Annotated in this window: 97 protein-coding genes and 19 pseudogenes (2 of these 116 cut by a window edge); 81 read left to right on the top strand and 35 right to left on the bottom strand. The window is 59.6% G+C overall.

Annotation, left to right across the window (positions count from 1 at the left end; genetic code table 11):
* On the bottom strand, positions 1-47 hold the 5' portion of the coding sequence (locus tag ACFOJ9_RS01100) for a helix-turn-helix domain-containing protein (protein ID WP_378976508.1). Its footprint begins 379 nt before the window's first position; 47 of the gene's 426 nt are visible here — the first part of the coding sequence; the start codon lies at positions 45-47; its stop codon lies off the left edge, out of view.
* 168 nt (positions 48-215) lie between these two features.
* Here ACFOJ9_RS01100 and ACFOJ9_RS01095 point away from each other — a divergent pair, with 168 nt between their 5' ends.
* Positions 216-347 (top strand): hypothetical protein, encoded by a 132-nt coding sequence (locus ACFOJ9_RS01095; protein ID WP_378976506.1) that lies wholly within the window; start codon positions 216-218, stop codon positions 345-347.
* A gap of 160 nt (positions 348-507) precedes the next feature.
* Here the strand turns inward: ACFOJ9_RS01095 and panC are convergent, their stop codons facing one another.
* Together panC and panB are read right to left on the bottom strand one after the other, a co-directional pair.
* A complete protein-coding gene (gene panC / locus ACFOJ9_RS01090) occupies positions 508-1359 on the bottom strand; it encodes a pantoate--beta-alanine ligase (protein ID WP_378976504.1) in 852 nt (283 codons plus the stop codon).
* Positions 1356-2200 (bottom strand): annotated as a pseudogene (gene panB, locus ACFOJ9_RS01085) (3-methyl-2-oxobutanoate hydroxymethyltransferase). Before panB ends, panC begins: the two are co-directional and overlap by 4 nt.
* A gap of 181 nt (positions 2201-2381) precedes the next feature.
* On the opposite strand from panB, the gene ACFOJ9_RS01080 reads away from it, so the two are divergent.
* From ACFOJ9_RS01080 to ACFOJ9_RS01005, 16 genes are all read left to right on the top strand, one after another.
* The gene (locus tag ACFOJ9_RS01080; RefSeq protein ID WP_378976502.1) at positions 2382-3344 is read left to right on the top strand and encodes an NUDIX hydrolase; all 963 of its coding nucleotides are present in this window, start codon (positions 2382-2384) and stop codon (positions 3342-3344) included.
* A 64-nt stretch (positions 3345-3408) separates the two neighbouring features.
* Positions 3409-4383 carry a quinolinate synthase NadA gene (gene nadA / locus ACFOJ9_RS01075; protein ID WP_378976500.1) on the top strand — a complete coding sequence of 325 codons (975 nt, stop codon included), beginning with the start codon at positions 3409-3411 and terminating at the stop codon, positions 4381-4383.
* Positions 4380-5924 (top strand): L-aspartate oxidase, encoded by a 1545-nt coding sequence (locus ACFOJ9_RS01070; protein WP_378976498.1) that lies wholly within the window; start codon positions 4380-4382, stop codon positions 5922-5924. The genes nadA and ACFOJ9_RS01070 overlap by 4 nt, the downstream gene beginning before the upstream one ends.
* Complete coding sequence (gene nadC / locus ACFOJ9_RS01065; protein WP_378976496.1) at positions 5921-6775, top strand: carboxylating nicotinate-nucleotide diphosphorylase; 855 nt, start codon at positions 5921-5923, stop codon at positions 6773-6775. The genes ACFOJ9_RS01070 and nadC overlap by 4 nt, the downstream gene beginning before the upstream one ends.
* A 96-nt stretch (positions 6776-6871) precedes the next feature.
* On the top strand, positions 6872-7870 hold the full coding sequence (bioB, locus tag ACFOJ9_RS01060; protein WP_378987481.1) for a biotin synthase BioB: 999 nt from the start codon (positions 6872-6874) through the stop codon (positions 7868-7870).
* Positions 7867-9006 (top strand): 8-amino-7-oxononanoate synthase, encoded by a 1140-nt coding sequence (locus ACFOJ9_RS01055; protein WP_378976494.1) that lies wholly within the window; start codon positions 7867-7869, stop codon positions 9004-9006. Before bioB ends, ACFOJ9_RS01055 begins: the two co-directional genes overlap by 4 nt.
* Entirely contained in the window at positions 9003-9638 is a 636-nt protein-coding gene (gene bioD, locus ACFOJ9_RS01050) for a dethiobiotin synthase (protein ID WP_378924066.1), read from the top strand. Before ACFOJ9_RS01055 ends, bioD begins: the two co-directional genes overlap by 4 nt.
* Entirely contained in the window at positions 9638-10903 is a 1266-nt protein-coding gene (locus ACFOJ9_RS01045) for an adenosylmethionine--8-amino-7-oxononanoate transaminase (protein WP_378976492.1), read from the top strand. Before bioD ends, ACFOJ9_RS01045 begins: the two co-directional genes overlap by 1 nt.
* Positions 10900-11883, top strand: a complete 984-nt coding sequence (locus ACFOJ9_RS01040) for a beta-ketoacyl-ACP synthase III (RefSeq protein WP_378976490.1) — start codon at positions 10900-10902, stop codon at positions 11881-11883. Before ACFOJ9_RS01045 ends, ACFOJ9_RS01040 begins: the two co-directional genes overlap by 4 nt.
* 26 nt (positions 11884-11909) lie before the next feature.
* Positions 11910-12044, top strand: coding sequence for a hypothetical protein (locus ACFOJ9_RS01035; protein WP_280952830.1), 135 nt, complete (start codon positions 11910-11912; stop codon positions 12042-12044).
* A 228-nt stretch (positions 12045-12272) separates the two neighbouring features.
* Complete coding sequence (locus ACFOJ9_RS01030) at positions 12273-13097, top strand: cyclase family protein (RefSeq protein WP_378924072.1); 825 nt, start codon at positions 12273-12275, stop codon at positions 13095-13097.
* A gap of 133 nt (positions 13098-13230) precedes the next feature.
* Positions 13231-13386 (top strand): hypothetical protein, encoded by a 156-nt coding sequence (locus tag ACFOJ9_RS01025; RefSeq protein WP_378976488.1) that lies wholly within the window; start codon positions 13231-13233, stop codon positions 13384-13386.
* A 402-nt stretch (positions 13387-13788) separates the two neighbouring features.
* Entirely contained in the window at positions 13789-14139 is a 351-nt protein-coding gene (locus ACFOJ9_RS01020; protein WP_378976486.1) for a BA14K family protein, read from the top strand.
* A gap of 143 nt (positions 14140-14282) precedes the next feature.
* Positions 14283-14639, top strand: a complete 357-nt coding sequence (locus tag ACFOJ9_RS01015) for a hypothetical protein (protein ID WP_378976484.1) — start codon at positions 14283-14285, stop codon at positions 14637-14639.
* Positions 14640-14672: 33 nt separating this feature from the next.
* Entirely contained in the window at positions 14673-14846 is a 174-nt protein-coding gene (locus ACFOJ9_RS01010) for a hypothetical protein (RefSeq protein WP_378976482.1), read from the top strand.
* 55 nt (positions 14847-14901) lie between these two features.
* Positions 14902-15114: a cold-shock protein gene (locus ACFOJ9_RS01005; protein WP_095090064.1), complete on the top strand. Its 213-nt coding sequence runs from the start codon at positions 14902-14904 to the stop codon at positions 15112-15114.
* A gap of 222 nt (positions 15115-15336) precedes the next feature.
* Here the strand turns inward: ACFOJ9_RS01005 and ACFOJ9_RS01000 are convergent, their stop codons facing one another.
* Positions 15337-15801 (bottom strand): MucR family transcriptional regulator, encoded by a 465-nt coding sequence (locus tag ACFOJ9_RS01000; protein ID WP_378924078.1) that lies wholly within the window; start codon positions 15799-15801, stop codon positions 15337-15339.
* Positions 15802-17117: 1316 nt separating this feature from the next.
* On the opposite strand from ACFOJ9_RS01000, the gene ACFOJ9_RS00995 reads away from it, so the two are divergent.
* The 6 genes and pseudogenes from ACFOJ9_RS00995 (at position 17118) to ACFOJ9_RS00970 (ending at position 28939) form a co-directional block, all read left to right on the top strand.
* Positions 17118-17774 carry a hypothetical protein gene (locus ACFOJ9_RS00995; protein WP_378976480.1) on the top strand — a complete coding sequence of 219 codons (657 nt, stop codon included), beginning with the start codon at positions 17118-17120 and terminating at the stop codon, positions 17772-17774.
* The gene (gene xopAD / locus ACFOJ9_RS00990) at positions 17771-22933 is read left to right on the top strand and encodes a XopAD/skwp family type III secretion system effector (protein ID WP_378976478.1); all 5163 of its coding nucleotides are present in this window, start codon (positions 17771-17773) and stop codon (positions 22931-22933) included. Before ACFOJ9_RS00995 ends, xopAD begins: the two co-directional genes overlap by 4 nt.
* Before the next feature lie 51 nt (positions 22934-22984).
* Positions 22985-24301 (top strand): annotated as a pseudogene (locus ACFOJ9_RS00985) (IS1380 family transposase).
* A 225-nt stretch (positions 24302-24526) separates the two neighbouring features.
* Positions 24527-25123, top strand: coding sequence for a shikimate kinase (locus ACFOJ9_RS00980; RefSeq protein WP_378976476.1), 597 nt, complete (start codon positions 24527-24529; stop codon positions 25121-25123).
* Positions 25124-25948: 825 nt separating this feature from the next.
* A protein-coding gene (locus ACFOJ9_RS00975; RefSeq protein WP_417568608.1) for an IS630 family transposase occupies positions 25949-26895 on the top strand; the annotation gives its coding sequence in 2 pieces (ribosomal slippage) (positions 25949-26290 and positions 26293-26895; 945 coding nt in all).
* Positions 26896-27772: 877 nt separating this feature from the next.
* Positions 27773-28939, top strand: a complete 1167-nt coding sequence (locus ACFOJ9_RS00970; RefSeq protein ID WP_378976472.1) for a porin — start codon at positions 27773-27775, stop codon at positions 28937-28939.
* Positions 28940-29018: 79 nt separating this feature from the next.
* Here ACFOJ9_RS00970 and ACFOJ9_RS00965 read toward each other — a convergent pair.
* Positions 29019-29249 (bottom strand): annotated as a pseudogene (locus ACFOJ9_RS00965) (transposase); the annotation flags it as partial.
* A 613-nt stretch (positions 29250-29862) separates the two neighbouring features.
* Here ACFOJ9_RS00965 and ACFOJ9_RS00960 point away from each other — a divergent pair.
* Entirely contained in the window at positions 29863-30147 is a 285-nt protein-coding gene (locus ACFOJ9_RS00960) for a type II toxin-antitoxin system TacA family antitoxin (RefSeq protein WP_095090048.1), read from the top strand.
* Entirely contained in the window at positions 30148-30657 is a 510-nt protein-coding gene (locus tag ACFOJ9_RS00955) for a GNAT family N-acetyltransferase (RefSeq protein ID WP_378976470.1), read from the top strand. It begins immediately after the preceding gene.
* Between the two features lie 83 nt (positions 30658-30740).
* Here ACFOJ9_RS00955 and ACFOJ9_RS00950 read toward each other — a convergent pair whose 3' ends face one another.
* A complete protein-coding gene (locus tag ACFOJ9_RS00950) occupies positions 30741-31397 on the bottom strand; it encodes a nucleotidyl transferase AbiEii/AbiGii toxin family protein (RefSeq protein WP_143748872.1) in 657 nt (218 codons plus the stop codon).
* Positions 31398-31481: 84 nt separating this feature from the next.
* Positions 31482-31739 carry a hypothetical protein gene (locus tag ACFOJ9_RS00945; protein ID WP_378976468.1) on the bottom strand — a complete coding sequence of 86 codons (258 nt, stop codon included), beginning with the start codon at positions 31737-31739 and terminating at the stop codon, positions 31482-31484.
* A 1172-nt stretch (positions 31740-32911) separates the two neighbouring features.
* On the opposite strand from ACFOJ9_RS00945, the gene ACFOJ9_RS00940 reads away from it, so the two are divergent.
* The 3 genes from ACFOJ9_RS00940 to ACFOJ9_RS00930 are packed head-to-tail and all read left to right on the top strand — an operon-like array spanning position 32912 to position 35664.
* The gene (locus ACFOJ9_RS00940; RefSeq protein ID WP_095090041.1) at positions 32912-33598 is read left to right on the top strand and encodes a response regulator; all 687 of its coding nucleotides are present in this window, start codon (positions 32912-32914) and stop codon (positions 33596-33598) included.
* Between the two features lie 28 nt (positions 33599-33626).
* Positions 33627-35087: a type II and III secretion system protein family protein gene (locus tag ACFOJ9_RS00935; RefSeq protein WP_378976466.1), complete on the top strand. Its 1461-nt coding sequence runs from the start codon at positions 33627-33629 to the stop codon at positions 35085-35087.
* Positions 35088-35097: 10 nt separating this feature from the next.
* Positions 35098-35664, top strand: coding sequence for a CpaD family pilus assembly lipoprotein (locus ACFOJ9_RS00930; protein WP_095090039.1), 567 nt, complete (start codon positions 35098-35100; stop codon positions 35662-35664).
* Positions 35665-35740: 76 nt separating this feature from the next.
* On the opposite strand, the gene ACFOJ9_RS00925 is transcribed toward ACFOJ9_RS00930, so the two are convergent.
* A complete protein-coding gene (locus ACFOJ9_RS00925) occupies positions 35741-36100 on the bottom strand; it encodes a hypothetical protein (protein ID WP_378976464.1) in 360 nt (119 codons plus the stop codon).
* An 85-nt stretch (positions 36101-36185) separates the two neighbouring features.
* Between ACFOJ9_RS00925 and ACFOJ9_RS00920 the strand changes: the two genes are divergently transcribed.
* The 6 genes and pseudogenes from ACFOJ9_RS00920 to ACFOJ9_RS00895 all read left to right on the top strand — a co-directional run.
* Positions 36186-37143 (top strand): IS630 family transposase gene (locus tag ACFOJ9_RS00920; RefSeq protein ID WP_378976462.1). Its coding sequence is split into 2 segments (ribosomal slippage): positions 36186-36527 and positions 36529-37143, totalling 957 coding nucleotides; the frame shifts between segments, so codons are not numbered across the junction.
* Positions 37144-37191: 48 nt separating this feature from the next.
* Positions 37192-37554 (top strand): IS66-like element accessory protein TnpA, encoded by a 363-nt coding sequence (gene tnpA, locus ACFOJ9_RS00915; protein ID WP_095090036.1) that lies wholly within the window; start codon positions 37192-37194, stop codon positions 37552-37554.
* Positions 37551-37898: an IS66 family insertion sequence element accessory protein TnpB gene (gene tnpB, locus ACFOJ9_RS00910; protein ID WP_095090034.1), complete on the top strand. Its 348-nt coding sequence runs from the start codon at positions 37551-37553 to the stop codon at positions 37896-37898. Before tnpA (ACFOJ9_RS00915) ends, tnpB (ACFOJ9_RS00910) begins: the two co-directional genes overlap by 4 nt.
* Positions 37899-37970: 72 nt before the next feature.
* Positions 37971-39534, top strand: a pseudogene (tnpC, locus tag ACFOJ9_RS00905) (IS66 family transposase).
* Positions 39534-39839 (top strand): hypothetical protein, encoded by a 306-nt coding sequence (locus tag ACFOJ9_RS00900; protein WP_095090033.1) that lies wholly within the window; start codon positions 39534-39536, stop codon positions 39837-39839. Before tnpC (ACFOJ9_RS00905) ends, ACFOJ9_RS00900 begins: the two are co-directional and overlap by 1 nt.
* 248 nt (positions 39840-40087) lie before the next feature.
* Positions 40088-40807 (top strand): annotated as a pseudogene (locus tag ACFOJ9_RS00895) (DDE-type integrase/transposase/recombinase); the annotation flags it as partial.
* Here the strand turns inward: ACFOJ9_RS00895 and ACFOJ9_RS00890 are convergent.
* Together ACFOJ9_RS00890 and ACFOJ9_RS00885 are read right to left on the bottom strand one after the other, a co-directional pair.
* Positions 40807-41401: pseudogene (locus ACFOJ9_RS00890) on the bottom strand (transposase); the annotation flags it as partial. The pseudogenes ACFOJ9_RS00895 and ACFOJ9_RS00890 sit on opposite strands and share 1 nt — an antisense overlap.
* A 61-nt stretch (positions 41402-41462) precedes the next feature.
* Positions 41463-41952, bottom strand: a pseudogene (locus tag ACFOJ9_RS00885) (IS5 family transposase); the annotation flags it as partial.
* Positions 41953-42130: 178 nt separating this feature from the next.
* On the opposite strand from ACFOJ9_RS00885, the pseudogene ACFOJ9_RS00880 reads away from it, so the two are divergent.
* A pseudogene (locus ACFOJ9_RS00880) lies at positions 42131-42427 on the top strand (DDE-type integrase/transposase/recombinase); the annotation flags it as partial.
* Between the two features lie 29 nt (positions 42428-42456).
* On the opposite strand, the pseudogene ACFOJ9_RS00875 reads toward ACFOJ9_RS00880, so the two are convergent.
* Positions 42457-42582 (bottom strand): annotated as a pseudogene (locus ACFOJ9_RS00875) (hypothetical protein); the annotation flags it as partial.
* Between the two features lie 446 nt (positions 42583-43028).
* On the opposite strand from ACFOJ9_RS00875, the gene ACFOJ9_RS00870 reads away from it, so the two are divergent.
* From ACFOJ9_RS00870 to ACFOJ9_RS00860, 3 genes are all read left to right on the top strand, one after another.
* On the top strand, positions 43029-44504 hold the full coding sequence (locus tag ACFOJ9_RS00870) for a coproporphyrinogen-III oxidase family protein (RefSeq protein WP_167392276.1): 1476 nt from the start codon (positions 43029-43031) through the stop codon (positions 44502-44504).
* A 17-nt stretch (positions 44505-44521) separates the two neighbouring features.
* Positions 44522-45715, top strand: a complete 1194-nt coding sequence (locus ACFOJ9_RS00865) for a hypothetical protein (protein WP_095090032.1) — start codon at positions 44522-44524, stop codon at positions 45713-45715.
* Positions 45716-45786: 71 nt separating this feature from the next.
* Positions 45787-46269 (top strand): GNAT family N-acetyltransferase, encoded by a 483-nt coding sequence (locus tag ACFOJ9_RS00860; protein ID WP_095090031.1) that lies wholly within the window; start codon positions 45787-45789, stop codon positions 46267-46269.
* Positions 46270-46549: 280 nt separating this feature from the next.
* Here the strand turns inward: ACFOJ9_RS00860 and tnpC (ACFOJ9_RS00855) are convergent, their stop codons facing one another.
* Genes tnpC (ACFOJ9_RS00855) through ACFOJ9_RS00830 form a run of 6 tightly spaced genes read right to left on the bottom strand, consistent with a single transcriptional unit; the run spans position 46550 to position 52250 of the window.
* Positions 46550-48235, bottom strand: coding sequence for an IS66 family transposase (tnpC, locus tag ACFOJ9_RS00855; protein WP_378976458.1), 1686 nt, complete (start codon positions 48233-48235; stop codon positions 46550-46552).
* A 44-nt stretch (positions 48236-48279) separates the two neighbouring features.
* Entirely contained in the window at positions 48280-48624 is a 345-nt protein-coding gene (gene tnpB, locus ACFOJ9_RS00850; RefSeq protein ID WP_378976456.1) for an IS66 family insertion sequence element accessory protein TnpB, read from the bottom strand.
* Positions 48621-49124, bottom strand: a complete 504-nt coding sequence (gene tnpA, locus ACFOJ9_RS00845) for an IS66-like element accessory protein TnpA (RefSeq protein ID WP_378976454.1) — start codon at positions 49122-49124, stop codon at positions 48621-48623. The genes tnpB (ACFOJ9_RS00850) and tnpA (ACFOJ9_RS00845) overlap by 4 nt, the downstream gene beginning before the upstream one ends.
* 44 nt (positions 49125-49168) lie before the next feature.
* The gene (locus tag ACFOJ9_RS00840; protein WP_378976452.1) at positions 49169-50005 is read right to left on the bottom strand and encodes a site-specific integrase; all 837 of its coding nucleotides are present in this window, start codon (positions 50003-50005) and stop codon (positions 49169-49171) included.
* The gene (locus ACFOJ9_RS00835) at positions 50002-50991 is read right to left on the bottom strand and encodes a tyrosine-type recombinase/integrase (RefSeq protein ID WP_095205330.1); all 990 of its coding nucleotides are present in this window, start codon (positions 50989-50991) and stop codon (positions 50002-50004) included. The genes ACFOJ9_RS00840 and ACFOJ9_RS00835 overlap by 4 nt, the downstream gene beginning before the upstream one ends.
* Positions 50988-52250, bottom strand: a complete 1263-nt coding sequence (locus ACFOJ9_RS00830) for a tyrosine-type recombinase/integrase (RefSeq protein WP_378976450.1) — start codon at positions 52248-52250, stop codon at positions 50988-50990. Before ACFOJ9_RS00830 ends, ACFOJ9_RS00835 begins: the two co-directional genes overlap by 4 nt.
* A gap of 141 nt (positions 52251-52391) precedes the next feature.
* Here ACFOJ9_RS00830 and ACFOJ9_RS00825 point away from each other — a divergent pair.
* Together ACFOJ9_RS00825 and istB are read left to right on the top strand one after the other, a co-directional pair.
* A pseudogene (locus ACFOJ9_RS00825) lies at positions 52392-53300 on the top strand (Mu transposase domain-containing protein); the annotation flags it as partial.
* A gap of 11 nt (positions 53301-53311) precedes the next feature.
* Positions 53312-54049: an IS21-like element helper ATPase IstB gene (gene istB, locus ACFOJ9_RS00820; protein ID WP_378976448.1), complete on the top strand. Its 738-nt coding sequence runs from the start codon at positions 53312-53314 to the stop codon at positions 54047-54049.
* A gap of 27 nt (positions 54050-54076) precedes the next feature.
* Here the strand turns inward: istB and ACFOJ9_RS00815 are convergent, their stop codons facing one another.
* Positions 54077-54994: a hypothetical protein gene (locus ACFOJ9_RS00815; RefSeq protein WP_378976446.1), complete on the bottom strand. Its 918-nt coding sequence runs from the start codon at positions 54992-54994 to the stop codon at positions 54077-54079.
* Between the two features lie 678 nt (positions 54995-55672).
* Here ACFOJ9_RS00815 and ACFOJ9_RS00810 point away from each other — a divergent pair.
* Both ACFOJ9_RS00810 and ACFOJ9_RS00805 read left to right on the top strand, forming a co-directional pair.
* Positions 55673-55909, top strand: a complete 237-nt coding sequence (locus ACFOJ9_RS00810) for a hypothetical protein (RefSeq protein WP_095090027.1) — start codon at positions 55673-55675, stop codon at positions 55907-55909.
* A gap of 223 nt (positions 55910-56132) precedes the next feature.
* A complete protein-coding gene (locus ACFOJ9_RS00805; RefSeq protein ID WP_095090025.1) occupies positions 56133-57788 on the top strand; it encodes an MFS transporter in 1656 nt (551 codons plus the stop codon).
* Positions 57789-57994: 206 nt separating this feature from the next.
* On the opposite strand, the gene ACFOJ9_RS00800 is transcribed toward ACFOJ9_RS00805, so the two are convergent.
* The gene (locus ACFOJ9_RS00800) at positions 57995-59797 is read right to left on the bottom strand and encodes an HrpF/NolX family T3SS translocon protein (protein ID WP_378976444.1); all 1803 of its coding nucleotides are present in this window, start codon (positions 59795-59797) and stop codon (positions 57995-57997) included.
* A gap of 303 nt (positions 59798-60100) precedes the next feature.
* On the bottom strand, positions 60101-60805 hold the full coding sequence (locus ACFOJ9_RS00795; protein WP_095090021.1) for a secretin N-terminal domain-containing protein: 705 nt from the start codon (positions 60803-60805) through the stop codon (positions 60101-60103).
* A 213-nt stretch (positions 60806-61018) separates the two neighbouring features.
* Between ACFOJ9_RS00795 and ACFOJ9_RS00790 the strand changes: the two genes are divergently transcribed.
* The 20 genes and pseudogenes from ACFOJ9_RS00790 (at position 61019) to ACFOJ9_RS00695 (ending at position 78744) form a co-directional block, all read left to right on the top strand.
* Positions 61019-61525 (top strand): nodulation protein NolB, encoded by a 507-nt coding sequence (locus tag ACFOJ9_RS00790; protein WP_095090019.1) that lies wholly within the window; start codon positions 61019-61021, stop codon positions 61523-61525.
* Between the two features lie 9 nt (positions 61526-61534).
* On the top strand, positions 61535-62401 hold the full coding sequence (sctJ, locus tag ACFOJ9_RS00785; protein WP_378976442.1) for a type III secretion system inner membrane ring lipoprotein SctJ: 867 nt from the start codon (positions 61535-61537) through the stop codon (positions 62399-62401).
* 12 nt (positions 62402-62413) lie between these two features.
* On the top strand, positions 62414-63046 hold the full coding sequence (locus ACFOJ9_RS00780) for a nodulation protein NolU (protein ID WP_378922819.1): 633 nt from the start codon (positions 62414-62416) through the stop codon (positions 63044-63046).
* Positions 63043-63681, top strand: coding sequence for a type III secretion system stator protein SctL (gene sctL, locus ACFOJ9_RS00775; RefSeq protein WP_095090013.1), 639 nt, complete (start codon positions 63043-63045; stop codon positions 63679-63681). The genes ACFOJ9_RS00780 and sctL overlap by 4 nt, the downstream gene beginning before the upstream one ends.
* Entirely contained in the window at positions 63662-65011 is a 1350-nt protein-coding gene (gene sctN / locus ACFOJ9_RS00770) for a type III secretion system ATPase SctN (RefSeq protein ID WP_095090011.1), read from the top strand. The genes sctL and sctN overlap by 20 nt, the downstream gene beginning before the upstream one ends.
* Positions 64987-65520, top strand: a complete 534-nt coding sequence (locus ACFOJ9_RS00765; protein ID WP_095090010.1) for a hypothetical protein — start codon at positions 64987-64989, stop codon at positions 65518-65520. Before sctN ends, ACFOJ9_RS00765 begins: the two co-directional genes overlap by 25 nt.
* A gap of 26 nt (positions 65521-65546) precedes the next feature.
* The gene (gene sctQ, locus ACFOJ9_RS00760; protein WP_095090008.1) at positions 65547-66623 is read left to right on the top strand and encodes a type III secretion system cytoplasmic ring protein SctQ; all 1077 of its coding nucleotides are present in this window, start codon (positions 65547-65549) and stop codon (positions 66621-66623) included.
* On the top strand, positions 66616-67281 hold the full coding sequence (gene sctR / locus ACFOJ9_RS00755; RefSeq protein WP_095090007.1) for a type III secretion system export apparatus subunit SctR: 666 nt from the start codon (positions 66616-66618) through the stop codon (positions 67279-67281). The genes sctQ and sctR overlap by 8 nt, the downstream gene beginning before the upstream one ends.
* A 29-nt stretch (positions 67282-67310) precedes the next feature.
* Entirely contained in the window at positions 67311-67559 is a 249-nt protein-coding gene (locus tag ACFOJ9_RS00750) for an EscS/YscS/HrcS family type III secretion system export apparatus protein (RefSeq protein WP_206073788.1), read from the top strand.
* An 8-nt stretch (positions 67560-67567) separates the two neighbouring features.
* Complete coding sequence (gene sctT, locus ACFOJ9_RS00745; RefSeq protein WP_095090005.1) at positions 67568-68386, top strand: type III secretion system export apparatus subunit SctT; 819 nt, start codon at positions 67568-67570, stop codon at positions 68384-68386.
* Positions 68383-69420 (top strand): EscU/YscU/HrcU family type III secretion system export apparatus switch protein, encoded by a 1038-nt coding sequence (locus ACFOJ9_RS00740; protein WP_378976440.1) that lies wholly within the window; start codon positions 68383-68385, stop codon positions 69418-69420. Before sctT ends, ACFOJ9_RS00740 begins: the two co-directional genes overlap by 4 nt.
* A 182-nt stretch (positions 69421-69602) precedes the next feature.
* Positions 69603-70260 (top strand): annotated as a pseudogene (locus ACFOJ9_RS00735) (integrase core domain-containing protein); the annotation flags it as partial.
* 114 nt (positions 70261-70374) lie between these two features.
* Positions 70375-70629, top strand: a complete 255-nt coding sequence (locus ACFOJ9_RS00730) for a helix-turn-helix domain-containing protein (RefSeq protein ID WP_095090082.1) — start codon at positions 70375-70377, stop codon at positions 70627-70629.
* A 143-nt stretch (positions 70630-70772) separates the two neighbouring features.
* Positions 70773-71960 carry a type II toxin-antitoxin system HipA family toxin gene (locus ACFOJ9_RS00725; RefSeq protein ID WP_449288641.1) on the top strand — a complete coding sequence of 396 codons (1188 nt, stop codon included), beginning with the start codon at positions 70773-70775 and terminating at the stop codon, positions 71958-71960.
* A gap of 303 nt (positions 71961-72263) precedes the next feature.
* Positions 72264-72527, top strand: a complete 264-nt coding sequence (locus ACFOJ9_RS00720; RefSeq protein ID WP_378976438.1) for a hypothetical protein — start codon at positions 72264-72266, stop codon at positions 72525-72527.
* Positions 72528-73370: 843 nt separating this feature from the next.
* Positions 73371-74486: a Fic family protein gene (locus ACFOJ9_RS00715; protein ID WP_378976436.1), complete on the top strand. Its 1116-nt coding sequence runs from the start codon at positions 73371-73373 to the stop codon at positions 74484-74486.
* Positions 74470-75714, top strand: a complete 1245-nt coding sequence (locus ACFOJ9_RS00710; protein ID WP_143748764.1) for a hypothetical protein — start codon at positions 74470-74472, stop codon at positions 75712-75714. The genes ACFOJ9_RS00715 and ACFOJ9_RS00710 overlap by 17 nt, the downstream gene beginning before the upstream one ends.
* 118 nt (positions 75715-75832) lie before the next feature.
* Entirely contained in the window at positions 75833-76282 is a 450-nt protein-coding gene (locus ACFOJ9_RS00705) for a hypothetical protein (RefSeq protein WP_378976434.1), read from the top strand.
* A 51-nt stretch (positions 76283-76333) separates the two neighbouring features.
* Positions 76334-77658 (top strand): annotated as a pseudogene (locus ACFOJ9_RS00700) (IS1380 family transposase).
* A gap of 264 nt (positions 77659-77922) precedes the next feature.
* Positions 77923-78744, top strand: coding sequence for an IS5 family transposase (locus ACFOJ9_RS00695; protein ID WP_378976432.1), 822 nt, complete (start codon positions 77923-77925; stop codon positions 78742-78744).
* A gap of 194 nt (positions 78745-78938) precedes the next feature.
* Here ACFOJ9_RS00695 and ACFOJ9_RS00690 read toward each other — a convergent pair whose 3' ends face one another.
* A complete protein-coding gene (locus ACFOJ9_RS00690) occupies positions 78939-79394 on the bottom strand; it encodes a hypothetical protein (protein WP_245331121.1) in 456 nt (151 codons plus the stop codon).
* 67 nt (positions 79395-79461) lie between these two features.
* Here ACFOJ9_RS00690 and ACFOJ9_RS00685 point away from each other — a divergent pair.
* Positions 79462-79666 (top strand): annotated as a pseudogene (locus tag ACFOJ9_RS00685) (transcriptional regulator).
* Here the strand turns inward: ACFOJ9_RS00685 and ACFOJ9_RS00680 are convergent.
* Both ACFOJ9_RS00680 and ACFOJ9_RS00675 read right to left on the bottom strand, forming a co-directional pair.
* Positions 79657-79860 carry a helix-turn-helix transcriptional regulator gene (locus tag ACFOJ9_RS00680; RefSeq protein WP_095085203.1) on the bottom strand — a complete coding sequence of 68 codons (204 nt, stop codon included), beginning with the start codon at positions 79858-79860 and terminating at the stop codon, positions 79657-79659. The pseudogene ACFOJ9_RS00685 and the gene ACFOJ9_RS00680 overlap by 10 nt on opposite strands.
* 127 nt (positions 79861-79987) lie before the next feature.
* Positions 79988-80986: pseudogene (locus ACFOJ9_RS00675) on the bottom strand (Ti-type conjugative transfer relaxase TraA); the annotation flags it as partial.
* Between the two features lie 152 nt (positions 80987-81138).
* Between ACFOJ9_RS00675 and ACFOJ9_RS00670 the strand changes: the two are divergent.
* Positions 81139-82467, top strand: coding sequence for a hypothetical protein (locus tag ACFOJ9_RS00670; RefSeq protein ID WP_378976429.1), 1329 nt, complete (start codon positions 81139-81141; stop codon positions 82465-82467).
* Between the two features lie 6 nt (positions 82468-82473).
* Here the strand turns inward: ACFOJ9_RS00670 and ACFOJ9_RS00665 are convergent, their stop codons facing one another.
* Complete coding sequence (locus tag ACFOJ9_RS00665) at positions 82474-84006, bottom strand: Fic family protein (protein WP_378976427.1); 1533 nt, start codon at positions 84004-84006, stop codon at positions 82474-82476.
* Positions 84007-85195: 1189 nt separating this feature from the next.
* Here ACFOJ9_RS00665 and ACFOJ9_RS00660 point away from each other — a divergent pair.
* From ACFOJ9_RS00660 to ACFOJ9_RS00650, 3 genes are all read left to right on the top strand, one after another.
* Positions 85196-86086 carry a SctD/MshK family protein gene (locus tag ACFOJ9_RS00660; RefSeq protein WP_095085197.1) on the top strand — a complete coding sequence of 297 codons (891 nt, stop codon included), beginning with the start codon at positions 85196-85198 and terminating at the stop codon, positions 86084-86086.
* 292 nt (positions 86087-86378) lie between these two features.
* Complete coding sequence (gene sctV / locus ACFOJ9_RS00655) at positions 86379-88514, top strand: type III secretion system export apparatus subunit SctV (RefSeq protein WP_378976425.1); 2136 nt, start codon at positions 86379-86381, stop codon at positions 88512-88514.
* Positions 88511-89059, top strand: coding sequence for a tetratricopeptide repeat protein (locus ACFOJ9_RS00650; protein ID WP_095085194.1), 549 nt, complete (start codon positions 88511-88513; stop codon positions 89057-89059). The genes sctV and ACFOJ9_RS00650 overlap by 4 nt, the downstream gene beginning before the upstream one ends.
* Positions 89060-89369: 310 nt before the next feature.
* On the opposite strand, the gene ACFOJ9_RS00645 is transcribed toward ACFOJ9_RS00650, so the two are convergent.
* Both ACFOJ9_RS00645 and ACFOJ9_RS00640 read right to left on the bottom strand, forming a co-directional pair.
* On the bottom strand, positions 89370-89618 hold the full coding sequence (locus ACFOJ9_RS00645; RefSeq protein WP_095085192.1) for a DUF982 domain-containing protein: 249 nt from the start codon (positions 89616-89618) through the stop codon (positions 89370-89372).
* 159 nt (positions 89619-89777) lie between these two features.
* Complete coding sequence (locus ACFOJ9_RS00640) at positions 89778-90080, bottom strand: DUF982 domain-containing protein (RefSeq protein WP_378976423.1); 303 nt, start codon at positions 90078-90080, stop codon at positions 89778-89780.
* Between the two features lie 351 nt (positions 90081-90431).
* On the opposite strand from ACFOJ9_RS00640, the gene tnpA (ACFOJ9_RS00635) reads away from it, so the two are divergent.
* Both tnpA (ACFOJ9_RS00635) and tnpB (ACFOJ9_RS00630) read left to right on the top strand, forming a co-directional pair.
* Positions 90432-90869, top strand: a complete 438-nt coding sequence (tnpA, locus tag ACFOJ9_RS00635; protein WP_378976421.1) for an IS66-like element accessory protein TnpA — start codon at positions 90432-90434, stop codon at positions 90867-90869.
* Positions 90866-91075, top strand: coding sequence for an IS66 family insertion sequence element accessory protein TnpB (gene tnpB, locus ACFOJ9_RS00630; RefSeq protein ID WP_378976419.1), 210 nt, complete (start codon positions 90866-90868; stop codon positions 91073-91075). Before tnpA (ACFOJ9_RS00635) ends, tnpB (ACFOJ9_RS00630) begins: the two co-directional genes overlap by 4 nt.
* A 6-nt stretch (positions 91076-91081) precedes the next feature.
* Here tnpB (ACFOJ9_RS00630) and ACFOJ9_RS00625 read toward each other — a convergent pair whose 3' ends face one another.
* The 3 genes from ACFOJ9_RS00625 to ACFOJ9_RS00615 all read right to left on the bottom strand — a co-directional run bounded on the left by ACFOJ9_RS00625 (position 91082) and on the right by ACFOJ9_RS00615 (position 94415).
* Positions 91082-93199: a recombinase family protein gene (locus ACFOJ9_RS00625; RefSeq protein ID WP_378976417.1), complete on the bottom strand. Its 2118-nt coding sequence runs from the start codon at positions 93197-93199 to the stop codon at positions 91082-91084.
* A 304-nt stretch (positions 93200-93503) separates the two neighbouring features.
* Positions 93504-93926: a helix-turn-helix domain-containing protein gene (locus ACFOJ9_RS00620; RefSeq protein WP_245331263.1), complete on the bottom strand. Its 423-nt coding sequence runs from the start codon at positions 93924-93926 to the stop codon at positions 93504-93506.
* A gap of 159 nt (positions 93927-94085) precedes the next feature.
* Positions 94086-94415 carry a DUF5372 family protein gene (locus tag ACFOJ9_RS00615; RefSeq protein WP_167392284.1) on the bottom strand — a complete coding sequence of 110 codons (330 nt, stop codon included), beginning with the start codon at positions 94413-94415 and terminating at the stop codon, positions 94086-94088.
* Between the two features lie 23 nt (positions 94416-94438).
* Between ACFOJ9_RS00615 and tnpB (ACFOJ9_RS00610) the strand changes: the two genes are divergently transcribed.
* From tnpB (ACFOJ9_RS00610) to ACFOJ9_RS00590, 5 genes and pseudogenes are all read left to right on the top strand, one after another.
* On the top strand, positions 94439-94615 hold the full coding sequence (gene tnpB / locus ACFOJ9_RS00610) for an IS66 family insertion sequence element accessory protein TnpB (RefSeq protein ID WP_095090364.1): 177 nt from the start codon (positions 94439-94441) through the stop codon (positions 94613-94615).
* Positions 94616-94684: 69 nt separating this feature from the next.
* The gene (tnpC, locus tag ACFOJ9_RS00605) at positions 94685-96406 is read left to right on the top strand and encodes an IS66 family transposase (protein ID WP_378976415.1); all 1722 of its coding nucleotides are present in this window, start codon (positions 94685-94687) and stop codon (positions 96404-96406) included.
* The gene (locus tag ACFOJ9_RS00600; protein ID WP_378976413.1) at positions 96300-97334 is read left to right on the top strand and encodes an IS110 family transposase; all 1035 of its coding nucleotides are present in this window, start codon (positions 96300-96302) and stop codon (positions 97332-97334) included. Before tnpC (ACFOJ9_RS00605) ends, ACFOJ9_RS00600 begins: the two co-directional genes overlap by 107 nt.
* Positions 97335-97615: 281 nt before the next feature.
* On the top strand, positions 97616-98257 hold the full coding sequence (locus ACFOJ9_RS00595; protein WP_378976411.1) for a UPF0149 family protein: 642 nt from the start codon (positions 97616-97618) through the stop codon (positions 98255-98257).
* Between the two features lie 142 nt (positions 98258-98399).
* Positions 98400-98782: pseudogene (locus tag ACFOJ9_RS00590) on the top strand (DDE-type integrase/transposase/recombinase); the annotation flags it as partial.
* Between the two features lie 184 nt (positions 98783-98966).
* Here the strand turns inward: ACFOJ9_RS00590 and ACFOJ9_RS00585 are convergent.
* A complete protein-coding gene (locus tag ACFOJ9_RS00585) occupies positions 98967-102584 on the bottom strand; it encodes a Ulp1 family isopeptidase (RefSeq protein ID WP_378976409.1) in 3618 nt (1205 codons plus the stop codon).
* Between the two features lie 216 nt (positions 102585-102800).
* On the opposite strand from ACFOJ9_RS00585, the pseudogene ACFOJ9_RS00580 reads away from it, so the two are divergent.
* Positions 102801-103149 (top strand): annotated as a pseudogene (locus tag ACFOJ9_RS00580) (DDE-type integrase/transposase/recombinase); the annotation flags it as partial.
* A gap of 111 nt (positions 103150-103260) precedes the next feature.
* Here ACFOJ9_RS00580 and ACFOJ9_RS00575 read toward each other — a convergent pair.
* The 3 genes and pseudogenes from ACFOJ9_RS00575 to ACFOJ9_RS00565 form a co-directional block, all read right to left on the bottom strand.
* Positions 103261-104127 (bottom strand): host specificity protein, encoded by an 867-nt coding sequence (locus tag ACFOJ9_RS00575; RefSeq protein WP_378976407.1) that lies wholly within the window; start codon positions 104125-104127, stop codon positions 103261-103263.
* A gap of 268 nt (positions 104128-104395) precedes the next feature.
* Positions 104396-104740, bottom strand: a pseudogene (locus ACFOJ9_RS00570) (hypothetical protein); the annotation flags it as partial.
* Positions 104741-104761: 21 nt separating this feature from the next.
* Positions 104762-107170, bottom strand: a complete 2409-nt coding sequence (locus tag ACFOJ9_RS00565; protein WP_378976405.1) for a hypothetical protein — start codon at positions 107168-107170, stop codon at positions 104762-104764.
* Positions 107171-108644: 1474 nt separating this feature from the next.
* Here ACFOJ9_RS00565 and ACFOJ9_RS00560 point away from each other — a divergent pair.
* The 5 genes and pseudogenes from ACFOJ9_RS00560 to ACFOJ9_RS00540 all read left to right on the top strand — a co-directional run.
* Positions 108645-108989, top strand: a complete 345-nt coding sequence (locus tag ACFOJ9_RS00560; protein WP_378976403.1) for an ArsR family transcriptional regulator — start codon at positions 108645-108647, stop codon at positions 108987-108989.
* A 39-nt stretch (positions 108990-109028) separates the two neighbouring features.
* Entirely contained in the window at positions 109029-110366 is a 1338-nt protein-coding gene (locus tag ACFOJ9_RS00555; protein WP_378924340.1) for a serine hydroxymethyltransferase, read from the top strand.
* A 58-nt stretch (positions 110367-110424) separates the two neighbouring features.
* Positions 110425-111600 (top strand): methionine adenosyltransferase, encoded by a 1176-nt coding sequence (gene metK / locus ACFOJ9_RS00550; protein WP_095085167.1) that lies wholly within the window; start codon positions 110425-110427, stop codon positions 111598-111600.
* Between the two features lie 104 nt (positions 111601-111704).
* Positions 111705-112697, top strand: coding sequence for an adenosine kinase (locus ACFOJ9_RS00545; RefSeq protein WP_378976401.1), 993 nt, complete (start codon positions 111705-111707; stop codon positions 112695-112697).
* A 240-nt stretch (positions 112698-112937) separates the two neighbouring features.
* Positions 112938-113248 (top strand): annotated as a pseudogene (locus ACFOJ9_RS00540) (MucR family transcriptional regulator); the annotation flags it as partial.
* Positions 113249-113314: 66 nt separating this feature from the next.
* On the opposite strand, the gene ACFOJ9_RS00535 reads toward ACFOJ9_RS00540, so the two are convergent.
* Positions 113315-114361, bottom strand: coding sequence for a YopT-type cysteine protease domain-containing protein (locus ACFOJ9_RS00535; protein WP_245331118.1), 1047 nt, complete (start codon positions 114359-114361; stop codon positions 113315-113317).
* 139 nt (positions 114362-114500) lie between these two features.
* On the opposite strand from ACFOJ9_RS00535, the pseudogene ACFOJ9_RS00530 reads away from it, so the two are divergent.
* A pseudogene (locus ACFOJ9_RS00530) lies at positions 114501-114617 on the top strand (MucR family transcriptional regulator); the annotation flags it as partial.
* Positions 114618-114847: 230 nt separating this feature from the next.
* Here the strand turns inward: ACFOJ9_RS00530 and ACFOJ9_RS00525 are convergent.
* Positions 114848-115343: the 3' portion of a MurR/RpiR family transcriptional regulator gene (locus ACFOJ9_RS00525; RefSeq protein ID WP_378924343.1), read on the bottom strand. Its footprint extends 365 nt past the window's final position; 496 of the gene's 861 nt are visible here — the last part of the coding sequence; its start codon lies beyond the right edge, outside the window; the stop codon is at positions 114848-114850.

Raw genomic sequence — 115343 nt, 5'->3', positions numbered from 1 at the left:
ACTGAGCTGCTTTCTCCAGAATTTGTTGCTGCGACGTAGGCAGACACTGCCGACCGCGATCCACGCCCCAATCAAAGGTATCCCAGCCTCGCAGCCCGCGCAGGATCACCGGATCAAGGCTGTGGTACCGGCCTTGCAGATAAGCTCAAGTCCAGGTTGAAGGATAGTTGGAGATTAATCGTGGCGCTTCGCCGGATTCCGACGGACAAGCAAAAATGAGCGAACAGCGGAAAGTCGAAGCCGGCCGCCGTGGATGCCATTGCCTCACGCAGATCGATGGCATCAACACTTTCGCAGAGTTGCTCGACGAAGTTTTCAAATACGCGATGCATCTGCGCTTTGCGTAACCTCCGCTAATCGCTGGAAGCCAGACAGAGACCTCGGTTGATGATCGGGCCCTGATGCACCCAGTCCGTTCGCGTCTCGATCTTCCCTCCCATTTCCTCCTACTTCTGCTTGAACAGCCCTTTTGCGGAGTTTGACTCAACGCCGCCAAGATTGCTGATCTTAAGCCGGTGATGTTCTGACGTTGTCGATGAGCCGTGTATCGCCGAGCCAAGCGGCGGCGAGCAAGCGTGCCGGTCGATCAAGTCTTGTCATCGGTTGCAGATCTGCCTCGTCGCGAAGCTCCAGGTATTCGATCTCGCGATAGCCCGCGGACAAAATAGCTGCGCGCGCTTGACCAAGCGTCGGCAGGAGGGGATGGCCCTTCGCTAGCCGCTGAGCCGTCTCCTGCAGGACCGACGCAAGTTTCGGGGCAACGGCGCGCGCGGCGGGCGACAGTCGAACGTTGCGTGATGATAGAGCGAGACCATCGGCTTCGCGAACGGTCGCGCATGGCAAAATGGCGATTGGAATATCCAGATCCTGGACCATACGCCTGACAAGCTGAAGCTGCTGGAAATCTTTTTCGCCGAAAATGGCGACATCAGCGCCGGTCTGCAGGAAGAGCTTGGCAACGACAGTCGCCACCCCAACGAAATGACCTGGCCGGAACGCGCCGCACAGGCCTTCGCCGATGCGGGAGACTGAAACGGTCGTGGTAAAGCCTGCCGGATACACCTCCGCTACGCCCGGCCCATAGAGCAGATGCGCGCCCAGAGACGCGAGCTTTGCAGAATCTTCCTTTTCCGTCCGGGGATAGGCGGCAAGGTCGGCAGCACTGTTGAACTGCTTCGGATTGACGAAGAGCGTCACGACAACCCGATCGGCCCTGTGAAGCGCCGCACGCACGAGGCTCAGATGCCCTTCGTGCAACGCCCCCATGGTCGGCACCACTGCGATGGTGGCGCCAGAACGGCGCCATCCCGTGGCGATGGAGCGAAGTTCGGCAATGGTATGGACAACCGGCACGTTCATGCCACATCTCCGTCCTTCGCCTGGTCGTAAACATGTTCGGCCGCCGGAAAGGGCCCTTCCCGAACATCAGCCGCGTATCTGGCAATGGCAGCTTCTGCCGCTGAAGCAAGTTCGCCGTAGCGCTTGACGAATTTCGGGCGAAAACCGGTGAACATGCCCAACATGTCGTCGACCACCAAGATCTGCCCGTCGCAGGCGGCCGAGGCGCCGATTCCGATCGTTGGAATTGCGATTTCCGCTGTGATCCGGCTGGCGAGCGCCTCGGGCACCTTTTCGAGCACGACTGCGAATGCTCCCGCCTCGGCCACTGCGTGGGCGTCGCGCCGAATGCGCTCGCTATTCTCGCCCCTGCCCTGGACAAGATATCCGCCGATCGCGTTGACCGCCTGCGGGGTCAGCCCGACATTGGGCCATCACCGGGATGCCGCGACAGGCGAGGAAGCGGGTTGTCTAGGCCATTGTCTCGCCACCCTCGAGCTTGACGGCTGAGCAACCGGTCTCGGCCATGACGCGCGCGGCATTGCGAAAGGCCTGGTCCCGACTTTCCTCATAGGAGCCAAATGGCATATCCACGACCATCAGCGCCCGCTCAAGGCCGCGGCGGACAGCTTGGCCATGCATGATCATCATGTCGAGCGTACCCCCAAGCGTGGTCGGCAAGCCGTGGAGAACCATACCGACGCTGTCGCCGACCAGCACGACATCGCAATGGGTATCCACTAGCCGGGCAACCGGGGTCGTGTAGGCGGTGTGTAGGCGGTAGGCAGACGAGCGGCGTGCCAGCCTTTCGCGAACGAATATCCGGCGAGGTGATCGCCTTGGTGTTAGCAACCGCAATCAACGAGGACTCCTTCCCTTGCGTTACCAACCGCGAATGTCGCGTTTGGCATATTTTTGTGCACGTGCGAAGAGCAAAATCGCGACAGTGCGCGATGTTGACGCGCGGACAGTTATCGTAGAAAACCAATTTAAATCGGTTCAGCCGCTTTCTTGGCAGGGCTCTGCCAACCAGTTCAGAGATCATGGAGCACCAGGCAAAGGTAACCAGGAAAGGCAGAGCTGCAGGCAGGGCCAATGCCGTCAAAGCGGACCTTATCGCCGTGGTCGTCGCCGTGAAAAGCAGCGACCCTTACGTTCTCACCATCGGGCAGGCAAACGCATTGCCGTCGGGTCCGTTCGAGCAGGATCACCGCTCCCTGCAGTCGGGTCTCAGAGGATGGGTGGAACAACAGACCGGCCAGCCGCTGGGCTATATCGAACAGCTTTACACCTTCGCCGATCGCGATCGGGTCGGCGCTGAGGAGCGTGTAATCTCGATCAGCTACCTCGCACTGACGCGAGACGAAGATCCGGCTGCCTCGGCCAAACGCTGCTGGGCAAGTTGGTACGACTATTTTCCATGGGAGGATCATCGCTCCGGCACGCCGGCGGTTGTGCTGGAAAAATTGCGACCGCGATTGAGGGAATGGGCGGACACCGCTGACGATACCGCCGTGCGGCTCGATCGTCGGCGTCGTGCGGCGGTCACCTTCGGCTTCGACGACCGAGCATGGAACGAAGAGCTCGTATTGCAGCGCTATGAGCTTCTCTACGAGGCAGCGCTGGTGGAGGAAGCGACCCGCAGCGGGGATTCAGCCGCGCCCACTCCCGTGCCGGGCACATCCATGGTCGCCGATCACCGCCGCATCCTGGCAACGGCTATTGCGCGGCTGCGCTCAAAGATCAAATACCGACCCGTCGTGTTCGAACTGATGCCGCCGCTCTTCACACTTCTGCAGTTGCAGCGAACCGTGGAGGCGCTCTCAGGCAGGCTCATTAACAAGCCGAACTTTCGCCGGCTTATAGAGCAGCAGGATCTGGTTGAGAAGACCGGCGAGGCGACCGCCGAAACCGGCGGCCGGCCGGCGCAACTCTACCGCTTCCGCCACGCCATTATCGACGAGAGGCCTGGGGCTGGGACAAAATTGCCGCTCGCGCGGGCTTGACATTGCTTATAGTCATAACGAATATAAAGGTCTTATAATCATGTAGATTATAATTGGAGGCTCGATGAGCACCATCCTGCCTTCGGCCGCATCCCTGTACGACCGCGTTCGGCGCGTTATTCCTCCGATCGAATGGCCGAGCTTTTCGGACGACATCGAGGCAATTCTGGCGCTGAAGCGGGAGCGCAACGCCGTCATCCTGGCGCATAATTATCAGACGCCGGAGATCTTCCACTGCGTGGCCGACATCGTCGGCGACAGTCTGGCGCTTGCCCGTAAGGCAATGTCGACCGAAGCCGACGTCATCGTGCTTGCCGGCGTGCATTTCATGGCTGAAACGGCGAAGCTGCTCAATCCGCAAAAGACGGTACTCATTCCCGATTTGCGAGCAGGCTGTTCACTGGCCGACTCGATCACCGCCGAGGACATTCGCCTGCTGCGGCAGCGCTATCCGGGTGTGCCGGTTGTCACCTATGTCAACACCTCGGCTGACGTGAAAGCAGAGTCCGATATCTGCTGCACGTCCGGCAACGCAAAGGCCGTCGTCGAGTCCCTCGGGGTTCCCAAGGTGATCATGCTGCCGGACGAATATCTGGCCCAGAACATCGCCGCTCAGACAAAGGTGCAGATCACCGCCTGGAAGGGTCATTGCGAAGTGCACGAGCGCTTCACGCCAGCCGACATCCGTCAGTTGCGCGAAAGCCATCCCGGCGTGATGGTGCTCGCGCATCCCGAATGCCCGCCCGACGTTGTAGCCGAAGCCGATTTTTCTGGCTCGACAGCCGCCATGTCCGACTATGTCGAAAGGCAAAAGCCGCCACGCGTCGTGCTGATGACGGAATGCTCGATGAGCGACAATGTCGCGGTCCAGCATCCCGAGATCGAATTCATCCGGCCCTGCAATCTATGCCCGCACATGAAGCGCATCACGCTCGCCAACATCCGCTCTGCGCTCGAGCAGAACCGGCATGAGGTGATGATTGAACCCGACATTGCAGCACGAGCACGGCTAGCGGTAGAGCGGATGCTCGCCATATGAGCGAGGAGGTCCGCAGTTTCCTTGGCCGCCCGATTATCATAGGCGGCGGTATTGCCGGGCTTTTGACTGCGCTTCATCTGGCGCCAGAACCGGTGCTTATTCTGTCCAGGACGCCGCTTGGATCTGAGGCATCAAGCGCATGGGCACAGGGCGGGCTGGCTGCCAGCCTTGGCGTGGACGACGATCCTGCGCTGCATGTCGCCGACACGCTCGCCGCCGGCGATGGCCTGTGCGACGCAGAAATCGCAACCCGCATCCTTCATGCGGCTCCTAACGCGATCGAGACCCTGGCGACCCTTGGGGTTCGCTTCGATCGGACGCCTGAAGGAGCCCTGCGCCTGGGATTGGAGGCCGCGCACGGCCGCCGGCGCATCGTTCATGCCGGCGGCGATGGCAGCGGACAGGAAATCATGCGTGTGCTGGTCGAAGCTGTGCGTTCTACTTCGTCGATCGTGGTCGTCGAGGGTGTAGAGGCGCGGCGGCTGGCGGTGGAGGACAATACGGTCCGAGGTGTCTGGGCAAGCTGTTCGATGAGTCCTGTGTTCTTCGGTACGGGACGGGTCGTCCTCGCCACGGGTGGGATTGGCGGACTGTTCCTCGACAGCACCAACCCTTTGGGCAGTTGCGGACAGGGCCTGGCGCTTGCGGCGCGCGCCGGTGCTGTGGTTGCCGACCTGGAATTCATCCAGTTCCACCCGACCGCGCTTGATGGGCCGGCGCGCCCGATGACGCTGATCAGTGAAGCGGTTCGCGGTGAAGGCGCGATGATTGTCGACGAGACAGGCCGACGCTTCCTCGACAGCTTGCCGGGCGCGGAACTCGCGCCGCGCGATGTGGTGGCGCGCGCCATCTGGACGCATCTTTCGAACGGCCACCGCGTCTTTCTCGATGGACGAGAAAAGCCCGGCCCGACATTTGCGCGGCAATTTCCGACAATCGCATCAGCCTGCCGGGGCGCGGGCATCGATCCCGTGCGCGACCTCATCCCGATACGGCCGGCCCAGCACTATCACATGGGCGGCGTCGCTGTGGATCGGGATGGACGTACCTCGGTTGCCGGACTATGGGCGTGCGGCGAAGTCGCCTCCACTGGACTGCATGGCGCCAATCGGCTTGCCAGCAACTCGCTGACCGAGGCGATCGTATGCGCGCGCTGGGTCGCCGAAAGCGTAGCGGGATCTCCGATCGGCATCAGAACACGCTCGACGGCACGGGAAATTCCGGCTCCCGATCCACTCTCGTTGCGCCCTCTCCTGTCACGCAGCCTTGGCGTGAAACGAGATGGCGAGGTCTTGCGCGAGGCCGTGAGCACATTGCTTCCGCTGGCCAAACGCCAAGATGCAGCGTCCGATCCTGCGATAGCGGGACTGATGATCGCGGTTGCCGCCTTGCTGCGAGAAGAAAGCCGCGGCGCTCACTACCGGACCGACTGTCCAGATTGTGCGGTTGCCGCCCGCCGCTCCAGGCTCACGCTCGATGAAGCCTTAGCGACAGCTGAGGAACTCGCATCTTCGTCTACGCTTGAAGAGACCGAGCAATGAACCTCTCGCCGCTGCCCCCAATCATGCTCGAGCCTCTGGTACGGACTGCTCTGCTCGAAGACCTCGGCAGGGCCGGTGACGTATCCACGGACGCCATTGTGACACCCTACCACTATACAAGGACCGTGCTTGTGGGGCGTCAGCGCGGGATTGTCGCGGGGCTCGATCTAGCCATGCTCGCCTTCCGCCTGATCAGCCCCGATGTTGAAATCTCGGTGGAGCGGCCAGACGGCAGTGGTGTCGTGGAAGGCCAGGTCATCGCATCGGTGAGCGGTCCGGCCCGGGCCATACTCACAGCGGAACGGACGGCGCTGAATTTTCTCTGTCATTTGAGCGGCGTCGCCACGGCGACGGCATCCGTCGTCGCGGCGGTCCGCGGGCACGGCGCGAAGATCGTCTGCACGCGCAAGACGACGCCCGGTTTACGAGCCGTCGAAAAATATGCCGTGCGCGCCGGTGGCGGCGCCAATCACCGCTTTGGCCTCGACGATGCGCTCCTGATCAAGGACAACCACATCGCCATCGCCGGCGGGATCCGTGCGGCCATCAAGCGCGCGCGAGCAAGTGCAGGTCATCTCGTCAAGATCGAAGTCGAGGTCGATACGCTGACCCAGTTGGAAGAGGCCTTGACGCTCGCCCCCGACGCCGTTCTGCTTGACAACATGTCGGTTGACCAATTGCGAGAGGCAGTGCTGATGGTCGCCGGCCGGGCGATCACCGAGGCGTCCGGCAGGATCACCGCCGCGTCAGCGCCGGCCATCGCGGCCACCGGTGTCGACCTGATTTCTATCGGCTGGTTGACTCACAGCGCGCCGATCCTCGATATCGGCCTTGACTGTCGGGCGCCCTGACGACCCACGAGCAAACATATGGGTCAATCGGGCATTCGAACCCCAGGACTCGTAAGACGAAGATAGCGCAAGCGTAGACTAGGAAACAGGATGGACATGCACGCCACCAATCCGACGAAGACAATGCCACAGGCTCAAGCCCCAGACGCCACGACGTGGACGCTAGAGAAGGCTCGGGCACTTCATGACGCGCCCTTCAACAATCTGCTCTTCCTGGCGCAAACCGTGCACCGCCAGAATTTCGATCCCAACAAGGTCCAGCTTAGCCGGCTCCTCAGCATCAAGACCGGCGGCTGCCCGGAGGATTGCGGCTATTGCAGCCAGTCGGCGCATCACGAAAGCGGGTTGAAAGCGTCGAAACTGATGGAGGTCCGGCGCGTCATCGCCGAGGCGACCAAGGCGCGTGACGCCGGTGCCACCCGCTATTGCATGGGCGCGGCATGGCGAAATCCCAAGGCGCGCGACATGGATGCGGTCGTGGCGATGGTCGAAGGCGTCAAGGCGCTGGGCATGGAGACCTGCATGACGCTGGGCATGCTTGATCTGGACCAGGCGCAGCAACTGAAAATGGCCGGCCTCGACTATTACAACCACAACATCGACACTTCGGAGCGCTACTACAACGAGGTTATCTCGACACGCACGTTTGCCGATCGGCTGGACACGCTGGCCAAGGTCCGCGACAGCGGCATCAAGGTCTGCTGCGGCGGCATTGTCGGTATGGGCGAAGAGCCTATGGATCGCGTCGACATGCTGGTGACGCTGGCCAATCTGCCGGAACATCCGGAAAGCGTTCCGATCAACATGCTGATACCGATCGCCGGTACCCCGCTTGCCGACGCCAGGCCGATCGAGCCGATCGAATTCGTGCGCGTGATCGCACTGGCGCGCATCATGATGCCGAAATCGCATGTCCGGCTTTCAGCCGGCCGCACCGCCATGACCGACGAGATGCAGGCGCTGTGCTTCTTTGCCGGCGCCAACTCGATCTTCGTCGGCGACACGCTGCTGACGGCGGACAATCCCGGCGAGGACAAGGATAGTCTGCTGTTCCGGCGTCTCGGCATCGAGCCGATGGACCTCGATACGCAATGAGCGGGGTACCGCTTGCCCGCTATGACGCGACCTTGCAGGGGCTGGCGCGCAAGGACCGGCTGCGGACACTGTCGCCGCGCGCCGGCCTCGACTTCTCGTCGAACGACTATCTCGGGCTTGCCGCTTCGAGAAGACTAGGCGACGCGGTTGCGGCTGCGATCGCGCAGGGCACGCCGGTCGGCGCCACCGGGTCGCGGCTGCTGCGCGGCAACGCGCCGGAGCATGAGGCTCTGGAGGCGGACGCAGCGGCGTTTTTCGGAGCTGAACGCGCGCTGTTCTTCGGCAGCGGCTACATCGCCAACTTCGCTCTCCTGACCGCACTGCCGCAGAAGGGCGACCTTTTGGTCCTCGACGAACTCGCCCATGCCAGCATGCATGAGGGGGCTCGCGCTGGCCGCGCTGAGTTCAAGCTCGCCGCGCACAACGACGTCGATGCTATCGAGGATGCGATCACGCGCTGGCGCGCCGAAGGCGGCACCGGGCGCGTCTGGATCGCGGTCGAAAGCCTTTACAGCATGGATGGCGACCGTGCGCCGATGGAGAGCCTGGTCGCGCTTGCCGATCGGCACCAGGCATTCATCGTCGTCGACGAGGCGCATGCCACCGGCGTTTGGGGACCGGAGGGCCGCGGCCTTGCCGCCGGTTTCGAGGGCCGCGACAACATCATCGCACTCCACACTTGCGGCAAGGCGCTCGGAGCGTCGGGCGCGCTTGTCACCGCTCCACGAACGCTGTGCGACTATCTCGTCAACCGGTGCCGGCCATTCATCTACGCCACCGCACCATCGCCGCTGATGGCCGTGGCCGCGCGCGAGGCGCTCGCCATTTTGTCCGAAGAACCGACGCGCCGTGACCGGCTGCAGGAAATCGTTGCCTGCACAGGCCGCCTGCTGGCCGGGCGCTGCGGCGTGATACCGAGCGGCTCACAGATCCAGCCCTTTGTCATCGGCGACGTCAGGCGCACCATGGCGGTGGCGGCAGCACTCCAGGCGCGCGGCTTCGACATCCGCGGCATTCGCCCGCCGACTGTGCCTGAAGGCATGTCGCGGCTGCGCATTTCGCTGACGCTCAACGTCGACGAAGCCGCCATTTCGGCCATGATCGAGGCGCTGGTCGAAGTGTTGGCCTCGGCATGACCAAGCGCATCGTCATCACCGGAACGGATACCGGCATCGGCAAGACGGTGTTTTCGGCGGGATTGGCCGGCCTTCTCGACGGTTCCTACTGGAAGCCGGTGCAATCGGGCCTCGACGGCGAAACCGACAGCGAGGTCGTTGAACGGCTCGCCGGTCTGCCGCCAGGGCGCGTGCTGCCGGAAGTCTACCGCCTGAAGAGCCCACTGTCGCCGCATCGTTCAGCCGAACTCGACGGCGTCGCGATCGAGGCGGCAAAGCTCTCGCTTCCAGCCTTGCCGGGTCCGCTCGTCATCGAAGGCGCCGGCGGACTGATGGTGCCGCTCAACCGGCAGACAAAGTTGATCGACATATTCGCGCAATGGCAGCTGCCGGTCATCCTGTGCGCCCGCACCGCGCTCGGCACGATCAACCACACGCTGCTGTCGATCGAGGCCCTGCGGGCCCGCTCCATTCCGCTCATCGGCCTCGCCTTCATTGGCGACGAGGTGGCAGATACGCAAAGGACAATCGTGGAATTCAGCGGCGTGCCACAGCTCGGCAGGCTGCCGCACCTTGATCCGCTGACGGGCAAAACGCTGAGGGACGCGATGACTACCAGCTTTGACCTCGGATTGATTACGGGGGTCGAATGATGTCGCAGTCCAGCGTCTGGCATCCGTTCACGCAACATGCGCTCGAGCCGGCGATCCCTGAGATCGTCCTGACGGAGGGATCCTATCTCTATAAAGCCGACGGCACGCGCATTCTCGACGCCATTTCCTCCTGGTGGGTCGTCACCCATGGCCATCGCCACCCGCGGATCATGAAGGCGATCGAGACGACCGCGGCAACCCTCGACCAGATCATTTTCGCCGGCTTTACCCATGAGCCGGGCGAGCGCCTCGCCAAGGCCCTGGTGGAACTCGCACCGTCCGGGCTCGACTGGGTGTTCTATTCCGACAGCGGTTCGACCGCCGTCGAAGTTGCGCTGAAGATGGCGCTCGGCTATTTCCGCAACATCGGTGCGCCGCGTTCGCGTATCGTCGTCATGGAGCACAGCTATCATGGCGACACCATCGGCACGATGAGCGTCGGTGCCCGTGGCGTGTTCAACGCCGCCTACGAACCTTTGCTGTTCGAGGTCGATACCATCCCCTTCCCGGCCGCCGGGCGAGAGCAGGAGACGCTGGATCGGTTCGAGGCCGTCAGCCGCGACCGGCACGCCGCCGCGCTGATCGTCGAGCCGCTGGTGCTTGGCGCCGGCGGTATGCTGATGTATCCGGCCTCGGTTCTGACCGAACTGAAGAAGATCGCCGAAGCTTCGGGCACGCTGCTGATCGCCGACGAGGTGATGACCGGCTGGGGCCGCACCGGAACCATGTTCGCCTGCGAGCAGGCATCCATCTCTCCGGACATCCTGTGCACCTCGAAGGGCTTGACCGGAGGCGCCATCCCGCTGGCGGCGACGCTTGCCACCGACGCCATCTTCCGGGCCCATTTTTCCGACGACCGCAAGAAGACCTTCTTCCACTCGAGTTCCTACACCGCCAATCCGATTGCCTGCACGGCCGCACTCGCCAATGTCGAGATCTGGCGCGACGAGCCGGTAGCCGAGCGGGTCGCGGCCCTGAGTGCAAAGCAGGCCGCCGGGCTTCAACGCTTTCGCGATAACCCTCGCTTCACCGATAGCCGGGCGACCGGGACGATCACGGCTCTCGATCTGCGCACCGGCTCCGCCGGCTATCTGGCCGAGATCGGGCCAAAACTGCGGGCTTTTTTTCTCGAGCGCGGCCTGCTCGTGCGTCCGCTTGGCAATGTCCTCTATCTTCTGCCGCCCTATTGCATCACCAGCGAGGAACTGGACGGTCTCTATGACGCCATCGAGGAGGCCAGCGAACGCTTCGGGTCGGGGCCATGAGCAGGTCGTCTCGCATTCTCGGGTTCGGCCATCATGCGCCGGCGCGCAAGGTCGAGAATCCGGAGATCGAAGATCGTCTCGGGCTCGAGCCAGGCTGGATCGAGCGGCGCACCGGAATTCGTTCGCGCTTCTGGGCGACAGATGAAGACACGCTGTCCGGCCTTGCTGTGCGTGCAGGCGAGATGGCGCTGGCGAACGCCGCTATTGATCGCAGCGACATCGGTCTCCTGTTGCTTGCCACCTCGACGCCCGACCACCTTCTGCCGCCCAGCGCACCCCTCGTCGCGCACAAGCTGGGACTTGGACGAGCAGGTGCGATCGATCTGACCGGCGCCTGCGCCGGCTTTATCTATGCGCTTATGTTCGCCGACGGCTTCACCCGCCTGCATGGCAAGGCGACCCTTGTGATTGCCGCCAACATCCTCAGCCGCCGCATCAATCCGGCCGAGCGCGCAAGCTCGGTCCTTTTCGCCGATGCCGCCGGCGCCCTGGTGATCGGTCCCTGCGAGGATCCCGACCGGGGCATTCTCGGTGCCTCGGTGGATTCCGACGGCTCGCGCTACGGGCTGATCCAGATCCCGGCGGGCGGAAGCAACATCCCGTTCCAAAGTGGCCTGGATCTCGGGCAAACCCGAATGACGATGACCGACGGCCGCGAAGTGTTCGCCAGGGCCGTGGACATGATGACTGCATGTTCAAAGGACGCACTCGCCGCAGCCAGGATGCGACCGCAAGACATCCACCGGTTCGTGCCACATCAGGCCAATGCCCGCATTTTCGATGCCGTCGGCAAGAACCTGGGCATTGCCGATCATGCGGTCGTCAAGACGATCGCTGACTACGGAAACTCCTCCGCCGCGACGATCCCGCTATCCCTATCGTTGGCCAATCAGACAGAGCCATTGCGGCCTGGCGAAAAAGTCCTTCTGGCTGCCGCGGGGGCGGGCTTAAGCGGCGGGGCACTCGTCGTTGGAATTTAGCCGGCGCTCGTTGGCGCGAACGCTGCGTGCCTGACCGGCATGCAGCAGTCGCCTCTGGCCGGCTTTCGAGTCGCGAGCGCGAAAAGGAATTCGCCGCGCTGACCGATGACGAGGCAAGGCGGATCGAGGCGGTCTACGCGCAAATCTTTGGTGCCGATTGAAGAAATCATCTTTCGATCGGCGCTCCAGCTTTTCGGAAATGGCATTCAGAACCATCAGAGCGGGAAGAGCATCAGGTGTGGTCAACAGCGCGTTAACGCCGAAATTTTGCGACAGGCCCAGTTGATCTCAAGCAGGGAGACGTGCTGGAAGGCATTGTTGACGGCCTCGGCACCCTGGGCAACCAAGTTCTTCGCCGGACGTTCGAATAATTATTGAGAAGGAACTCCATGACCCGCCAAATCATCGATCTCTCCATCGCCCTCGACAATGAAACGCCAGCGGACCCGCCGCCGATCCGCCCCGTGATCAGCTATACTGGGCATCGCGAAAGCGCCGAAGGCATGGTGGCGTTCTTTCCCGGGCTCGGCGTGGATCAGCTGCCCGGTGGCTATGGCTGGGCAGTTGAAGAGTGCAAGGTCAACACGCACAACGGCACCCACCTTGATGCGCCATGGCACTATCACCCCACCATGAACGGTGGTGAACGGGCAATGACCATCGACGAAGTGCCGCTGGATTGGTGTATGCAGCCGGGTGTGAAGTTGGATTTCCGTCATCTGCCAGACGGTTATGTGGTGACGGCCGCCGACGTTGAGGCCGAGCTTGACCGCATAGACCACACGTTGAGCCCGCTGGAAATTGTGCTGGTCAACACTTCGGCCGCCGCCGCTTATGGCAGCCCGGCCTATCTGGGCAAGGGGTGCGGCATGGGCCGTGAGGCCACGCTTTTCCTGACCTCACACGGCGTGCGGGTGACCGGCACGGACGCATGGAGCTGGGATGCCCCCTTTCCCTTCACCGCCAAACGTTATGCTGAAACCGGCGACGCCAGCATCATCTGGGAAGGACATAAGGCGGGAGCCGAGATCGGTTATTGCCACCTCGAAAAACTGACCAACCTCGACCAGCTTCCGCCCAAGGGCTTTACGGTTACCTGCTTTCCGGTAAAGATCAAAGGCGCCTCTGCCGGATGGACGCGCGCAGTGGCCCTACTCCAAGAGGTTCCGGCCATGGCGCTGCAGCGCCTTCCGCAAGAGAATTCGAACGGGTGACGTTTGACCATGGCGTGAGGATGGAGTCCGCAAGCGCATCGCTGTTCACGACCGTATAGACGTGCGCTTCCCGCAGCCTCCGCTCCCTCCGGCGGCCGCCACGGGAACAGGGTTTTCGTGCTTGATGTGGCGGGTGAAGGAGCTGCAGAAGTCGCGTATCCAGGTCCTTGTAGGCATCGATGTGACCCGCGTTTCCGCCAATGCCGAGGTCGACGAACGGAGCGGCGCGACGTCCTTCACCGCGACTATCGAGGTGGGTGCCGACCAGTTCAAGCTCTACCGTACGTGAAGCTCTATCCGGATATGCCCGTCGACGTGTCGATAGTGACGGGTGAGCGCAAGGGCATTGTGCGTGCTGCCACACTAGCCGCGGGACTGACGAGCGTTGGCATTGTGTAAAAGACATCGTCATAGCCCCTGCGGAACGACGCGATCGCAAGAGGATCGCCACTGCTTTTCGGCAGCGTCGATGAAAAAGGGTCTGTCAAGGCCGGTGAGATAGTTTCGCTATTCAGATAGTGCACATAGTCGGGACCTTTGGCCGCCCGCAGCAACAGGCTCGCTCGTCTCGACCTTCCTCCATCCCCTCATAGCTCGCATCGTCGGCACCTGCATCTAATCGGTAGGGCGTGAAGTGCTGGCTGTTCAAGAGGCGGATGGTTCGGCTCTGTACCGGAGCAAGGAATCAATCGTGTTCAAGCGCACCATCGTTTCCGGCCTGATCGTCGCCGCCGGTTCGCTGGCCGGAACCGTCCGGCCCTCGGCCGCGCGTGGCTATCATCACCACCGCGAAATCGGCATTGCCGCCGGCGTCGGCGGGTTCGTGCTTGGCGCTTGCTCGCCCAGCAGCCCCGGACCCTCTATCTCGACGAGTACAGCGGTTCCTGGTAGGTCCGCCGCTGCCTCGCCTGCTACGCCAGCCGATCCGGGCTTGGACACCTATATCGGCTATGACGGCTACCCCCTATCGCCGCCTTTAAGAGGAGATGGACCGTTTCAGCAACATGAGGGCTTCCTCATGGCCCGTTTTTCGTTGGTCTGAATGGTTCCAGCCCAGGCTGGCTTGTTCCGGCCCGGCTGCCTGGCCACGCATTTGGCGAGCGAAGCCGGTGGTGTACAGTGATTTCCAGACAGCCTAATCTCGACCACAAACGACCGGCTGATCGCCCCGAGGAGAGAGAAGGTTTGAACGAGCAGGATCCCAAGGAAGACTTGATCGACACGATTTTTCGCAATGGCACCATCACCGCCGTCGGCATCCTGCTGGCGTTCTCGCTCGGCTTCATCACGCATTGGGCCGCCAACCCAATACCGTGGCAGCTCCACCATTTGCTGGCCGCAGCGCCGATGCTGATCGGCATCGCGCTTCAGATGCGGGCCCTGTCGATGCTGCTCGACATTAGTTCCCTGCAACGGCGCATTTATGAGCGCGCCAACCGCATCTTCCTGACCGGGCTTATTCTGACTGCTAGTGGTGTCGGGCTGGCCATCTTGCTCGATGTCTTCGAGATGGCGCGCACGGGCGCGCTGCCTCTCGGCTAGCCGAGAGCTACAGCGCCGTGGCCATCCCAACAGATGTCGCACCATTCGGCGCCGACCCGGCTGGCCATGCGCTCGCCGATCCTGACCGCCGGGTTGGTCGCGCAGGGCCATGCGCTTGGCGGCAGCGCGGGGTGGGGCTGGCTGCCGGGTGGTCCGGCCGGGCCTTGCAATTTTTTGTCTTTGCTGCGCGTAACGCCTCGGCTGTGAATCGAGTAGGCTTAATGGCCTACCCACGTTGCAATTATTACAAAGGAATACGGATATGGCGACTGGAACGGTGAAGTGGTTCAACAGCACCAAGGGGTTTGGATTTGTCCCGCCTGACAATGGCGGTCAGGATGTGTTCGTCCACATTTCCGCTGTGGAACGTGCGGGTCTCTCGACTCTCATTGACGGCCAGAAGATCAACTATGAGATCGAACAGGACCGCCGTACTGGCAAGTCCTCCGCTGGCAGCCTCAGCAAAGCTGGCTGACTTTTCTCCTGCGGCCCGGCAAAAGCCTGCACGACGCGCCACGTCCCGATCGTACTGACCCGCTCGATAAGAGCGGGCGAGAACATTACCGCAGACCGGGACAGCAGATTGTTGCAAGCCGCGAGGATGTTTGCGAGTGGAGCGGGCTGGTCCGCGCCTTCTGATGTTCTGCGCAGACGCCGACGGCAGCTGCGCGCTTCAGAACGAACTTGATAGATAAGATCAAGCTGCGACCTTCTTGCGGGTCCGCTTCGCCGGCGCCGGCGTTTCCGGCTCTTTCGGCTTGCGGCCGAGCCCCATCGTCTTGGCCAACGCCGAGCGCGCCGCGGCGTAATTCGGCGCGACAATGGGATAATCCGCCGGCAGACCCCATTTGGCGCGATACTCATCCGGCGTCAGCCCATAGTGGGTCGACAGATGACGCTTCAGCGCTTTGAATTTCTTCCCGTCCTCAAGGCAGATGATGTAGTCCGGTGTCACCGACTTCCTGATCGGGACTGCAGGCTTGAGAGCCTGCGGCTCTTCTGCGGAGACACTTTCGGCCGTGCCCTTCAAAGCTGCGTGCACTTGTCCGATCAGGGCAGGGAGATCGCCCACCGGCACCGGATTGTTGGACACATAGGCTGAGACGACATCGGCGGTGAGCTCGATGAGGACGTCGATGTTGTCGTCGGCTTCTTCTGTCATGAAACTCTCCGGGTAGCGTGAAAACATAGTCGGTGAAGGATTGCTTCATTAGTGGTGGTTGCCGCGGAAAGCAATAAATCTCTCGCCAGGTTATTGCGATACTCGTCCAACATGAGGTCTAGTCAGGCTTCCGTCAGATACCACGAGTATGATGATACCCTCAGCGTGCAATGCGACAGGAATGACCGTGCGCAATTGTATTTTCATTTGCACTCGGGGTTGGCTATGACGGGTATTGGTCGACGTGGTGGCTTGTACAGTGGGCAAGTCAGAGCTGGGGGCGCGGAGGATATAGGGGGGCCCCGCGATCCTGCCTCTGGACAAGGTGGCCAACAGTTCAATTCGCTCATGGAGCGGATGCGTTCCGACCATGAAAATCCAGAGGGCGGACCCGTCCGCACCAGTGATATCCTGCGGGACGCGTCTCCTCATCCATCAGTTGGCGCACGCGGGAGGCGGCGCGGGTTGGATAGGGAGGAAGGCTGGTCGCATTTCGAGGATGAACCCTGGCGCGGCGATCAGGTGGCGGAGGGCTCGCAAAGGGGCGAGCGCCCGCCTCAGCGACAGGATCGTGGCGCATTCAATCGGGAAGAAGGCCCCTCGCGTTTCGGGGATGAGCCCTGGCGCCGCGAGCGCCCGCCCCAGCGACAGGATCGTGGCGCACCCTATCGGGAAGAAAGCTCTTCCCGCTCTGATGGCGAGCATTGGCGCGGCGATCGGGCGGCCGGAGACTCGCAAAGGGGCGAGCTCCCGCCCCAGCGACAGGATCGTGGCGCACCCTATCGGGAAGAAAGCTCTTCCCGCTCTGATAGCGAGCATTGGCGCGGCGATCGGGCGGCCGAGGGCTCGCAAAGGGGCGAGCGCCCGCCTCAGCGACAGGATCGTGGCGCATTCAATCGGGAAGAAAGCTCCTCGCGCTCTGGTGGCGAGCATTGGCGCGGCGATCGGGCGGCCGAGGGCTCGCAATGGGCTGAGCGCCCGCCTCAGCGACAGGATCGTCGCGCACTCTATCGGGAAGAAGGCTCCTCGCGCTCTGATGGCGAGCATTGGCGCGGCGATCGGGCGGCCGAGGGCTCGCAAGCAAGCATGCGCCAGCGCAATCAGGCGGCCGAGAGCTCGCAATCGGGCGCGCTTCCGCAGCCAAGGCAATCCGCAAGCGACCTGGGTCCTGGACTTGGAAAGCGGCGCGTAGACGACGTAGCCGCGCAGAGCCACGCCAGCTTTGAGCGACCTGATCCACAGTATTCAGGCGAGTTGCATGCAGCACTAAGAGGAATTGCTAACGCGCGTGACATCGGGGGTTCTCAAGAGAGGTGGTGAAGCATTCCAAGCGCCTGCGGATGCCGGATCAAGCAACGTTCATGCAAAAGGCCTCCGTCGATTTTGAACGCAAATTTGTCCCGCGCTTGGAGGAAGATATCGACGCCCGGCAATCATGGGGGTACGCCACTACGTGCAATGCGGTGAGCCGGTATGCGGGAGGGCAGGCAGGGATAGAAGCTTGCAGGGCTGTCGCAGCTCGGATGTCGCAGCTTGATCTCGCGTTAATGAAGAAGATTGAACCGAGAGCGCTTTCGCTCTTCGCATCATCATTCGGTCGGGACCCATTGTCGACGAAATGTCGCGATGGAGCGATGAGAATCGCCCGAATTTGTCAGGATCAAATGGGCGTACTAGGTGAGCTGGGCAGCCAAAATCTCTCGTTGCTGGCCAATGGTTTCAGCAAGTGGCCGGAAGCACCGGACTGTCGCAAGGCCACAGCCGCGATCGCCGATGAGGTCCTTCGCCGCGGGGTTCAGCTCACCCGCTTTACTGCGCAGGAGCTATCGAATCTCGTGAACGGATTCAGCAAGCGGCCGAACGACGAGGGCTGCTGTCAAGCCGCGGCCGCGATCGCCAATGTAATTGTCGGCCGTTCCGGCGGCCCCCCCGGCTCTCCACCTTTGTTCCGCAGGACCTGGCGAACCTGGTGAACGGTTTCAGCAAGTGGCCGGAAGCACCGGACTGTCGCAAGGCCACAGTCGCTATCGCCGAGGCGGTCCTTCGTCGCTCCGGAAGCGGCGCCTTGATCTCTGATTTTACTCCGCAGGACCTGGCGAACCTGGTGAACGGTTTCAGCAAGTGGCCGCAAGCGCCTGGCTGCCGCGAGGCCACAGTCGCGATCGCCAGCCAGGTCTCTCGCTTTGCCAAACGCGACGTCCGGCTCTTTGACTTTACCCAGCAGGGGCTGGCGAATCTGGTGAACGGTTTCAGCAAGTGGCCGGAAGCGCCGCACTGCCGCGAGGCCATAGTCGCGATCGCCAGCGAGGTCTCTCGCCGCGCCAAACGCGACGTCCGGCTCTTTGACTTTACCCAGCAGGGGCTGGCGAATCTGGTGAACGGTTTCAGCAAGTGGCCGGAAGCGCCGGACTGCCGCGAGGCCACAGTCACGATCGCCGGCGAGGTCTCTCGCCTTGCCAAACGCGAAGCCCAGCTCTCTGACTTTAATGCGCAGGACGTGGCAAACCTGGCGAACGGTTTCAGCAAGTGGTCGGAAGCGCCGGACTGCCGCGAGGCAACAGTCGCGATCGCCGGCGAGGTCTCTCGCCTTGCCAAACGCGAAGCCCAGCTCTCTGATTTTAATGCGCAGGACGTGGCAAACCTGGCGAACGGTTTTAGCAAGTGGCCGGACGGAGGGGCCTGTCGCGAGGCCACAGTCGCTATTGCCGAGGCGGTCCTTCGTCGCTCCGAAAGCGCCTTGATCTCTGATTTTACTCCCCAGAACCTGGCCAACCTGGTCAACGGTTTCAGCAAGTGGCCGGACGAGACGGGCTGCAGCAAGGCCACGGTCGCAATCGCCAGCGAGGTCGCTGGCCGCACCTCGCGCGAGGTGCAGCTCTTTGACTTTACTCAAGGGGATCTGGCGAACCTGGCGAATGGTTTCAGCAAGTGGCCGGAAGCGCCGCACTGCCGCGAGGCCACAATCGCGATCGCCGGCGAGGTCTCTCGCCTTGCCAAACGCGAAGCCCAGCTCTCTGACGTTACTGCGCAGCACCTGGCGAACCTGGTCAACGGTTTCAGCAAGTGGCCGGACGAGACGGGCTGCAGCAAGGCCACGGTCGCGATCGCCGGCGAGGTGCTTCGCCGTGACAACCGGCTCTCTGATTTTAGTCCGCAGGGATTGGCGAACCTTGTGAACGGCTTCAGCAAATGGCCGGAAGCAGCGGCGTGCCACCAGGCAGTCCTGGACATCGTGCGCAAACTGGGCTCCGGAGGCCAACGATTCGGAACGTTCACCACACCTGAGCTTGGCATGATGGCCAATGCTCTGGGGCGAAGTGTCGCCAGGGGAGAGGACACAGGAGAGATCATAGAGACCGCTCTGCTGAAGGATCGGCTACACCAGCTGGCCCGCTACCTTCACTATGCCAGTGATCGTCTGGAGCAGACCCACGTTCTGAACATCGCCGTGATTTTCAAGGCGCTGGCCAAGGCTCGATTGTTTGACGATCTCGGTTTGCTCGCACGGCCGGGGTTGGATCGGCTTACGGAATTGCATCGTGCCCCTGATTTTGCCGCTGAGAACAACCTCGAAACCATGGGCAATCTCTGCCTCGCCGTGCTGCCGCTGGCGCGCAGCCCGCGCAAGAGCCTGCGGCGGAGGCAGGCTCTGAATTTGCTGAACGACATTCAGCCGATCGTCGAGCATAAGATTGAGGCGCATCTCAAAGCAGGCGATGGCGAGCGGACCCGTGGCCCGTACTCGAGCCGTCGCCCCGCCTTGTCGATCTATCAAGTGCTCAAGACCCGCACGGTTCTGGCGACATTGTTCCGCCGGCCGTATGTCGAGGGCAAGAAGTCCGATTTGCGGGTGAGGCAAGAAGAGCTGCAGTTCAAGACCAAGGAGATTTTGGAGAAAACGGCCGGCCTCATCGAAGGCGACCTTTCCAATATGAGTTGGAACCTGATCGCGGAGATCGCTGCAGAGACCCCGCTTGATGGGCTGGACACGTTCATGGCGCAGAATGTGGCGACGGTCCAGGCCCAACATCCAGCGTCGGTGTTCGACGTCCATCAGGTGTTGCGAGCAATGGACCACGAGCCCAGACCGCCGCAAGGTGAGGCGGGGCTGATGCAGTTGCCGGTGGTGGACATGCAGGGCCGGCCAGTGGCCACGGAGCCCGAGACACGCTATTCGATTTTTCATCGCCTGACCTCGGGAGCTTTGCCAGTCGTCGCGGTGCAGCTGCCAGGAAAGCCCAGCCCCTTCATGCTGGCGCGTACGGTTACCGTCGAGGGTGTGCCATACCGCATGGACCTGTTCGGCGGAAGCAAGTTAAAACCACCGAAACCGACCCTCTCGCAGCTCGCCGCCCGCGCCCCGGACGCCGCGGCAGCCATGTCTCCTGGCGGAAAGCTGCTGGCCATTCCGTATGCCGATACCGCATCGGGCACGGCGTTCGAGCAGCTATTGCGCGCCTGGGCCCCTTTCAAGGAGGCATATTATTACATGCAGCGCAGGGGTTTTGCCGCGCCTCCAGGAATCAAGGGGCTGGGCCCTCACGACTACGCGCTGGAGGGCGCCTTCAAACTGTCGCTGCTGCCGGATCGCCCTGCGAACCAGGAACATCCCTTCAAGCTAACTGGGCCGGAAGGCCCGATCGCCTTGCGATCGCATGATGGCTGCGGTTTCATCAAGGCCTCGCTGGCCAACCGCATGCCGGCTGTTCATCGCGCCCGCCGGCAGGAAGGTCCTGATCGGGTGCCTGCCTTTGCTGAGGGACGCAGATCGTCCCTGCCTGCCTCGGCGCTGCAACATTATCCACGCAGCGAGTCGGTGGCCGATGAGGCGCAGGAGAAGGCCAAGACCTGGCTCGAGAGCCGACAGGGGCAAAGGCTGTCGGCCGAGGAGCTGTTTCGAACCGTGACTGGCGGACATATCGACGGTCCTGGCGCGGTTGCCATACCCTCCAGCGACGAGTGTCTCCATGTGCCGACGCTCAAGAGCGAGACGTTGACGGGGACGAGCGGCGTGCTGATCGGGCGCTCGCCCTATGACAAGCCCAACCTGCGCCCGTTTGCCCCAGAAGGAGTCAAGTCGGCCCTCGAGGGGGATCCGACCGCTGTGTTTCTCGACAACTGCACGGCCATCCAATACAGCTTCAACGTCGCCCAGAAGTCGGGGAGGGAACTGGCGGCCAACGATCCGACCTTTTTTGCCAAAGGCATTCTGATCGTTGTCCCGGATAAGATGTGGCCGGCCGCCTACGCCGACCGTGGGCTGGTGATGTCTGCCGAGGACGTCAAATGCCATGCGAGCTGGACCTCGAGCAAGGACCGCGTCAAGGTGGACACGCCGCTCGACTGCCTCGGCATCCTGCAGGCGACCGAGGTGTTTGCCCCGGGCTCGTTGGTGGCTGTCCCGACCGGTGAGCAGAAAAAACTTGACGGCGACTTCGACGGCGACACCGTCATCATCCTCGGCGACCGGCCGCAGCTTTATGAGCATTTGCGCGCGTTCGATCACCGGGAGCAAGCTCTGGGACTTCCGTCGCTGAAGCCGCCAAAGTCCCATACCCCGGCGCTTGAGGGCGACGATTACCAGTTCAGTCGCGCCCGCCAGATCCTCTCTGCCACGCAGAATGTTCTGGAAACTTATACCTGCCTGCAGCGAAGCTTTCTGGCTCAATCCCATGAAGCACGACGCTGGTTTGCCGAGCGTGCCGTCTTTGGCACCTATGAGGGCGTTCACAAGGAGCTCCGGCGAGATATCGGTCAGCTGTTGAACCAGGAAGAGGTGAGTGGCCAGGATATCCAGAACACGTTTGCGAGGGCGAGGCGCGAGATTGAGGTCGCCAAACATCCGGTTGCCCGCGAAATGGCCGAGTTGCTCGTCTCCGACCTTGTGGCATGGGCAGTCAAGCAGGGTGGACAACTCCTGCCCGAAACAATCGAAAGCGCGAACGCCGCAAACCCGAGCTTCAGCGCAAGGCTGTGCGAGCTTTTCCCGGGTCTGACCGAGACCTATCCGGCAACGCCTCAGCCACGAGACCGCATCCAGCTTTTGCTCGACCACTATCCTGCTCGCATCGATTCTCGCCCAGATGGTTACAATCCGGACGACCTCGTACAAAGCGCAACCAACTTGCTGAGCCTCGGCATCAAGGTCGGCACCGACGCCTATAAATCCGATACTGGCGCCAACCTTTTCTTCAAGAAGGGCAGCTACCTTCAGCGGCTCCTCCACCAGACACCGGGCTTGAAGTCCGTGCCCTATGTCAAGGGCGTTGCGGCGACCCTCGCCCAGGGAAGGTTTGACGTCGATGCGACCTTGGATGATCTGAAAGACAACCCCACGCTGGCCGCTGGCATCATGGAGGCCTCGATCAAATTCGCTGCGGAGCAAGGCATTCTGCCGAAACCTTCTGGCCTCCGGCCCACCGCCGAGGATGCCGACATGATGATTGCGCTGACCCGCGCGGAGGCTTCAGAGCGCGCCCAGATCGAGGCTGCCCGCGCTAGAGCCGAAGAGAGCAAAATCACCGAGGCCGCGCTCGGCGTCGCCGAAAGCCTCTGGAAAGCGGACTTCCAGATGAAGATGCCCCATCTGGAGCGCCGCTTGAAATCGCATGCCTCCATAACAGATGAACTCACCGGCATGAGCGTCCCGCCCGGCAGCGCTCCACAGCTCCTCACCAATACTGTACGCCATGTCTTCGAAATCCCTGACGAGCATTTTATAAACGCTTTCAAGAAAGCCATGCTGGCCTTCGATGACCGGGGCTACACCGAGGTCAGCGTGGTCAACTGGTTCAGTAAGCAGACTCGAAATTTCTTGGGCATCAAGGTAGTGCTCGCCACGCCCGAAGCCTATCGCTTCGAGGTCGAGTTTCACACGCCAGGCAGCTACAGGGCCAAACTGGCCAATCACGACACTTATAAGATCCTTGGCAAGCTTCGGCAGCAGCATTCAAGCGGGGATGCTCCGCAAGCCAAGGCCGAGGAACTGATGAAACGCGCCATCGAGGTCTGTGCCGAGGTTGCGATCCCCAAAGGCGCCCTTGGCATACCAAACTGGAAAGCCGAAGAGGATCCTAGCCCGGAAAATTCATGGGGGTTGGCGGATGTCGTGCAAGCCGTTGAAATGACGTAGGATTTGGTTGCTTAAGCCGATCCGAACCATTTCCCGGAGACCACACCCGCGATGAATGATCTTATGCTGCCGTTGAGCGGTTTGTCATCAGTCGGCGGCAAGTCCGTCGTCGCCCGTTTTGACGGCGGCATGTTGTCCTCGAACAGTGGTGTTCTGGCTCTGGCCGAGGTGGACCGTGTGGCGCGTTGCATCGACGATCCGCGCCGCCCGGACCAGATCATCCACAGCCTGGCGGACATGATCGGCTTTCGCATGAAGATGATCGCCGCCGGCTACGAGGATGGCAACGACGCCAACTGCGCTGCGCTGCGATCCGGTCTTCAAGATGGCCCAGGATGCGCTGCCTTCGGGTCGGGATCTGGCCTCGCAATCGACGATGTGCCGGCTGGAGAACCTGCCTGGCGTGCGGGAACTGATCGTTATGGGCCGGGCGATGGTCGACCTCTATTGCGCTTCCTTCCGCCAGGTTCCGAAGCGGATCGTGCTCGACATTGACGACACTTTTGACGCCGTGCATGGCGGCCAGCAGCTCCGCCTGTTCAATGCCCATCACGACGAATACGGCTTCCAGCCGATTGTTGTGTTCGATGGCGACGGCCGGTTCGTCGGTGCGGTCCTGCGACCAGCGAAGCGGCCGAGCGGGGCAGAAATCCGCCCCCACCTGCGCCGCCTGGTGCGGGCGATCCGCAGCAATTGGCCGAACACCGGCATCCTTATCCGGGCCGACAGCCACTATTGTAGTCCGCAGGTCATCGACTGGTGCCGCGCCAACGATGTCGACTTCATCCTCGGCGTGGCGCCCACCACGACCCTGCGCAAGCATGTCGCGGACCTGGAGAGCAGCACGATGGCGCGCCTTGAAGCATCGAAGACGAACAAGGTCCGCCGCTTCAAGGAGTTTTTTGACGGCGCCGCCAGTTGGAGCCGCGTAGAGCGCATCATCGCCCGCGTCGAGGTCGGCGCCCAAGGTGCCGATACCGCTTCATCGTCACCAACCTTGCAAGTGGCAAGGCCAAGGCGCTCTACGAGGATGTCTACTGCCGGCGCGGCGCTGCCGAGAACCACATCAAGTCGTGGAAGACGCATCTCGCCGCCGACCGCACCTCCTGCACAAGAGCGACGGCCAACCAGTTCCGGCTGTTCCTGCATGCCGGCGCCTACTGGCTGATGTGGGGCCTGCGCGCCGCGATGCCGAAACGCTCGAGCTTTGCCGTCGCCCAATTCGACACGCTGCGATTGCGCCTCATCAAGATCGCCGCCCGCGTGGTCGAGATGAAAACCCAGATCCGTCTGCACCTGCCGACATCCTGCCCCGACCAGCGTATTCTGCGCATCGTCCTCAGCCGCATCCCGCAACTCGCGACATAAACGATGGGGCGCAGACGTCCCGAAACAAACCCGCCGACCTCAACCCGCAAACCCCCGCCTTCCGTCACGACGGATCATCGCCGGCGCCCGACGAGGCTTGTCAAAATGCACCCCAAGGGCGGCCAGATCGCCATGCAGGCCGCCGAAAGCCGATCGCCGTGCATCAAGCGGGCTAGATGGAGCGCTGCTGCGGCATTTGGAATGCGAGTTGGCGAAAAATCAAGAATGTCCGAGATCGCCAGGTCGCCGCAAGCAAGCCAGATTGCGCCGGCCCTCGGCGTGCGGCCGATAGCGCTCGTCGGCATGTCGGGCGTCGGTAAATCCACCATTGGCGAGCGGCTTGCAAAAGGGTTGGGGTTGAAATTCATCGACTCCGATGCCGAGATCAGGAAAGAGGCCGGCATGTCGATAAAAAAACTTTGCGAAACCCATGGCGAGGAGCATTTCAGGGAGCTTGAGGCGAGAGTGATTGCGCGTGTGCTGAAGCAAGGACCGGCAGTGCTCGCGACCGGTGACAGTTCCTTCATCCATCAGCAGACCCATGGGCTCATCCAGGACAAGGCGGTCTCGATCTGGCTCAAGGCCGATGCCGACCTGATAATGCGACGGCTCGGGAGACGACGCGGTCGCCGGCTGCAGCAGGCCTCGGACCTGCTGGGCACTATCACGCAACAGATCGCTGAGCGTGAGCCGATCTATCAAAATGCTCATCTCACGATCGCTTCGCGCAATGTGTCGCATGAGAGGCAGATGGATGAATGCGTCAGGGCGCTGCACGCCTATCTGCGTCCCGAGCCGGCAGCCGCTCAGCCGGGCGTCTAATAAATCCCGTTAATGAGTTTCCCGCTCCCGACGCGGATAAGAACCCAGGAGCACGCTCGCCCCATTATTTCATACAAAGTGAGCCTGCCCCCCTTGTGCGAAGTTCTGGGTTCAATCCGGAAGAGATTTTAGCACGCGCTCCCCCAACTTTGGGGAGATGACGAGACCTCCAACCTCCGCGACGGAAACGCCGCCGTCTCATGGGATGAGCATGCGACATTCGCTTTGCCCGCGCTCCCTGGGAGGCCTGCGCAGGGGCGAAGCAGGCGGCTTCTCCTTAAAGTGTCCGACTAAAGCAAGCTCGCCTGCTCAGCCTCGCGGCGCAGTTTTGCCGCGGCCCCGGCCCGGCCGGCAGGTCCCTTAGCAGCCGGGCCTTGTGATATTTTGTCAGGATCGAGGTCCGCAACAGTTTACCGTCCTATGCCGATAACTGTCATCCTTACCGCTGCGGTTCTCCTGGGTCTTGCGCTATGTCAAATCCGTTCCGCTTTCGCCGCGACACTGTATTTCGCCAATGCCTTTCCTCACGCGATGGTCCGCTCTAACCGCCGAACGCGATGGCATGAACACAATATCGGTTAGCTACAAGCGCCATCGTTCGCCCTGCCGAGATCATCACGCACACCGAGATTTTCGACGCTTTCCCTTCAGACTGCGCTTGGTCGAGGAGATCGGAGCGCGGCAATGCTATATGCTGGGGGACGATACGGCTAGGAGCCAGACATTGCTCGCTAGAGCGGTTTTCCCTTAATCGGAGTCGTTTGTTTGCAGTGAACGGCTTGTTCTGATTCCCTGATGGAAGTGATTTGCGGAAGGAGCAGCGGCATGGCACGAGCTTACAGCCTGGATTTGCGGACGCGTGTTATCGAGGCGATAGAGGCAGGCCTGTCGACCCGAGAAGCGGCACGGCGGTTTGCGATCGGGATATCGACGTCTGGTGCATGGTATCGGGCCTGGCGTTCGAGCGGCAATCTGGAACCTGGGCGGCAGGGCAAGCCGAAGGTATCGAAGCTGGACGCGCACGAGACTTTCATTCTCGCCTTGGTCGAGACCGATGAGCGGGACATCACGCTTGCCGAGATCGTCGATCGCCTTGCGGCAGAGCGCGGGGTCAAAGCCAGCCTGACGACGGTCCATGCGTTCTTCGCAAAGCGTGGCATCACGTACAAAAAAAGACAGCGCACGCGGCCGAACAGCAGCGACCGGATGTTTTGGCAGCGCGGGAAGAGTGGTTCGAAGGCCAACTCGATCTCGATCCGAGCCGCCTGATCTTCATCGACGAAAGTGGCCTCAATACCAAGATGGCCCGGCTACGAGGCCGCTCTGCGCGTGGACAGCGTTGCCGGGCGGCTGTTCCTCATGGGCACTGGAAATCCACGACCTTCACGGCCGGCCTGCGCCTCGACGGGATCGTCGCGCCCTGGCTCCTGGACGGCGCCATGGATGGCGAAGCATTCCTGGTCTACTTGCGCCGCGTCCTCGTGCCGACGCTTCAACCCGACGATGTCGTCGTGATGGACAACCTGCCTGCTCATAAAGTGGTCGGTGTCCGCGAAATCATCGAGGCTGCGGGGGCTTCCCTTCGCTATCTTCCGCCCTACTCCCCGGACTTTAACCCCATTGAGATGGCCTTCGCCAAGCTGAAGGCTTTACTGCGAAAGGCAGCAGCCCGGTCCATCCCGGAATTATGGGACGCCGTGGCCGTCGCCATCGATCGTTTCCACCCCAAAGAATGCGAAAACCTGTTCGCCCACGCCGGCTACGATGCCTAACCGTGATTATCCAGAAACTGCTCTAGCGGACGCCCTCGGATAGCGATATCCGGCACTTCGATAACGCGTGGTATCGATTACAGGCAAGAAGCATTGGCAGTGGGCGCGCCGTGATCAGGACAGGAACGTGCTCGGCGTGTTCTTCCAAGGCTGCCAAGCGCCTGCTGACCCAGTCGCTTGCACAGAGTTGCGGCCCCAAGGGCATGATCATCGACAAATGGCGTTCCAATAACGCGATAGAACGTCAGGTGATGCCGAAAGTCGATCATCGCAAAAGAGGCTCAACAATCGCGCCGGGGGGTGCCATCGCGAAAACAGTTGGCCATACAGGACTTCCGATCCAGAGGCGGTTTACAACGCGTCGATCTTTCCAGCCTTGCGAAATCACTTGTCCGGACTGATTGGCAAGCTGCTGCACGCGATCGCCTTCAAGATGGGCCGTGCACCAAAACATGGCATACCCGGCCTGGCTAGTGAATTTCATGTCGACGTCAGTGGGTATCTCGCCCGATGTACCGAGCGGTGCCGCCTATGATGTCTCAAAGCCTACACAACGAACAAAAGCTGTCGCTATTGAACGAAACCGCTGGGCAGCGAACAGACTATCTATCCGAAACGTCTGCTTTTCGTGCTCAGCTTGACCTTCAAAGCGAAAAGAAGGAACCGCAACAAGATGCGCCGGCCAACCTGAGCGTAAGCCCGCAGCTACGTCTCCAGGATGGCGCGTTATTTGCGTGGTCGATTTCCGTAGCCGTTGTGACGTCTGCCTACAACAAGCGGAGATGACTATGGCGATTGGCCCAGACGCGCTGAATTCCGTGGGGCAACTGACGAGTGTCGCTTTGCGTCGAGGCGCAGCCCACCGGAGCACGCGCGAATGAACATCAGGAGCCTTCTCCTCGGCTCAACTGCAGTGCTGATCGCCCTTTCCGACGCGCGCGCGGTCGATGCTGTGGCTGTGGCCGAGCCAGAATCGACCGAATACATCAAGGTCTGCGACGTGTACGGCTCCGGCTACTTCTACATCCCCGGCACCGAGACCTGTCTGCGCATCGGCGGCGATGTCCTTTACGACATCGGCCTGGGCCATGTCGGATCGTATGACGGCGCCAGAACCTCAGACCTGAGGACTGGTGAGGATCAGGGCACATGGCGAAACAACGCTCGCTTGACCTTCAAAACTTGGACCGGCCAGGAGACCGAACTCGGCACACTGAAGACCTATACGGAAACCCGCATGGACTTTGGTAATCGCAACGCTTATTCGGGCACGGACAGCCCGCAAAACTACGCCTTCAACAGAGGCGTCAAATTGGCTTTCACTTGGATTCAGCTTGGCGGCCTGCGAGTTGGTAATGACTGGTCGGCCTTCCACGTGTTTACTGGCCACGCTGGCGACGTCCTCAATAAGATGCTTGTTCCGCACGGCGGCTACGAAGCCAACGTGGTTCAGTACTACTTTGACAGCGGCAACGGCTTTTCGGCGGTGGCTTCACTCGAAGAAGGCTCGGGCGTAGTCGGGACTATCGACAGCTATGTTCCGCATGTCGTCGGCGGCGTGAAATACATGCAAGGCTGGGGGGCGATCACTGGCGTTGTCGCTTATGATAGCAACTACGAATCTCTGGCTGGTAAGGTCCGCGTCGACGTCAATGTCACAAACGAATTTTCGCTATTCGGAACGTTCGGCTACGGCTCCTATGGCAAGCTCAGCGACAACTCCATTAACACAATCGACGCTCATCGTCGCAGCTTCTACAAATTTTGGGGCGGCAACTGGGCTTTCTGGGCCGGCGCCACTTACAGATTCAACGAGAAAACTTCGTTCAACCTTCAGGTCTCGGGTGATCAGCTCAAGGACTATGGTCTGACTGCAAACGCTGTCTATACGGCGTTTGCAGGTCTAATAATCACAGCCGAAATCGACTACGACCACTATGGCGACTTCGGCGCCGGCATGGTTGACCCTTCCAACGTGAACTGGACCAAAGCTGACAAAAAGAACAGCGTCGGCGGCATCATCCGTTTCCAACACTCATTCTAACGGAATGAGAAACTGCATCTGGGTGGTCCGATTGAAAGCAACCCATCGACCGGGTGCAGCAGCCCAGCGCATCCACGCTCCAGACGCCGGCCTTGGCCCAGCGGGTGAAGCGGGCATGGACGCTCTTCCACTTGCCGTAGCGCTCCAAAAGGTGCTGCCAGAATGCTCCGGATCGCAGGACCCATAAAACTCCGTTCACAAACAGGCGGTTGTCGGCGCCGCTACGGCCCGGATCACCAACCTTGCCCGGCAGAAGCGGGGCGATCCGGACCCACTGCGCCTCGTTCAGTTCATAGCGCTTTACACCCATCAAACCCGCTCCGAATCAGTAAATCCGGAACGCATTGATTCAGCACATCTCAGTTTTGGAAATCCTGAATGTGGATTGGTCCTAGCGCGCCTTGCAGGATGCGGCTGATCATGCCCAGGCCATGCGAGCGCTGCTAGCGGGATCGCCTGCACATGCCGGGCATTGCCGCCGATGACGCTCGAGCGCAGGTCCAGGCCGAGAGCCTTGCAGAACGACCGGATCAGGATCGTCTGGTCGGGATCCCACGCTTGCGGCCGGCGTGCCGCAGAGCGGGCCTAGCGGATCGTCCTCGATGATGCCTACCTCGGGGTAGCGCTGGAGGATGCCGGCCAGCGCTTCAGCCCGATCATTCGACATGGAAAGGCCGAGCGGCAGGTGCGCGCGCGGCTGGCAGACGAAGGCCATGGGCCGCTTCGCCAGAGCGTTCGCCAAGGAAGCGAGCGCCGGGCCCTCGGCATCCCATGCCACGGCTCGATAGTGCCCGGATCCGGGACGGGTCGATGCAAAGGCTCGTCGCGTTTGCCGCCACCCGGGCACAGGGCCCGGGCGTCACGATGTATTGCGATCTGCGTTACAAACGTATATATACGCTCGCAGCACAGGAGAGAGCGCCATGGCCGCGACAGGCCCCAGGAAGGAAACGCCCGTCTCGATGCGGTTTCGCGATGACGATCTGACCATTATCGACCGCGGCGCGGAACTGCTAGGCCTGTCTCGCACCGAGTTCATGCGCCGCGCCGCACTGCACGAAGCGCAGGCGGCAATCCTCAACGCGACCGTCATTCGCCTGTCGCCGGACGCCTACAATGCATTCATGCAGGCGATCGCCGCCCCAGCAAGCCCTCCGCCGCCTAAGGCGGCGGAGCGGCTCCGCCGGTTTGCCCCTTGGGAAAGCTAGGTGGCGCTTTCAGGCATAGAACTGCTGGACGACACGCATCGTCTCGACGCATTCGATTGCGGCAAGCCCGCCCTCAACGCATGGCTGCTCGGCTTTGCGCGGACCAACCAGGCTCGCGGGTTTACCCGAGTCCTGGTTGTTCACAATGACAGAACCGTGGTCGGTTATTATGGGCTCGCACCCAGCGTGATCCAGCCGAACAGTGCGCCGCGCTCGATCCGCACGGGGCGCCCACCGGATCCGATCCCTTGCCTTTTGATCGGACAACTCGCGGTCGATCAAAACTACGTGGGGCGTGGCGTCGGCAGCGGACTGGTAAAGGACGCGCTGCGGCGCTGCATCGCCGGCGCCGACATCGTCGGTGGCCGCGCGGTCGTGGTCAGGGCAATTGACACCGAGGCCGAGCGCTATTGGCACAGTTGGGGCTTCATCGCCGCACGGGATAATCCTTCCGTCCTCACGCGCTCGATTCAGGATGTGCGCCTCTGGTTGGCAGACACTGCGCACTAGCTACGTGCAGAAACAGCTCGGGCACACCAGCGCTGAGATGACCCGAAAATATCAACTGCGCCGCGACCGCTTCCGGGTCAACCTCACCAAGGCGTCGGCGTTGTAGAAAAAGCCCCTCCCCTGCCCGGCAACGATCCGGAGGGGAGGCGATCAGGTCGGCTTGGACGATGACAACGCCTATCAAGCACAGCGATCGCAGCATCCAGACTGTCGGCGGCCGACGCTTCATAGTCGGGCATGATCATCAACTGTGCGATGGCACGACTAACGAATTCCGGATTGAACTTTTCCAACCGTTCCCTGGTGCGCGCGACTTGTTGCGGAAACGCGCGCAAGGCATCGACGACTTCGCCGAGTTGCGACCGGGCTGCGGCTGCGATGTCGAAGATGTCACGAGGCCTGGCTTGGGAGCCGCGATAATAGACCTTCTTGACAATGATTTCGGGAATGGTCTCGAGCCGAACCGTCCTCCCTTCGACATCATATGTCTTGAAGGGCGTCTTGGTCAGGACTCCGGCTATGATGAAGTCGATTTCGCCGATGCCTTCGAAGGCGAACTTCATCACCCTGACAGTCCGATGGCGTCGGCGCAAAGCGCAGGCGGCTTCTGGACGGGTCGATGAAGCCAAGCAGTGCGGGTCATCGAGGAAAACATCGATGTCATGGCTTTCACGATGGCCGATCTTGATCATCATAGCCGTCCCACCGCCAAACGACCATTCGAAGTCTGACCGCCGCATTCTCCCGAAGCTGGTTAATCAGATCGACGGCGATGCTAAAAGGCCGCCGCCATTCGGAAGGGCGCCGGCTATCGTGTTCGGCCATCACGCAGCGAGCGGATAGCTCTCGCCGGACCAGAACGCAGCGGCGAAGGCCTTCAGGTCGGGGACCGGGATGTGGTGCACGACAGCGAGCTCGACCTGCAGTGCGAGGGGAACCTCGCCAAGAAAGGCGCTGATATGACCAGGATGCTGTTTGGCCAACTCGAGATCCGCCAGGCAATAAGCCAGACCTGCATAGTCCAGCTGTACGCTGTAGGGCGCGTTCACGGTCGTCAGGACGGACGCCAAATGCTTGCTCATAATGGCTTAAGCTAGTTGTTTCGGGACCATCGCATAAGCTACCAACCTCTCCAGCACCTGATGGGATCAAGAATTTATTCCTTTAGCTATCGACAATGACCTCTGATTGATCTCGCCGATGTCCTTGCGCTCCTCGATCAGCCCGACGATGAAGGCTTCATGCGCATCGAGGCTGGAGGCGCGGCGGCGGCCCTGCCCGCGGCGCGCCGGCGGTGCAAGGCGCTTCGGTGATCGTCGCAACGCCGGCCGAATCATAGCTGCGATGTTCGAGATGCTTCAAGGCGTTGACCAATCGCTCCGATACCGGCAGTTGCCAAACGATGCCAACAATCCCGCACATGTTGGCCTCCGAATTGTCCCCAGCAGTCCCAACCGACGCAGTAATAGAGAGGGGCGGGGCATGACCGCCTTGGGATCGATATATTAGAGCCTTGGACGATTGATATAATTGATTATAGCAATAATTATCATTCATCTTTTGGATAGCTGACAGGCCTTTGAGGGCCCTGATCTCCATCTCCTGAGGCTCCACGCACTGATCGACCGCAAGCTCGCCGCGCGACGCGAAGATCAACCTGTCGAGCGCGAATGGCTGTTGCTACGCAAATGCAATGCCGCAGGAGTCCTACAAGCCTCGGCAGCGGCAGCCCCTGTCCAGGCCTGCCCCCAGTGTGGTTCCGACACCTCCAGTGTCGTCCCTTCTCCATCCGGTGATATTGACCGAACAGCCGCAGCGTGTCGCGATGGATGAGCTTGAGGGGGCCACGCCCCTCCCTTCGACCGGACCTGACAAGCGCTCCTACCGGCCATCATAGTTGTCGCTCAACCGGACACCCTAATTGTCGCCGCGCAATGGCAGCGTGCGCGCGAGTTGAGGTGAATATGCTAGATGCATCCATCACGTGGATGCGACCTCATTCGAACAATCGATTTGTTCAATGGGCCAGCTTCTCGATAGCTAAGCCTCAGTCATCGAATCATGGGGGTCTGGAGGGCAACGCAAGCCTAACGAATGCGGGGGACCGCACTAGGAGGATCGATGCGCAGAGAAATCGAAATCGGGTTGCTCGCATCCCGCGCTAGTTTCGACTTCCGCGACTTCTGCTGTCGCCCCGATCTCAGAGCCCACGGTGGCGTGTGCAATGGATTGTCCTCCCTTGAAAGGAGAAGAAATGCGAACGCTGCTCGTGGATCATCATGCGGATCTTACGCACACAGTGCCAGTTGCGCTCGCGGAAAACGGCTTTGCCGTTGATGTCGTTGGTAGCCTGGACCAAGCGTCGAGTGCATTTTCTTGCGCGAGCTATGAAATTCTCCTGCTGGAGTTGGCTCTACCAGATGGCGATGGCTTAGATTGGCTGAGGCAGCTTAGGAGCGAGGGACACTCAGTTCCTGCCCTCGTTATGAGTAACCTCGACGATCTCGATAAGCGAATTGCGATTTTCAATGGTGGCGCGGACGATTTTCTGCTCAAGCCATTCTCTACCGACGAGCTTATCGCCAGAATGAGAGCCGTTCTGCGCCGGTCGACACAGAAGACCGACCCCATCATAGTATTTGGCAATCTCCACTTCGATCCAATCGGCCGAGAGGTTTCGGTTGCCGATCAACCGCTGAGGATGGCACGCCGCGAACTATGTATTCTAGAGCATCTGCTTAACCGTGCGGGCCGCATCGTGCCACGTGCGCAGTTGGAAGATCACGTTTATTCGTTCAACGACGAAATATCTGGCAACGCGCTTGAAGTCGGAATCTATCGCTTACGGGGACATCTGTGCAGGTCAGGTGCAACGCCACGAATCACGACCGTGCGCGGCATTGGCTACATTCTTGAATTGACCGACGGTCTATCCGCATAGTTGGTCGAATTTGAAAGAAAAGACTGCCTTGAAAATCGTTCCAACTCGTCATCCTGACACCAATCGGCGGCCGACGCTCATCGTCGGTTCGAGACCTGCCGTCTCTCCTTACTTGGGCCATCTCCTCTGCGCGCTCGTTCTGCTATCTCCACTTTCTGCGGCTGCCCAGAACAAGCCGGATGCGGGGGCGCCCCGTGCCGCTTCCAACAGCATCAACACCACGCTGAACCTCTCCTCTTCGCTCGGCAAGACAGTTCATTTGCCGGCGCCAGCCGCGACCATCTTTGTTGCCGACCCGACGATCGCCGATTATCAGGCACCCTCGAGTAGCACCATCTTCGTCTTTGGCAAGAAATCCGGGCGAACCAGCCTGTTCGCCCTGGACAAAAACGGCGAGGCACTCGCCGAGTTACGGATTGTCGTCAGCCAACCGATCGGGGATCTGCGCGCTATGTTGAGGGACCAGGTCGGCGATTATCCGATCCGCGTCAACTATACGCCGCGCGGCGCAATCCTAAGCGGTACAGCGCCCGACGCGGAGGCCGCCGACACTGCCAAAAGGGTTACTGAGCAATTTCTCGGTGACGGTGCGCAGGTCGTCAATAACATCAAGGTCGCCGGATCCTTGCAGGTTAATCTCAGTGTGCGCGTAGCAGAGGTCTCCCGTAGCGCCATGAAGGCACTCGGCATTAACCTGTCCGCCTTCGGTCAAATCGGCAACTTCAGAGTGGGTTTGTTAAGCGGCAAAGGTGGTGGCTCTGGGGCGGCGAATGGTGGCGGTACAGCAGAAATCGGATTCGACAATGGTGCTGTCAACGTCGGCGCGGTTCTCGACGCGCTCGCCAAGGAGAACATCGCTTCGGTGTTGGCTGAGCCGAACCTTACCGCTATGTCCGGTGAAACCGCCAGCTTCCTTGCCGGCGGCGAATTTCCCATTCCTGTCCAGCAGGAAAATAGGCAAGTCTCGGTAGAATTCCGTCACTTCGGCGTCAGCCTGGAATTCGTGCCAACCGTTCTCAACAACAACCTAATCAATATTCACGTAAAGCCGGAAGTCAGTGAACTTTCGGGACAAGGTGCCGTTGAGATCAACGGTATCTCGGTGCCAGCAGTTTCCACGCGCCGAGCCGACACGGTCGTCGAACTCGCCAGTGGGCAGAGCTTCGCAATTGGTGGTCTCATCAGGCGTAACGTCAACAATGATATCAGTGCTTTTCCATGGCTCGGCGAAATGCCGATCCTTGGCGCGCTGTTCCGCTCGTCCTCGTTTCGAAAGGAAGAGTCGGAACTGGTTATTCTTGTTACGCCCTACATCGTAAGGCCAGGCTCCAACCCCGACCAGATGAGCGCACCCACGGACCCGCCGGCGCCGACTTTGGACGCGGGAGGCACTCCGACGAATTCGTTGGCAAGTCCGCCGCCAGGCCGCGCGACTGCCCGCACCGGCGCGCCAGGCGCCAAGGGCGGTCCTGGCTTCATCATAGAATAGCTGTCGGCCAATGACGTTGCGGAACATAGTTCTCCAGATCGCTCTGACGGCAAGCGTAAGTGGCTGCACAAGCACTACGCCGATCGATGTCGAGCCATCGGCACCAATCCTTATCCGACAGGAGACCACCGTCCTGACCATAGAGAGCCTTCGCGCTTCCGGACGGCAGCGCTTGCGTGTCTTCCTTGAGAGGGCCAGTCGCGGTCGGCGCGATGCCCTCCACCTGCTTATCAGCGGGTCGTCCCAGCTCAGCGCAGAGGCAGTCCATCAGGCCAGGCAGATGGGCCTCGACGCTTACAGCATCCATTTGCTCGACCAACACGACGGTGGCGCAGTGCGAATAGAGGCGATTGTCTATCATGCCCGCCCCCCTGTCTGTCCGTCGTATTCCGGCGCTTTACTCACTGACAAGTCCTTCCACCAGCCGCTTGGCTGTTCGACGCGCCATAACCTGGCGGTAATGGTCAACGATCCGCGCGATTTGCTCGACAACAAGGCTATCGAGCCAAGCGATGGCGATCGTGCGGCTATACCAGTTGCCACATACAGGACATTCGCGACGGGTAAAGGTGGCTGACATAAGGTCTTTTCGTCTAAGCCCGGTAGACCCTCCGGCGCCAGCACATACCGTCGCGTATTGTTTATCGGTTGCATTATGGAGCGGCACGTTGCGCCGGACGCGGCTGAACGCGGGCCCGCACTTGATCATAGAGCCGAATCTCACCGGGCATTGCGAGAGAGACCGCGAGGCCAAATGGCACCAACTCGTCGACCGGCGCGGCCGGATCGGCATCTCTTTGAATTTTCAGGCGCAAGCTCATGCCTTCGGCGACGACCGCGGCCTGCGCGCCGCTCCACACCCGGGTGAAGACGGTTCCGCGATTTGTCTGGTTCCCGTCCGGTTGCCAGGCATCGGCGGATACGCCAAGCCCGGCAACTTCGGCGTAAGCGTCCGGCGAGCGGATTTTGCTGATCGCGCAAATCGGGCGATGTTCTGGCATTAGAACCAGCATTAGAGCATCGGGCGAATAGGCGGAATCTGCCTTTGTGGATTCCCATCGGGTTTGATTTGTGATTCACCGTGACAGGAGGTGGATCATGGGCAAACCCTTGTCGGCGGATTTACGCGAACGCATTGTTGCGGATGTGAATGGGGGCAATACGCGGCGCGGCGCGGCGGCTCGTTTTGGAGTTGCAGCCTCGACGGCGGTACGACTTCAGGCGCGCTATATGGAGACGGGATCTGTCGCTGCGGCCCGCATCGGCCGACCGAGAGGCAGCGGCAAGCTTGGCGGTCATCGCGACTTCATCATCGGCCAGGTGGAGGGTCGGCCCGACATCACAATGCCGGAGCTTGCGGCGGTGCTGCTGGCTGGGCGTGGCATTGAGGTCGACCCTTCCAATCTGTCCAAGTTCCTGTGCAGGTCGGGTTTCAGTTATAAAAAAAACGCTGCTGGCGTCGGAGAAAGAACGCGCTGACGTCAAAGCCGAGCGCGATGAATGGCATAGGCATCGCCTGCCGGCGATAAGGGCGGCGCCCGGACGGCTGGTGTTCATCGACGAGACTTCGGTCAAAACCAACATGACGCCGCTCAGGGGGCGCAGCCTCAAGGGCGAAAGGCTTGTCGCCGACGCGCCCTTCGGTAAATGGAACACCCAAACCTTCATTGCCGGACTGCGCTGCCACGAACTGGTGGCGCCCTGGGTGATCGACGGCGCCATCGACGGTGCCGCCTTCGACATCTATGTGACCACCCAGCTGGCGCCGACGCTACAGCCGGGCGATGTGGTGGTCTGGGACAATCTCAACGTCCACAAAAGCCCGAGAGCCGCCGAGGCGATCAGGGATCGCGGCGCCTGGGTGTTGTTCCTGCCGCGCTACTCGCCCGATCTCAACCCCATTGAGAAGGCGTTCTCAAAACTTAAGACCCTGCTCAGAAAGGCCAAGGCCAGGACATACGAGGACCTATGGACCGCTGTTGGCCATATCTGCCACCTGTTCACTCCAGGAGAGTGTTGGAATTACTTCAAGGCAACACGATGCGCTCCAACATAAACGCCCGACGCTCTAGTGCTGACATTAATACCAGATCGAAGAGGTTGCATGGCTCGCATGGAGATCATGTCCGGCACTGAGCGTAGGCGTCGGTGGTCGGACGAGGCGAAACTGAGGATATTGACAGAAGCGGATCAACCTGGTGTTCGCATTGGTGATGTGGCTCGCCGGCATGACATTCATCCTGGCCAGATCCGTTTGTGGCGGCAGTCCTTCAGCTATGTTGGTCGACCAGCGATGTTCCTTCCGGTGGAAATCACCGAGGAGGTGAGCGCTACCCAGGCACCTGACACGCCACCGGCGCCAGCGGTCATCGAGATCTCGCTACGAAACGGTCGGTGTTTGAGGGTTCCGGCTGACGTGGAGCTAAGGATGCTCGGGTCGTTGATCGCTTGCGTGGAGGCGGCATGATCGGGCCTTCTGGGAATGTGCGGGTCTATCTGGCCTGCGGGGTGACCGACATGCGGCGTGGCATTGATGGACTGTCGGCGCTTGTCGAGGCGGCTATTAAGGAGGCGCCGGGCTCCGGCGCAATCTTCGGCTTCCGCGGAAAACGCGCTGATCGGATCAAACTTTTATGGTGGGATGGCCAAGGGTTTTGCCTGTTTTACAAAATTTTGGAACGCGGATACTTTCCCTGGCCGACGGCGAAAGATGGAGTTGCGCATCTGACGCAAGCTCAGTTGTCGATGCTTGTTGAGGGGATCGACTGGCGCCGACCTGCGTGGACTTCTGCTCCCGGACGAACGGGTTAAAAGCTATATTCTGCAAGGACATCCGGGGCATAATGCTGGCGCGTTGGGGGCAAATCGGCTACGTTTGCGGGTATGGAAACAACGCCGCTGGACAGTCAGGACGAGCTATCTGTTTTGCGCGCGCTCGTCGCTGAACAGGCGGCGAAACTTGAGAGCCAGGAAGCCGAAGTCATCAAGCGCGACTCCATTATCGGGCTTCTGCGCGCGCAACTGGAACTGCTCCGCCATCGGCAGCATGGCGCCTCTTCGGAAAAGATCGACCGGAAAATCGAACAATTCGAACTGATGCTGGAGGAGATCGAGGCCTCTCGTGCCGAGGCTGAGATGCGCTCCGGGAAAGCTCCTTTGCCGGAGTTGAACGACACCCCGGACAAGCCGAAGCGCAAACCGTTGCCCGATGGTCTTCCCACCGAAGAGCTGGTCTATGCCGCGCCCTGCAATTGTCCGACGTGCGGAGGCACATCGTTCCTGAAGGCCGCAGACAAGGTGGTCCAGGTGATGGAGCACGTGCCGGCGTCCATCAAGATTGTCCGTCATGTCGAAAAGCGCATGATCTGCAGGGAGTGCGACACGACGGTAGCGGGTGAGATGCCGACCCTGCCGATCGAACGCGGCAAGCCCGGACCGGGATTGCTCGCCCATATCATGGTCGCCAAATTCGACGATCATATCCCTCTCTACCGCCTATCCGAGATGTACGACCGGCTGGGGATTGGCATCTCTCGCTCTGTCATGGCGGACTGGGTTGGCCGCGTGTCCGTTTTGCTTGCGCCGCTCGTCTTGGCTATCAGGGCGCACATCGCCGCGCTTGACCGAATAAATACGGACGATACCCCGGTCGATGTTCTCGACCCTGGGCGAGGAAAGACAAAAACTGGCAGGGTGGGTCTATGTCTTCGATGGCAGCGGTTATCAAGATCCCACTCCCGGAGCAATCGCCTATTACTATAGCCCCGACCGAAAGGGCGTGCATCCGGCTGACCACCTCGCAAACTTCAGCGGCGTCACGCATGCTGATGGCTATGGAGGTTACAAGAAGCTCTACGGCAACCAGATCGTCGAGGCCGCGTGCATGGCGCATTCGCGCCGCAAGTTCCACGATGTGATCAAGCTGAAGCCATCTCCGATCGCCGACGAGGCACTGTCGCGCATCGGTGCGCTCTACGATATCGAGGATCGCATCCGCGGCATGCCTGCCGACGAGCGACGCAAACTGCGCCAACAACATGCCAAGCCCATACTGGGAGAGCTGAAGGTCTGGATCGAGGCCACGCTTTCGACGCTGCCACAGAAGCAGAAGCTGGCTGAAGCGATGCGATATGCCCTCTCGCGGTGGGCAGCGTTGAGCGTTTACATCGACGATGGCCGTGTTGAGATCGACAACAATATAGCCGAGCGCGCCATGAGACCGCTTGGAATCGGAAGAAAAAACTGGCTATTTGCCGGGTCAGACAAGGGCGGTGAGCGCATCGCCAATATCCTGACCATCATTGAGACTGCCAAACTCCATGGCCACAATCCAGAGATCTATCTGAAAGACGTCCTGACCCGGATACAGGATCACCCCAAGGACCGCCTCCAGGAATTACTGCCGTGGCTTTGGACGCCGGCGAAAGACCGATGCGAGGCTGCGTGATGGCACGTTCAAGGTTCATCTATACGCTGAAGGAAGTCGCCAGCATGATCGGCGAGAACCTCGAACTCATCGAGGAGGTGACCGCCAACTCGGACAATATCGCCGAGGGCGAATTGGTTTATGTGCGCGATGGCACTGAAGATGGCACGAAGGGTCTAACCCAGAATGGTATCGACGACCTTCAAAGTCTCCTCGCCGACATACGGACGTGGGATGGTGGAATCCGCCAGTTCCTCGTCGATGAACAATGCGATCCTGAGATGATCGACCGTGTCATGGTCGATGAGGTGAAGCGCGTCCCATAGATTCGGCCAATCGAGCGCGCGAAAATGCGTTCGCCGGACGCTAACACTTCGGCGGGATCAAGGATCCTCATTTTCACCGCTCGATATGATTTCCGGCCAGGGATGACCGGCGTAAACCATACGAGCGTCGCAGACACCAAATGATCCCGGGCCTGCCCGCCTAGCTGTGAGCTTTCAGGAGGTTGTCCATTCGGACCGGACCGGGGAGACTGGAGTTACCAAGCTTCAGCACTCACCGGAGGGTCCGAATGAACATCCACAAGAATGCCCGTCTCACGCCCCTGCGTCGAGAGGAAATGGCGCTGTCGGTCGTTGAAGGCCGCCTCTCCAAAGCCGATGCGGCGCGGACGTATGGTGTGTCGGCGAAGATCGTGACGCGCCGGGTCGAGCGCTACACGGCCGAGGGACGGGCCGGCATGGCCGACCGCTCGTCGCGGCCCCATGTCATGCCGGGCATGACCGGACAGGCGGTGGCCGGGCGCATCGTGGCATTGCGCCGCCAGCGGCTGACCGGCCAGCACATCGCCCTGGAGGTTGGTGTGTCGTGCGCCACCGTCAGCCGGGTACTGAAGCGAGCCGGGCTGTCGCGGCTGAAGGACATTGAGCCTGCCGAACCGATCCGGCGCTACGAGCGCGAGCACCCCGGCGAGATGATCCACATCGACATCAAGAAGCTCGGCCGCTTCAGCCAGGTCGGGCACCGCATTACCGGCGATCCACAAAAGGGCAAGTCGCGCGGCGCGGAATGGGAGTTCGTTCATGTCTGCATCGACGACGCCTCTCGCATCGCCTTCTCGCAAATCCTCCCCGACGAGAAGAAGGAAAGCGCCGTCGCCTTCCTCAAGGCGGCGGTGGCCTACTACGCCGGCCTCGGCGTCGTCATTGCCCGCGTCATGACCGACAACGGCTCCTGCTACAGGTCGAAAACCTTCGCCAGGGCTTGCCACGAGCTCGGCCTTAAGCATGTCAGCTTGAACGACGGCTGGAAGAAGTTCACGATCAGCCGTACCGTCGAATAGAGCTGCGCGAGCGCTGCGGCGGCTTCAAGTCCCTCCAGCCGGCGATAGCCGACAATGCGGCGAACAACGGCGCCGTTCTTCTGCTCGACAAATGCCTGGTCATTCTTGCGGTAAGGCCGGCAGCGGGTGAACTCGATGCCACCGTCCCGGCAGTAATCGCGCACAGTCTCATTCAGGAACACGCTGTCATTGTCCGTATCGAACCCGAGAAGTTTGAATGGCAGGAGCCGCCGCACTCGCTCAGCAGCTTCTGCTCGCGGACAAGCAGGGGAGCGCATTCCGTCCACCCGCTCGCAATGCCGGTGAGACAAAGCGTTTGAATAAAAGCTGCCGCTCGTCACCGGTCCACTGTGCGCCACCAGGTCAGCCTCGACAAATCCGGGCGGAGGGGTCCTGCCAGTCGGAGAAAGTACGAATCGGAATGCTCCGTCGTAGCGCCGTGGATACCGCGCTGCGGCGCCGTGCCCGTCCTCCGGCGGTCTCTCGAGCCCCGCGAAGAACACGGTCGATTGTCGCCGCGCTCATCGTCAGAAGCCGACTGCGCGCTGTCCGACCGCTTGACGATCTCCATCGTGAACGTTCCGAGCTTTTGCAGGGCGCCGCGCAGTTTCGGCCCCGCATAGCCGCCATCGGCAAAGACACGGCGCAGCCACGGCCAGCGCTTGAGGATGGATTTCAGGACGGCCGGGGCGCCGTCGCGGTCCTGAATGTCGGCGGCGTGAACGACGACGCCGACCGCCCAGCGTGTCGACGACGATGTGCCGTTTGCGGCCCATGATCTTCTTGCCGGCGTCGAAGCCACGAACGCCGCCGCTTTCGGTGGTTTTCACGCTCTGGCTGTCGATGACGCCGGCGGACGGGCTCGCCTCCCGGCCTTCCCGTTCGCGCGCCGCCATGACGAGTTCGTTGTTGATGGCGCGCAGCAATCCTTCGTCGCGCCAGTGCCAGAAGTATTTCTGCACCGTCGAGAACGAGGGGAAGTCCTTGGGCAGAAGCCGCCATGCTCCGCCCGACGAAGCCATGTAAAGCAGCGCGTTCACAACCTCGCGCAGGTCCGTCTTGCGGGGGCGGCCGATCCGGTTCGGCGCCGGCATCAGCGGCTCGATCAGCGCCCACTCCGCGTTCGTCAGGTCGCTTGCGTAGCGCGGGCAGCGCCGTTCATAGTGAGGGCGAGTGGTTTCGGTCCAGGGCATCGTGATCTCCGTCGAATCTCAGCAATCCGACTGAATCACAACCCGCTGAAATCACTCACTTCTTTTTGGAGCAGATATTAACAGGCTCAGATCCTACGACGCAGCCAAGAGGGAAATCATGCCCGGTGTCGAGCATCGTTCGCACAAAGCTCTCAATAACCGGGCGGAGAACTCGCATATGGCTGTTCGACGACGAGAGCGAGGCATGATCCGGTTCAAGCCGGCGGGGCAATACCAGCGCTTCATCTCCATCCACGGCCCGATCGCCAACCTCTTCAACCTTCACCGCAAACATCTGACAGCTGCCGGTCATCGCGATATTCGTGCTGCCGCTATGGCCGTCTGGAACGATATCGCCTTGTCGAGCGCCGCATGAACAGGGGCCGCAATCCTTTGCTGCGCCCTTCAACATTTTAAGGCGACGCTACCCGAGTTGCCCAAGAGCGGATCCTCAAACCATTGTAAGGTGAACACTATCCGTTCGATGCGCCCGATTTTGCGCAAGGCGGATGCCAGACTGTTCTGCTGCCGGTAGGCGGATAAATAGCTTCTTCAGGAAAGTGAAGATGTCGTGTTCAGCCGTGTCCGGTTGAAGACGCGTATGTCCGAAAGCCGACTTTGAGGCGCAGTCGGCGCGGCGATGCGATGCACTGGTTTTCCAGTCTTTCAGGCAAGGTCCGCACAAAAGTCTTTGTTGGCATGTCTATTGCGAGGAGGCGGTAGTGGATCCGCACGACCGCGCGCGGTCTCCCAGTCGCCGCAATAGTTCAAATGAAACCTCCTCGATTGATCTAAATCAATGCCATAGACGCTGCGCTGTTGAGCGCGTTCCCGCCAGAGCCTTTGCCGCATCAACTGGGAGGAATACGGATCGCTGATCGAAATGCACTGCTTGGCCCAAGCAGAAAACACCGATGTAGTAGCGCGAATGCACATCACGCATCACCTCCACACGAAAGCTTAAGGAGTCCTAAAGAATGCACGCGCCGAGCTATTCCGAGGCCTTGGAACTTGCGATCGATCGTTCATACGACATCAATCTAGATATGCTGAGGTCGCAAAATTTGCATCTTGACACGCACAACGATTATCTCGTTGGTACATATCCTCCCCTCAAGGCAATGAGCAACCTGAGTAGCGAGCAATTGTTGGCTCAGATTGCCTCGTCGATCGACCTCTATTTCCACATTCCTTTCTGTAATCAGCATTGCACCTTTTGCCACTTCGCCAAGGAAATCAATCCATCCTCCGAGCGAGTGGAACGATATTTGTCGGCCTTAGATAAAGAGATGAGTTGGTCAGACGCGGCGCTCGCTGGCAAAGCTATTGAGACTGCTTTTTTTGGGGGTGGCACCCCCTCATTTTTGACCAACCATCAACTAAAAACGCTGTTTGGTATAATCAACAAGCGATTTGATTTATCGAAATCCGAAGTGAGTTTCGAATTGCATCCCTCACTTGTAAAGCATGATGATGCTGCGGATCGCGTGTCCACTTTACTTAGTGGCGGTGTAAATCGCCTCGTTCTTGGCGTTCAAACTCTGGATCGAAATATTTTGCGCATATTAAACCGTGGGCATGGTGTAGATGAGGTGGTCAGGACCGTAAAATTACTTAATGATATGGGCGCTGAGAATCTATCCCTTGACTTGATGTATGGGTTGCCGGAGCAAACGCTCCGGAGCTGGTACGACTCACTTATCGGCCTATTGGACATGGGAATAGAGAAGTTCAATATATTCCCATTGATGTTTAAATCGACGGATCCCATAGCTCGCCAATTGGCAAGAGGACGATATCAATTCGCGGGAGCTAAGGAGCGCATCGTAATGCATTTCATGGCGGAGCACATCCTCACCAGCCTTGGCTATCGACATGGACCGATTTTCTACTGGACTAAGAGGCCGCAGCCACACTCCGTTCAACAGCGTCGCAAATACGATTCCTGGAACGACAATAATCTTGTTCCGTTTGGGCTTGGCGGATTTGGCTACATGAGCCAGTGCCAGTTCTATAACGAAGCAGATTTAGATCGCTATCTATCTAGAGTTGAAGCGGGCGAAAAACCAGTGTGGAAAGGTGCTGTACTGTCGCACGACGATCTCATGCGCAGAACATTGATGTTTGCCTTGCGAAGCAGCGGGGTGTCGCTCTCCCGCTTCGAGGGACAATTTGGAGTGTCGATTGAAAAATACTTTGGCCGCGAGCTTGAACTTTTAAGCAAGGCGGGACTCGTCCGCATCTCAAACGACGGCGTGCTTTCATTAACTGCGGCCGGCATTATCAATTCGGGCGCAATATCGCTGCTGTTTTTCTCGGACAATGTGCTTGAGCGGGTCGCGTACAACGATAGCAGAATAACAGACAAACGAACTGACCTGCTCGAAAAACACGATTACTCGCCGGCGGCGAGATATGGGTCAAGTGCAGAAATGCAAGCTGTCTTTCGGTGAATCGGGGGCGCTCGTCAATGGTCACCAAGTTGTCCTTTTCCATGCCGGAACAGCCGCTTTATCGGGCGCAGGGGATATTTTCTCATCAGAGCGATAGCATTGATCGCCGGGAGCGAAAACGCCCCTTTGGGCCTCTCAGCAATTTTGTCGCCGATCAGCTGCCGCACTGTATCGCGGAGATCAAAGCCAGTGCACGACCTGGTGAAGCGGTTAAGGCACTTGGGCGTAGCATTAACGCAATGATTGCGGAGACGGACTATGAGGCGCAGCTGCTGAATCTGCCCCAATCCGAGTTCGGGGTCGCTAAGACAGATATCCAGTATCTCGTTAATTGTGCTTATCAGATGTCTGCGTTTGCCGGCCTTCATTCCGTTGATGCCGAGTTGACGGTGGGAGAGGCACTGAGGCAACTTGCACGCGTAAGTCGGCAGCGGCAGCCTAGCATTGATGTCCTCTCCTATGAAGATATGATCCTTACGAATCCGTTGCAGAGCGATCCACGCGTATATTGCCTCGGGTCGGCCGGGGTCGAGGAGCGAGATTTTTGCCTTGGCCATCAACTCATTGAGAGTGAATTACAGTCGGCAATAGACGCTCTACTCGCTTTGCGTGATGCGGTCGGGGCGGACGCGCGTCAATGTCTTGCGGTATGCGTGGAGCGCCTTGAGTCAGCAAATTATGTTCTGGCGCGTTTTTATGAACGTATGTCGCCCGATCTATTTGGCCAATTTCGTGTATTTTACGGAAAAAACCCTTACAAGGATAGGCTGGGCCCAAGCGGCCGTTTCTCTGCCCGCATCGTCGCGGTCTCGGTGCTACTGATCGGTGAAGAACTCTTCCATCAGAAACCGCAATTCTATATGGATGTGTATCGGTTGTCAGAATACTATCCACAGGGATGCATCCAGGAGGTCTTTCGCTGGTTGTCGCCAGACAAGGGCGGCTCGGGGCTCCAGCCAAGCTGGCTAGAAGGGAAAGCGGACTTCCCTAAGTTCGCAACCATCTTGCCCGTCATCGAGCGCCACGGCAGTGAAACTAGAAAGCTGCTCGCGTCCTGTGTTTGTGCGCTGGATCAGTTTAGCCGGATGCACCGCAGTACGGCGTTAAAGTATACAATCGAACCTGGCCGCCCAATTGTCGGAGTCGAGACTTCGGAAAGTGTTGAAGCTGTCCTTTCACAGCGGCTGCTAATGGCGGCGCGTCAAAGCTAACGCGGTATTTGCCCCGGCAAAAACATGTCACGACGCCAGACGCGCCGACGTCCGAAAAAAGGTGATGGTCGATGTCTCAAGACGGAGTTATCTTTCGTCGGTTCGAGTCAGGGGATGCCGATGATGTATGGCATCTGCATAGAAGCGCCTCTGAGGCAGTTGGTGTGCGCGGTCCGGAAGGAACGTGGGAGGATGATTTGCGTAATGTCGGGGAAGTATACATCGCGTCAGGCGGAGACTTCGTAGTTGCGCATATCGGCCCCCAACTCGCTGCAATGGGTGGATTGAAACCCGTTGACAACGATGTCGCACAGCTGAAGCGTTTGCGGGTCGATCCCGCCTTTCAACGACGAGGGCTTGGAAGGAGAATACTTAGTGAATTGGAATCGCGAGCTGTTTCTCTGGGATTCAAGTGGATAAAGCTCGACACGACAAAGAGCCAAGTAGGAGCTCAAAGAGTTTATGAGACGGCTGGATATACGCGCTGCGCGGAAGGGATGTTGCACGGACATGCAGTGATCTTCTACGAGAAGCGGCTCGCCGGTCCGGATTGACCTATCTCATATGATCGATGAGGCTGTGAGCCGATGCTGACGTCGGTGCACGCCATAACGTCATGGTCACAACCCAAATTTCGCGTGGAGGTCAATCGTAAGAACGCGCCCGTTTCGTAAGACCTTATGTCCTTTCTGGTTGCCGGCTGTGAGGTGGTTCGCCCTACACTGGCAGTGTTGAAACGAGGGTTGCTCGTCGAGCCGTACGCATACGACGAAGGCCGCATGATTGGCACATGCGCGTGCGCGTGGCGGGCTCTATGATGGCGTTGCGTGAAGGTCAGGCGGCCTGCTGATCGGCGGGCTTGTCGGCTTCGTGCAGGCCCTTCCATTGCCAAGGCAGTAATTCGTGCAGACGCGAGGTAGGAAGATCGGCGATGCGGGCCAGGACGTCGGCGAGCCAGGCTTTTGGGTCGACGTCGTTGAGGCGTGCCGTGGTGATGAGGGTAAGCATGACGGCGGCGCGGTCGGCGCCGCGCTGGGAACCGGCGAAGGTCCAATTGCGCCTTCCCAGAGCAATGCCGCGCAGCGCTCTTTCGGCCGCGTTGTTGCTGAGGCAGATTCTGCCATCGTTGATGAAGCGGGCGAAGTCGACCCAGCGCCTGAGCATGTAGTTGATTGGCTTCAGAACCTCGGAAGAGCGCGAGAGGGTTTCGCGCTCGCGAAGCAGCCAGGCGTGCATGTCGTCGAGAAGTGGTTTGCTCTTCTCCTGCCGCACGGCATACCGATCGTCAGCGCTGCGGCCGTTGATGGCGCGCTCGATCTCGAACAGCGCGTCGAGGCGCCTGACCGCCTCCAGGGCGATCGGCGAGATCGGTTTGCCCTTCTTGCCATCCCGGGCCTTTTTCGCGATGTCGGCCAATTCGAAGAATCCTCGCCGCGCATGGGCGTAGCAAAACGCCGGCGTGATCGGCTGCTCCTTCCGCTGCGGGTCAAACAGCGGCTCGAAGCCACTGTAACAGTCGCACTGAAGGATGCCGGCGAACCCGGCCAGATGCTTCTGAGGATGCTCGCCGCGCCGGTCGCTCGAGGCGTAATAGATCGCCGCCGGCGGCGCAGGCCCGGCGAAGGGACGGTCATCGCGCGTATAGGTCCATATGCGCCCGGTCGCGCACTTGCCCTTCGCCAGGATGCGAATGGTGGTGTCGTCGCCATGAAGGCGCTCGGCTGCGAACACATGGCGTTCGATCAGCTGGAAGAGCGGCATGACGGCGAAGGATCCGTGGCCGACCTGATCGGCCAGCGTCGACAGCGGCAGGTCGATCCCCTCGGCCTTGAAGCGCGCGCTCTGGCGGTTGAGTGGAGCATGCATGCCGAACTTGTCGAACAGGATTGTGGCCAGCAGTTGAGGACCGATGAAGCCGCGCGGCGTGGCATGGAACGGCGCCGGCGGCTGGGTGATCTTCTCGCAATCCCGGCACGTAAACTTCTCCCGGACCGTTTCGATGACCTTGAAGCGGCGCGGGATCTCCTCCAGCGTCTCGGTCACATCCTCGCCCAGCTTGGACAGCCTGGATCCGCCGCAGCAGGCGCAGGTGGTGGGTGACTCGATGACGATGCGCTCATGTTCGATGTCATCCGGCCATGGCTTGCGCACCGGTCGCTTGCGCGTGAAGGGGCGGACCTTCTGGATCTTCGCCGCGGCGACCTGCGCGGCAAGCTCATCCTCGGTCGCCGAGGTGACAAGGTCTTCGAGCTCCAATTCCAACTGCTCGATCAGCCGCGCCGTGCGCTCGGAGCGCTGCCCGTACAGTTCGCGTTTCAGCTTCTCGATGCGCAGCTCAAGATGTGCAATCCGCGCCTCGGTGTCGGACAGCATGGCCTGTGCGTTGGCGGCTTCAGCCTGCCAGCTGGCAGCATCCGCGACCGCCACATCGCGTTCAGCCTGCAACGCCTCACGTTCAGCCAGCAGCGCCACGTAGGCGCTGGCAAGATCCGAGGGAAGATCAACCGGCTTCGAAGTCATGCGCCGATTGAATCACATTCCATTGTATTTTCAATCAAAAAATGCTACCCAACCCGGGTTGGACGCCATGTTTCCTGAGGGTTGCGCCAGTCTATCCCAGACAATAGATAACTCAGCTGTGCTGGAGATACTGTCACAGCTCCACCCTCAACTGTTGGCCAGATGAAGCGGCCGCGCTCAAGCCTTTTTGTGAACAGGCATGATCCTTGGCCATCATGCCAGATGACCTTCAGCAAATTTCCACGCTTCCCCCTGAAGCAAAACATGTTGCCCCCAAGGGGATTATGTTTGAGGACCTCCTGCACCCGGAGCGCCAGCGAGGGAAAGCCACATCTCATGTCGGTGTAGCCTGTGGCAAGCCACACACGCACGCCTTGTGTCGGGATCATCGCAGCATTTCCAGGCCCTGCAAGATCCGCAGCAGGACACTTACGTCGACAGTGCGGTCAACGATCACACGCCGGCCGTTGACCCCGACGATTTCCATCCGGCCACCGGCAGACACCGCTTGGCTGGTCGTAGCTGGTACTTCAGAATGCGATCGCGCAGGAGCCGGCTCTTCCGGCTCTACGTCGTGCAGGCTGGGACCGACAACACCCATGTCAATGAACGCGACCGGTGGGGTCTCAGGCAGCGGTTTGGACTGGCCCAATCGCCCTTGCTGGGCTTGCTTTATCCAGATGAACAAGTGGTTCGCGTTCATGTCGTGACGCCGCGCCACAACCGACACCGGATCACCGGACTCCTGCACCTCAAGCACGATCGCCAGCTTCTGCTCAACCGTCCAGGAGCGGCGCGTCCGCTGTTGGCCCGCACCCGGCGGCAGCGGCAGAGCCGCGGACGTGCTCGCTTCCACCGTCGATGGCTGTTCCATAGCCAGATACTTCATTCGCCAAGCGTCCACTTAATCTAAGCGGACACTACCGCCTCAAGCTACGCGTCAGTAGGCGGCCTCCAGCGTATGCATACGTCGAGCCTATCCTCATGCCAGGAGGACGAACCATGGAAGAATATAGCCCCGCCGCGCTCGCCAGGTCGACCAACGCGCGCTTCTCTGTGCAGCTCCACAGCCTTCGTTGCCGCGCGCGCCCGGGCGTCGTTGCACGATCTTCGGCCGGCGCGGCGCCGCTGAGCTCGGCGACCAGATCGCCCTTTGCATGTTCCAATGTCATGGCGCGAAAGCTCCATGTTTATCGGCCAATTGCAAGGTGCCTTGGCGCACCGCTCTGATGTCCTTTTGCAAGGCGCGATCTGCGCAGTAATCCCACCCGACACCGATTTCCTCGGTCGGTTTCTCATTGACTGAGCGCCTATCGGTGGAGACGTGGCCTGGGACGCGGGTGAACAAGCTCTGATGCGCGGCAGTTTGTCGAAGAGCCGTTCGACGTCGTCGCGTTCGAGATAATAGGTGGCTGCCGGCTGCGCGCGCTTCCTTGGGATGGCGGCGACGCGCTCGGCCTCCGGCAGCACCATCGGTTCCTGACCACCGGCATAGGCGAAGAAGGTGTGTAACATTGCGAGCCGGTGGTTCCGCGCTCGGATGCCGTTACCGCGCTCAGCTTCAAGATGGGCGAGAAAGGCTCGCACGTTGTCGGCGCTGAGGTCGCTCAGCCTGAGCTTGCTGATCGGGCGTCGGTTCTCCCGGGCCAAGAACAGAAGAAACAACCGGATTCCGTCGCGGTAGCTCCGGATCGAAGTGGACGCCAGACCCTTCTCGGCTTTGAGATGATGCTCGAAGAATTGATAGACGAGGTTGCCGACGGTCCTCATAGCCGTCCTCCACGCGAAAGCGGCGCTGCAAATCGTTCGAAGCGCTGGCCGGCGGCTTCCAGGAGATCAGCGGTAATGCTGAGATAGACGGTCGTGGAAGCGGGATCCACATGCCCCATGAAGGTCGACAACTTGACCAGTTTGTCGGTGGGATTATGTCCGTCACGATACCACCGTAGAAGTCGCCCAACAGCAAAGCTGTGTCGAAGATCATGCACGTGGGCCGGCGTTCCTCCCGGCGGGATCGGTATGTCCAACTGGTCGGCCAGCGAACGGAAGATGATGCTGATCGTACCGGGGTTCACAGCCCGACCCCGCAGGAAGGAAAACAACGGTGTGTCGGGGGGTACCGAAACCAGGTGCTGTGATCGCAGCGCCATGAACTCATAAAGGCGCTGTGCCAGTTGCGGCCCCATGGGAATGAGCCTTGACTTGGAAAACTTCGTCTCGCGAATGGTGAGCACGTTACGATCCCGATCGACGTCCCGCCAGCGCAGGCGCGCAACCTCGCCGACACGCAGGCCAAGCCCGAACAGCAGGCTGAAGATGGTGGCGTAGGCGGGACCGCGAAGCTGGGCGTTATTCTGATCCGGGAGTTCGGCGGCGCGCTCGATGAGCTGTTGAGCGGTACGAAGATCCAGGATGCAGGGCGGTCTTGGATTACCACGGCGGCGGGGCTTCATCGTGACAGGAGAGCGATCGATAACATCATGTTCGACCATCCACTCGAACAGCCGGCCGACGACACCGACAAGATGGTTGAAGCTTCTCGGACGGGCTCGCGGACGGCTCAGGAAAAACGCATCGAGGAGTGCCGGGCTGATTTGGGTCATGCTCATCACCCCTTGAACGTTCAGATAGCCGTCGAGCATCCGCAGGACCTTGCCTTCAACGTCGTAGCGCCGGTTGAGTGCGCGCTTGTGGCGAACGAAAGCGATGATGTAGGGCGCGATCGGACTTGAAGGCTCGGGAAGACGGGTTCTCATTGCAGATCCTCCCCATCACCAAGAGCGACTTCACGCAAGCCATCGATCTGGACCTTGGCGTAGATCATGGTTGAGGAAGCCGCCCGATGGCCGACATAGTCGCCGATGGTCTTGAGCGAAAACCCCGTGTCTACCAGGCGCTGGACGCAGGCATGACGGAGAGTGTGTGATCCCGGACGGCTAACCGGAATCCCCGCGCGATGAAGATACTTGCTGGCAGTGGCCGATACCGCAGAGTGTGTTAGTGGCGATTGTGGCGCCAAGTGCCGCCAAAAAAGCAATCGGCTTTGAACGTCAGGCCGACCGTTCTTGAGGTAATCCACGATCGCCTCACCGACGACGGGGGCCAACGGATAGGTGGTGCTGTGCTCGGCCTTGCGCCCGCGCACATGCAGCCGATCGCGCTTCCAGTCGACATCGTCAAGCGTTAGCAGCGCGACTTCACGGGAGCGCAGCCCATAAACGCCCATCAGCAGCAGCATGGCGTAGTCGCGCCGGCCAACCACCGTGCGTCGGTCCACCTGATCGAGCATATCCTGGACCGAACCCCAACTAATCGATCGTGGGATATCGGCCAGCCGATAACGTTGAGGTATCTCGACCAGCTTGATGATGTCGCGCTGAAGGACGTATTCCCGATGCAGGTATCGCAGGAAGACCCGTAGGATGCTGGCGAGACTGACCATCGCGGTGCGGCCGAAATACGCGGCCTGTGTCGTGATGAAGGCCGTCACCAGCGGCAATGTAAGCGACTTCGGATCGCATCCTATATCGCCGAGATGCCGCTCAAAGACGCGCAGGTAATGCCGGTAATGCGCGATGGAGCTTTGCCGCAACCCTCGCTCATCTCGGAGATAATCGAAGAATCCTGGAACCTGAACCGCAAATGGATCGGGCAGCGAAGGTCTAGCGCGGTCGTCGCCTGCCTTCCATACGACCAGGCTGAAGAAATGCCGTATGACGCCAGTGACAAAATTGCGGGCGCGTCGACGTGCATCAGCCGATCGATTGTGATTACGATTTGACAACCAGTCTGCGATGAACGGCTCGAAGAGCCTTTCCGCTTGTTCGATACGTTCGACATTGTGGCCGGCAGTGAATGCCGCGAACTTCACGAGGACAGGAACACGGCGATAGATGCTTCGAGGTGTATAGGCACGTTCGCACAGAGCCTTCACATACTGCTCGATCTGCGGCCCAAGCCAGCAATCCATAATCCGATCGACAGTTTGTGGTTTGACGAAAAGGCGTTCTAACATGGCAACCTCCATTTTGGATCAGGGGGAGTTGGAGGATGCGCTCGTTGCTTCGCCTGCGCGATGTGCCGCCAAAGACAATCAAGTCGTTTGATTACAGAAACTTACACCTCTCAGGACACATAACCGTTCGGGACACAAAATCCCGACAATGCCAAGGTCGCCATCATCAAGGCCTGCCGCTACGACCCGCAGGTAAACCGCACCTATGCCGGCATGGCCGAGCATTATGGCAGTTCGGTGCTGCCGACCCGGCCACGGCGGCCACGCGACAAAGCCAAGGTCGAGGCGGCGGTGCGGATTGTCGAGCGCTGGCTTCTTGGTCGCCTGCGCCATCGTGTCTTTTACAGCCTGGCTGAGGTCAACGCGGCGATCGGCGAGTTGCTTGCCGATCTGAACGATCGCCGGGTGCTGCGTCGTGTCAATCGTACGCGACGGCAATTGTTCGAAGAGATCGACCGGCCCGTGCTCAAGCCGCTGCCGGTTGAGCGCTACGTCTTTGCTGAATGGCGCATTCGGCGCGCCGGCCTCGACTACCATGTCGAGATCGACCGGCACTATTACTCGGTGCCATACCGCTTTGCGCGGGAGCAGATGGAGGCGCGCATCACGGCGACCACCATCGAGCTGTTCCGCAAGGGCGAGAGGATCGCCGCCCATCTGCGCTCCAGCGGCAATGGGCGGCACACGACGGTGTCGGATCACATGCCTTCATCGCACCGCCGCTTTGCCGACTGGACGATCGAGAGGATCACCCGGGAAGCTTCCGCGATCGGCCCCGATGTGGCGTTGCTGTGCCAGAAGATACTGGCGGATCGGCCGCATCCCGAACAAGGCTTCCGCGCCTGTCTTGGCGTCATCCGGCTCGTCAAGGGCTTCGGCCGCGAGCGCGTCAACGCCGCCTGCGGCCGGGCGCTGGAGATCGGCGCCCGGACTTATGGTTCCGTCCGCTCAATCCTCGACAATCACCTCGACCGGGCATCGTCGAGCCAGGCGACGACTCGCGAGCCCATCGACCACCCTAATATCCGCGGTTCCCGCTATTACCACTGAAGGAGAATGACATGCTTGCACATCCCACCCTCGACCGGCTCAACACCATGGGCCTGACCGGAATGGCCAAGGCGTTCAATGAACTGGCCGCCAATGCCGAAGCCGAACAGCTATCACATGGCGAATGGCTGGCGCTGTTGCTCGACCGGGAATGGAGCTGGCGCTACGATCGCAAGCTCGGCGCTCGCCTGCGCTTTGCCAAGCTGCGCCATCAGGCGGCGCCTGAAGATGTGGACTATCGCGGTGAGCGTGGCCTCGATCGGGCCCTGTTCATCAAGCTCATCGCCGGAGACTGGATCGACGCTCACGACAATTTGGCCATCTGCGGCCCATCAGGCGTCGGCAAGAGTTGGTTGGCCTGCGCGCTCGGCCATAAGGCCTGCCGGGATGACCGGTCCGTTCTCTATCAGCGTGTCCCACGACTGTTCGCCAATCTGGCGCTCGCCAGAGGCGACGGTCGTTATGCACGTCTGCAGAGAACCCTCGGACGCGTCCAGTTGCTCATCCTCGATGACTGGGGCTTGGAGCCTCTCAACGACCAGGCCCGGCACGATCTCCTCGAAATCCTCGAGGACCGCTATGGGCGACGCTCCACCATCATCACCAGCCAGCTGCCTGTGTCGGCGTGGCATGACGTCATCGGAAATCCAACCTATGCCGACGCAATCCTGGACCGCCTCATTCATAACGCCCACCGCATCGATCTGACGGGCGAAAGCCTGCGTCGCAAACAAGCGCAAAAAGCTTGACACACGGCACGTACGAAATGACAACAATCACAGCCAGCAAGCCCTAGCCCCAGGGGGCGACATCATCTCGGAATCGGGGGGCGCAATCATGTCGGAACAAAGGGGCGGCTTCGTCGGAATCGGCAAGTTGACCGCCGACTCGGCAAGAGTGGTAGCGACGCGAAGGCCGGCTCGGTAGCGTTTGCCGTAGTTGACGATCGCACAGCGGTTCGAACGGACATAGGTGAGCAGTTGCGATGCGAGCATGTGAAGACGCGCGACCGACAAATTTCCAGCCGCTTGCAACGGAAGCAATTGCGTAACAATACCCTGGAGGTCTCGGATAGCTCGATCCAAGCATCCGTGCCACAGTCGCCACTTCACCGCTTTGATGTCCTTGTCGATGGTCGAGAGCGCGCCGACGGACTCAGCTTGGGATCGAACCATGAAATCGGCGATCTGCTGCATGGGCTGAACCTTCATAGCAATGTGAAACCAGTCGATGATGTGGGCCGTCGGCTTCGGGATCGCACGCGGCAGTCGCTTGAGAATTTCAGCACCCTCCGAAATTACCGTGACGTCGCCGTAGCCACGATGCCCTTCTCGCTCAAGGGGGTGAAGGGCGCGATCTCGGATTGCGTCTTGGTCGGTATTGCTGGTGGTGAAATATCGGCCACCCCGATCTCCCCGCCCACCACGACCGCAGCGGGCCACGACGATCTCGAAATTCCGTCCTGAATTCCGCTCGGCGCCGCGAACATGCGCCGTGTCGATGCTGATGACGAACACTTTGCGGCGATCGCCGGGAAGCGGCATTTCGAGCTGCCGTCGTTCATCGGTCTGCAATCTTACTCGCCGGGTTTCTTCCATGATCTGGCCGTCAAGCCGTTCGCCGGCGCTGATCGTCCGCTTGCGCACAGTGGCGTGGGTCTCCGTCGGCTCGATAGGCAGAAAGGCAGCGAGCATGCTGGCAGCCTGGCGGTAGGGCAGCAGGCTTCCCAGTCGCGCCGCAATTCCATCAGTTCAGGCGTCGCCCGATCGGGGCAGATTTCCTTGAGCGGAGCGAATGCGCCGTCCATTCCCGGATGGCAATCCCGACACAGCATCCATCGTGGATTGCGAGCCTCCACCGTGCCAAACACCGTTCGAATTCGGCGTGTCGTGTAGTCCTTGACCGGCCGAAAGGTATGGCAGTCCGGACATACCCGGCGAAACAAGGCGTAAGTCTCCGCCTCCTGAGTGACCACCGCCTTCTGCAAGGCGACCATGATCTTCTTGCCATCATCGACCGACAGGCCGAGATCACCGTCGCACAGACGCTACTCGCTCTTATCGATTCGGACTTCTTGACAGACAAACGTCACCGAAGTCGTTCTTCCCCTCGATCGAGATCGTCCATTCCATCGCCTTCAACGCCTCCTTGAACAAAGCGCGGTGATGGCCAATCGGCGCTAACAAATCGTATCCGTACTGACCCCAGAGAAATTACCGGTGTCACGGCGCTTGCCTCAGAGTCGAGAGAAAGCACATAGGAACCAGGGGCAAGACCGCTGCTGATACTGCGAAGCTGCCTGCAAGCGCCTGACAAGACCGGTTCTGTGGGGGGCGTAATTCACCCCAGTAAGTGTGTACTCGGTGGTAGCATTGTCCCTGATTGGTCAGGAGCCGAAGATCCGCACGGTTCTGGCGACCACTGCCCGTTTCACGGAAAACAAGAAGCGGGTCGCCCATATCCATTCAAGCGACATCAGCGTAGGCGGCCTGCCCGAGCAGGTCAATGACTGGGAACGGCAAAGTCTCATCCTATCTTTTCATATCAATTCGCGTATTCCAGCGCATAATCCAAGGTTCGGCAACCGGGAGAACTCCGGGATAATCTGACCCCGGGTCAGCTCCATTCCTGAGCGCCTCTGCGGCCGGCCGGCTCCTCTAGCGCCGCAGGTATTCTTCGGCGGCAAAACTATAGATGTCTCGCTCGTGTCGAACGGTGCGCCGACGCCTGAAAAAATTTCCCTCGGCATCATCTCTCAGCCCATGGCCGCCACGGTCCAGTCGAGATTACATGCGAGAGCGGCCGATAAACGGAAAGCAAAGGCTTGCAAAGATGAGTGGTGTGGCTGGCTCTGATGAAGATTTTGCTGCGCCATCGACATTTGCGCCACTCATGCAGCCGACCTTTCGTTCGATATGGCTCGCCACGCAGGTTTCCAGTCTCGGCTGGCTGATGCAGACTGTTGCCATCAGCTGGCTGATGGCGACGATCTCGACTTCCGACTTGATGGTTGCGCTGGTCCAGGCTTCGTCGACGCTGCCTGCGTTCATATTGTCTGTCTTCGCCGGGGCGCTCGCCGACAATTTCAGCCGTCGCAGGGTCATGTTCGCCGGCCGGTCCCTTATGGTGGTAGCCTCTGCGATGCTGACTGCTTTAGTGGCGCTGGGCTTTGTCGACCCGTGGATGATCCTCGGCTTCAGCTTCTTGATCGCATGTGGCGGAGCTCTCAACGATCCCGCCTGGCAAGCTTCGGTTGGCGATATCGTGCACCGACGCGATATTCCCGCTGCCGTTACGCTGCTTTCCGTGGGCTTCAACACGGTACGCACCGTAGGTCCGGCGCTGGGCGGCATCGTGGTTGCCTCGTTTGGGCTTTTGGCAGCTTTTACTGTGACCACCCTCACCTATTTGGTACCCTTGGCCACCATATGGCGCTGCAAGTGGAAGGTTCGCTCTTCACCTCTGCCGCGTGAATCGATGAGGACGGCGATCTACGACGGAGTTCGCTTCACGGCGATGTCGTCCGAAATCAAGGCGGCGATCGCCCGCGGAACCCTCTTTGGCCTGGCGAGCATTGCCATACTCGCGCTGCTGCCCCTGATCGTGCGCGATCAGTTGGGAGGAGGACCACTCGCCTATGGCACGCTCATGGCCGGCTTCGGGACAGGCGCCGTCTTCGCCGGCATCTCCAACAGCAGGTTCAGACGGAGCTTGTCGCAGGAACGGCTGATGACACTGGCCTGCGTCGCCTGCGCGGCGTGTTCCCTCTCCCTTGCCCTGAACTCTTCGATTGCAGTGGCGGCAATTGCACTCGCCTTGGGCGGCGCGGGGTGGGTCACAGCCTGGTCCGGGGTTGGCGTGAGCGTGCAGCTGGCGAGCCCGCGCTGGGTCGTGGGGCGCACGATCTCGATTTACTATGCATTGATAGATGGCGGGATCGCGGCCGGCAGTTGGGTGTGGGGCACGGTGGCCGAAAACCATTCGCTGACCTGGGCGCTGGAAGGCTCCGCTGGAGCTCTGCTGCTGGTCGCTGCAGCCGGAGTGCTGTTTCCTCTGCGTGAGCGCTGCGATTCCGAGCCCGACCCTTTAGAGGAATTCGACGCTCCCGCGGTCGCGCTTGATGTGAAGCCAAGAAGCGGTCCTATCGTTGTCAAGGTCGAGTATCTGATATCCGAGAAAAACCTTGAGGCTTTCCTCGATCTCATGAGCGAGCGCCGGCACGTGCATAGCCGCGTCGGCGCGCGGCAATGGACACTCCAGCGTAATCTTCAGAAACCTATGCAATGGACAGAAACATTCCGCACGCCGACCTGGACCGACTACCTTCGCCTCAACCATCGTCTCACGACCGCAGACAAGCAACTGGACGAACGCGTTTGCCAACTGCACGCGGGGGAGCACCCACCCCAAATGACGCTTTCGATTGAGCGGCCGACAAGCTCGGCCCGCAAACCCGAGCAGTCAGTCCTTCACGTTCCCCGTCATTGAAGCTAAACTGTCAAATATCGGGGCACCAGCGATAGCGAAGGTATGGCGCTCGAGAACGAGCGTTGAGTGGTCGAAGCATCTCAGCCAGGCGCCCAAGCAGGACCTGCTCCAGACTTGGACTAGAGAGCGTGTATTCCGATCTTCCCAGGCGCGCTGAGCTGACTGATGAAAGGACGCAGTGCGGTGAGGAAGTTCGAATTTGCTGGTCAGGCCGAGCTCTGAGACGGCCCAGAGTCGGTCGCAAGTCTTTCTTGCAGGTTGTTCAAATAATCTACCGCATAGGTTTGCGCCGTGGAAAGCGGTAGATTGATGCCGGCCGTCGCGGCCTCTTCAATCGCCTTCTTGACGAGCCCGTTGCGGATTGCCAGTTTGACCTCGGGCCCAGCGACAAGGCTGACAGCCTGCGCCGCCAAGTTGATGCCGGCTTCTGCCAGCGCGTGCATCATATTGCCTCCGCTAATGGCTGTATGTAGGATGTTCGCCGCTTGCGACTCCCACTCGAGGGCCATCGATGCGAGATCGGCTATTTTTCCCAGGCCCGGAACGAAGCTGAGCAAGCCCACCGCCGTTGCGGCCGTGTCAAGCAGGCCAGAGGCTTCCTTGCAAACGCCGTCGACTATATGCATGAAGATGCCGCCGTTCTTTTTGGCTGACTTGATCTCAGGCTGGTCCGCCAGGCCCATCGTCATGTCCGCGACAGCGTCCTGCTCCGCAGCGGTTTTGGGCACATGGATCTTTGGCTGTTGAATGGTTTGGTTCGCCGACGACATGTTGGTGTAGAAGTGGGCAAAATCTTTTTTGCTGACGTCACCAGAATCGACTGTATGTCCGCCGCCGAAATCGAAGACTTTATTATGGGTCTTGTAGCCGGTGATCGAATTGTTGAGCAGACCGAACAACAGAGGATCTGAAAGGAGCTGCGACGCCGTTTTCCGTACTCCCGGATCAAGGCTCTTGTCGTCCGCCATGCTCGCCAGCTTGTCACGAGTCATGACACCGCTTCCAAAGAAAGCGTCCTGATGGCTATTCATCGTCTCGAGCGTATTCAGCTCGGCTTGCGTGAGGCTCATCGACGATGAGGCGACTTGCAGGAAGTCCTCTTTATGGACCTTATCTATAGCACCGCCGTACAACTGTTTCCAGGCATCCGGGTGATTGACAAAGTATTGAGCCGCCGCAATGACCTGGGGCGGACATTTGACGGTTTTCGCTTTGCCGTCGACGATCTGATTGAAATCAGCCAGACTCAGGTTCTTGGGCAGGCTTTCAGAGTACCGGTAAAGCTCGCGCAAGGCATCGCTCAAGGTCATGACCGAAGGCTGAGCATTTCCAGTGCTATCGGATGGAATGTAGTTCTGCTCGTAGCTTTGCGCCTGCCGCTCCTGAAACTCGGCAACTTGTGAATGATGGCTGGAGAACCCAGACAAATCTTTCGGCTCGATCCTGCCTCCACAGCGGCCGTCCCCCTGCGAGCCGATCGCGTAAAAGAGTTCTGGATCCTGCTGCAGTGCCTTGAGCGCCGCTTTCAAATCCGGTGGCGCAGAGGGCAGATTGGCTTGGGCATCGAGCTTGTCCCACCAGATTGGGGTGTCCTTGTGACGGTTAAGCACTGCCACAATCTGCAACTCAGCCTCGGTCAGGGAGCCGCCGTCCCAGGTGATTCTTGAGCTTTTCACCGGCACCGGCGGGACGGAAGGGGGCTCGATTGCAGAGGGCTGGAGATCCTGATCCATCGATTCAATTGCCGCCCTCATATGTGGCGGCAGCAGGTCCAATGGGTGCTGACGCAAATCTTCCATCGACGACTCGAGATCCGAAGCCTGCCGGTCCCGGAGCGCCGCAGGTTCGGTCTCACCTTGCAGCGAGTAAGAGGACAGCATTGCGTCGAAGAAGGATGCGCCTTGCTGAGCCTGGGCGGACATAGGCGCAGAAGGTGTCCGGCCCGACCAGGCCTGCACTGACTGTGCGGTATTTGAGCTGCTGGATGGTGAAAGGTTGCTGGCCGACATTGTGCACCCTCAGGCGTGACGTTGAAATTCCCACAAGGGCCTGATGTGAGGCCAATGCGCTCACGAACGCGACAATTCCGAGCGTCGGCCGGATCCCAATGCCCTAGCCGTGCTTTTAATTGATCCGCTCCTTGCTAGCCCCAAGGCTCAATTCCAGCACAGTGCCGGCGATATCTTTGGAGTTGCCGGTTCTAATCATGAACGGCTTAGCTTTCGATAAACTGACGAGCTTCACACGAATTCACACTCAGGAGGTGGCGGTCGTGATCTTTTTCTTCAGAAGCTACGGCGTTTGCTCCGATGTCAGTTCTGGTTCCGCTCAGGCTTCCCGGCGACGCCGTCCTGTTGCGGCACGACAGAGGAGTAAGACGCTTCCGGTTGCCCGTCGCGGACGACCATGGTGGAAGAGCCTCGAAACAATATCAGCACCGATTCTCTTGGCGGCGTCTCCACGGCGCGGGGCTGCGCCTGGGCCTCCGCCACCAGGCCGTTGAACGTCTGTTCCACCAGCGCCATGAAGCGTGGAGGACCGGAAACCAGGACGAGGCCATTTCCGGGCGCAGGTCGCATGACATAGCGCTCATCGGAGATGCCAAGCTCATCGAGGGCCGCCTTGAACCCATCGAAGCCAACCGAAGTCAGCACAAGCATCCGAGTCTGCGCTTCTTTTGCAGCGGACACATAAAGCACCATCCCATCATAATACCATTGGAGATCATACAGGTCGGTCAAGCGGTCGAGGAACTCGCGCGGTGGTAAATCCGGCATACGCCCGCGAATCCGCCCCTTCACCTCCGGGCTGATGTTGAGCCTGATATTCAGGTTGTTGCCGAATTGCTGCAACGCTGCAGAGAGATCCTGATCTAGAACCGTATATCTATAGGGCGTCGAGGGAAGCGACAGAGGCGCACCCACAGTGGTGTGGATACCGGTGGGGAGAAAAAACCCGACACAGAGAAGTATCTTCAAAATGTGCAGGGCGGTGGATTGGATGAGCGTTCTCGGCATCTGGTCTTGATAAACCAAAGGCTGAAACTCTCACAAGTGACTAAAGTCGACAACGTGACTTTTAAATAGCCAAACGACGCTCTCGTTGGTCAGCTTGTCGTCAGTTCGCCTGCCTAGGGTATTGATCCAACAGCCGGTGATGAACGTGCTGACCTCATCCCGCGTCAAAGAGAACACCTCATCCCGCGTCAAAGAGAACAAACGAGTCCTTGCATGATGATGCCTGTCACCTCGATCTCTGCCACTATAGCCGATCCTTTCTCCAGGTTCGCGCCATTCGACGAGCAGGCCCAGTTTGAGCGCGCCCTGGCGCAGGCGGCCGCCTCGACGAAAAACGACATTGCTTCGGCGCCAGCGAGGGCGGCGCCGGTTCCTGCGCCGATGGATGTCCAACGCGCGCCTGCGCGGACAAGTCCGGTAGGCGATCGCGTGATCCAGACGATTTCTTCGATGTACCGCGACAATACAGCCACTTCTGCCGCGCGCGACCATGAGGTTGCGCTTGCAAAGGGCGCTCTGTCGGGGCCGGCCCAGAGCCTCCCCGTCGAGGGTGGGGCTGCGGGAACGCGGATGCCGGGCCCCCTGCAAGGACCGCATGATTTCGAAACGATGGTTGCCGGTCTGCGGAATGTTTATAGCGAGGTCACCCAGGTTGCTCTTGTTTCCAAAGGTGTCAGCGGGCTCACCTCATCTGTCAACAACCTGATAAAACAAGGATGAACGGCGCGCATGATTGGTTTAGCCCGTGGCGAAAACATGCGTAGTCGCCCGCTTGGCTGGCGTTCGCTCTATTTTTTCGTACTGCCACTTCTCTTCGCCCTGAGTGGTTGCAAGGTCGATCTTTATACGCAATTGCAGGAGCGCGACGCGAATGAGATGCTCGCGCTTCTGATTGACAATGGGATTGATGCGGTCCGGGTTGCGGCTAAGGATGGGACCAGCACGATCCAGGTCGACGAAAAGCGGCTTGCCTTCTCAATCAATCTCCTGAGTGCCAAGGGGCTGCCGCGCCAGTCTTTCAAGAACCTCGGCGAGATATTCCAGGGCTCAGGCCTGATTGCCTCGCCGACGGAGGAGCGTGCCCGTTACGTTTATGCCCTGAGCGAAGAGTTGTCGCGTACCATCAGCGATATCGACGGCGTCTTCTCTGTACGCGTTCATGTCGTTCTGCCGCAAAACGATCTGTTACGAGCAGGCGCCGCGCCATCCTCAGCCTCGGTCTTTATCCGACACGACGCCAAAGAAAATCTCTCAGTTCTGCTGCCGAAGATAAAGATGCTCGTCGCCGACAGCATCGAAGGCTTGTCCTACGATAAGATAGAAGTGGTTTTGGTACCAGTGGAACGGCCCGTACCCGTGCAACGGCCCGTACCGGTGACTGTTCTGGCAAAAGCATCCAATTCCATTCCAGCGCCACTTCTGGCGATCGTGATGGGTGTTGCGGCGGCTGTATTCGCTGTGGCGTGCTATCTCTTAGCCAGTCTGGTTGGTCATCGGCGCAGGCAATCAAAGGGCGACCTATCCAAGGTCGAGGGGCGCTCGGGTGCTTCCGTTGTCGAGGCCATTCGCAAGAAGATCATCGGCGATACGGCGTAGGTGATATTCCCAATGACGATATCGACAAAGACCGCCGAACGTGATCGTACGTCCCAATTGCGTTCCGTGTTTCGGAGCGAGCTTGCTGCTTCGGCCCATCCGACGCGTCTTGCCGCCCATCTTGATCCGGCGTTATCGGCTGCGACATTGATGCGCTTGCAGAAGTGTCCCAGGCTGCGGCCAAGGCTGGTAGAATTGCTGCTTGACAATGACATGGATTCGAACGGAGGCGACTGGGGGCCGGATCTCCTGCACGGACGTGACCCGCATCGGGCTGCCCTCTTTGCCGGAAGTATATGGCATGCCCGTTCGTTGCTGAAACTTGTTTCGCAGCCTCACCTCAATGCGCTTATTGGATATATCGGCGCTGATGCGCACGCGTTTGGCATCCGACATCCGACGCATGCGATCGCAAACGGATTGATTGCTGATCCCGAAAAGCTGGCGCAGCAAATTGAACACGATGGACATGCCTGTCTTGGTGCTTGGCTCAATCACAGTCCAGAGCTTGAGCGTACACGCGTGCTTCTACGGTTGCCCGTCGGGACCGCCGCCGAGAATCCAGCGCCCGAACACGATGCTGCCGCAGGCCAGTTGTTTTCGCTTGTAGCCGCTCATTTTGAGGCGGAGATCCCGGTGATATGACAGCCGTTGTTCCTGCAGCGCCCGTCCCGCCCCAGATGCGCCCAGTGGACCCACTGATACGGGCGAGTGAGATCGAAATCTGGCATAGCGCCATGGAAGCGCGTGCTGCGGCGGAACGGCATCAGCGGCGGGTTCGCAGCTGGGCGCGCGCCGCCTATCAGCGTGAGCGGACACGCGGCCATACCGAGGGCTTGGATGCAGGCGCCGAGGAAATGGCCCGGCTGATTGCGGGGGCAGCCTCCGAAGTGGCGCGACGAAAGGCGGTTCTGGAGCAGGAATTGCCACAGCTCGTAATGGAGATCCTAAGCGATATTCTGGGCGCTTTCGATTCGGGCGAGCTGTTGGTGAGGGCTGTTCGTCACGCGATTGAGCGCAAGTACAGCGGCGCGGAAGTTTGCCTTCATGCATGTCCCAAGCAAGTCGATATGCTCGCGCGCGCGTTTGCTGGGTGCGACGGGCGGGAGGGCCGGCCGAGGGTTCGGATTGATCCGGATCCGACCTTGTCGCCGCAACAGTGCGTGCTGTGGAGCGACTATGGCAATGTCGATCTGGGACTTGATGCGCAGATGCGAGCGCTGCGCCTCGGCTTCGGGTCACTTTCTGACGAGGCGAACTGTGACCACGCCGGTGCATAGTCCCGCCGGCATCCGGCCTCCCGATCCGGCCATCTCGTCCTTGAGGTCTTCGGCAAAGCGAATCGACACGCGTGTCGTGCGCGGACGGATTACGCGGGCTGTCGGTACACTGGTCCATGCCATCTTGCCCGACACTCGTATTGGGGAACTTTGTCTGCTGCAGGATCCCAGAACCGGACTGTCGCTCGAGGCCGAGGTGATCGGCCTGTTGGATAATGGCGTGTTGCTCACGCCGATCGGAGACTTGATGGGCCTGTCGGGCCGCGCAGAGGTTGTGGCCACTGGACGAATGCGTGAAGTGCCAGTCGGCCCCGATTTGCTCGGCCGCGTGATTGACAGTCGTTGCCGTCCCCTCGACGGCAAAGGCGAAGTCAAAACCACCGAAACTCGTCCGCTGCGGGGCGCGGCCCCCAATCCAATGACAAGGCGCATTGTTGAGCGGCCGTTCCCGCTCGGGATCCGTGCTCTGGATGGTCTGCTGACATGCGGCGAGGGGCAGCGGATCGGAATTTATGGCGAGCCAGGTTGCGGCAAGTCGACGTTATTGTCACAGATCGCAAAAGGTGCCGCCGCCGACGTTATCATAGTCGCGCTCATCGGCGAACGTGGACGTGAAGTTCGAGAATTCATAGAGCGGCATCTTGGGGAGGCGGGCCTTCGCCATACGGTCGTAGTCGTCGAAACATCCGACCGCTCGGCAGTGGAGCGGGCGCAATGTGCTCCTATGGCGACCGCGCTCGCCGAATATTTTCGCGAACAAGGGCTACGCGTCGCCCTCATGCTAGACTCGCTGACACGCTTCTGCCGCGCCTTGCGCGAAATAGGCCTTGCTGCGGGTGAGCCGCCGACGCGACGGGGCTTTCCTCCTTCCGTTTTCGCTATGTTGCCAGGCCTGCTGGAGCGTGCCGGCATGGGTGATCGCGGCTCAATCACGGCTTTCTATACGGTGCTTGTCGAAGGTGACGGCACAGGCGATCCTATTGCCGAGGAATCGCGCGGCATTCTTGATGGCCACGTCGTTCTCTCACGCACTATCGCGGCGCGATCGCATTTTCCAGCTATTGATGTGCTGCAAAGTCGCAGCCGCGTAATGGATGCGGTCGTATCTGCGCCACATCGCAAGGCAGCATCCTTTTTCCGTGATCTGCTCTCGCGCTATGCCGAATCCGAGTTTTTGATCAACGTCGGCGAATACAAGCAAGGCGGCGACCCTCTTACTGACCGGGCTGTCGCGTCGATTGGCGAGCTGAGGGAATTTTTGCGCCAGAGCGAAGGAGAGCCGTCAGATTTTGAGGAGACGATCGCATGGATGTCGCGTCTGACCGGGTGAATTGTTTTCACGCTTCGAGGTTACGGCTTCTGAAGGAAACGCAAGAGCGTAGATTGCTTATGGAACTGTCCAAGAAGGAAGCCCAGCGCCAGACGGCCACCTTAGCCGTACAGAACGCCGCCCAGGGTCTTGCAGTCGCACAGCAAAATTGCGCAGGAGCCGAAGCGGGGCTCTACCAAGACCTGATGTCGCTCGACACTTTTTCCAGCGCAGCACTCGACCATCACCACCTTCTCGTTGAGCGGCTTGAGGCTGAGATCACTTTCAGACGCGAGATGCTTGATGAGGCACGCGTTGCTCAAGAAAAAGCCGAGGCAGCGGCGTCTGAGACGAGGGCCCGGTGGGTCAGAAGTTCGGCGGCAAAGCGCAAATGGCAGCAAATCGAGAAAGACGTCCGGCGCGCCCTCGACATTCATTTAGAGGCCGCAGACGAGATGGAGGCCGACGATGACATATTGCTTCGGTATGGAAGAATTTCGCTCGCCCTGACGGGTAACCCGATCCGATAACCGCAGGCTCCCTGAATGACGCGATCGTGCAGTTTAGATCTGCTTTGGTAACCACTGTGGGCAGACCGGCTATATTCGAACCAGCGCTAACACTGTCCCACGCGGTCGCCTCGTGGCTCAATGATATAGCGGCATCGCGCAGGCCCTTTCAGGCCTTGATCAGCGACAAGCCACTATCGGCGCGGGTGGAAGGGCTTGCCTGGCAGCAGGAACCTTGTGGAATTCCGATGCTTGACTGCGTTTGGCGCGTGGGAGCTGAAACGATCGTACTGTCGCTGTCCCGACGGCTTGTAGAGGCGCTCGTCTCCACAGTACAGGGTGATCTGGCTTTCCCTTCCGAGCCAACTGCTTCGCTCATTCTGGAACTTGCACTTGAGCCGCTTATCGCTCAATTGGAGGATAAAACGCAGCGGGACGCGCAGCTTCTACACGTACGTGAAGCCACGACACTGGCTCCTTATCTCGAACTGGAAATCGTGTTCGGCCCAGTCAATGGCAAAGCTCGTCTCTTCCTGTTCTCGCCTCTTGATGGCCTCGTGCCGTTCGCGTTCCGCGCGCTAGGCGAACTGCTTGGCCAGTTGCCGCTACAGCCGCGCGAGCAATCCCCGGAGCTCCCGGTCATGGTCGCAGGAGAGATCGGCACGCTTCGCGTTCCGGCGGCGCTTCTTCGCAAAGCATGTGTTGGTGATGCTCTGTTGCCAGACAAATCGCCGTTCGGCCGCGACCAGATCACCCTATCTGTAGGCCTGTTATGGGCCCGGGCAGATCTTGAGGGCGATCACCTAATCCTGCGGGGGCCATTCCGCCCCCGATCGTGCCCTTTGGAGAATGCGCATATGACAAAACCCGAATCACCACTGGGGCCGTCGGAAGCCAATCTCGACGATGTCGAGATCGAGCTTGTCTTTGAATGTGGCCGCTGGCCCATGCCTCTGGGAGAATTGAGGAGCGCTGGTAAAGGACATGTTTTCGAACTTGGTCGGCCAATCGACGGTCCGGTGGACATACTTGCCAATGGTCGGCGTATCGGACGTGGCGACATCGTGCGCATCGGAGATGAGCTAGGCATCAGACTGCGTGGCAGGTTGGCATGCAATGACTGAGATTCAGCCGGCAATCTTTTCGCTTCTAGCGGTCACCGCCGGACTCGGTCTGCTGGTTTTGGTAGTCGCCACGACCACGGCGTTTGTAAAGCTATCAGTTGTTTTATTCCTCGTCCGCAATGCGCTGGGGACCCAGACGATACCGCCTAACTTAGTGCTATACGCAGCGGCACTCATCCTCACCATTTTCGTTAGCGCGCCTGTTATTGAACAGACCTATGATCGTATGACGGATCCGAAGCTCCGCTATCAGACGTTCGATGACTGGCTAAGCGCCGCCAAAGCCGGCAGTGAGCCCTTGCGCGATCATCTCAAGAAGTTCACGAACGAAGAGCAGCGGCGATTCTTCCTCTCCTCGACCCAAAAAGTCTGGCCAGAGGAAATGCGAGCCAGAACCACACCTGATGACTTCGCCATTCTCGTACCATCTTTTCTAATTTCGGAACTAAAGCGTGGGTTCGAAATCGGCTTTCTCCTTTATCTTCCCTTTATCGTCATCGACCTTATCGTAACGACAATTTTGATGGCGATGGGTATGTCGATGGTATCTCCGACGGTTATATCCGTCCCATTCAAGCTCTTTTTGTTCGTCGCTATTGATGGCTGGTCAAGGTTGATGCACGGACTTGTATTGAGCTACACGATACCGGGAGGTTGATCATTATTGAATCCAGTATTGTCACTCTTATGAACCAATCGTTGGTGGTTTTCATGATCTGGATTCTGCCGCCGCTCGTTGCGTCGGTAATTGTTGGCCTAGGCATTGGCATCATCCAGGCGGCAACGCAGATCCAGGATGAAAGCTTGCCGCTCACTGTGAAGCTTCTGGTCGTTGTCGCGGTAATTGGCCTGTTTGCCCCCGTGCTGAGCGCCCCGCTCATAGGACTGGCCGGCCAGATCTTTACCGAGTTTCCCGCAATGACACCTGGCTATTAGTCCTCGCCATGTATGCGTCATCGGCCGAGATTCAAATCCTGATCCATACGGCTATCGAAATCGTCGTCGCGGCTGGTCTCGGCGCGGCCCGCGCGATAGGCATTATGCTGATCCTTCCTGTATTTACACGATCTCAGATTGGCGGGCTGATCCGCGGCTGCCTGGCTGTTGCCTTCGGACTACCGTGCTTGGCACACGTCAGCGAGGGCTTGCAGGCGCTAGATCCTGAAACACGTTTGATCCAGGTAACTCTTCTCGGATTGAAGGAGGTTTTTGTCGGCGTACTCCTTGGCACTTTTCTCGGCACTCCCCTTTGGGGACTTCAGGCGGCCGGTGAGTTTATGGACAATCAACGCGGCATCACTAGCCCGTCCGCTCCGAGCGACCCCACGACGAACAGTCAGGCTTCCGCTATGGGAGTCTTTCTCGGGATCACTGCAATTACGATCTTCGTCGCAGCAGGAGGTCTGGAGACCGTGATCAGCGCCCTTTATGGCAGCTATTTGATCTGGCCCGTGTATCGGTTTCACCCCGCATTGAGCGCGCAGGGAGCAATGGCGTTATTGAGGCTGCTCGACCAGATTATGCGCACGACATTATTGGTCTCGGGGCCCGTAGTGTTCTTTCTGGGGCTAATTGATATTTCAATGATGATCCTGCGTCGCTTTGCGCCCCAATTCAAGTCGAGCCAACTGTCCCCTGCGATCAAGAATATCGTCTTTCCGATTATCATGGTCACCTACGCTGCCTATCTGGTCGAGAGCATGAAACTGGAGATCACACAAGCGAGTGGCGCGCTTGAGTGGTTCGACAAGTTGCTGAAATGAGCGACACGAGTGAAGAAAAGGCACACGCCGCCACCCCAAAGAAACTAAGCGAAGCGCGCAAAAAAGGGCAGATATCGCGTAGCTCCGATTTCGTCCGCGCAGGCGGCACTTGCGCTGGGCTCGGCTATCTTTGGCTAAGAGGGAGCGTGATCGAAGACAAATGCCACGAAACGCTACTATTAACCGACAAGCTGCAGAACCTGCCTTTCGATGTCGCGGTCCGGCAGGAACTAGTCCTGCTAATCGAACTCACCCTGGCGACCGTTGGCCCGCTGCTTGGCACTCTCGTTGCTGCGGTAATTCTGACGGGATTATTAGCCAATGGTGGATTTGTCTTCTCTCTCGAGCCGATGAAGCCCAACTTTAGGAAAATAAACCCTTTTGAAGGGCTGAAGCGCATGGCGTCCATGCGTTCTGTAGTCGAAGTTGGCAAGACTCTGTTTAAAGTAATGGTTCTCAGCGCGACCTTTTCCCTCGTCCTTCTCGGCATGTGGAAGACGATGGTCTATCTGCCGCTGTGCGGCATGGGTTGCCTCGGCATTGTCTTTACGGAAGCGAAGCTGTTGCTCGGGATTGGCGCCGGTGCGCTTCTGATCGGCGGACTGATTGATCTCCTGTTGCAGCGTGCGTTGTTTCTGCGCGAAATGCGCATGACCAAGACCGAAGTGACGCGCGAGGTGAAGGAACAGCAAGGAACGCCGGAGTTGAACAATGAACGACGTCGCATCCGCAATGAAGCGGCCGGCGAGCCTCCGCTTGGGGTGAATCGCGCCACGTTGGTCTTCAGAGGGAAGGCGATACTGGTCGGTCTGCGTTACGTACGAGGTGAGACCGGTGTGCCGGTCTTAGTTTGCCGCGCCGAGGGCGAGGCCGCCTCACGAATGTTTAGTGAGGCGCAGGCGCTACGTCTCGAAATTGTCAATGATCATGTCTTGGCGCATCAACTCATCAGCACAACGAAACTGGGCAACGCCGTTCCCATGCAATATTTCGAGCCCGTCGCGCGAGCACTCTTCGCCGCAGGCTTAACCTAGCCGTGGCCTCAACAGGTTGTCTCCGGTCAGGCAAAATCTGCCGATTGGCGTGTACGACTTTAGGTTCGCGCGGTCTGCGGCTTATAGCGACAAGGTCAGGCAGGCGGTTCAGCGGCATGACGTCGGGTATGCCGCGGCAAAGGCCAATTCGCTGAGGCCGGTCTGGATCTGGATGAAGTGTTGGGCCCAACCGCATCTATCGGCTCCATCGCGAGGAAGGGCTGGCGGTGCACAAGCGGCGCGCGACGGCGTGCGGTCGGCACCGGGACACCGATCCTGGTGGAGGCGCGGCCGAAAGCGCGCTGGTCGCTGGACTTCGTCCACGACCAGTTTGCCTGCGGCCGTCGCTTCCGCATCCTCAACGTGGTCGACCTCGATCTCGGGCCGGCGTGTGGCGCGGGAACTGACGTACCTGATCGCCCGCCGTGGCAAGCCGGGCATGATCGTCTGCGACCTCGGCACCGAGTTCACCTCGAACGCCACGCTCGCCCGGTCGAAGGATCATCAGGTGGAATGGCACTACATCGCGCCGGGCAAGGCGATGCAGAACGCCGCTGCGAGAGCTTCAACGGGCGGATGCGGGACGAGCTCTTGAACGAGGCCCTGTTCTTCAGCGTCGACCATACCCGCACGACGATCGCCGAATGGAAGGACGACTAAAACCGCCCACATTCAGCGCTCGGGTTCCTCACGCCGACGGCCTATGCCGCCAGTCTCACCGCAACGGCCGGCTGGGCTGAGACCCGCCCGCGGTGGGGCCTCGGGGCAAAGCCTAGAGCCTGTACCGGTAAGACCGGGCGCGCCAACCTACTCCTCATTCCTTGGCTGGAACTACTTTAGCCGCGAACGCGTATATTTCCTTTTTATACGCAAGTGCGCATATTTCGGCTTTATACGGCATCGCGTATATTGATATTTTATACGGGCTCGCGTATATTGGCCTTGGAGGTCATCATGAACGAGCAAATCGCCCGTACCGAAAAACAACTGGGAGCCATCCTGCGCCGCGCGCGCAAGCAGGCGGGGATGACGCAATCAAGCCTGGGGCACAACATCCATCTTCGGCAGGGAACGGTCTCCCGGCTCGAAGCCGGCGAGCCCGCAGTCCAACTGCGCACCGTTATGGAGGCACTCGCTGCCCTCAACCTCGAACTCGTGGTCCGGGACCGGAGCAAAGCGAGCGCAGCGGACATTGAGGACCTCTTCTAAATGGCGCGCCAGCGAACGCACGCTCCCCTCAACGTCTTTCTCAACAGCCGCCTTGTTGGCGTGCTGCGACGTGAGACAAGCGGCGCTATCGATTTCCGCTATGATCTCGACTGGCTTGCTGGAGGGCGACGTTTCCGATTTCGTTGTCGCTGCCGCTGCGCGAGGACCGCTATATCGGCGAACCCGTCATCAACGTGTTCGACAACCTGCTGCCGGATAGCGACGCAATCCGCAAGCGCGTCGCGGAAAGAGTGGGAGCCGCAGGCACAGACGCATACAGCATGCTCACAGCCCTTGGTCACGATTGCGTCGGCGCGCTTCAATTTCTGCCGGATGGGATCAATCCAGGCGCGCCGGGAAGTACCGACGGAAAACCTGTCGACGTTTCGGAGATTGGGGACATCATTCGCAATCTCGCAGCTGCCCCGCTGGGCATGGGCGAGGATGATGATTTCAGGATTTCCATCGCGGGCGCGCAGGAGAAAACGGCCCTGCTGCGCAAAGACGGCAAATGGTACAAGCCCGTTGGCACGAGCGCGACAACCCACATTCTCAAACCTCAAATCCGGCAGCTGCCCAACGGCATCGACCTGTCGAACAGTGTCGAGAACGAATATCTCTGCTTGAAACTCCTCGCCGCATTCGGCGCGCCGAGCGCCGACGCCGAAATCACGGACTTCGGAGAGCGAAGGACGCTGATAATCGAGCGCTTTGATCGCCGCTGGACACGTGATAATCGGCTGCTCCGCCTGCCGCAGGAGGATTGCTGTCAAGCCCTTTCCTTCCCGCCCACACGAAAATATCAGTCCGACGGGGGCCCGAGCATGCGCTCAATCCTGGAGCTCCTGAAGGGCAGCGATACGCCTGAGAGCGCCATCGCGATGTTCATGCGGGCCAACATTGTGTTCTGGTTGATCGGAGCAACCGACGGCCACGCGAAAAATTTCAGCATTTTTCTGGGACCCGGCGGGCGGTTCAGAATGACGCCTCTTTACGACGTGCTCAGCGCGCAGCCGAGTCTGGACGCTGGCCAAATCCAGAAGAAGAAATTCAAGCTTGCCATGTCTGTCGGCAAGGGCCGCCACTACGCCATCAACGACATCATGCCGCGCCATTTCATTCAAACCGCTGAGCTCTCCGGAGTGGGAGCGGCACTTGTAAAATCGATCTTCGACGATCTCGCGGAAAGCGCGGTGCGGGCGTTTGATGAGGTAGTTGAATCGCTGCCAGGTGGCTTCCCGGAAGCGATGACGGATTCGATCGGGAAGGCAATCGTTCACCGGCTTGGGCTTTTGGAAGTTGAAGCATCCGCTGAGAACGCCGCCGTTTAGAAATGGGAGGCGCCGGATGAAGATGGCAGCAGGACCATGGACGCCGATGCGATCCAGGCCCGAACCTGGCCGTTCGTACCTGATCTGAGGCACGTATGGCGGTATGCAGACGTGCGATGTCGCCTTCTACAACGGGACACGAGCCGATGGTTCGCATTGGTGGATGCTGGGCAATGTCGAGATCGCGCCCGCGGCGATTGACCGCTACGCAGAAATCCTCCTGGAAGAGATCGATCAGACGCACCCCTCTCCGAGTCTTCATTCCTCTCGCGTATAGCGATGCCCCCGCGGGCGGTTCTGCTTGTGGCCGGAGTTCTCGCCAATGTTCTTTTTCCAGCTCCTTTTGGGCTCGGCTTTGAGACCAACCGCTGGAACCGTGATGTCGAGATTGTTGACCTCGATCTGATGCTGGCGCGCCTTCCACGTTTCGACGTGGAGGCTTTCAGCCGCCAGGATTTCTCGCCGGATTTTCGTTTCGAGCGAGCGCCGCTCGCGCAGGTCAAGGCGATGCAACGCCTTGTGACGACGCTCCAGCATGAACTGCTCGCGTTGGTGACGACGGCCTAAACTAATGCCTCCTGTTCGATGCGGTGGCGCTCCGCGGGATTGATCCGGGGATTGATCTGGCCGAACTGCATAATCGAAGCCTTCTGCGGGAAATCTGAGCGCAGAGCCACCGAAAGGCTCTTGATCCAAGAAAGCTATCGGAAAGAACCTCTAACCGCCGCCCTCGCCTTGCGACAAACCAGCGTAAGCGAACAGCTTAAACTACAAATCTGGGGGGGAGGACTTCGAATCTCGTCGGGCGCGCCAATTATCTCAAGCACTTAGCCGCCGCGCGCCATACTAATCTTAGGATTAGTACGGGAATTAGTATGGCAGATTCCCTCACTTGTTCGGTTGCCTTGACGCAATTTCGCGTCGGCGCGGTGCCAGGGGAACACTCCGACCGGCTCATGCGTTGCCCTCCGAAGGCAGAGGTCACAGGTTCGAATCCTGTCGGGTGCGCCATTTTTATACTGTGAAAACAGGTGGTTAGCAAGGCCTCTTTTCCGCAAGAAGAGGGCGGGAAATACGTCGCGGAAGCACCACGGAAGCAGTCGGTCGGGGTGGCGGGCCTAGCTGCTGTGGCTTTATCTCCTGCGGGCCGGTATCTGCCCGCGTTGCCGCCAGCGTGCAGTATTTTTCAGCCGTATTCGGCATCGCCGCCGCGTGTTTTCTTTTCGGCGACCGGCTCGGCGCGATACTCGCTTGAGCTCGGTTTCACGAGAGCCCGTCCGGCTTTGGCGGATGCGCCCCAGGATATGGGTATTTTACGGCCACCTATTGGGTACTGACTGAGGTATAGATAAGATTGCTATAGCTCACTTTTTTCGCCATTATGAGTTATAGAAAGGCGTTCTATAGCTCATGGCATGGAATTGGGAACAGGCCGACTGGCCGCATTTTACCTACGACAAGATGGCATTGGACCCGCTGGAAAGCGAGTTCCTATTGCGATCGGGCGAGTTCCTCGGCGTCTTTCGTCACGTCGGTTCCGAGGATCGCGATCAGATCCGCATCGAGCTTATCAGCGAAGAGGCCTTGAAGACATCCGCCATTGAAGGGGAATACCTCAACCGCGAGAGCCTGCAATCGTCCTTACGGCAGCAACTTGGGCTTGGAGGTGAAAACAGACGCATTCCTCCAGCGGAGCGAGGCGTCTCCGAAATGATGGCCGACGTGTACTTGCATTTTGCGCAGCCGCTTTCGCATCGCACCCTCTACGCCTGGCACAAGATGGTGATGTCGGGTGAACGGCGTATCGAGACTATCGGCAATTACCGCCAGCATGCCGATGCCATGCAGATCGTCTCCAATCGGCTGGACAAGCCCAAAGTGCATTTCGAAGCGCCACCCTCATCGCGCGTGAAGGCCGAAATGGACGCTTTTACCATCTGGTTCAACGATACCGCGCCCAAGGGCCAGGCTCCGCTACCCGCGCTGACGCGCGCCGGTATCGCCCATCTCTATTTCGAGAGCATCCACCCGTTCGAAGACGGCAACGGCCGCATAGGGCGCGCCCTTTGTGAAAAGGCGCTGGCGCAAAATCTGGGCGAGCCGAGCCTCATCGCGCTAGCCTATACGATCGAGCGTCATCGCAAGGCCTACTACGACAGCCTGGAAGGCAGCAACAAGAGCAACGCGATTACCGACTGGCTGCTCTACTTCGCCAACACGATCCTTGAAGCGCAGCGCGTAACGCTTGCTCGTGTCGAATTCTCCATCGCCAAGGCCAAGTTCTACGAGCATCATCGGGGTCAGTTCAACGAGCGCCAGGAGAAGGTGATCGCTCGCATGTTCCGGGAAGGTATCGACGGTTTCAAGGGTCATCTCAGCGCTGAGAATTACATCGCCATCAGCCAGGCGTCGCGTGCCACGGCGACGAGGGACCTGCAGGATCTGGTTGCCAAGGGTGCGCTGACAAGAACTGGTGAACTCCGACACACACGTTACACGCTGAATATTCGTGACGATCGTGCGTAAATCCCATCAGCGAACGAAGGGACAGGCTGTCAAAGAGCCGGCTTGTCTCAATATCGGTGAGTGGCGGGCAGCTACCCGGCAGGAAGTTGTGGAATGGGTTACCCGCGACCGGAAGCCTAAGAAAAGAGATGGCGGTGCCATTCTCGCGGTCAGGGCACGGCTCAAGCCGGTAGACATCTATTGTTATCTGAAAGCTCGCTTTGGCGAACCGAATGGTTTTCAAAACTTCCTGCGCAAGGACGACAGCGATAACTGGATACACTGGGACTACAGCCTCAAGGCCGGCGGGACCGACGTGTATGTCTGCGGCATGTCGCGCGAGATTCATATCATGGTCGGCGAGGCGCTCACGCACCAGCAGTGGCGGGACCTGATTGTCGGTATCAGAACGGATTATGCGAGGATCGGTCCGCAGAAATCCGCCGTACTACAGAGCCTAGAAAAATTCGTCGTCTTCCAGAACAAGTTTGTCAGTATCGCAGGCCTGTGCGCCGACTTGCACGCAGCTATTGTCGATGCCCCGGCAAAGACTGCTTTTCCAAAGAGATCGCCGGCTGCCAAATCGCGGTTGAAAACTTTGGAAAAAGCCATGCAAGGCGTATCCGCACGCGCAAACGATCTCTTCGGCAACTGTCTAAAGCTTCACCTTCTGATGCCGGTTATGGCCGAGGCCTTCATCAATATGGTGATCCTCATGTTCACGCGCGATGAGATCCGAAATGCCCCGGAGGCCTATCAGGCCTTTATCCGGGCCAAGATTCCCGACCGCCTCGCGCTGCTCAGCCAGCATTGCGATGGCTTTGCACGCGACATCGACAAAAGCACCAACGCCTATGCGCATTTCATGCGCGTCGTCGATAGGAGAAATTTCGCATTGCACGGTAATGTCGATCCTATCCGCGAGCAGATCGAGGTGGTCTATTTCGATGGCAGACGCCCGCTCTTCAATACGCCGGGAAACCATGTCGAACGATTCTTCGAGCATCTCGAAGCGATTCATCGGCCCGAAGAGGTCGTCTCCGATTATGAGGCCGTTCACGCATTTCTGTGGGAAATTACGGAATGCCTGAACCCTCGCACGCAGGCTTTCTTTAAGCAGGTCATTGGGGATGCATACCCCGGGTTCGAAGTCCATAAGAAGCGGGCTACCCGCATCCTGCCCGACCACGTGATGATGGGTATGTTACCAAGTATGCTCTACGACGACGACCTGAATGTTAAGTGGTGAGCGAGGAGAGTTCTTTGGAACAATTGCTCTAGCCCACATAAGAATTTGCGCGACATGACAAACATGGAATTGGAAAACGCAGGGCGACCAAAGGCGCGTTCTCTCGAAAAAATATTTGATGACTTTGCGTGTTCTCGCGCAGAGCGCTGGGGTTTTGCATGATATTTCTGCTATCGTGTATCGCGATTGGATCGTTGCTATTGATTTGCGCGAAGGTAAGGTCGCCGACGATCCAGAAAAGCGCTGGTCTACCACCAAGCTAAACAGCAATGAGTTCATGCTCTTGCTCGGGCTGATGGTTCAGTCCGCGTCGGATCGCACCTACTCCGTTGTCAATCTTGAGAACGATTTTGCTGACACAGCCGACAAGCTTCTCAGAGAATTCCACGACCGGCTTACACTGGATTCGATGCCGGATTTCAGTGATCCTGCAAAGATCGAAAGGGCTCTCGGTGCCGCTGCTCGGGAAGCCATTTACTATGGAGCTGACAGCTTTCTTTCTCCATCAGCTAGCCCGGAAAATTCATGGGGGTTGGCGGATGTGGTGCAAGCCGTTGAAATGACGTAGGATTTGGTTGCTTAAGCCGATCCGAACCATTTCCCGGAGACCACACCCGCCATGAATGATCTTACGCTGCCGCTGAGCGGTTTGTCATCAGTCGGCGGCAAGTCCGTCGTCGCCCGTTTTGACGGCGGCATGTTGTCCTCGAACAGTGGTGTTCTGGCTCTGGCCGAGGTGGAAAAGCGGCTGCGTGTGGCCGACCGTGTGGCGCGTTGCATCGACGATCCGCGCCGCCCGGACCAGATCATCCACAGCCTGGCGGACATGATCGGCTTTCGCATGAAGATGATCGCCGCCCGGTTATGAGGATGGCAACGACGCCAACCGGCTGCGCTGCGATCCGGTCTTCAAGATGGCCCAGGATGCGCTGCCTTCGGGTCGGGATCTGGCCTCGCAATCGACGATGTGCCGGCTGGAGAACCTGCCTGGCGTGCGGGAACTGATCGTTATGGGCCGGGCGATGGTCGACCTCTATTGCGCTTCCTTCCGCCAGGTTCCGAAGCGACGACACTTTTGACGCCGTGCATGGCGGCCAGCAGCTCCGCCTGTTCAATGCCCATCACGACGAATACGGCTTCCAGCCGATTGTTGTGTTCGATGGCGACGGCCGGTTCGTCGGTGCGGTCCTGCGACCAGCGAAGCGGCCGAGCGGGGCAGAAATCCGCCCCCACCTGCGCCGCCTGGTGCGGGCGATCCGCAGCAATTGGCCGAACACCGGCATCCTTATCCGGGCCGACAGCCACTATTGTAGTCCGCAGGTCATCGACTGGTGCCGCGCCAACGATGTCGACTTCATCCTCGGCGTGGCGCCCACCACGACCCTGCGCAAGCATGTCGCGGACCTGGAGAGCAGCACGATGGCGCGTTTTGAAGTGTCATCGAAGACGAACAAGGTCCGCCGCTTCAAGGAGTTTTTTGACGGCGCCGCCAGTTGGAGCCGCGTAGAGCGCATCATCGCCCGCGTCGAGGTCGGCGCCCAAGGTGCCGATACCCGCTTCATCGTCACCAACCTTGCAAATGGCAAGGCCAAGGCGCTCTACGAGGATGTCTACTGCCGGCGCGGCGCTGCCGAGAACCACATCAAGTCGTGGAAGACGCATCTCGCCGCCGACCGCACCTCCTGCACAAGAGCGACGGCCAACCAGTTCCGGCTGTTCCTGCATGCCGGCGCCTACTGGCTGATGTGGGGCCTGCGGGCCGCGATGCCGAAACGGTCTTCCTTTGCCGTCGCCCAATTCGACACGCTGCGATTGCGCCTCATCAAAATCGCCGCCCGCGTGGTCGAGATGAAAACCCAGATCCGTCTGCACCTGCCGACATCCTGCCCCGACCAGCGTATTCTGCGCATCGTCCTCAGCCGCATCCCGCAACTCGCGACATAAACGATGGGGCGCAGACGTCCCGAAACAAACCCGCCGACCTCAACCCGCAAACCCCCGCCTTCCGTCACGACGGATCATCGCCGGCGCCCGACGAGGCTTGTCAAAATGCACCCCAAGGGCGGCCAGATCGCCATGCAGGCCGCCGAAAGCCGATCGCCGTGCATCAAGCGGGCTAGAGCGTTTTGCCCGAGACCGGTAAGAGACCGTTTTGAAAATCGGCTTGGTGGGGTTTCGTCTGAGGCTGGGTTATGATTCAAGCTGTGGATGTGGACAAAGCAGAGCCGTGGGCGGATGGCCCAGATTGCCAAGAAGACGAAGCGCTACCCGTCGGATCTGACGGACGAGGAGTGGGAGCAGTTCGCGCCGCTGATGCCCAAGCCCGGGCGGCGTGGCCGTCCGCGCGAGGTTGATTTCCGTGAGGTGATCAACGCGGTGCGCTACCTTGTGCGCTCGGGTTGCGGCTGGCGGATGCTGCCGATCCATTTCGGCGCCTGGCAGACGGTCTACGGCTGGTTTCGCGAGTTGGCGCGGCGCTTTCTGTTCCAGACCATCCACGACGTGGCGCTGATGCTGGACCGCGAGCGAGCCGGGCGCGAGGCCAGTCCCACGGCGGGCGTGATCGACAGCCAGTCAGTCAAGGCTCCGCAAGCTGAAACAAGAGGTTATGACGCCGGCAAGAAGATTGTCGGCCGCAAGCGCCACATCGCCGTCGATACGGATGGGCGGCTGTTGATGGTCAACCTGACGCCGGCCGATATCTCCGACAGCGCCGGCGCTCAGGCGATCCTGGATGGTATCCGCAAGCGCTGGCCCTGGGTGAAACATCTGTTCGCCGACGGCGCCTACGACCGGCTGAAGCTCCTGGATAAGGCCGCCTATCTGGACTTCGTGGTAGAGATCATCCGCAGATCCGACCAGAAGGGCTTCGAAGTCTTGCCCCGCCGCTGGGTTGTCGAGCGCACCTTCGGCTGGATGACAAGATGGCGCCGCCTCGTGCGCGACTACGAGAAGCGCATCGACGTCTCTCACGCCATGATCCTTGTCGCTATGGGCGGCAATCTCATCCGCAGAAACGCTCATCCCTGAATTTCAAAACGGACTCTAAGGTTGAACACGCAGCTCGAGTGCTGTTTGGGATGGCGGTTCAAGTTCCAATGCGGGAGGGGTGCACGGGGAACCCCAAATGAAGACTAGCGGCCTGGTTTTCCAGATCGATCAGGTTGGCCGCCATCGCTTGATATTGCCTGCAGTCCGCCTGAACGACGGATCGCTCAGGCCGTTCAAGCGGCAGGCTCCCGGCGATTTCCTTTAAGTCGGCAAGGACCGAAGCAATATGCGGCCAGCGAAAAGTCTGTTGGATCGTCGATGTCACGATCCGCGCCAGCGATGATTTCGAGCTTAGCGACTACGCCAAGAAGCGAATGCGCCCGTATGTCAGGGATTTTGTCTTGAAGCTTCAAGGCAGCAGTCGTGGCCTCGACTTCCGCTTGGCAGGCGATTGAATAGCCGACCTTCTTATCCATCGCGTTCGGGGCCGCAGCGTCGAGCACGCGTCTCTCTAGACGCTGTTGAAGTCGGCAAAGGACATTCGAAACGTGCTGTGCCCGCGACCAGCCTCGCAGCAGCAGAATTGCTGGGTCTGTATCCTCAAAATGTCTTGACGCATTTGCCGTCTGCCGATCGCGTCGGCTGGTCGTGACGGAAGGCAAAGTCGTGCTATTGTCGGAATCAGTCATGATCCGAGCTCCTAACAGCTTGGGGCGTGGCAAGGCTGCTGAGGGTGGTCGTAACACCCAGTGCAAGATGGCGCGGGTTGCCCTGGGTTGGGGGACGAGAGACTTGGAATGCTGGAGTTTCACCGGATACTGTCGCCCGGTTTGAGCGGGGAGAGCAACTGAAGGGCACTACCGTCGCAGCACTCCGGAACACATTTGAAGCCGCTGGGATAGAATTCATTCCGGAGAATGGCGGCGGTCCTGGTGTTCGTTTGGCTCGCACTCAGAACTGACGCCCTGTTCGCCATGCAACAGGATCGGCGATCCATCGATCGACATCGGATTCTCTCCAGCCCGCCCCGTTTATGCTGATCTTGATCTGCGCGGGGAACGTGCCTTCGGCAATCTTGCGATAGAGGGTTGAGCGGGACAGGCCAGTCCGGTCAAGGACGGTTCTGAGGCGTATGATACGATCTGGCTCGGGCATAGCTCGCCTGCTTTTCAACGGCTGTTGCCGGTATCCGCTGGGACAACAGTGCGAACCAATGCTGGACGCAATCAGACTTTTCGCCTGACCCGCCTCTGGCGTGGAAACGGCGGCAAATCGGAGGGGTTCAGATTCCTATTCCGCGTCCCCTGCCGATGCCATAGCTAAATGCGAGCTCCGCAACGAGGCTACGGCCGGAATCGGTATGAATGCCAAGATCACGTTTGCGGTTGGCAAGGAGCGATTCCAGCTGTGGATCGCGTTCAAGGCTCTTGGCCATGTCGGACATGGCCGAGCGGGTCGACTGGTAGCCCGACATGTCGCCGGCCTGGTATTGCGTTAGGCTCGTGCGATCGAGCTTTTGCCAGCGTTCCACGAAACGGGCGGCGCGGCGGCCCGGATCAGTGTCCAGCCCAGTGCGGATTTCGGTTTCAAGCTGGAGAGCCAGCACGATGCGGTTGACCCGGCCGGCCCCCGCCTCACGGACAAGCTCGGGATTTTTCGCATAGGCCGCTTCGGCATCGCGCCAGCCGTGCGGCCGAACCTTCTCGAAAGCACTGCGGGCATCCCTCAATTCGCGCATCTGCTCGGGACTACCCTGCCCGTCCGCATTTCCAGTGCTGAGGATCGCGTCGAGCGCGCGTGCGTGGCGCACAAGCGCGTTCGTGCGAGCGCGGCGCAACGCCGCTTCCGCGTCCATCGGCATATCCGTGTCGCGCGACACTCCCTTGGCGGGAGTATTTCTTTCGGGCGTGGAGCCAGCGTCAGCGATTTGCGCTCCAACATTCTCCCTTCCCGGACTGCGTCCACGGTCCTGGCCGGGCTCGGCGTCTGCGGGCGAGCGCCACCCGTCCAGCAGCCCGTCGATCCGGTCGCGGAGCTTTTCCGGAACAATCCGGCGCACGATCTCGACCACACGCTGGCGGAAGGTGATACCGCGCCGCTCTGCATAGCTCTGTACCGGATCGACTAGCTCGTAATCGGAAGCCATGTCCTTGGCGCGGTCACGCGATAGCGTGCGGACAAGCCGTTCGCGGGTCGCGAAGTCGTCGCCGCCGTAATGCAGGTCCATCCCATCTCGATGCCGCGACAGCGCAACGTAGCTGCCATGTGCGTCCAACGTCGGCCACAGCCACCGACGTTTCGTGGGAGTTGATACTGGCCCACTGGGATGACCAAACGGAACTGCTTTACATTAGCAGCACTGGGCCGACTGCGTCTGATCAGCTTGCAAAAGCGCTCTGTGGCGATGACACGACACGCATCAGGGATCAGGCAGTGTTTCGTTGCTTCCACGATTTCAACCAGCTGGTCATCCGCAACTTGGGCATGACGCACCGCCAGGGCGGTGGAACGCGCTACTCCATGCTCATGGGGATCGACGTTAGCGACGGTATAGACAGTCTGATGAAGGCGGAGCGCATTCAGAACAACATCTTTGGTTGTGGCTATGAAGACGGCGAGCCGCGTACGTTTGGTTGTTCGATCAAAGGAAAGTTCTGGTCACAGTCCCGCATCCACGATCTCACCGACTGGACTGCGTGGTGTCATCGCCTGGGTGCGCTCCTTGACAACGACACCATCCCGGAGTCAGCGGCGTTCGCGTCTGCCATGCGACCCCGCCTCATTGCTGTACGCCCAGATGCTCACGCGCTGGTGATTCATTGGCCTATGAGCCTTCTGCTGTCCTTCGAGGAGCGAATTGAAATTTCATTCGGCGAGAGTTCTTATCCGTTTGCAGAGTGTGATCTCGCACTCTCGAACAACGCTCGTAGCGGTGCGCTCAAGTTTGACGTGCGCGCGCACGACAAGAAGGCGGAGTTTGAAATCGGCTTCACGGCGACCGACGCGACTTATAGGCAAACATCGGGTCCGCCTTGCCGGATAAAAACGCATCGGCATGACCGGACGATGGCGGAGTCTTTTGCGGACGATGCTCCGCAAATCGACTTTGGCGACGGATCGTTCCTGATCTACTCACATCTCTACGTTCCGCCGAAGGAACTGGACTTAACGCCCATAATGGATAGTGCCATTGTTCCTTGGGACTGGACTGGAACAAACCCGCGCATCGAATCGCAGGGTCCGGAGCGCCGTACGGACTCTGTACAGTACCGCGTCATTCAAGAACTGAAGAAAAGCGATTACGACATCATCTTCGATGACGACGGTACCGGCGAGTTTGCTGACGTTATAGCGATCAAAGTCCGGGAGACATCGGTCGATGTGCTGATGTGCCATTGTAAATATGCTGGTACCGATGCGGGCAAGGCGCGGCTGGACGATCTCTATGAGGTTGCAGGGCAAGCGTTGAAGTCAGTGCAGTTTTGCCACAAGCCAAAACGCTTCCTTCGGAATATGATGAACCGCGAGAAGCGTCGGCTGGAGCGTGGGGAGTCGACACGCTTTGACCGTGGTACGCTGGGGGTCTTGAGAAGGCTGCATGCGAGCTGGAATCAGTATCGCTTCGAATACAAGGTTTGGATCGTGCAGCCAGCAATCTCAAAAGCTGCAGCGACGCAGCCTATTCTCCAATTGCTTGGCTTCGTGGGAAAGGCGCTGATCGATCATCGCCGCATCCCTCTGACCGTCGTCACCAGAAGCTGACGCTTCTCAGGCGCTTCGATCGGCAGACCAAGTAACCCGCTCGGCCAGAAACGCCGCAAACGGCTTCACATTCATGTTGCCGCTCGCCTCTTCCAGGCCCGCCAGGTACGCCTTGCGGTCTTCCACCCTGACAACAGTCCACGGATAGCCACCGGACGCCAGCATGGCATTCATGAGGAACCGCGCCATACGGCCGTTGCCGTCCGGATAAGGGTGCACATAACCTACAAGCCAGTGCCCCAGCACGGCGCGCACGGAAGCGTCTTTCTCCGTTTCCAGCAAGTCAAACAACTCGTTCATGCCATCGGGAACAGCCTCTGTTCGCGGCGGTACATGCTGCGAACCGCGCAGGTACACCGGGTGGTTCCGATAACCGGCAAGTGCACTCGCCCTGAGTATGCCAGCCGTCACGGACGGCGCGAACAGCTCCCGGTACCACTCCCTGTGTGTATCGCGCGTCAAGGCTCCTGCTGGCGCGCCATCAATGATGGCCGCCACGGACTCTTTGACTTTCTGAAACGCGAGATAGTAGCCGCGCGCGGCGAGCGCATCGCGGTTTTTCCGGTCCGCTTCATCGATCTCCGGATTCCAGCTTCCTTCGCGCACGCGGTCGATGAGCTCGGGCGTCACGCTGTAGCCTTCGATCGACAGCGAGTGATAAGCGTCGCTCTCGTAGATATCCTCCACGAACTTCATGTAAGCGTTCTTGTCGGACGGAAGGCCCGGCGCCTTTGGGAATATCTCTATGATCGCTTCGCGCTGGGATTCCCAGATTGCGCGCAGGCGCGCGACCAGCGGCGGCACACCCGCCGCTATGGTCGTAACCCCGGTCCGACCCGCGAACGGATCGGACTCGCGCACGTCGTACCCGGCCGCTTTGAAGGTTGCCACAATTTCATCAGCGAAGGCATCACGCCCTACGCGGCGGAATGCGCCCGCGAGTCGCCCCGCCACGGCGGAATGGCCGCCATCAAGAAGGAGGGCCAGTACCGTCGATACATCGCGCACGGACGCCATGGCGACCTGCATTTCGATAGGCGCGCGCTGGAAGAATCCTTCCGGTACACGGATAAGCGCGGCCTCAACGGTAAGCACCCGCTGACCGTTCTTCTCCGTCAGCTGTTCCGGCATTTCCTTGACCGCAAGGTCGTAGAGGGAGGTGCCGAACAGCAGGTCGATCCTGTTGTTCTTTCCTTTCGGGGTATTCACCACCACCTGTGGAGGGATGGTCGGCGCTTCCGCATGCAGCAGGAGGGACTGTTCGGGAGACAGGAACCAGTCTTTGCCGAACCGGTCATTGCAGTACAGCGAACAGAATTCCCAGAAGCTTGCGTACCAGGGGGTGGTGTCCTGTTGCTGGGCCTGAGGGCCGGTGGACATGACCCAGCCTTTGATCACATCGCGCAGAAATCCGTTCGCCACCAGCCGCTCCCGGTGGACGCGCGTCAGCTCGTCTGACTTGAATATGCGCCGCCCTTGCTCCTGCAGCTCTTTGAGGATGGCTAGGGGCTCTGCGAGTTTTTCATGGGGCTTGGCCACGGACGTGCCTTTGCAAGTTTTTTGTGTTGTGCGAATACAAGTATATAATGCTGCACCAGCACAAGTCAATGATGCCGTGTAATCGCAAGTTTATTAAGTTGTTGAATCGCAAGTTTATTATGCGAAAGAGATTTAAAATATAATTTCTTCAATGCGTTAGCCTCGCAGGACGCACCCGGCCGACCGCCGAGTCCCTAGAGGCTTTTAAGAGGCCAGCAGATAGCCAAGGCTCCCGAAGCTAAACCTCTACGCCCAATAGGGCTGCCGCCTTGGGATCGTACCGGTAGCCGGTGATGGTCCTGTTCCTGATGCGGTCAACGGCCTCGTCCACACACAAGATCGTGCGCGACCATTCATTTTGCAACAGCGCCGCAGCCGCTTTTTGTTGAGACTGGTCAGCTTCTCGAAAGCTCGCCCTCCTAACGTTTGATGAAATTGATCTTCTACGCCTCGCCGTTAACGGAAACAGATGTGGGAATACCTGATGATAGCAGCAATTGGCGATAGACTTGGATCCTTGGCCCGCACCGGGCATGGACATTCGAATGGACAGTCGCGGCACGCATCCAGCGAGCCCTCTGGTCATAGCAGCGGGCCTTCTGGTCCTACCAGGCCGGGTGGCGAGATCGGTCGAGCGGACAGTCCGACCTTTTCTGGGGATGGCTCGCAAGCTGCATCTGAAAGCGATGCCTTCGAGACGGCTCTCCGTTCTGTTGCGCTAACTATTGTGAACGATGCCATGGCTGATGCCGACGACGCTCTGGCAGACACTGAAGAAGATGCCTGACGTTGGGTGGTCCGCGTCGGGAGGTGCGTGCCGTCGGTGACGGCACAGTTCGAACAGAAGGGAAACGATATGAGTAAAATAGGTACTCTTGGTAGTTTGGGTGGTGCTGGCGCTGCGGCTGGTGCGGACGTAGCTTCCAAAGCCGCTGGGGCTGCCGCATTCCAGCAGCAAATCCAGGAGCTAACGGCGGTTAGCTTGGAGGCTACGGCTAGGAGTATAGAGCTGCGCACTGTTACGACCAACTTGCAGACAATCAAGAAAGCGGCCGACGAACGCGTTCAGTAATCTCGGAAACGGGGTTCTGGAAACCCTCGATCGCTGCCCTGGGTGGCGCGATGTGTGACCGAAATGAGCCGCATGGTAATTGCCATGCGGCTTCTTTCCTGATTCGGGAGATCATCCTTGAATGACGCTGTTTCCCTTCATTTCGAAGTTCTGTCGGGGGTCTATTGCGGGCTGACCGGTAAGCCGACTCTTGAAACGAACTTAATCGGCAGTGGCCTCGACGCCGATATAATCTTCGTCGAGCAAGGACTGGCGCCACATCATTTTCGTATCACTCTTCTTGGGAATTCGATCGAGGTTGAGGCGCTTGCAGGCGGACTCAGCATCGAGGACAATCGGAATATTGCAGCAGGCGAGTGCGTTGTGCTGCCCCTTCCTGTCATCATTCACGCCGGCGCGATGTCCATTCTCTGGTCAGCGCAGGATGCAGCGCCGACTGGTTCGACCGCCAGACCACGCCTCTCGATCCTTATGCTCACCTTGGTGTTACTCGGCTCTCTCGGGATCGGCGCACTCTCGGCTATGTTCTCCTATTACGGCACTGCTGATGCATTGAACGCCAAGTCGCCAGGTGCCGAACTTGAATTCAAGCTGACCAATAACCGCGCTGATGATCAGGCTACCGTGGCTGTGGCCAAAGACCTGCAAGAGGAAGTCGATAAAGCGGGCCTTCACAATATTATGATCGGCTCCGCGAAGGGCGTCGTGACCGCTGAGGGCACCGTCACGTCAGCATCGATCAGCAGTTGGCAGAGGGTTCAGCAGTGGTTCGATCATCGCACGAACGGCGCTCTCACACTGGTGAATGGAGTGGTTATCAAGGAGGAGAAGGCGCCATCCGCCATCGCGGTTGAAGCAGTTTGGCGTGGGCCCCTTCCGTATCTGATAATCGCTGGCGAGAAGTATTTTGTCGGCGCGCTTTTGGATGATGGCTGGACGGTCGATCGGATCGAGGAGGGTCGTGTGCTGATGAGCCGAAATGGTCGCGTTGCTGCTCTGCCGTATTAAGGGCTTTCAGCTTCGCGGGCCGTATTCAGGAGAACTCCAATGCTCAAGCTATCCCCCTGCTGCGGCTTCTCGCCTATCCGCTCATCCCGGAAGGTTTCGGCGATGAGGCACCGATGGTCCTGACCACACTGGATACGCCTAACCGGGGATCCTCGCGCTTTCCTCTGACTACCCTCGCGTGGCGATGCGCTGCGTGGGACCGGCCGCAGGGACGAGGCGCGCGCGGCCTTCGAAAGCTACGTTTCACTGCGTGGTAGCCCAGTAATTCTCAAACGACCACAAAGGGGCCCACATGCCCAACGTCCTGCGTAACTTCATCGACCGTGCGCCGGCCAACCCCGACTTAATGGTCGCGTTGATGCTGCTGCTGGCGATAGGTATGATGGTCATGCCAATCCCGCTCGTGGTTGTCGACACGCTTATCGGATTCAATTTGGGTTTGGCCATATTGCTGCTGATGGTTGCCCTGTATGTCAGCACGCCGCTTGATTTTTCGTCTTTGCCGGGCGTCATTTTGATTTCCACGGTGTTCCGTCTGGCGCTTACCATCGCAACGACACGACTGATCCTGGCCGAGGGAGAGGCAGGCAGCATCATCCACACGTTCGGCGACTTCGTAATCTCAGGCAATATCTTCGTCGGCTTTGTCATATTTCTGGTCGTGACCATGGTCCAGTTCATGGTCCTCGCGAAGGGTGCCGAACGCGTAGCGGAGGTGGCGGCCCGCTTCACGCTCGACGCTCTGCCGGGCAAGCAAATGGCGGTCGACGCAGAGCTTCGCAACGGCCACATCGATGCCAACGAATCTCGCAGGCGGCGTGCCGCATTGGAGAGGGAAAGCCAACTTTTTGGCGCGATGGATGGCGCGATGAAATTCGTAAAGGGCGACGCCATCGCCGGGCTCGTGGTGATCTGCATCAACATGCTGGGTGGAATTTCCATCGGCCTGCTTTCGAAAGGCATGTCCTTCGGCGAGGTTCTGCAACACTATACTCTACTGACCATAGGTGACGCGTTAATCTCGCAGATTCCGGCCCTGCTGCTTTCAATTACAGCGGCAACCATCGTCACGCGTGTAACGGGGGCCGCGAGGCTCAACCTTGGGACCGACATAGTCAATCAACTCACGGCCAGCAAGCGAGCATTGCGGCTGGCGGCCTGCGTCTTGGTTGCGATGGGGTTTGTTCCCGGTTTCCCTCTGCCCGTCTTTCTTACGTTGGCCGCAGTCCTCGCCGTCGCAAGCATTGCCAAGGGCGATGGGCAGGGCGCCGACAATACCAATGCTACAAGTGCAGATCAAGTAGAGCCTCAAAAACAAACCGTGCCTGCGCAGGCAAGCCCGCTCGCCTTCTTTCTTGCGCCGAGCCTTACGCATGAGATCGACCAAGCCGAATTGGAACAGCACATTGCACGCGTTTCGCAACTCGTCTCAGCTGATCTCGGCATTATCGTTCCGCGCATTCCAGTTGCGGTCGACGAGCAGCTGCCCGAGTCGCAATTTAGAATAGATGTCGAGGGCGTGCCAGTCGAACAGGATTTGATTGATCCGACACTGCTAGAACTCGCAGACGGTCTGGCGAACATTGAACTTAGCGGCATCCCCATTCGGCATGATCCAGAAGCGGACAGAATCTGGGTCGAACAAGGCCATGCACCGGCTCTCAACGCTGCCGGCATCCGCTATCACCGAGCGAGCGAACTCCTTGCCTCGCGTGTCCATGCGACGTTGACCCGCTATGCACCGCACTTGGTGGGTATCCAAGAGACCCGCGAATTGCTGGGCCGAATGGAGCACGATTATGCTGATCTGGTGAAGGAGGTGCTGCGCACGACGCCTGTTCCCCGGGTTGCCGATGTGCTGCGCCGCCTGCTGGATGAAGGTATCCCTATCCGCAGCACCCGCCTCGTCTTGGAGGCATTGGCCGAATGGAGCGAACGTGAGCAAAACGTCGCGCTGCTCACGGAATATGTTCGCTCCGGCATGAAGCGGCAGATCTGCCACCGCTATGCCAACACACAAGGTATCGTGCCCGCCTTTATTATCGAACGTGAGAGTGAGGATATGGTGCGGAGTGCGGCTCGAGATTCGGCTGCGGGCCCCTACCTCGTGTTAGAGGATCTGCAAAGCGAAGCGCTGCTGTCACAGATGCGCAGCATCTTTTCCAGCACAGCACCGGATCAGACCCGCCCCGTCATATTAACTTCGATGGATGTTCGACGCTTCGTCCGCGGCTTTCTCACCCGAAACGGGATCGATCTGGCTGTGTTGTCTTATCAGGACCTTGCCTCCGACTTCACGATTCAACCCGCCGGATCCGTCAAGCTCCCCCCTGGAACAGAAGGGGAAATGTCGGGGGACTCTCGCAGTATCCGCGTTGCCGCCAACTCAAAGGCACAGCACTCTATGACAGCTGAGAACCAAACATGAATTCACATGAGAATATTGCCACTCCGCCGTTACTTTCATCTCGTCTGCGCTCAGTTCTCTTCTCAGTACTCGCCATTGTTCCGCTCGGAGGTTGCGCTAGCTGGAACAAGCCAGTTCTTTCAGTGAAGGAGACGTCGCCCCCAGAGTTGCTCGGCGCTGATCAGATCGATCCGGCCATACGCGAGCGCATTTTGCGCGCAGTCGGTCAGGATGCGCAAGAGCGGGCTTTGCGGGATGATCTGAAGCAGCATCCGGACAATGTCGATGCGGCAATCCGTCTTACGAAGGTCTTGCTGGCGCAGAAACGCCCGAATGAGGCGCTTCAGGTACTCGACAACCTCTTGGTAGCAGCTCCAAGTAATTTGCGGGCGTTGAACGCGAAGGGAGTTGTTCTGGATTTGGAGGGGCGACATGACGCGGCAAGAGCGTTATATCGGCAAGCTCTTGAAACAGAGCCAGGGAATCTGATGTTGCGCCACAATCTCAACTTGTCGCTTGGGGTAGACGGGAAGGCCGAAAGGAGTGCGTTGGCACGATCGCGATAGCCGTGCAAAAGGCCCCGGACTGGCACACAGGAAAACGAAATTCCAACCGGGACGTCGTCAGTTGGATGTTTGCCGTTGATGAACAGCACTGGGAACAGAATGTGCCCTTGAAAGGACGGCCGATCATGCTCTTACGCGCCATTCTAAAGACACAGCTGGGCGTTGGCGCGGGTTGTAGAGTATACCCGGCTGAGTGCTTCTTAGGAATGGCGTTCTTGTGCGTGGGTTGGATACCGCACTTCTGCGATCGTCTTTTTGTGCGAGAAACCAGCAGCGAAGCAACGAAGAAATTCCTGACCATCCTAGTTAATCAATCGCTGCGCAGAATCTTTGCTTCGAGTGCAGCAGCCACGAAAGCCCTTCGAGCAGCTGGCGGATGAATTTCACCGCGCAATACCTGCAGACAGGCGTTCATCGCCACCTTCCGTTTCTCGGTCTGACGATGAAGGTCACGCAGTAGGATAGCGGCCGCGTCATTAACATCGAACACCATACGCTCTGAGCTGTGGCGGGTAACCTGGATAACGACCGGCCTCTCAAATCTGCTCGAGCGGGTCATGTCTGTACCCACATGCGGTAATAGCCTTGGTCGCACTTGCTTGCCCAGCCGAACAATTCTCGCCCATTTTCGAGCAGCGCTTCCGCTTTCGCCATGCATGAAATCTCGACACATTGCCCTCCCTCGGCGCGCCCAGCACCAGCCGCATGGCGCCGAAGCCTAAACTTGTGCTTTCCCGGTGCCCGACTTGCAAGCAGCGAGCCACTGCATTGCGGAGGTTGCATCCTCCAATATGTTGGCCGGTTTCGCAAAGCCGAAAAAGGCATTACGCGCGGCGCTCACAGGTTTTCGTCCATCGTATGCATCATAGCACGTTCTGAGGGCGGCTTCGTGGATTAGGTCCCTGCGATCTTCTGGCCATTCATTGAGGAAGTCGACAGCGTCGGCTAGACTGGCAATCTCTTGCACGATGTGAGTTGCGCGCTTCACGAAAAGTGGGCTGTTGAAAGCCTCCTCGTTCATCTGTGCCTCCCGACCTCGCGCCATTAGGCCAAAGACTGCACGTTGTCTCGCGCGTGGCTCGACAGTCCGACCCGAATTCCCGAATCCCGGCTGCCGCACGCTTTTGTGACGGACGCTGTTAACACATTTTCTGCAATCGCACTGAGAGCAGTCGCCTTTTTCATGCTGGTCGACATCGGCCGCTCTCTCTCCCGCTTATGCCAATGCCTCCGTAGACCGTATTTCATGCCAACCACGCCGATCTCCAGGCGCTCGATCCCGGTGGTGTTGTCGGAAGTCGGTACAAGATGATGCGTAAGCGGTGCGCCAAGGCACCTTGCAATAGGCCGATGAACATGGAGTTTTCGCGCCATGACATTGGAACATGCAGAGGGCGATTTGGTCGCCGAGTTAAGCGGTGCGGCGGCGGCCGAAGATTGTGCAACGACGCCCGGGCGCGCGCGGCAACGAAGGCTGTGGAGCTGCACTGAGAAGCGCGCGTTGGTCGACCTGGCGAGCGCGGCGGGGTCGTCGGTGACCGAGGTCGCGCAAGCGTTCGGCGTAGCCCCATCACAGCTCTATGCCTGGCGCAAGCAGATGGCCGGCGGCGAGCCTGATGCCGATCAGGCGATGGCGACCTTCGCGCGCATCGACGTGAGCGATCTGCCCGAGGTTGAACGCCCCGTCGCCGATTGCCCGGACCCGGCCGGCAGGATCGTCGTGGCTTTTCCGAGCGGCGCGCGATTGCGGATCGACGGGATCGTCGATCCGACAGCGCTGCGTATCGTCCTGACGGAGTTGACCAAGTGATCACGGTGGTGCCGACCGACCGGATTTACCTGTGCTGCGGCGCGACCGATATGCGCCGCGGGATCAACAGCCTGGCACGCATGGTGCAGCAGGTGCTCGCGCTCGACCCGCACACGGGCGCGATCTTCTGCTTCCGTGGACGCAAGGGTCATATCGTCAAGATTCTGGCGCATGACGACCAGGGATTTTGCCTTTTTACAAACTAACTGGCTTCATACTACAGCCCTTTCCTTGAGATCGGAGCATTTTGAGGAGTTGAGTCGGCGGATGGCTTCTGCCCGATGGGCGAGCTGGTTCCATCGGCTGCACTGCTTGGCTGGGACGTGCGGTCCTGGCAGCTCATAGAGGCCGATATAGCCGTTGTAGGCATGTCTTTTCACGATGTCGTATTTCGCCCATCTGACCAGGGTACATTCGGTGATCCCGAGTTTTGCGCAGGCTTCTGCTTTTGTCAGCATTCCCCGCTCGCGCAGCCGGTCGTAGCGCGAGCGCAGACCATATTGCTTGACAAGATAGATGACGCGCAAGTCGGTGAACTGGGCGTCAGCCTTGCCGCGCCGCGCTGAGCCGCCGGGACGGATTCCCCTTGCATTCAGGATGTCAGCGATTTCAGCGCAGATATGATCGTCGAGAAGCTTGTCGACCAATTCGACCACCTCGGGCCGGGTCCTTACCTGCTGTGCGGAGGATTTCGGGTTCTGAGTGGTCAATGTTTCGGTCCTTCCGCCTCTGAAGCGGATGTGGATCCGGGTCTCTCCCTCGGCCTGGAACTTGAGCAATGTGACGTCTTCGACAAGATAGGCAAGGAGTCGCTTGCGTTCTCGGTTCGGCAAGGTGGGGTCGCACCAGACCGTTTTGAAGTCGGCCGTCATGGCGATCAATCGATCACGGATTGCATCGTCGAGTGTCGCTCGGTCTTCGCGTAGAGCGCGCGCTCTTTCTTCTCGTAGATCAGCCAGCATGCGCAGTTTGTCGTTCCATTCGCGTTCAAGGGTGTCGGCAACCAGGCGGTTGTTCGGATCGACCAGCATAAACCGCCGCTGTGCAAGATCGGCATCGATTTGGGCGCGTTCGACGGCGCGGAGCCGGAGTTTGTCCGCTTCGTCATAGCGCGCTTCGATCTCTTTTCGGATCTCCAGAGCTAATTCCACGGCGGCGGGCGTCATTTCCGCGGCGATCAGTTCACCGATCGCCGCGTCGACGGGCCAGCCTGCGATCGACTGGCAGTGAGGCTCACCCCGAGAGACGTAGGCGCGGCTGCAGACGTACCAAGTGTCCACCTGACCGCGCCGGGTGACGTAACGGGCCCTCATGTGGCAGCCACACCGCCCGCATATGACGCGCCCCTGCAACAAAGCCGCGCCTTCGCGCGGTGGCGAGACCCGCGCGGTCTGGTAGCCTTGGCCATTGGCCTCGAGCGCCTTCAGGTTGTGCTGGAACTGCTCCCAACTGATATAGCCGGGATGGGCGTCCGGGATGCATGCGAGCCATTCATTGGGCTCACGTTTACGGACCTGTTTCTTTCCGTCGACGGTCCTGCGGTAAAGACGCTGGCCATAGGCATAGACGCCCGCGAAGCGAGGATTGTGCAGCGTGCGTAAGGCTGTCGATGTGGTCAGGGGTTGGAAGACCACCCGCTTGCTGTTGCGGAACCGGGATGGGAAGAGCAGACCTTCGCTGGCAAACGCCTTGACGGTCTGCGTAGCCGACCCGACCCGCGAGAACGTCTCGAAGAAGTGGGTGATCATCTCCCGGATCTGAGCGTCTGGATCGAGGACCACATCGCCAACCTCATTATAGATGAAGCCGGTCGGAAGGGGGCAACGATATTCACCGCGGCGTGCTTTGTTGAGAATGCCACCACGCAACCGGGCTTTGATAACGTGCAACTCGGCCTCGCTCATCGTGCCCTTGAGGCCCAGCAGAAGCCGGTCATTGAAGTTGGCCGGGTCGTACACGCCATCTTCGTCGAGGATGAGTGTGTCGGCCAAAGCGCAGATCTCCAGCAGCCGATGCCAGTCCGCGTTGTTTCTGGCGAGGCGGGATACTTCCAGCCCCATGACGATCCCCGCGCGCCCCATGCCGACATCGGACACCAAGTGCTGGAAGCCTGCGCGCCACGCCGCTGAAGCGCCGGATTCGCCCTGGTCGCTGTCGATGACGGTGATCTGGTCGTCGCGCCATCCAAGCCCGATCGCGCGACCACGAAGATCGTATTGACGCTTGGTGCTTTCGACGTTCTCCATGACCTGTCGCATCGATGACTGTCGGATGTAGAGGTAGGCGCCACGCTCGAGATGATGCGATTGGACCTTGAGCTTTTCGTTCATGCTGTTCTCCGTTCAGGGGCCGCCATCACGATGGTGGCGAGCAAGTGGATGATTGTGCGTCGCTCGGACGTTTCGTCTGCGATCGGCAGCCTGGCGACTGGCGGCAAAGCCGCGGGTGGGGACCAGCCCGGCATACGCAAGATCGCGCTAACCCAGGCCCACATGCCGCGATGCAGAAGGATGGTAAGACCGCTGCGTGCCTCCAGAGGGAGCGCGGCGCCAAGCGCGGCGGCGCGCAGTATTTCGTATCGCTCCGTGGCGCGGGACTGCATCGCGCAATGCAATTGCGCACCGCCACTGATGGTTACACCGTTTTTTTTTCGCCGAGCGCACGCTCGATTGTTCTGGGGTGGACATCGAGTCCGAACTCTGTCCGGAGCCGGTTCGTCAGTTCGCGTGCCCGAATGGGCTCGCCCGGAACCACCTGGGCCCTGAGGAAGGCCAGCACTTCGCTCTGGATCTTGTGCGGGCCGTGCGGGCCGCGCTTCCTCGGTACTAGGCCGGCCAGACCCGCGTCCTCGAAGTCGGCTTTGGCCTGGTAGAAGGTCGGCCGGGAGACGCCATATTCGTCGGACACCTCCGTTACCGACATTTTGTCGACCGATACGCGCCGCAGCATCTCGTACTTCACCTGCACGATGTCGCGCGGATCGAAGAAGCCGTCCTCCCGGAACTTCTGATCGCCGATTTTTTCCGGGGCTGGATTGAGCGTGCCATCCTCGGCCAAAGCGCTGCCTTTCGATTGCCTGTGTTTGACGCTGTCCGACACCTGCGCCGCCCCCGATGCCGACTCAATTGACGTAATTATAAATATGTCGCGTATGGCTAAACCGTCAAGCGGATATCTGTCAACAAATCGAGTATAATCTCTGCTAATACGGCACATTCAGCGAAGTTCCCATGGGTTTTGCGGCGTTATTTTCCTTGCAACATCGGCAAAATTTCCCTTACAATCTTGCGGCGTTGCGCATCTCCCTTGCGATATGAGGCGCTCTACGAGACCGCTGAGTTCCAGTAGGTCGGTGAGGCTGCACAGTGCGCGCCCGTTTCCCGCGATAACCTCAAGGCTGGGGCCTGCTGCATCGGTCCATTGCGGCGGAACAGTGCAAATCCGGCCATCGTCAAAGCGCAGCAGCAATAGCTTGCCCCCTCGGTTACCGCGCTTCCCAACGCAGGCACCTCGCTGCCCGGAATACGGATGAAAGGGGTGAGTCACTGTCACAAACTGCGACGGGGACGATGAACCGCCTGCATTTCCAAGTGAGTTACAAAAGGCTCACCGATGGTTGTTTCGCTTGGCCAACCACCAAGGATCAGGTCACCGTGTCACTCACCAAGGCGCAGCTTTCGCTGCTTTTGGACGGGATCGATTGGCGCCGGCCGAGCAAGATTTATCGACCGCGTCTGGCTGGCTGATTTTGACGTTTCTCATTGATTTTGTGTCGATTCTGCTTCCGTAACGGAGCTCTTTCGTATTTAATTTGGGTGTCGGAACAGACCCCCTCAATCGCTGATTTCCTCGCCCGGATCGCCCTTCTGGAGGCGGCCGTTTCTGCCCGTGACATCACCATCGCTGAGCGGGATGAGCAACTGCGAAGGGAGCGCGCCGAGGCCGCACTTCGCATCCAGCGCCTGCAGCTGCAGATCGCTCGCTTCAATCGCAAGGCCTTCGGCCGCTCGTCCGAGAAGCTGGGCCAGATGCTGCTCGAACTCGAAGATCTCGAGACAGATTTCGCCGTCGGCCTGCCCGATATCGAGCTGCCCATCGTCGCCGACACCGACAAGGTCCGGGTGTTGCCGGTGCGCAAGCTCAACCCCAACCTGCCGCGAAAGAGGATCGTTCGCGAACCCTCTTGCGCATGCTGCCCGGGCTGCGGCGGCGATCTGCGCGCCATGGGCGAAGATAGCGAGGAGATGCTCGATCTGGTCGCCCAGGCCTGGCAGGTGATGGAGACCATTCGACCCAAGTACAGCTGCCGGACCTGCGATAAAATCATCCAGGCGCCGGCACCAGCCAAGGCCATTGCACGCGGCAAGCTCAGCTATGCCGCGCTCGCCCATATCATGATGGCGAAGTGGGGTTATCATCTACCCTTCTACCGTCAGGCACAGATGATGGCCGCCAAGGGCGTCGATATCGAGCGATCCACCCTTGCGCGCAGCGCCGGCTACGCCGCCACCTTGCTCGATCCGATCTACAATCGCATCCGCGAGATCGGCCGTACCCGCACCAAGATCCACACCGACGACACGCGGCTTCCGATCCTGGCGCCCGGCACCGGCAAGACGCACAAGGGCGCGCTCTGGGTTTACGTCGCCGACGACCGCAACTCAGGCTCGCAGGAGCCGCCGATCGCCTGGTATCGCGCCACCATGGGACGCGCCGGCGAGAGCGTGATGACCGAGCTCGCGGGATTTGCCGGCACGCTCCAGGCCGACGGTTTCAGCGGCTATAACCAGATCTACAAGGGCGGCGCCATTCGAGAAGCTGCCTGTCTGGCCCATCTGCGTCGCAAGATAATCGACGTTCACGACAGCCAGCCGACCGAACTCAGCACGACGGCGATGGCCGGTATCCAGGCGATCTACCGGATCGAGGAAGAGATACGGGGGCTCCCACCCGCCGAGCGATTGGCCGCACGACGAAGCCGGACCCGACCACTGGTCCGGGCGCTGCGACGACAGCTCATGCGCCAGGGCAACGGTTTGTCGCGCCATGCCGATATCGCGAAGGCCTTCGCCTATGGCACCAGGCGATGGCGCGCGTTCAACCGCTTCCTCCACGATGGCCAGCTCGAGCCCGACAACCTGATCGCGGAGCGGGCGATTCGTGGATTTACGGTCGGCAGGCGCAATTGGCTTTTCTCGGGCAGCCTCGCCGCGGCAGAGCGGTCCGCGGTCGTGCTCAGCATCATCGAGACCTGCAAGCTCTGCGGGGTTGATGCCGAAGCCTACATGGCCGATGTCGCCGAGCGCATCCAGAACGACTGGCCAGCCTCGCGCTGGGACGAGCTGATGCCGTGTTGGGGTGGACGGCTCCCAACGGCATCGCAATGTGCCAGAATGAGTTCGTTGAAAGCTCAATCGAGGGAGACCGTCCGTGGAAGAGATTATCAGAATTGGCATGGATACGTCAAAGAGCGTTTTCCAATTGCATGGCGTGAACGCAGGCGAGCAACCAGTCCTTCGCAAGAAGCTTTCGCGTAGGGAGATGGTGAAATTCTTCGAGAAAACGCCGCCGACTACTATCGCACTCGAAGCCTGTGGAGGCTCTCATCATTGGGCGAGGCTGTTAAGTTCGTTCGGTCATGAGGTGAAATTGATAGCGCCTCAGTTGGCGAAACCTTATGTGAAACGCGGCAAGAACGACGCGGCGGACGCGGAAGCTTTGTGTGAGGCGATGAGCCGACCGACGATGCGCTTCGTGCCGGTGAAGACCGCGGACCAGCAGGCGGCGTTAATGCTGGTCGGTGTGCGAGAGAGACTCATTCGCAATCGAACGCAGCTCGCCAATGCCATACGCGGGTTTGCCATGGAGTTCGGCATCGTCGCGGCCAAGGGCATGTGCCGAATCGAACCGTTGCTGGAGCGGATTGCGGCGGATCAATCCCTGCCTGAATTGGCCCGCGAGCTTTTTGCCATGCATGGCGTTGAATATCGAGATTTGCTGGCTGAAACGAAAGCCGTCGAGGAAAAACTGACCACGTTGCACCGCTCCAATGAATGCAGCAGGCGCCTGGCCGAAATTCCGGGTGTCGGGCCGGTCGGCGCATCGCTTTTGATGATGAAGACCCCAGATCCCCGAACGTTCAAGTCGGGTCGCGATTTTGCCGCTTGGATAGGCCTCACGCCCAAAGACCATTCGACCGCAGGCAAGGTCAGACTGGGGGTGATCACACGTGCTGGCGACGAAATGCTGAGGAGCATATTGGTGGTTGGCGCAACTGCCCTTCTTCAGCATGTCAGAGCAGGTCGAAGCAGACATGCTTCCCGATGGCTGATCGAACTCCTGCAACGGAAGAAACCAAAGCTGGTTGCGGTGGCGCTCGCCAACAAGATCGCCCGTATTGCGTGGAAGCTCATGGTGAGCGGCGAGGCGTATCGGCGGACAGAGGAGCAAACGCAAGCAACATAGGAATTGGTCATCACGGTGAGCAGAATAGAATGCTACTGTGTTGAGCTGATGCTGTGAACTTGCAAGAGAAAAGCAGATGGTGCGATCGATCGATCCAAGACGCGTGATACTCCGTCAGTTCATTGGCCTTTCAAGGTCGTTGCCGTGTTAGGAACATGCGTTGCGGAAACCATCTTGGCCAGTGGTCATGTGCGACCACACACAAAGGCCGCACATATGGAAGCAAGCGATCCGATCAAAAATATCTGTAAAAAACACTTGCAAGTGGGAGCCGTCCACATATGGAACTGGGGGCGCCGCGAAGAGATGCCGCTCTCCTTGGCGGCATGAGCGCGATCGATGACATGGCGCTGTCGGACGAGGCGCTCGAAGCCTGGATGGCCGCCAAGACCGCCCGCCGCCCGTTGGTGCGGACCATGTCGGCGCTGGATGGCTTCGTAACGGCGGCGGTCACCGGGCCGCGGTTCGCGGACCCGCAAGACTGGATGTGCCCGCTCATGGGGTTGCCGCGCGACGTCTTGGCCAAAGGCTCTGCAACCGATCATGCCGTGTTTGCCAGCCTCGCCAGGATCCACAACCGGCTCAACGAGACGCTGTTCGACAGACCGCAGGATTATGCGCCCCGATTCGCCACCAAGCCCAGCGGCGGCATCGACCCCCGGCCGTGGTGCCAAGGGTTCTACGCGGCCATGAATCTCAACATCAAACGCTGGAAACGGCTGCTCGACCTCGACAACCCCAACCACGGCCTGCTGCTGCCGATCCTGATCTACTGCATCGACAAAAAGGGCAGGCCCGCCCTTGGCAAGCCCCGACCGGGGCCCGAGACCGCGCATTTCATCGAGCACGAGGCCTACAAAGACATCGCCCTCGTCATCCCAGCCCTCCGCGAACTCCACTACGTCACCCACTACCATCAGTGATCGGCGCCGGCGCGCCGGCCAACGAGCGACCTACCATAGACGCATCACAAGACGATTTTGGGAGGTGCCTTGGCGCACCGCTTACGATGATGCGTCGAGTTGGAATGATCTGGGATTAGCGGAGCGTGACCGCCAATGGCATGACAGCGTCGAATGCATTTCAGCGCAACAGCGCGACCTGCCGTCGGCCAAACGCTTCTTCAGAAAGGCGCTGGAGCCTCATGGCCAACCGGATTGCGTCGTCATCGACGGTAGCCAGAGCAATCGAGACGGGATCGTTTCCTGCAAGACCACAAATCGCTTGCAGGATCGCTCCTGGAGCCGATCTGGATCCGCCGGAGCCAGTATTTGAAGGATCGAGCAGGACATCGGCACTCCAAGCGCCGCGCCCGGCCGATGCTCGGCTTCAAATCGGCGGCCACCGCCACAACCATTTTATCCGGCATCGAGATGATCCACATGATGCGCAAACGACAGGCGAGGCACAGCTACAGTCCGAACGCTTCGATCGCCGAGCAGTTCGAATCCTGCCTACTGATAGACCTCGCATCAGTGCCTCTCTGCGCCCCTCTTCAGCCGTTGCAACAAGACCCTGCGAGGGCGCTGATTACGCTCCTCGTCGGCGAGAAGCGCTCTGCCAGGCTCTATGAGAGAAGGCCGAGAGGGGACCGCGCCGGGTTGTTGGCCGCGCCCCTCAGCCGTATCGCAATCAGCCCCTGAGACGGTTTTGCAGTGCCCGCCGATCTGCGACGAGGTTGTCGAGGTTCCGCAGGTCTGCTTGCCGTCTTCCCGCCAATCGCCTAACCAGCGCCCGTGTGCCATCCACTGCAAAGACGCCGCAATCATAACCGTTTTTCTGCTGAGCCATGCTGGCGTCTTGTAGGTCGGCGCCCAGCCGTGCTGCGAGCCGTGCTGCAGGTTCATCATTGTGTCCCCGGAGGGAGTCGTAGTGATAGGCGACCGGCCTTTCCTGATTGCGGCGATCAACCAGCAGCAGCGACCAATGGTCGCCTTCGCGAATAGCACTGGCATTGTTCACTGGCAGGAACAGGAAGTCGGCTGTATCGTTACCATTCCGATCATGGACAATGCGATGGAATGCGCGTAGCGCGTCGCTATCGGCGCCGTGGTTAAGCTGAAAGGCTATCAGAGGATCCACGAACCGCGTCCGGGCGGCGAGATCCGGATTAGTCCCACGCAACTCCTGCGCCACGAACTCGTAATCCCGCTGAATATGATCGTCGCCGAGCCATTCTCTGGCTCCGAGCACCCGTCCGCGGTCGTGGGAAGAGGCACTCGTAGCCGAAGCACCGATCTGAGCATCTGGAACCGAGGATGGGCGAGGATGATGGATAAATTGAGCATCGCGGCGCCCTCGCGGCCCCAACGTGATAGAGTAGGTCTCACCGTTGATAGAGACAGGCCGCGGAACCATGCGCGGACTCGGCAACAGCATCTTGTTGTCCAGTACATCGAGCAGGAAGTCCGGAACCGGCTGCGAGCCATGCTGCCAATCCTCGCCGACGAGATATCCGATATCCTCGAGCTCCAGAGGCTCGCCTGATGGCCCGATGAAGAACGGCGGACTGGCGGCCGGACCAGGCACCTGCGCTGACTGAGCGTCGTCACGCGTCTCCTGCGGTGTGGACGGCAGATCAACGAAAGAATGGAGGCCGCGGTAGATCTCTGACGACCGAGCTGGCGCGCCCTCCGGGGTTGGCCGCATACTCGCCTCAGAGTCGGGCGGCACTCGCGGCGACCGGGTCGAGCTCGACACAGCCGTTTCGTGTCGTCCGGCCTGCGGGCCTTCCGGCGTCGGCCACTCATTTAGGTCAAAGTCTGACGGCACCCGCGGCGACCAGGTCGAGCTCGACACAGCCGTTTCGTCTCGTCCGGCCTGCGGGCCTTCCGGCGTCGGCCACTCATTTAGGTCAAAGTCTGACGGCATCCGCGGCGACCAGGTCGAGCTCGACACAGCCGTTTCGTCTCGTCCGGCCTGCGGGCCTTCCGGCGCCGGCCACTCATTTAGGTCAAAGTCTGACGGCATCCGCGGCGACCAGGTCGAGCTCGACACAGCCGTTTCGTGCCGTCCGGCCTGCGGGCCTTCCGGCGTCGGCCACTCATTTAGGTCAAAGTCTGACGGCACTCGCGGCGACCAGGTCGAGCTCGACACAGCCGTTTCGTGCCGTCCGGCCTGCGGGCCTTCCGGCGTCGGCCACTCATTTAGATCAAAGTCTGACGGCAACCGCGGCGACCAGGTCGAGCTCGACACAGCCGTTTCGTGCCGTCCGGCCTGCGGGCCTCCCGGCGTTGGCCACTCACTTGGGTCAAAGCCGGACGGGACGTGCGGCGACCACGATGGGCTCGACCCTGCAAGCCGAGGTTCCCGACTCGGCTGCTCAGGGAAGGCCACACCCAGCGCTCTGTTTGCCTCGACGACTCGTAGGTACTGCCCAAGCTTCTTGAGGTTCAAGCCAGTTCTTCCTGTGGCTTTGGTGAAGTCCCGATAATCTGCGTTCAACGACCGTCGCTGCCGTTCAGTGCCGTTGATTCGGCTTACTATGCTCTCCCTACCCGTACTTTGGAGCCAATCACTAAAGCTACGTTGGTACGAAGCAGTATTCTGGATAGTTTTTTTTCTATTTTGGGACGCCGGGTCGGATCCGAGCTTGCTCAGATCGTCGCTGACCAGGCCATCAATGATGCTGACGTCGTCAGTATAGGCATTTCCTAAGTATTTTCTAAGCTTATCGAACGATGCGGTCCGATTTGTTGTTTTAACGTAGTTCTTGTAATCCGCGTCCAGCGACGCTTTCTGCCGAGAATTGCCGCTGATTCGGCTCATTATACTACCCCTGCTCTCCCTTTGGAGCCAATCGCTAAACGAACGTAGCTTGGAAGCCATGGTTGAGGCGGGGGCCTTCTTTGCGCGAGTCGCGTCGGGTCCCAGATTGGCCCAGGCTTCGTCTTGTAGGCCATCGATGGTGGGGGCGTCCTCCGGATAAGGGTGCAATATTTCGCGCCCCATCAGGCGGGGTCCGGCACCGACTGCTTGGAGCCCCTCAGCTCCGAGCCTCCGGAGGTGAGACAGTGCCGCGTCGAGCCGGTCACGATGGTCCCCACCAGTTGCGGTGTACTCCTCGATGTCGAGGGCTAGTGACTTTGGCTCGTTAAAAGCCCGAGTAGTCAGTGGACCCTTGTTCTCTTTTAGGAGCCAACGAGCAAACGCCCTAAGAGCCTGCACATTGCTCTTGATGGTAGGCGCGGGAACCCTTCCGGCCCTTCGACCGCTGCCGCCATTGTAGGCTTTGACTGCTTCCTCGAACTGTCGGATCATCCGCTTGTCCTGGGGATGCATCGGTTGGTCTTGCGTGTCCACCCACGCGGGGGCGGATATGGGATTTCCGGCCCGGAAACGCTGGAGCACGTCCAATGCTCCACCCAAATGATTCCTGCTATTGGCGCTCGCCACTTTCGCAAAGTCATCCTTTTTGGCTTTCAGCAGATCAGCGTCGCCAAGTAGCTTTTCCAGTGTCACGCCTTCGGGTTGAAGGAATTCGCTAAACATTCTGAGAGCGGTCACGTAGTTATCAATGGTTTTAGGCTTGCGGTTCTCGCCGACCAACGCCACCTTGAATTCTTCAATGAGGCTCAGGTCCGCATCGGACTGGCGGCTCCGCTTGGCAAAATCCATGCGAGGCTCTGAATGGATCACGTACGACAGTGAGTCGCCGGACGACTTTTCGTGACGACTGCCCCCGAAGGCTTTGCCGAGCCCTGATTTAATACGAGAAAACAGTCCACGGCTCTTGCTATCCTTCGTCCGCGCCGCAAGCCGCGCTTCCGATGGTGCTGTGTAGCGCGTGCTACTGAATGGCCTGTCACGCAAGTCAGACTGCGAGGCCTTCGCAGCCGAGCCAAGGTGAACGCGAGGAATATCGACGCTGTACCGTGTACTGCTGACCGAATTGTCCAGTAGGCTGGAATGCGGCGGCATCCGCATCGAACCGCCGACGTTAGTGCGCTGGATACTTCCATGCGCCACTGCGGATCGAGTGTCGGGCGAACCAGCATCCCCGGAGCTCTCGTCAGGGGAACTGAGCTGCAAGTCGCTCAATTGCCGCTCAAAGCTCGCTTGGCCAGCAGGCTTATTGTCCAACTTTTGCCTCGCCCGCTGCTGCTCTTGCAAGGCAGCGTACTGGTGCATCCAAGCGTTGGTATTGAATGGATCGTGATTGGATTCCATGCCACTCTCCTTGATGAGATAGAACTGCCGCGTCAGATGGGATAGAATTGCCGCTTCGAAGACCTTGCGATGGTCAAACATCCATGTCTTAGCAGCGCTAGCTTTCGACGAGCTGACCACCTCCTACGGGGGCCTGTCGCGACGATCCGGGTAGCCGACAATTCGCAGATCGCCATGCCGCCTTCAGACTTTGTAAGCCTTGTGAAGTCCGAAGAGACGCGCAAGCTGGTCGATTTGGTCGTCGACAGGGATACGTTGCAACGTTTTGTTACTCGTGAGCGGCAAGGCCGATCACATCACAAGACCATCCACCGCTTGACCGCTCGTTTCGCGCCGCTATTGCTGGAGCGCTTCCACCGCAGCAAGCGCAGCGTGACCGGCAAATGGCATGTCGACGAGATCTCCACCAAGGTCCGTGGCCAGCGGATGTATCTCTATCGCGCCATCGACAATGTCGGCGATACCGGCGAATTCTATTTCGGCGAGCAGCGCTGGAGCGTCGTGGCCGACCGGACCGCATCGACATCGACGGTAGCCAGACCAATCGGGAGGCGATCGTTTCCTGCGACACCACAATCGCTTGCAGGATCGCTCCCGGCGCCGGCTGAAGCCGATCCGGATCGGCCGGAGCCAGTGTTTGACGGATGTATGGACAAGGGCCGTTCTGCTCCAATGTCCTGGGGGTGCTCTGTCCTGGGGGGGTGCTCTCGAGCGCACAAAAAGGACAAAGCAACCACCGGTGATTCGCTCTCTTTCATTACCGATCCTGGTTCAAATTGAGATTTTTGAAATACCAAGACGGGTCATCATCGGACGAGTTTGTCTCAAAGCTTGCTTCGCTGGAATTGGCCCCAATGCTTACTTCGCTATCGGCATCATAGCCCTCGGCATTGGACAGATATAGAGGAGGTTTGTCAGCCCGCTGCCATTCACCGTCACTATTCTTCACCCATTTTTCGGGATGCTGTGTAGGATCAAGTATCCACCGATTGTCACCCACGTGAACAAAGCCCATTTGGTCTAGGCGGGCTTCATTTTCCGTCGCGGCAGGTCGTGACATGACCAGCGCCTGATTGCCGTCGAGCCGAAGTTGATGTTCAAGCAAAATATCGCCTGCATTGTCGGCTAGCGGATGAGTAACCCGAAGGTCTACGACGGATGTGATCCGATCTTTCCCAGGAAACTGTTCCCGCCACGATTCTCCTTCGATGCTAAATCCGCCTTCTGTTCTTAAGATCCCAACGCTTTTTTTGCCTAGCTGATAACTAAAGTATCGCGCCTCTTCCGTATCATCGTGGGTACCACCGCAGAGCCTTGCAACCATTACCGTGCGCGCGGCTTTTGAGGACACGAAATCCGTGTACTCTTGCGGATTGTCCGCGATTTGTTTGATTTCATCGCCGTAAAATTCCCTCACTTTCCTACCGAATGAAGACCTGTCGATCTCGACGATAGGAGGCTGGGAAACGAGCGCGTATGGCCGTGCGGGCGCTGAAGACGAACTAGCATGGAGATCAGGCGCCATGCTTGCAATTGTTTCCCCAAAGCTATCACTGTCGTTAGACGGCGTTGTTTCGTTAGCTTCGCAGGCGCTTGTAGATGAGCCACTGATTCGACTGTACATGGCAATTCGTTTCCCTTTTTGGCATGAATCTTTGGAAGTGAGCTTGGGGCGTTGGGTTGCGCTCGAAAAGATACTCGAACGAGCTGACAGTGAGCTGATCCGCACGTAAGAGTCGTTGCCGCGCGGCGACGCGCTGTTTGATCTGCACGTTCTCATCCAATTCCTGGGCCTTCAGCATCTCGCGCAGCGCATCGCGGAGCGGAACAGCTTGCGGATTGATGCTGGCGCGCTTATCGGGAATGCTGCCGGCTCGATGCCGGCATCAGCCTCGGAAACTATCTTCGGGCAGTCGAACGGCAACGACGAGATTGGTCGACCTCGCAATACGCTCTCGCGCTCGGCTATCGATCTTGTCCATGATGTCGAATACGTCATGAACACTGCGAACCCGCCCGGCTTCAAGAGATCGATCGAGCGCGATGCAGTAGTCATGAAGACGCAAACCCATCGAGCGATAGGCGCGCTCGCATCGTACCGCGCGATCGTATAAGGGCGGACCAATGGGGATCGAAACTCGCCGGCAGCTTGGTGCGGGCGAAGTCGCCGGTGAGGATGCGCGCGGCTGCCGCAGCCGGACGACGCGTGCGATCACCGGATCGAGCTCGATCCCGGTGGCACCGCGAGAGGTCCCCACCTATATCCAGCGTCGAGCAGCCCGCACCGACCGGTGCTCCGCCTCGGCAAGCGGGTGGTGTGGCTGGCCGCCAGGCACTGTGGTCAACAAGGACTTACAGAACGCAGGGGTGAGCTTGCCGCGGTGGATCACGACGTTCTCGTGACCGATCGCAGCCCGGGCGTCCTGCCACTGCCGATTGTGGCCGCGCTGTTCATTGGACTTGACGTGGCAAGCGGCGAAGTCGGCGTCATCCAGCATCGCCAACTGCCCTGCAAATACCGGTTGCTGTGTATGGATGTGCACCCACATCGGCCTCGGCATTGCACCATTGCGCAGCGCCTTGGGCTGCAGCCTGATCTCGAACAGTGTCCCTGGCTCGTCCCTCAACGCGCGTGGTCGATCGGCAGGCGTCAACTCGTTGGCCTCCCGCAAGTGTTCAAGGTACTTTTGTGACGGAAAGGCGTAGGTCTTCATGCATTCGATCGAAGTAGAGGCCTTTTCCTCGGTCAAAGCCTTGGCCAGTCCCCGCGCTTCGGACAACATCCCCTTGAGCTGGACTGTTTTGTCGTGCACTTCGACCACTTGCGCAGGCGTGAATAGGCCGCGTCGACGAGGTTCCTCCAACGCAGCCAGACAGGCCTGCATCTCGGTGGCCTGCGTCTGCAGGCGCTCGACCACGGTGTCCACGGCGTGGTCGGAGTCCTCGGGTTTCATCTGGCGCGCTCGCGAGACGGTCCGTTGCTGACTAGCCAGATCGAACTGCAAAAGTTCGTCCAACCGCGTGAGTCGTCCCGTCAGGGCCGCCCTCGACGCCGGGGTCTGCCAGATCGCCAAATGTGCAGCCGCCGACGACGCACTTGCATGCGCCTCCTTTGCGCTCACGAGCTTCTTCGTACCTAGATCCGAGCGCACGAGAACCTTGGTTGCTGGCGCCGTGACGCTGCCGCCGGCAGCGACTTGCGGCCGCCCGGTAGCCGAGCTGCCGGCGCCAGCGGCCTGCTTGCTCTTGCCTTTCCCCTTCCTGCGCGATGCAGAGCCTTCGGCCACTGCAGCCTTGCCGTCGGCCGGTATCGCAGCGCCGGCGTCAGCCCACGGTGTAATGACGGCTGAGGTATTCGGCTGCAGTGCCAGCAAGTGCATAACCTCGTGCGCAGTGATCCAAGCGTCGTCCACGATCTGGCCCAACAGTTGCAATGGGAGGTCGGCACATGTTCGGCCATCGCTTAGCTTGGCAACGATGTCGTCTTGCAACGCCAATGCAAATTCCGAAAGCCGCTCCATGACGCCTTCCAGAACGGCACAGTGCTCTGCGTCGAGTGGGCGCCCATTGCTCTTCAGAACAGCGTCGGACGTAGAGAGGAATGCCGGAAAAACGTCACCGACGAAGGTTCCCAGCAGACGCACCCGTCCCTTCTCATCCATGAGGATGTCCCTCACGGCTGGTTCGAACGTGCTCGCCAGCGGCTCAATCTTGACCTGCGCGAGAGAGATCCGCGATTGCACCAGCGTGACCTTGTTATTCACTAGCCAGCCGGTGTGCAGCCGCAGGGCGGCCTGTTCGACCTGTCGGATCTCGGTAGTTGCACTTGGTAAGTTGACAGTGGCCGCGCAGACGGACCGCATCCGTTCGCAGCGCCATGTCTTCTTTTCCCACCACTCCATGCTGAGCACATGGGGCTGCGCTAGACTGGAAACCGATCGGCTCAGCTGGTCGCCGGTAGCGCTGGCTTGGAGCCCCCTGAGCAGGGCGGTCGTACGCTCCTTGCTCTGTTCCAAGGCGTAGATAGTCGGTCTGCCCAGTTGGTCGCATTGGTCCGCCGCATCGAGCACAGTGGAGCGGACTTGACGCGCTTCATCGTCGGACAGAATGCTCCGCGCCACAGCCTGTGGCAGGCTCGCGTAGTAGTCCAGAACTGCTGAGCCTGCATTGACCACCCGATCGATCAGCTCTTGCGCCTCCTCCAGGTTCCGGGCCTTCATGGCCGCATTGCGGCAAGCCTCCAGTTCCTCCTGCAGGCCGTCCACTCGTTGCTTTGCCGCGTTGATTTCTTCGCCTCTCAAGGAAATGGGGACTGCCACATCCCAGGTTGGCGGCTGGCTGGCTCCAGCCTCGGACATTGAAGGATAACCGCGGCGGCGCGCAGTGACAGCCCGCCTCGTAGTGGCTGTATGTGGGCTTCGATGCGCGCCAACGGAGGGACCGGAAGGCCCATCGCCAAGGACATCATCGGCACCGGGCGGAACGCGAGCGAAGGATGTGCCGCTATCTTGAGGTCCAGAGCGCATTTGCTCTACGACGGAATCGAACGATTGGCTGCCTTCCCCAGGGGCAAGATTTGATTGCGAGCGTGAACTGCTCGATGCCCATGTGCTGTCGGTTCCAGCATTGCCCATGCGCGATCTTCCGGGTCGGCCAATGCCCGTCATATTCCATCTCCGATGGTGTTGGGGCTGATCTCGGTCAGCCGTGGTGTTTCAGAACTTCGGCGTATAAGTGTGATCGCCCAGATGAAACGTGGCATGAGGTGTGAAGACCAGCAGCATGGCCGTCGACCGTCGCGGTCAGCCCGGGGCCGGACGGCGCGGCCTACATCCTGGCCAAGCTCACCTTAGCAGTAGCGGCCAGGACTCGCAGCGATCGCCTCATGCCGCACGTCGACGCGATCTGGCGTCGCAGATCTTCTGGAAACATGCCAGGATCGAGCCCGTCAGACCAAACCACGAAAGCCAAAATCTGACATGCTTTCCTTCCTCCAATTGTTGCCCAAGGCTCCTATTAGGAGGTCTAACTTTCGAGAAGCTGACGACTCCAAGAGCCAATGATGGCGACATTGATTGGCCCTATGGGCGGTGCATCCTGCGTCCGAGCATCCCTGCCCGGCAGGATCAGCAGAGCTTGCGAGTACTGCGCAGGATTCACAGGTCTGAACGCGAAAGGCGACAAGGGGAGCAGCTCTCGCTCGGTTGCGAGTTCGCCTTCTCTTGCTGGTACCTTTTCTTGCCCGGCACCGCCTAAAACGCCCCTGCGGTTCAGGCCGGCGCGACCCAAACTATTGCTTTATGGTCGTCGTCCCAAAACCACTGCGGTCTTTGGCGGATATGCATTAGCCAATAAAAAACCGGCCTCAGCGTGCTTCTGATGCCGGCCATTCAGGTCTTGGGATCGTCGCACCCGATTTCCAGGGAAACCGAGTTGGTTCGATCCGACGCTGACCCGTAGTTGGAGGGCTGGGGGTTTACGAGCCGGTGCCGGACCGAACCGTCTCAGGCAACGCCGACTGTCTCGTTGGAGATTGAGGCGGCGGCGCAGCTAAATTCCGGCGACAATGCGTCAAAGCATCACCAATTCCAACAGCCACTTCGCAAACGTGACTGGATGTTTCCGAAATAGCGGTGCCGGCTCTCGTAGCCGGCCTTGGTGCCGAGCGAAGGGTCGAGCATGCCGGATCACGGTGGCGGGACGCAGGACGCAAACCATCCGCAATATTGATCCGTCTGCATGAGCCGGCCACGCGCGCGCCGCGATTATAGCCGTGCGCTTCGGCCAGCGCGAACTCGACCAGATCCTCAGGCCTACGAACGTATGGCAGCAGTCGTTGCAACAAATCCTTCAAAGAAATTCGTAGAGTCTTTGCAACTCCACCCCCCCGCGAATGGTACGCATGTCGCATGATGGAAGTGGGGATCAAATCATGGTGCTGCATGCTCTCCGAGGGCCGAACAGCATGCATCTCGGTTTTGAAGGCAGGTCAATAAAAGCCCCCACCTTGGTTGCGGCCCAACGTGTAAACCTTGGTCCAAGAAGCTATTGGTTTCGGAAGCTGTAGCATCTTCGGAGACGCCAAATGACGAAGTCAGCAGGACCAGTGCCGCAATTTTTGATGTGGCTTGATGCTTACCAATGATGACACTAGTCAATCGCCTGAGGACGGCAGCGCATCTTGATCGACTTCGAATCCTTGGCCTTTGCGCACACGCGAGCCTAACGGTTTGCGAGCTAGCGAAAGTTCTGGGGTTGCGGCGCGAGCTTGTTGGACGACACGTCCGGCGGCTCGCCAAGGCTGACTTTCTTTGCTGCAACGAACAACGTCGGGGGTCTTCGTACCATCTCAAAGCGGGAGGCAGGGACGGCGGGCTGGTTCAATTGTTGATTGATCTCCTGCCCCACGACGATGGCTATCATAAACGAGACCTGCAACGCCTCGAAGAGATACGAGATGCGCGGTCCAAGGAGACCGCCTGCTAGCCGTGAGAAGGATCAATCCAATTGGAACGGGAAACTGCCATGGAAAATTCCGCTGCCAGTGCAAGCGCGCCGCTCGACACCTACGGACGGTCTCCCCTGGCCGCGGTTGATTCCCGCGTTCACGAACTGCTTCAAAAACAGGTGCGGCAGGAGCGTACGACGCTCAAACTCATCGCATCGGAGAACTTTGCCTCCTCGGCGGTGCTGGAAGCGACCGGCTCGATTTTCACCAACAAATACGCTGAAGGGTACCCTGGTGCGCGCTATTACACGGGAAACGAGATCGTCGATGAGCTGGAGAACCTCGCTATCGAGCGCCTGAAGGCGCTATTCGGCTGTGAGCACGCTAACGTCCAGCCTTATTCCGGCTCGCCGGCCAACCAGGCCATCTATCGAGCACTTTTGAGCCCTGGGGATAAGGTCATGGGCTTGCCCCTCCCCGAGGGAGGCCATCTCACGCATGGTTGGTCGGTCAACTTCTCCGGCAGTGATTATCAACGCGTCCCCTATGGCCTGCACGAAAACACGCAGCAAATTGATTATGACGGCTTGCGCGACACGGCCAAACGGGAACGGCCGAAACTCATTTGGGTCGGCGCAACTGCTTATCCGCGTGTCTTTGACTACGCGGCAATGGCCGAGATCGCTTTGGAGGTGAACTCCTATCTGGCGGCCGACATCGCACACATCAGTGGCCTGATTGTCGCCGGAGCCCACCCGAATCCTGTCGGCCATTGCGACGTCGTCGGCAGCACGTCCCACAAGTCGATACGCGGTCCACGCGGTGGGTTCATTTTGTCAAGGAATGAAGACCGCCATCAGGCGCTCCATCATCCGAAGAACAAACACAATCTCGCCAAACGCATAGATCGCGCGGTGTTCCCTCTCCTGCAAGGCGGGCCCCATATCAATATCATCGCCGGGCTAGCTGTCGCTTTGGAGGAAGCCTCTCACCCGGCTTTCCGTGTCTACGGTCAGCAGATCGTCAAGAATGCCAAGGCTCTGGCCGAGGCGCTTCTGGAGCGAGGTTATGAGCTGGTCACCGGCGGGACCGACAATCACATGCTGATCCTTGATCTTCGGGATCGACCATTGTCAGGCAAAGCCTATGCCGAGCGACTGGCAAAGGCGGGCATCATTACGAACTTCAATATGGTGCCGGGCGACCCGCGAGACCCGGCGGTCACAAGTGGTATCCGCTTAGGCACACCAGCAGTGACGTCCATGGGCATGCGCCAGGGAGAAATGGTGCAGATCGCCGCTTTCATCGACCTGATCTGCCGCGAGCCCGCCGACCCAGATGTTCATGCCTCGGTGCGAAAAGACGTTGCCGACTTCTGCGCTGCCTTCGATGTCCCTGGTATCACCGACCGATAAGACGGCCGAATCCAGCGCACTCCCATACAACTCCAGCACCCAGAAGCGAGGGCATTCCATGACCAGGCAATTCGTGTTCACTTCCGAATCCGTCGGCGCGGGACATCCAGATAAGATGGCCGACAACATCTCGGATTCCATCCTCGATGCAATCCTGCGTAACGACCCCAAGGCGCGCGTGGCCTGTGAAGCATTGGTCAAGACCGGAATGGTCGTTCTGGCTGGCGAGATCACCAGCAGTGCGCAGATCGATTACAGCCAAGTTGCCCGCGATACGATACTCGATATTGGATACGACGACGATGCCATCGGCTTTGATGGTCGGCGTTGCGCCGTCGTTCTGGCTCTCACCGAGCAGTCGCCCGACATTAGCCAGGGCGTTGACAAGGGTCGAGGACAGGATCTCGAGCAGGGGGCGGGGGATCAGGGCCTCATGTTCGGGTACGCATGCAACGAGACCGATACATTGATGCCTTTGCCGATCCAACTCGCTCACCATTTGACGAAAAGGCAGGCAGAGGTCCGGAAAACGGGACAGCTTAGCTGGTTGCGTCCGGACGTAAAATCTCAAGTGTCCGTGCGCTATGAAGGTTTGCGCCCGGTGGCGCTGGATACCATAGTCCTGTCGACGCAGCATGACGAGGTGGTCTCACAAGAAACAGTAAGAGAAGGCGTCATTGAGGAGATCATAAAGCCGGTTTTGCCGCCCCACCTGGATACGACGGGGCTCAGGTTCCTGGTCAATCCAACGGGCCGGTTCGTGATTGGTGGGCCGCGCGGCGACTGCGGGCTCACCGGACGCAAGATCATCGTCGATTCCTACGGCGGGATGGGGCGCCACGGCGGCGGCGCCTTTTCGGGCAAGGACCCATCCAAGGTTGACCGGTCAGCTGCCTATGCTGCGCGGTACGTTGCGAAGAATATCGTAGCTAGCGGACTTGCGCAGGTGTGTGAGGTGCAGCTTGCCTACGCCATCGGCGTGGCCGCGCCGGTGTCTATTCACGTCAACACCTTCGGGACCGCAAGGATCGATGAAAAGCGGATCGAGCGCCTTATTCCCGAGTTATTCGATCTGCAACCGAAAGGCATTATCAAGATGCTTGATCTCCTACGCCCGATATACCGCAAGACCGCGACGTACGGGCACTTCGGCCGTGAAGAGCCCGAGTTCACCTGGGAGAGGACGGACAGAGCCGACGACTTGCTGCGTGAGGCAGGACCTGCAGCAGCTTGAGGGCCGACGCTGGATCAAGCGCATGCGGCACCCATTCCAACTCGCTAGACCCGCGCCCGACCGGCATGGCAAGAAGCCGGCTGGGTTTTTTGGCGGAGACATTGATGCCGGATTATGACGTGCTCTGCATCGGCAATGCCATTGTCGACATCATCGCCCAGTGCGACGAGGAATTCCTCGAGACCAACGGCATCATCAAGGGCGCGATGAACCTCATCGACACCCAGCGCGCCGAACTGCTCTACAGCCGCATGGGCCCGGCCATCGAAGCGTCCGGCGGCAGCGCCGGCAACACGGCGGCCGGCGTCGCCAGCTTCGGTGGCCGCGTCGCCTTCTTCGGCAAGGTTTCGAACGATGCGCTGGGCCAAATCTACGAGCACGACATCCATGCGCAGGGCGTCGCCTTCGACACCAAGCCGCTCAAGGGCGAGCCGCCGACGGCGCGCTCGATGATCTTCGTCACCCCCGACGGCGAGCGCTCGATGAACACCTATCTCGGCGCCGCCATCGAACTCGGGCCGGAGGATGTCGAGGCCGACAAGGCTTCCGGCGCCAAGGTCACCTATTTCGAGGGTTATCTGTGGGACCCGCCGCGGGCCAAGGAAGCGATCCGGCAGACGGCGAAGCTGGCGCACGCGGCAGGCCGCGAGGTTTCGATGACACTCTCGGATTCGTTCTGCGTCGACCGCTACCGCGACGAGTTCCTCGACCTGATGCGCTCGGGCACCGTCGACATCGTCTTTGCCAACAGCCACGAGATCAAGTCGCTCTACCAGACATCGTCGTTCGACGAGGCGCTGGCGCAGATTCGCAAGGATTGCCGGATCGCCGCCGTGACCCGCTCGGAAAAAGGCTCGGTCATCGTGCGCGGCGACGAGACCGTGCTCATCCAGGCGACCGCGATCAAGGAACTGGTCGACACGACAGGCGCCGGCGACCTCTATGCCGCCGGTTTCCTGCACGGCTACACACAAGGCCGCGACCTCAAGGCCTGCGGCGATCTCGGCTCGCTGGCGGCCGGGTTGGTGATCCAGCAGATCGGTCCGCGACCGCGGCAGAATTTGCGCCGGCAGGCCGAGCAGGCGAGCTTGCTTTAGGTGGACATTTCAAGGAGGAGCTGCCTGCTTCGTCCTTGAGCAGGCTCGCCCGCCGTGAATGAAATGCCCAAACGCAAGTGACTACTCCTCAAGTGTTTAGCAGGCTAAAGCTTCTCTCCCAACGCGACTATCGATGCCATGACGACAGATAGCAGCTTCTTCAGTTCCACATCCCTCCGAGACGCACGATCCCCTGACACCATCTTCCGTCATAGCTCTTTAAGCCGCCCGGAGAGTTTCATGACAGAACAAGCCGACAAAAACATCGACAACCTCATCGAGCTCACCGCCGATGTCGTCTCAGCGTATGTCTCCAACCAATCCGGTCCCGGTGGGGGATCTCCCTGCCCTGATCGGCTAAGTGCACGCAGCCCTGAGGGGCACGGCCGCAAGCCTCTCGGCAGAAGAGCCGGTTACCCTCAAGCCTGCTGTGCGGATCAGGAAGTCGGTGACACCGGACTACATTTTCTCCCTTGAGGAACGGGAAGAAATTCAAATCGCTAAAGCGCCATCTGTCGACCCATTACAGGCTGACGCCGGATGAACATCGCGGCGATCGGGCCGTGTTCCGCACAGTGACGAAGGTGATATCCAGCCGTCGAAAAGTTCGGCCCGACTCAGTACATCCTTTGTGTGGTGACTGTCGACAAATGCTGCCCGTTTGGGTTCCTGTAACGATTGGTGAGGCTTTGGAACAATGAAGCCATCTCGCGTGATCCAACAGTAAATTCTCCATAATTAGGATCGAAGAGCGTGGTCATTCCATTCGACGCCGTGGTCGCAATTGTGTGTGCACCACCTTGGGCGAAATACAGGCTCAGCAAATGGGTCGATCCGTCTTCGGTGATTTTGTCAAGCATGCGCGAGAAGCTCGAAGGCTCGCCGAATTTGTGTTTCTTCTCTTTTCCGGATGGTGCCAATCCCGCCTCCTGCAACACGGTGTTTTGTGCCTGAAGGTCGGCCTGAGAAGATCCTGCACCCTCGCTTCGCAATACATCCTTGAGGTCCTGATACTGCTGCTGCCGCACAGCCGCTGAGGCATGCCTTTCCGATCCAGGTATTAGCGCATTCATTCGGGCTGACGCGCTGTTGTTGCGATTGAGTAGCCACTCCGCAGTCAGCCCAACGCAGATGCCGTTTTCATTCGCCTGGCTCAATTCGGCCGTCCTGTATTCGAACACGGAGGTGCTCGGCCTCGCCGGAGAAGATGTACTGGCGCTCGTGGTGGAGGAGTTTGAACTGTGAAAAGTTGCATCCGATGTGTGTGGCTTGCTGGCGCAGAGCCCCATTTTGTTGGGCAACGCCTCAGGTGGCAGCGTCCTCCACGGCGCGAGATTTTGCTTGGTATCCGTTGCTGGCGATGTGGGATTCACCAAAGACGGTGGGACTTTGGGATAGCCGTCACGGTCACGTAGCTCCTTAGCATATTTGACCCGCTGATCGCTATCGAGCATAGAAATCGTTTGACCAAAGGGCTTAAGCCCCCCAGAGGGATTATGGCGCTCCATAGTGAGGGGATTTACGGCACCGGCTTGCGGAGCCTTGTTTAGGTGCAGTTCAAAGTCCCCTTGCCCAGCTTGGAACGCTTGCTCCTGGTGCGTCATGGCGTAGGACGCTGCGAAATTTGGATCCAAGGGAAGATCGAGATTGCGAAATGGGTCCATGTTGCCCTCCGAACGGGGTTGGGTTGACTAGCCTTGGCGCTCTGATGTTATCCGGCTTAGCTTTCGAGAAGCTGACGAGCACTCTTAAGGTTTCACATGAGCATTGCCAGGCGCAGTGTTCTTCCGAGGAGACTGCCGTGCGCCAAATTACGCCGCGGCATGCTCGGCATTGGCCAAGACGGTGGGGGTCGGCCGCAAACCGAAACAGCCGGAAATGCCTGAGCCGGCGCCGGCGAAGCGGACCCTCGCGGCTTAATTTCATTGTCTGGACTTTTTTCGAAGCGCGCAGCTGCCACCGGCATGATCTGCGCAGAATATGAAAGGCGGGATTAGCCGCGCTATTTGCGCGGCGTTTGCCGAGGCGTCTACCCTTTTGCGGCTGGATTAGGAGCTTGGAAGGCGTTGTCGGACGAACCATCTGGACGACCTCCGGAAAATCACTGTTGCCGGCAGCCTGGCTGGCGCCATGCCCGTTCGATCCAGATGCTATCGGCGAGGCTTCCAATAAATGCCGAAAGCGGCAAGCCGCTCTTCCGATTGTTTTACCCGCTCTGCGGCATCCGTTTCGGACCGCCCGGCCGTCAGTGCCGCCAGAAGCTCGACGGCGGCGAACGCCGGCGCCATGCTTCGGAAGAACGACTGCGAATTCGACGTAACGATGATGGTTTCCCGCGCGATCCGGGCCAGCGGTGACACGCTGCTGTCGGTGATTGCCACCACGCCGACCCCCTGCCGAGCCGACTGGCGCGCCACGTCGACCGTCGTACGTTCATAAGGCGACATGCCTACAGCCAGAAGCACGTCGCCACGTCCGGCGTGCTGAAGGACATCCAGACCCTGTCGGCCCATCTCGCTGACAAGCGTCACCTTGCGGTCACCGCCAACCACAAACGACATCATGTGAACGAAGTGGCTCGCGACCGGATGAGCGGAGCGCGAGCCGAGGCCGAACAGATTGCGTGATCTTGCAAGCAGGTCGGCG

The sequence above is a fragment of the Mesorhizobium cantuariense genome, assembly GCF_042647205.1.
Lineage (GTDB): Bacteria > Pseudomonadota > Alphaproteobacteria > Rhizobiales > Rhizobiaceae > Mesorhizobium > Mesorhizobium cantuariense.
Note: the sequence above shows the minus strand (reverse complement) of the source record. Positions and strands in the feature narration are given on the sequence as shown.

What these genes read in the sequence shown, in the direction of transcription:
- ACFOJ9_RS01095 (WP_378976506.1), top strand. Translation starts at nt 216, where the DNA reads ATGAGCGAACAGCGGAAAGTCGAAGCCGGCCGCCGTGGATGCCATTGC.
- panC (WP_378976504.1), bottom strand. Translation starts at nt 1,359, where the DNA reads ATGAACGTGCCGGTTGTCCATACCATTGCCGAACTTCGCTCCATCGCC.
- ACFOJ9_RS01080 (WP_378976502.1), top strand. Translation starts at nt 2,382, where the DNA reads ATGGAGCACCAGGCAAAGGTAACCAGGAAAGGCAGAGCTGCAGGCAGG.
- nadA (WP_378976500.1), top strand. Translation starts at nt 3,409, where the DNA reads ATGAGCACCATCCTGCCTTCGGCCGCATCCCTGTACGACCGCGTTCGG.
- ACFOJ9_RS01070 (WP_378976498.1), top strand. Translation starts at nt 4,380, where the DNA reads ATGAGCGAGGAGGTCCGCAGTTTCCTTGGCCGCCCGATTATCATAGGC.
- nadC (WP_378976496.1), top strand. Translation starts at nt 5,921, where the DNA reads ATGAACCTCTCGCCGCTGCCCCCAATCATGCTCGAGCCTCTGGTACGG.
- bioB (WP_378987481.1), top strand. Translation starts at nt 6,872, where the DNA reads ATGCACGCCACCAATCCGACGAAGACAATGCCACAGGCTCAAGCCCCA.
- ACFOJ9_RS01055 (WP_378976494.1), top strand. Translation starts at nt 7,867, where the DNA reads ATGAGCGGGGTACCGCTTGCCCGCTATGACGCGACCTTGCAGGGGCTG.
- bioD (WP_378924066.1), top strand. Translation starts at nt 9,003, where the DNA reads ATGACCAAGCGCATCGTCATCACCGGAACGGATACCGGCATCGGCAAG.
- ACFOJ9_RS01045 (WP_378976492.1), top strand. Translation starts at nt 9,638, where the DNA reads ATGTCGCAGTCCAGCGTCTGGCATCCGTTCACGCAACATGCGCTCGAG.
- ACFOJ9_RS01040 (WP_378976490.1), top strand. Translation starts at nt 10,900, where the DNA reads ATGAGCAGGTCGTCTCGCATTCTCGGGTTCGGCCATCATGCGCCGGCG.
- ACFOJ9_RS01030 (WP_378924072.1), top strand. Translation starts at nt 12,273, where the DNA reads ATGACCCGCCAAATCATCGATCTCTCCATCGCCCTCGACAATGAAACG.
- ACFOJ9_RS01010 (WP_378976482.1), top strand. Translation starts at nt 14,673, where the DNA reads ATGTCGCACCATTCGGCGCCGACCCGGCTGGCCATGCGCTCGCCGATC.
- ACFOJ9_RS01005 (WP_095090064.1), top strand. Translation starts at nt 14,902, where the DNA reads ATGGCGACTGGAACGGTGAAGTGGTTCAACAGCACCAAGGGGTTTGGA.
- ACFOJ9_RS01000 (WP_378924078.1), bottom strand. Translation starts at nt 15,801, where the DNA reads ATGACAGAAGAAGCCGACGACAACATCGACGTCCTCATCGAGCTCACC.
- ACFOJ9_RS00980 (WP_378976476.1), top strand. Translation starts at nt 24,527, where the DNA reads ATGTCCGAGATCGCCAGGTCGCCGCAAGCAAGCCAGATTGCGCCGGCC.
- ACFOJ9_RS00970 (WP_378976472.1), top strand. Translation starts at nt 27,773, where the DNA reads ATGAACATCAGGAGCCTTCTCCTCGGCTCAACTGCAGTGCTGATCGCC.
- ACFOJ9_RS00960 (WP_095090048.1), top strand. Translation starts at nt 29,863, where the DNA reads ATGGCCGCGACAGGCCCCAGGAAGGAAACGCCCGTCTCGATGCGGTTT.
- ACFOJ9_RS00950 (WP_143748872.1), bottom strand. Translation starts at nt 31,397, where the DNA reads ATGCGGCGGTCAGACTTCGAATGGTCGTTTGGCGGTGGGACGGCTATG.
- ACFOJ9_RS00945 (WP_378976468.1), bottom strand. Translation starts at nt 31,739, where the DNA reads ATGAGCAAGCATTTGGCGTCCGTCCTGACGACCGTGAACGCGCCCTAC.
- ACFOJ9_RS00940 (WP_095090041.1), top strand. Translation starts at nt 32,912, where the DNA reads ATGCGAACGCTGCTCGTGGATCATCATGCGGATCTTACGCACACAGTG.
- ACFOJ9_RS00930 (WP_095090039.1), top strand. Translation starts at nt 35,098, where the DNA reads ATGACGTTGCGGAACATAGTTCTCCAGATCGCTCTGACGGCAAGCGTA.
- ACFOJ9_RS00925 (WP_378976464.1), bottom strand. Translation starts at nt 36,100, where the DNA reads ATGCTGGTTCTAATGCCAGAACATCGCCCGATTTGCGCGATCAGCAAA.
- tnpA (WP_095090036.1), top strand. Translation starts at nt 37,192, where the DNA reads ATGGCTCGCATGGAGATCATGTCCGGCACTGAGCGTAGGCGTCGGTGG.
- tnpB (WP_095090034.1), top strand. Translation starts at nt 37,551, where the DNA reads ATGATCGGGCCTTCTGGGAATGTGCGGGTCTATCTGGCCTGCGGGGTG.
- ACFOJ9_RS00900 (WP_095090033.1), top strand. Translation starts at nt 39,534, where the DNA reads ATGGCACGTTCAAGGTTCATCTATACGCTGAAGGAAGTCGCCAGCATG.
- ACFOJ9_RS00870 (WP_167392276.1), top strand. Translation starts at nt 43,029, where the DNA reads ATGCACGCGCCGAGCTATTCCGAGGCCTTGGAACTTGCGATCGATCGT.
- ACFOJ9_RS00865 (WP_095090032.1), top strand. Translation starts at nt 44,522, where the DNA reads ATGGTCACCAAGTTGTCCTTTTCCATGCCGGAACAGCCGCTTTATCGG.
- ACFOJ9_RS00860 (WP_095090031.1), top strand. Translation starts at nt 45,787, where the DNA reads ATGTCTCAAGACGGAGTTATCTTTCGTCGGTTCGAGTCAGGGGATGCC.
- tnpC (WP_378976458.1), bottom strand. Translation starts at nt 48,235, where the DNA reads ATGACTTCGAAGCCGGTTGATCTTCCCTCGGATCTTGCCAGCGCCTAC.
- tnpB (WP_378976456.1), bottom strand. Translation starts at nt 48,624, where the DNA reads ATGATCCCGACACAAGGCGTGCGTGTGTGGCTTGCCACAGGCTACACC.
- tnpA (WP_378976454.1), bottom strand. Translation starts at nt 49,124, where the DNA reads ATGAAGTATCTGGCTATGGAACAGCCATCGACGGTGGAAGCGAGCACG.
- ACFOJ9_RS00840 (WP_378976452.1), bottom strand. Translation starts at nt 50,005, where the DNA reads ATGAGGACCGTCGGCAACCTCGTCTATCAATTCTTCGAGCATCATCTC.
- ACFOJ9_RS00835 (WP_095205330.1), bottom strand. Translation starts at nt 50,991, where the DNA reads ATGAGAACCCGTCTTCCCGAGCCTTCAAGTCCGATCGCGCCCTACATC.
- ACFOJ9_RS00830 (WP_378976450.1), bottom strand. Translation starts at nt 52,250, where the DNA reads ATGTTAGAACGCCTTTTCGTCAAACCACAAACTGTCGATCGGATTATG.
- istB (WP_378976448.1), top strand. Translation starts at nt 53,312, where the DNA reads ATGCTTGCACATCCCACCCTCGACCGGCTCAACACCATGGGCCTGACC.
- ACFOJ9_RS00815 (WP_378976446.1), bottom strand. Translation starts at nt 54,994, where the DNA reads ATGCTCGCTGCCTTTCTGCCTATCGAGCCGACGGAGACCCACGCCACT.
- ACFOJ9_RS00805 (WP_095090025.1), top strand. Translation starts at nt 56,133, where the DNA reads ATGAGTGGTGTGGCTGGCTCTGATGAAGATTTTGCTGCGCCATCGACA.
- ACFOJ9_RS00800 (WP_378976444.1), bottom strand. Translation starts at nt 59,797, where the DNA reads ATGTCGGCCAGCAACCTTTCACCATCCAGCAGCTCAAATACCGCACAG.
- ACFOJ9_RS00795 (WP_095090021.1), bottom strand. Translation starts at nt 60,805, where the DNA reads ATGCCGAGAACGCTCATCCAATCCACCGCCCTGCACATTTTGAAGATA.
- ACFOJ9_RS00790 (WP_095090019.1), top strand. Translation starts at nt 61,019, where the DNA reads ATGATGATGCCTGTCACCTCGATCTCTGCCACTATAGCCGATCCTTTC.
- sctJ (WP_378976442.1), top strand. Translation starts at nt 61,535, where the DNA reads ATGATTGGTTTAGCCCGTGGCGAAAACATGCGTAGTCGCCCGCTTGGC.
- ACFOJ9_RS00780 (WP_378922819.1), top strand. Translation starts at nt 62,414, where the DNA reads ATGACGATATCGACAAAGACCGCCGAACGTGATCGTACGTCCCAATTG.
- sctL (WP_095090013.1), top strand. Translation starts at nt 63,043, where the DNA reads ATGACAGCCGTTGTTCCTGCAGCGCCCGTCCCGCCCCAGATGCGCCCA.
- ACFOJ9_RS00765 (WP_095090010.1), top strand. Translation starts at nt 64,987, where the DNA reads ATGGATGTCGCGTCTGACCGGGTGAATTGTTTTCACGCTTCGAGGTTA.
- sctR (WP_095090007.1), top strand. Translation starts at nt 66,616, where the DNA reads ATGACTGAGATTCAGCCGGCAATCTTTTCGCTTCTAGCGGTCACCGCC.
- ACFOJ9_RS00750 (WP_206073788.1), top strand. Translation starts at nt 67,311, where the DNA reads ATGAACCAATCGTTGGTGGTTTTCATGATCTGGATTCTGCCGCCGCTC.
- sctT (WP_095090005.1), top strand. Translation starts at nt 67,568, where the DNA reads ATGTATGCGTCATCGGCCGAGATTCAAATCCTGATCCATACGGCTATC.
- ACFOJ9_RS00740 (WP_378976440.1), top strand. Translation starts at nt 68,383, where the DNA reads ATGAGCGACACGAGTGAAGAAAAGGCACACGCCGCCACCCCAAAGAAA.
- ACFOJ9_RS00730 (WP_095090082.1), top strand. Translation starts at nt 70,375, where the DNA reads ATGAACGAGCAAATCGCCCGTACCGAAAAACAACTGGGAGCCATCCTG.
- ACFOJ9_RS00715 (WP_378976436.1), top strand. Translation starts at nt 73,371, where the DNA reads ATGGCATGGAATTGGGAACAGGCCGACTGGCCGCATTTTACCTACGAC.
- ACFOJ9_RS00705 (WP_378976434.1), top strand. Translation starts at nt 75,833, where the DNA reads ATGACTTTGCGTGTTCTCGCGCAGAGCGCTGGGGTTTTGCATGATATT.
- ACFOJ9_RS00695 (WP_378976432.1), top strand. Translation starts at nt 77,923, where the DNA reads ATGTGGACAAAGCAGAGCCGTGGGCGGATGGCCCAGATTGCCAAGAAG.
- ACFOJ9_RS00690 (WP_245331121.1), bottom strand. Translation starts at nt 79,394, where the DNA reads ATGACTGATTCCGACAATAGCACGACTTTGCCTTCCGTCACGACCAGC.
- ACFOJ9_RS00680 (WP_095085203.1), bottom strand. Translation starts at nt 79,860, where the DNA reads ATGCCCGAGCCAGATCGTATCATACGCCTCAGAACCGTCCTTGACCGG.
- sctV (WP_378976425.1), top strand. Translation starts at nt 86,379, where the DNA reads ATGCCCAACGTCCTGCGTAACTTCATCGACCGTGCGCCGGCCAACCCC.
- ACFOJ9_RS00650 (WP_095085194.1), top strand. Translation starts at nt 88,511, where the DNA reads ATGAATTCACATGAGAATATTGCCACTCCGCCGTTACTTTCATCTCGT.
- ACFOJ9_RS00645 (WP_095085192.1), bottom strand. Translation starts at nt 89,618, where the DNA reads ATGACCCGCTCGAGCAGATTTGAGAGGCCGGTCGTTATCCAGGTTACC.
- ACFOJ9_RS00640 (WP_378976423.1), bottom strand. Translation starts at nt 90,080, where the DNA reads ATGAACGAGGAGGCTTTCAACAGCCCACTTTTCGTGAAGCGCGCAACT.
- tnpA (WP_378976421.1), top strand. Translation starts at nt 90,432, where the DNA reads ATGACATTGGAACATGCAGAGGGCGATTTGGTCGCCGAGTTAAGCGGT.
- ACFOJ9_RS00625 (WP_378976417.1), bottom strand. Translation starts at nt 93,199, where the DNA reads ATGAACGAAAAGCTCAAGGTCCAATCGCATCATCTCGAGCGTGGCGCC.
- tnpB (WP_095090364.1), top strand. Translation starts at nt 94,439, where the DNA reads ATGAACCGCCTGCATTTCCAAGTGAGTTACAAAAGGCTCACCGATGGT.
- ACFOJ9_RS00595 (WP_378976411.1), top strand. Translation starts at nt 97,616, where the DNA reads ATGGAACTGGGGGCGCCGCGAAGAGATGCCGCTCTCCTTGGCGGCATG.
- ACFOJ9_RS00585 (WP_378976409.1), bottom strand. Translation starts at nt 102,584, where the DNA reads ATGTTTGACCATCGCAAGGTCTTCGAAGCGGCAATTCTATCCCATCTG.
- ACFOJ9_RS00575 (WP_378976407.1), bottom strand. Translation starts at nt 104,127, where the DNA reads ATGTACAGTCGAATCAGTGGCTCATCTACAAGCGCCTGCGAAGCTAAC.
- ACFOJ9_RS00565 (WP_378976405.1), bottom strand. Translation starts at nt 107,170, where the DNA reads ATGACGGGCATTGGCCGACCCGGAAGATCGCGCATGGGCAATGCTGGA.
- ACFOJ9_RS00560 (WP_378976403.1), top strand. Translation starts at nt 108,645, where the DNA reads ATGATGACACTAGTCAATCGCCTGAGGACGGCAGCGCATCTTGATCGA.
- ACFOJ9_RS00555 (WP_378924340.1), top strand. Translation starts at nt 109,029, where the DNA reads ATGGAAAATTCCGCTGCCAGTGCAAGCGCGCCGCTCGACACCTACGGA.
- metK (WP_095085167.1), top strand. Translation starts at nt 110,425, where the DNA reads ATGACCAGGCAATTCGTGTTCACTTCCGAATCCGTCGGCGCGGGACAT.
- ACFOJ9_RS00545 (WP_378976401.1), top strand. Translation starts at nt 111,705, where the DNA reads ATGCCGGATTATGACGTGCTCTGCATCGGCAATGCCATTGTCGACATC.
- ACFOJ9_RS00535 (WP_245331118.1), bottom strand. Translation starts at nt 114,361, where the DNA reads ATGGACCCATTTCGCAATCTCGATCTTCCCTTGGATCCAAATTTCGCA.